General features: G+C 65.9%; 109 protein-coding genes, 1 other RNA gene and 1 pseudogene (1 of these 111 only partly in view). 51 read left to right on the top strand and 60 right to left on the bottom strand.

The genetic code is table 11. The features are described from left to right. Positions 1-107 precede the first annotated feature (107 nt). The 8 genes from A9995_RS03730 to tsaD form a co-directional block, all read right to left on the bottom strand. Entirely contained in the window at positions 108-464 is a 357-nt protein-coding gene (locus A9995_RS03730) for a response regulator (RefSeq protein ID WP_233998064.1), read from the bottom strand. 80 nt (positions 465-544) lie between these two features. After that, positions 545-1,132 carry a hypothetical protein gene (locus tag A9995_RS03725; protein ID WP_369815803.1) on the bottom strand — a complete coding sequence of 196 codons (588 nt, stop codon included), beginning with the start codon at positions 1,130-1,132 and terminating at the stop codon, positions 545-547. A gap of 5 nt (positions 1,133-1,137) precedes the next feature. After that, positions 1,138-1,272 (bottom strand): hypothetical protein, encoded by a 135-nt coding sequence (locus tag A9995_RS17500; protein ID WP_255360143.1) that lies wholly within the window; start codon positions 1,270-1,272, stop codon positions 1,138-1,140. 1 nt (position 1,273) lies between these two features. Beyond that, positions 1,274-2,014 (bottom strand): OmpA family protein, encoded by a 741-nt coding sequence (locus A9995_RS03720; protein WP_067609294.1) that lies wholly within the window; start codon positions 2,012-2,014, stop codon positions 1,274-1,276. An 82-nt stretch (positions 2,015-2,096) separates the two neighbouring features. Continuing rightward, positions 2,097-3,626, bottom strand: a complete 1,530-nt coding sequence (locus A9995_RS03715) for a VWA domain-containing protein (protein WP_304456018.1) — start codon at positions 3,624-3,626, stop codon at positions 2,097-2,099. Positions 3,627-3,875: 249 nt separating this feature from the next. Continuing rightward, positions 3,876-5,450: a lipopolysaccharide biosynthesis protein gene (locus tag A9995_RS03710; RefSeq protein WP_145916773.1), complete on the bottom strand. Its 1,575-nt coding sequence runs from the start codon at positions 5,448-5,450 to the stop codon at positions 3,876-3,878. A gap of 2 nt (positions 5,451-5,452) precedes the next feature. Next, positions 5,453-6,439 carry an NAD(P)H-dependent glycerol-3-phosphate dehydrogenase gene (locus tag A9995_RS03705; RefSeq protein WP_067609291.1) on the bottom strand — a complete coding sequence of 329 codons (987 nt, stop codon included), beginning with the start codon at positions 6,437-6,439 and terminating at the stop codon, positions 5,453-5,455. Continuing rightward, positions 6,436-7,464 carry a tRNA (adenosine(37)-N6)-threonylcarbamoyltransferase complex transferase subunit TsaD gene (gene tsaD, locus A9995_RS03700; RefSeq protein ID WP_067609289.1) on the bottom strand — a complete coding sequence of 343 codons (1,029 nt, stop codon included), beginning with the start codon at positions 7,462-7,464 and terminating at the stop codon, positions 6,436-6,438. The genes A9995_RS03705 and tsaD overlap by 4 nt, the downstream gene beginning before the upstream one ends. A gap of 45 nt (positions 7,465-7,509) precedes the next feature. Between tsaD and hemC the strand changes: the two genes are divergently transcribed. The 3 genes from hemC to A9995_RS03685 are packed head-to-tail and all read left to right on the top strand — an operon-like array spanning position 7,510 to position 10,132. Continuing rightward, a complete protein-coding gene (gene hemC / locus A9995_RS03695; RefSeq protein WP_082992435.1) occupies positions 7,510-8,463 on the top strand; it encodes a hydroxymethylbilane synthase in 954 nt (317 codons plus the stop codon). Then, positions 8,460-9,224, top strand: coding sequence for a uroporphyrinogen-III synthase (locus tag A9995_RS03690; protein ID WP_067609285.1), 765 nt, complete (start codon positions 8,460-8,462; stop codon positions 9,222-9,224). Before hemC ends, A9995_RS03690 begins: the two co-directional genes overlap by 4 nt. Continuing rightward, positions 9,221-10,132, top strand: coding sequence for a hypothetical protein (locus A9995_RS03685; RefSeq protein WP_067609281.1), 912 nt, complete (start codon positions 9,221-9,223; stop codon positions 10,130-10,132). The genes A9995_RS03690 and A9995_RS03685 overlap by 4 nt, the downstream gene beginning before the upstream one ends. A 9-nt stretch (positions 10,133-10,141) precedes the next feature. Here the strand turns inward: A9995_RS03685 and A9995_RS03680 are convergent, their stop codons facing one another. Further along, on the bottom strand, positions 10,142-11,374 hold the full coding sequence (locus tag A9995_RS03680; protein WP_067609279.1) for an FAD-dependent monooxygenase: 1,233 nt from the start codon (positions 11,372-11,374) through the stop codon (positions 10,142-10,144). A 55-nt stretch (positions 11,375-11,429) separates the two neighbouring features. Between A9995_RS03680 and A9995_RS03675 the strand changes: the two genes are divergently transcribed. Further along, positions 11,430-13,466, top strand: coding sequence for a protein-disulfide reductase DsbD family protein (locus tag A9995_RS03675; protein WP_369815799.1), 2,037 nt, complete (start codon positions 11,430-11,432; stop codon positions 13,464-13,466). Here A9995_RS03675 and A9995_RS03670 read toward each other — a convergent pair. The 3 genes from A9995_RS03670 to uvrB form a co-directional block, all read right to left on the bottom strand. Continuing rightward, positions 13,423-14,034, bottom strand: a complete 612-nt coding sequence (locus A9995_RS03670; RefSeq protein WP_067609276.1) for a hypothetical protein — start codon at positions 14,032-14,034, stop codon at positions 13,423-13,425. The two genes, A9995_RS03675 and A9995_RS03670, sit on opposite strands and share 44 nt — an antisense overlap. Before the next feature lie 40 nt (positions 14,035-14,074). After that, on the bottom strand, positions 14,075-14,611 hold the full coding sequence (locus A9995_RS03665) for a hypothetical protein (protein ID WP_067609273.1): 537 nt from the start codon (positions 14,609-14,611) through the stop codon (positions 14,075-14,077). 86 nt (positions 14,612-14,697) lie between these two features. Then, the gene (uvrB, locus tag A9995_RS03660; RefSeq protein ID WP_067609270.1) at positions 14,698-16,893 is read right to left on the bottom strand and encodes an excinuclease ABC subunit UvrB; all 2,196 of its coding nucleotides are present in this window, start codon (positions 16,891-16,893) and stop codon (positions 14,698-14,700) included. Between the two features lie 173 nt (positions 16,894-17,066). On the opposite strand from uvrB, the gene A9995_RS03655 reads away from it, so the two are divergent. The 6 genes from A9995_RS03655 to A9995_RS03630 all read left to right on the top strand — a co-directional run bounded on the left by A9995_RS03655 (position 17,067) and on the right by A9995_RS03630 (position 22,520). Next, complete coding sequence (locus A9995_RS03655) at positions 17,067-17,615, top strand: DUF3617 domain-containing protein (RefSeq protein ID WP_168157315.1); 549 nt, start codon at positions 17,067-17,069, stop codon at positions 17,613-17,615. A 72-nt stretch (positions 17,616-17,687) separates the two neighbouring features. Continuing rightward, the gene (locus tag A9995_RS03650) at positions 17,688-18,458 is read left to right on the top strand and encodes a triacylglycerol lipase (protein ID WP_067609540.1); all 771 of its coding nucleotides are present in this window, start codon (positions 17,688-17,690) and stop codon (positions 18,456-18,458) included. A 77-nt stretch (positions 18,459-18,535) separates the two neighbouring features. Further along, positions 18,536-19,960, top strand: coding sequence for a circularly permuted type 2 ATP-grasp protein (locus A9995_RS03645; protein ID WP_199797204.1), 1,425 nt, complete (start codon positions 18,536-18,538; stop codon positions 19,958-19,960). Further along, a complete protein-coding gene (locus A9995_RS03640) occupies positions 19,960-20,904 on the top strand; it encodes an alpha-E domain-containing protein (protein WP_067609261.1) in 945 nt (314 codons plus the stop codon). Before A9995_RS03645 ends, A9995_RS03640 begins: the two co-directional genes overlap by 1 nt. After that, positions 20,904-21,719 (top strand): transglutaminase family protein, encoded by an 816-nt coding sequence (locus A9995_RS03635; RefSeq protein ID WP_067609258.1) that lies wholly within the window; start codon positions 20,904-20,906, stop codon positions 21,717-21,719. Before A9995_RS03640 ends, A9995_RS03635 begins: the two co-directional genes overlap by 1 nt. Positions 21,720-21,764: 45 nt before the next feature. Beyond that, complete coding sequence (locus tag A9995_RS03630) at positions 21,765-22,520, top strand: proteasome-type protease (RefSeq protein ID WP_067609255.1); 756 nt, start codon at positions 21,765-21,767, stop codon at positions 22,518-22,520. Between the two features lie 16 nt (positions 22,521-22,536). Here the strand turns inward: A9995_RS03630 and A9995_RS03625 are convergent, their stop codons facing one another. The 4 genes from A9995_RS03625 to putP all read right to left on the bottom strand — a co-directional run bounded on the left by A9995_RS03625 (position 22,537) and on the right by putP (position 26,930). Continuing rightward, complete coding sequence (locus A9995_RS03625) at positions 22,537-23,202, bottom strand: extensin family protein (protein ID WP_067609253.1); 666 nt, start codon at positions 23,200-23,202, stop codon at positions 22,537-22,539. Between the two features lie 61 nt (positions 23,203-23,263). Further along, positions 23,264-23,638 carry a VOC family protein gene (locus A9995_RS03620; RefSeq protein ID WP_067609250.1) on the bottom strand — a complete coding sequence of 125 codons (375 nt, stop codon included), beginning with the start codon at positions 23,636-23,638 and terminating at the stop codon, positions 23,264-23,266. 11 nt (positions 23,639-23,649) lie between these two features. Further along, entirely contained in the window at positions 23,650-25,449 is a 1,800-nt protein-coding gene (locus A9995_RS03615; protein WP_067609247.1) for a gamma-glutamyltransferase family protein, read from the bottom strand. Continuing rightward, on the bottom strand, positions 25,446-26,930 hold the full coding sequence (gene putP, locus A9995_RS03610) for a sodium/proline symporter PutP (RefSeq protein ID WP_067609244.1): 1,485 nt from the start codon (positions 26,928-26,930) through the stop codon (positions 25,446-25,448). The genes A9995_RS03615 and putP overlap by 4 nt, the downstream gene beginning before the upstream one ends. A gap of 338 nt (positions 26,931-27,268) precedes the next feature. Here putP and A9995_RS03605 point away from each other — a divergent pair, with 338 nt between their 5' ends. Beyond that, entirely contained in the window at positions 27,269-29,611 is a 2,343-nt protein-coding gene (locus A9995_RS03605; protein WP_067609242.1) for a TonB-dependent receptor, read from the top strand. A 113-nt stretch (positions 29,612-29,724) separates the two neighbouring features. Continuing rightward, positions 29,725-30,483, top strand: a complete 759-nt coding sequence (locus A9995_RS03600; protein WP_233998062.1) for a hypothetical protein — start codon at positions 29,725-29,727, stop codon at positions 30,481-30,483. Positions 30,484-30,490: 7 nt separating this feature from the next. Here A9995_RS03600 and typA read toward each other — a convergent pair whose 3' ends face one another. Further along, a complete protein-coding gene (typA, locus tag A9995_RS03595; protein WP_067609239.1) occupies positions 30,491-32,317 on the bottom strand; it encodes a translational GTPase TypA in 1,827 nt (608 codons plus the stop codon). Between the two features lie 285 nt (positions 32,318-32,602). Here typA and A9995_RS03590 point away from each other — a divergent pair, with 285 nt between their 5' ends. Continuing rightward, positions 32,603-35,245, top strand: a complete 2,643-nt coding sequence (locus tag A9995_RS03590) for a TonB-dependent receptor (RefSeq protein ID WP_067609236.1) — start codon at positions 32,603-32,605, stop codon at positions 35,243-35,245. A 134-nt stretch (positions 35,246-35,379) separates the two neighbouring features. On the opposite strand, the gene A9995_RS03585 is transcribed toward A9995_RS03590, so the two are convergent. Both A9995_RS03585 and A9995_RS03580 read right to left on the bottom strand, forming a co-directional pair. Beyond that, complete coding sequence (locus tag A9995_RS03585) at positions 35,380-37,887, bottom strand: ABC transporter permease (protein ID WP_067609231.1); 2,508 nt, start codon at positions 37,885-37,887, stop codon at positions 35,380-35,382. Next, the gene (locus A9995_RS03580; RefSeq protein ID WP_199797203.1) at positions 37,884-38,588 is read right to left on the bottom strand and encodes an ABC transporter ATP-binding protein; all 705 of its coding nucleotides are present in this window, start codon (positions 38,586-38,588) and stop codon (positions 37,884-37,886) included. The genes A9995_RS03585 and A9995_RS03580 overlap by 4 nt, the downstream gene beginning before the upstream one ends. Positions 38,589-38,635: 47 nt before the next feature. Here A9995_RS03580 and A9995_RS03575 point away from each other — a divergent pair, with 47 nt between their 5' ends. After that, positions 38,636-39,337 carry an arylesterase gene (locus A9995_RS03575; RefSeq protein ID WP_067609223.1) on the top strand — a complete coding sequence of 234 codons (702 nt, stop codon included), beginning with the start codon at positions 38,636-38,638 and terminating at the stop codon, positions 39,335-39,337. Between the two features lie 12 nt (positions 39,338-39,349). Here A9995_RS03575 and recF read toward each other — a convergent pair whose 3' ends face one another. Further along, positions 39,350-40,429: a DNA replication/repair protein RecF gene (recF, locus tag A9995_RS03570; RefSeq protein ID WP_067609220.1), complete on the bottom strand. Its 1,080-nt coding sequence runs from the start codon at positions 40,427-40,429 to the stop codon at positions 39,350-39,352. 226 nt (positions 40,430-40,655) lie between these two features. On the opposite strand from recF, the gene A9995_RS17190 reads away from it, so the two are divergent. Genes A9995_RS17190 through A9995_RS03565 form a run of 3 tightly spaced genes read left to right on the top strand, consistent with a single transcriptional unit; the run spans position 40,656 to position 41,138 of the window. Further along, the gene (locus A9995_RS17190) at positions 40,656-40,769 is read left to right on the top strand and encodes an enoyl-CoA hydratase (protein ID WP_199797202.1); all 114 of its coding nucleotides are present in this window, start codon (positions 40,656-40,658) and stop codon (positions 40,767-40,769) included. A 43-nt stretch (positions 40,770-40,812) separates the two neighbouring features. Then, the gene (locus A9995_RS17185) at positions 40,813-40,926 is read left to right on the top strand and encodes a recombination protein F (protein WP_199797201.1); all 114 of its coding nucleotides are present in this window, start codon (positions 40,813-40,815) and stop codon (positions 40,924-40,926) included. Next, positions 40,923-41,138, top strand: coding sequence for a PspC domain-containing protein (locus tag A9995_RS03565; protein ID WP_067609216.1), 216 nt, complete (start codon positions 40,923-40,925; stop codon positions 41,136-41,138). Before A9995_RS17185 ends, A9995_RS03565 begins: the two co-directional genes overlap by 4 nt. A gap of 58 nt (positions 41,139-41,196) precedes the next feature. Here the strand turns inward: A9995_RS03565 and A9995_RS03560 are convergent, their stop codons facing one another. From A9995_RS03560 to A9995_RS03540, 5 genes are all read right to left on the bottom strand, one after another. After that, complete coding sequence (locus A9995_RS03560) at positions 41,197-41,991, bottom strand: SDR family oxidoreductase (RefSeq protein ID WP_067609213.1); 795 nt, start codon at positions 41,989-41,991, stop codon at positions 41,197-41,199. Continuing rightward, positions 41,988-42,533 (bottom strand): NUDIX hydrolase, encoded by a 546-nt coding sequence (locus A9995_RS03555; protein WP_067609209.1) that lies wholly within the window; start codon positions 42,531-42,533, stop codon positions 41,988-41,990. Before A9995_RS03555 ends, A9995_RS03560 begins: the two co-directional genes overlap by 4 nt. A gap of 139 nt (positions 42,534-42,672) precedes the next feature. Beyond that, on the bottom strand, positions 42,673-43,347 hold the full coding sequence (locus A9995_RS03550; protein WP_067609206.1) for a TPM domain-containing protein: 675 nt from the start codon (positions 43,345-43,347) through the stop codon (positions 42,673-42,675). Next, on the bottom strand, positions 43,348-44,187 hold the full coding sequence (locus A9995_RS03545; RefSeq protein ID WP_082992434.1) for a YgcG family protein: 840 nt from the start codon (positions 44,185-44,187) through the stop codon (positions 43,348-43,350). A 20-nt stretch (positions 44,188-44,207) separates the two neighbouring features. Then, entirely contained in the window at positions 44,208-44,849 is a 642-nt protein-coding gene (locus tag A9995_RS03540) for a LemA family protein (RefSeq protein ID WP_082992433.1), read from the bottom strand. A gap of 152 nt (positions 44,850-45,001) precedes the next feature. Between A9995_RS03540 and mscL the strand changes: the two genes are divergently transcribed. Both mscL and ssrA read left to right on the top strand, forming a co-directional pair. Continuing rightward, positions 45,002-45,502 (top strand): large conductance mechanosensitive channel protein MscL, encoded by a 501-nt coding sequence (gene mscL, locus A9995_RS03535; RefSeq protein WP_067609202.1) that lies wholly within the window; start codon positions 45,002-45,004, stop codon positions 45,500-45,502. Next, positions 45,489-45,831: a transfer-messenger RNA gene (ssrA, locus tag A9995_RS03530) on the top strand. Before mscL ends, ssrA begins: the two co-directional genes overlap by 14 nt. Before the next feature lie 75 nt (positions 45,832-45,906). Here the strand turns inward: ssrA and A9995_RS03525 are convergent. The 4 genes from A9995_RS03525 to A9995_RS03510 all read right to left on the bottom strand — a co-directional run bounded on the left by A9995_RS03525 (position 45,907) and on the right by A9995_RS03510 (position 49,873). Beyond that, positions 45,907-46,155 (bottom strand): hypothetical protein, encoded by a 249-nt coding sequence (locus A9995_RS03525; protein ID WP_067609197.1) that lies wholly within the window; start codon positions 46,153-46,155, stop codon positions 45,907-45,909. Positions 46,156-46,353: 198 nt separating this feature from the next. After that, entirely contained in the window at positions 46,354-47,604 is a 1,251-nt protein-coding gene (locus tag A9995_RS03520; RefSeq protein ID WP_067609193.1) for an N-succinylarginine dihydrolase, read from the bottom strand. Between the two features lie 23 nt (positions 47,605-47,627). After that, positions 47,628-48,644, bottom strand: a complete 1,017-nt coding sequence (locus A9995_RS03515) for an arginine N-succinyltransferase (RefSeq protein ID WP_067609190.1) — start codon at positions 48,642-48,644, stop codon at positions 47,628-47,630. Continuing rightward, positions 48,641-49,873 carry a hydrolase gene (locus tag A9995_RS03510; protein ID WP_067609187.1) on the bottom strand — a complete coding sequence of 411 codons (1,233 nt, stop codon included), beginning with the start codon at positions 49,871-49,873 and terminating at the stop codon, positions 48,641-48,643. Before A9995_RS03510 ends, A9995_RS03515 begins: the two co-directional genes overlap by 4 nt. A 170-nt stretch (positions 49,874-50,043) precedes the next feature. On the opposite strand from A9995_RS03510, the gene A9995_RS03505 reads away from it, so the two are divergent. Next, positions 50,044-52,146, top strand: coding sequence for a malate synthase G (locus A9995_RS03505; RefSeq protein ID WP_067609184.1), 2,103 nt, complete (start codon positions 50,044-50,046; stop codon positions 52,144-52,146). A 31-nt stretch (positions 52,147-52,177) separates the two neighbouring features. Here A9995_RS03505 and A9995_RS03500 read toward each other — a convergent pair whose 3' ends face one another. Both A9995_RS03500 and A9995_RS03495 read right to left on the bottom strand, forming a co-directional pair. Then, positions 52,178-53,482 (bottom strand): APC family permease, encoded by a 1,305-nt coding sequence (locus A9995_RS03500; protein WP_067609179.1) that lies wholly within the window; start codon positions 53,480-53,482, stop codon positions 52,178-52,180. A gap of 102 nt (positions 53,483-53,584) precedes the next feature. Beyond that, a complete protein-coding gene (locus A9995_RS03495; RefSeq protein ID WP_067609175.1) occupies positions 53,585-55,822 on the bottom strand; it encodes a bifunctional diguanylate cyclase/phosphodiesterase in 2,238 nt (745 codons plus the stop codon). A gap of 385 nt (positions 55,823-56,207) precedes the next feature. On the opposite strand from A9995_RS03495, the gene A9995_RS03490 reads away from it, so the two are divergent. After that, positions 56,208-56,993 (top strand): Crp/Fnr family transcriptional regulator, encoded by a 786-nt coding sequence (locus A9995_RS03490; RefSeq protein ID WP_145916772.1) that lies wholly within the window; start codon positions 56,208-56,210, stop codon positions 56,991-56,993. Positions 56,994-57,017: 24 nt separating this feature from the next. On the opposite strand, the gene rsmA is transcribed toward A9995_RS03490, so the two are convergent. The 4 genes from rsmA to A9995_RS03470 form a co-directional block, all read right to left on the bottom strand. Next, positions 57,018-57,839 carry a 16S rRNA (adenine(1518)-N(6)/adenine(1519)-N(6))-dimethyltransferase RsmA gene (gene rsmA, locus A9995_RS03485; RefSeq protein ID WP_067609169.1) on the bottom strand — a complete coding sequence of 274 codons (822 nt, stop codon included), beginning with the start codon at positions 57,837-57,839 and terminating at the stop codon, positions 57,018-57,020. A gap of 139 nt (positions 57,840-57,978) precedes the next feature. Next, a complete protein-coding gene (gene pdxA / locus A9995_RS03480; protein WP_067609166.1) occupies positions 57,979-59,013 on the bottom strand; it encodes a 4-hydroxythreonine-4-phosphate dehydrogenase PdxA in 1,035 nt (344 codons plus the stop codon). Positions 59,014-59,022: 9 nt separating this feature from the next. Next, the gene (locus A9995_RS03475; RefSeq protein ID WP_369815802.1) at positions 59,023-60,348 is read right to left on the bottom strand and encodes a peptidylprolyl isomerase; all 1,326 of its coding nucleotides are present in this window, start codon (positions 60,346-60,348) and stop codon (positions 59,023-59,025) included. A 208-nt stretch (positions 60,349-60,556) separates the two neighbouring features. After that, positions 60,557-62,923, bottom strand: coding sequence for an LPS-assembly protein LptD (locus A9995_RS03470; RefSeq protein ID WP_082992431.1), 2,367 nt, complete (start codon positions 62,921-62,923; stop codon positions 60,557-60,559). 103 nt (positions 62,924-63,026) lie between these two features. Here A9995_RS03470 and A9995_RS03465 point away from each other — a divergent pair, with 103 nt between their 5' ends. The 5 genes from A9995_RS03465 to ndk all read left to right on the top strand — a co-directional run bounded on the left by A9995_RS03465 (position 63,027) and on the right by ndk (position 66,149). Next, a complete protein-coding gene (locus A9995_RS03465) occupies positions 63,027-64,481 on the top strand; it encodes a leucyl aminopeptidase (protein WP_067609161.1) in 1,455 nt (484 codons plus the stop codon). Between the two features lie 9 nt (positions 64,482-64,490). Next, positions 64,491-64,649, top strand: coding sequence for a DUF2256 domain-containing protein (locus A9995_RS15885; protein WP_369815798.1), 159 nt, complete (start codon positions 64,491-64,493; stop codon positions 64,647-64,649). Positions 64,650-64,653: 4 nt separating this feature from the next. Next, positions 64,654-65,091, top strand: coding sequence for a DNA polymerase III subunit chi (locus A9995_RS03460; protein ID WP_067609156.1), 438 nt, complete (start codon positions 64,654-64,656; stop codon positions 65,089-65,091). Positions 65,092-65,121: 30 nt separating this feature from the next. Beyond that, positions 65,122-65,643, top strand: a complete 522-nt coding sequence (locus A9995_RS03455; RefSeq protein WP_067609151.1) for a hypothetical protein — start codon at positions 65,122-65,124, stop codon at positions 65,641-65,643. 83 nt (positions 65,644-65,726) lie between these two features. Continuing rightward, positions 65,727-66,149: a nucleoside-diphosphate kinase gene (gene ndk, locus A9995_RS03450; RefSeq protein ID WP_067609146.1), complete on the top strand. Its 423-nt coding sequence runs from the start codon at positions 65,727-65,729 to the stop codon at positions 66,147-66,149. A 54-nt stretch (positions 66,150-66,203) separates the two neighbouring features. Here the strand turns inward: ndk and A9995_RS03445 are convergent, their stop codons facing one another. From A9995_RS03445 to purM, 3 genes and pseudogenes are all read right to left on the bottom strand, one after another. Next, entirely contained in the window at positions 66,204-67,442 is a 1,239-nt protein-coding gene (locus A9995_RS03445; protein WP_067609142.1) for a sulfotransferase, read from the bottom strand. Positions 67,443-67,489: 47 nt separating this feature from the next. Next, a pseudogene (purN, locus tag A9995_RS03440) lies at positions 67,490-68,086 on the bottom strand (phosphoribosylglycinamide formyltransferase); the annotation flags it as partial. Then, on the bottom strand, positions 68,076-69,173 hold the full coding sequence (gene purM / locus A9995_RS03435) for a phosphoribosylformylglycinamidine cyclo-ligase (RefSeq protein ID WP_067609135.1): 1,098 nt from the start codon (positions 69,171-69,173) through the stop codon (positions 68,076-68,078). The pseudogene purN and the gene purM, both read right to left, overlap by 11 nt. A gap of 70 nt (positions 69,174-69,243) precedes the next feature. Here purM and A9995_RS03430 point away from each other — a divergent pair, with 70 nt between their 5' ends. Genes A9995_RS03430 through A9995_RS03415 form a run of 4 tightly spaced genes read left to right on the top strand, consistent with a single transcriptional unit; the run spans position 69,244 to position 72,255 of the window. Beyond that, positions 69,244-70,521, top strand: coding sequence for a heavy-metal-associated domain-containing protein (locus tag A9995_RS03430; protein ID WP_233998060.1), 1,278 nt, complete (start codon positions 69,244-69,246; stop codon positions 70,519-70,521). Positions 70,522-70,536: 15 nt separating this feature from the next. Then, the gene (locus A9995_RS03425) at positions 70,537-71,145 is read left to right on the top strand and encodes an ATPase (protein WP_067609129.1); all 609 of its coding nucleotides are present in this window, start codon (positions 70,537-70,539) and stop codon (positions 71,143-71,145) included. Between the two features lie 28 nt (positions 71,146-71,173). Further along, complete coding sequence (gene epsC / locus A9995_RS03420; RefSeq protein WP_067609527.1) at positions 71,174-71,890, top strand: serine O-acetyltransferase EpsC; 717 nt, start codon at positions 71,174-71,176, stop codon at positions 71,888-71,890. Then, on the top strand, positions 71,890-72,255 hold the full coding sequence (locus A9995_RS03415) for a DUF2794 domain-containing protein (protein WP_067609126.1): 366 nt from the start codon (positions 71,890-71,892) through the stop codon (positions 72,253-72,255). Before epsC ends, A9995_RS03415 begins: the two co-directional genes overlap by 1 nt. Positions 72,256-72,261: 6 nt before the next feature. Here the strand turns inward: A9995_RS03415 and A9995_RS03410 are convergent, their stop codons facing one another. The 3 genes from A9995_RS03410 to A9995_RS03400 form a co-directional block, all read right to left on the bottom strand. After that, positions 72,262-73,326: a hypothetical protein gene (locus tag A9995_RS03410; RefSeq protein ID WP_067609123.1), complete on the bottom strand. Its 1,065-nt coding sequence runs from the start codon at positions 73,324-73,326 to the stop codon at positions 72,262-72,264. Between the two features lie 81 nt (positions 73,327-73,407). Beyond that, on the bottom strand, positions 73,408-74,337 hold the full coding sequence (locus A9995_RS03405) for an SDR family NAD(P)-dependent oxidoreductase (RefSeq protein ID WP_067609120.1): 930 nt from the start codon (positions 74,335-74,337) through the stop codon (positions 73,408-73,410). Between the two features lie 116 nt (positions 74,338-74,453). Next, the gene (locus A9995_RS03400) at positions 74,454-75,131 is read right to left on the bottom strand and encodes an HAD-IA family hydrolase (RefSeq protein ID WP_067609117.1); all 678 of its coding nucleotides are present in this window, start codon (positions 75,129-75,131) and stop codon (positions 74,454-74,456) included. Positions 75,132-75,191: 60 nt separating this feature from the next. On the opposite strand from A9995_RS03400, the gene glmU reads away from it, so the two are divergent. Then, positions 75,192-76,562, top strand: coding sequence for a bifunctional UDP-N-acetylglucosamine diphosphorylase/glucosamine-1-phosphate N-acetyltransferase GlmU (gene glmU / locus A9995_RS03395; RefSeq protein WP_067609114.1), 1,371 nt, complete (start codon positions 75,192-75,194; stop codon positions 76,560-76,562). A gap of 123 nt (positions 76,563-76,685) precedes the next feature. Here the strand turns inward: glmU and A9995_RS03390 are convergent, their stop codons facing one another. The 7 genes from A9995_RS03390 to A9995_RS03360 form a co-directional block, all read right to left on the bottom strand. Beyond that, positions 76,686-76,943 (bottom strand): ATP synthase F1 subunit epsilon, encoded by a 258-nt coding sequence (locus A9995_RS03390; RefSeq protein ID WP_067609109.1) that lies wholly within the window; start codon positions 76,941-76,943, stop codon positions 76,686-76,688. A gap of 2 nt (positions 76,944-76,945) precedes the next feature. Further along, a complete protein-coding gene (locus A9995_RS03385; RefSeq protein WP_199797200.1) occupies positions 76,946-77,398 on the bottom strand; it encodes a hypothetical protein in 453 nt (150 codons plus the stop codon). Between the two features lie 89 nt (positions 77,399-77,487). After that, entirely contained in the window at positions 77,488-78,945 is a 1,458-nt protein-coding gene (gene atpD, locus A9995_RS03380) for a F0F1 ATP synthase subunit beta (RefSeq protein WP_067609102.1), read from the bottom strand. 31 nt (positions 78,946-78,976) lie between these two features. After that, positions 78,977-79,330 (bottom strand): hypothetical protein, encoded by a 354-nt coding sequence (locus A9995_RS03375; protein WP_067609099.1) that lies wholly within the window; start codon positions 79,328-79,330, stop codon positions 78,977-78,979. Positions 79,331-79,335: 5 nt separating this feature from the next. Beyond that, entirely contained in the window at positions 79,336-80,214 is an 879-nt protein-coding gene (locus A9995_RS03370; protein WP_067609096.1) for a F0F1 ATP synthase subunit gamma, read from the bottom strand. A 30-nt stretch (positions 80,215-80,244) separates the two neighbouring features. After that, positions 80,245-81,774: a F0F1 ATP synthase subunit alpha gene (gene atpA / locus A9995_RS03365; protein WP_067609093.1), complete on the bottom strand. Its 1,530-nt coding sequence runs from the start codon at positions 81,772-81,774 to the stop codon at positions 80,245-80,247. A gap of 16 nt (positions 81,775-81,790) precedes the next feature. Next, complete coding sequence (locus A9995_RS03360) at positions 81,791-82,345, bottom strand: F0F1 ATP synthase subunit delta (protein ID WP_067609091.1); 555 nt, start codon at positions 82,343-82,345, stop codon at positions 81,791-81,793. 296 nt (positions 82,346-82,641) lie between these two features. On the opposite strand from A9995_RS03360, the gene A9995_RS03355 reads away from it, so the two are divergent. Further along, positions 82,642-83,469: a TauD/TfdA family dioxygenase gene (locus A9995_RS03355; protein WP_067609088.1), complete on the top strand. Its 828-nt coding sequence runs from the start codon at positions 82,642-82,644 to the stop codon at positions 83,467-83,469. Here A9995_RS03355 and A9995_RS03350 read toward each other — a convergent pair. Beyond that, positions 83,466-85,040, bottom strand: a complete 1,575-nt coding sequence (locus A9995_RS03350) for a serine protease (protein ID WP_067609526.1) — start codon at positions 85,038-85,040, stop codon at positions 83,466-83,468. The genes A9995_RS03355 and A9995_RS03350 overlap by 4 nt on opposite strands. A 113-nt stretch (positions 85,041-85,153) precedes the next feature. On the opposite strand from A9995_RS03350, the gene A9995_RS03345 reads away from it, so the two are divergent. Together A9995_RS03345 and A9995_RS03340 are read left to right on the top strand one after the other, a co-directional pair. Next, positions 85,154-86,215: a bifunctional transcriptional activator/DNA repair enzyme AdaA gene (locus tag A9995_RS03345; RefSeq protein ID WP_067609085.1), complete on the top strand. Its 1,062-nt coding sequence runs from the start codon at positions 85,154-85,156 to the stop codon at positions 86,213-86,215. 72 nt (positions 86,216-86,287) lie between these two features. Beyond that, the gene (locus tag A9995_RS03340) at positions 86,288-86,632 is read left to right on the top strand and encodes a hypothetical protein (protein WP_067609082.1); all 345 of its coding nucleotides are present in this window, start codon (positions 86,288-86,290) and stop codon (positions 86,630-86,632) included. 107 nt (positions 86,633-86,739) lie between these two features. Here A9995_RS03340 and A9995_RS03335 read toward each other — a convergent pair whose 3' ends face one another. The 3 genes from A9995_RS03335 to A9995_RS03325 are packed head-to-tail and all read right to left on the bottom strand — an operon-like array spanning position 86,740 to position 89,395. Beyond that, a complete protein-coding gene (locus tag A9995_RS03335; RefSeq protein ID WP_067609079.1) occupies positions 86,740-87,144 on the bottom strand; it encodes a GFA family protein in 405 nt (134 codons plus the stop codon). A 46-nt stretch (positions 87,145-87,190) separates the two neighbouring features. Beyond that, positions 87,191-88,765 carry a cryptochrome/photolyase family protein gene (locus tag A9995_RS03330; protein WP_067609076.1) on the bottom strand — a complete coding sequence of 525 codons (1,575 nt, stop codon included), beginning with the start codon at positions 88,763-88,765 and terminating at the stop codon, positions 87,191-87,193. 33 nt (positions 88,766-88,798) lie between these two features. Then, on the bottom strand, positions 88,799-89,395 hold the full coding sequence (locus tag A9995_RS03325) for an FMN-dependent NADH-azoreductase (RefSeq protein WP_067609071.1): 597 nt from the start codon (positions 89,393-89,395) through the stop codon (positions 88,799-88,801). A 52-nt stretch (positions 89,396-89,447) separates the two neighbouring features. Here A9995_RS03325 and A9995_RS03320 point away from each other — a divergent pair, with 52 nt between their 5' ends. Next, positions 89,448-89,885, top strand: a complete 438-nt coding sequence (locus tag A9995_RS03320) for a helix-turn-helix domain-containing protein (RefSeq protein WP_233998059.1) — start codon at positions 89,448-89,450, stop codon at positions 89,883-89,885. Here the strand turns inward: A9995_RS03320 and A9995_RS03315 are convergent. Beyond that, positions 89,870-92,035, bottom strand: a complete 2,166-nt coding sequence (locus A9995_RS03315) for a primosomal protein N' (RefSeq protein ID WP_067609067.1) — start codon at positions 92,033-92,035, stop codon at positions 89,870-89,872. The genes A9995_RS03320 and A9995_RS03315 overlap by 16 nt on opposite strands. Before the next feature lie 65 nt (positions 92,036-92,100). Between A9995_RS03315 and A9995_RS03310 the strand changes: the two genes are divergently transcribed. The 7 genes from A9995_RS03310 to A9995_RS03280 all read left to right on the top strand — a co-directional run bounded on the left by A9995_RS03310 (position 92,101) and on the right by A9995_RS03280 (position 100,105). After that, entirely contained in the window at positions 92,101-92,808 is a 708-nt protein-coding gene (locus A9995_RS03310) for a DUF4197 domain-containing protein (protein ID WP_067609064.1), read from the top strand. Between the two features lie 71 nt (positions 92,809-92,879). Continuing rightward, positions 92,880-93,533: a fructose-6-phosphate aldolase gene (gene fsa, locus A9995_RS03305; RefSeq protein WP_067609061.1), complete on the top strand. Its 654-nt coding sequence runs from the start codon at positions 92,880-92,882 to the stop codon at positions 93,531-93,533. Positions 93,534-93,555: 22 nt separating this feature from the next. Next, positions 93,556-95,379: a cobaltochelatase subunit CobT gene (gene cobT / locus A9995_RS03300; protein WP_067609056.1), complete on the top strand. Its 1,824-nt coding sequence runs from the start codon at positions 93,556-93,558 to the stop codon at positions 95,377-95,379. A 27-nt stretch (positions 95,380-95,406) separates the two neighbouring features. After that, entirely contained in the window at positions 95,407-96,081 is a 675-nt protein-coding gene (locus tag A9995_RS03295) for a nitroreductase (protein WP_067609053.1), read from the top strand. A 50-nt stretch (positions 96,082-96,131) separates the two neighbouring features. Then, positions 96,132-97,619 carry a cysteine--tRNA ligase gene (gene cysS / locus A9995_RS03290; RefSeq protein WP_067609522.1) on the top strand — a complete coding sequence of 496 codons (1,488 nt, stop codon included), beginning with the start codon at positions 96,132-96,134 and terminating at the stop codon, positions 97,617-97,619. Between the two features lie 36 nt (positions 97,620-97,655). Then, positions 97,656-98,594, top strand: a complete 939-nt coding sequence (locus A9995_RS03285) for a D-2-hydroxyacid dehydrogenase (RefSeq protein WP_067609050.1) — start codon at positions 97,656-97,658, stop codon at positions 98,592-98,594. 77 nt (positions 98,595-98,671) lie between these two features. Further along, the gene (locus A9995_RS03280; RefSeq protein ID WP_067609047.1) at positions 98,672-100,105 is read left to right on the top strand and encodes an aldehyde dehydrogenase family protein; all 1,434 of its coding nucleotides are present in this window, start codon (positions 98,672-98,674) and stop codon (positions 100,103-100,105) included. Between the two features lie 41 nt (positions 100,106-100,146). On the opposite strand, the gene A9995_RS03275 is transcribed toward A9995_RS03280, so the two are convergent. Next, positions 100,147-100,503 carry a hypothetical protein gene (locus tag A9995_RS03275; protein WP_067609044.1) on the bottom strand — a complete coding sequence of 119 codons (357 nt, stop codon included), beginning with the start codon at positions 100,501-100,503 and terminating at the stop codon, positions 100,147-100,149. Then, a complete protein-coding gene (locus A9995_RS03270) occupies positions 100,493-100,690 on the bottom strand; it encodes a hypothetical protein (protein WP_067609041.1) in 198 nt (65 codons plus the stop codon). Before A9995_RS03270 ends, A9995_RS03275 begins: the two co-directional genes overlap by 11 nt. Before the next feature lie 134 nt (positions 100,691-100,824). Between A9995_RS03270 and A9995_RS03265 the strand changes: the two genes are divergently transcribed. From A9995_RS03265 to A9995_RS03255, 3 genes are all read left to right on the top strand, one after another. Continuing rightward, positions 100,825-101,475, top strand: a complete 651-nt coding sequence (locus tag A9995_RS03265; RefSeq protein ID WP_233998058.1) for a LexA family transcriptional regulator — start codon at positions 100,825-100,827, stop codon at positions 101,473-101,475. Positions 101,476-101,593: 118 nt separating this feature from the next. Continuing rightward, a complete protein-coding gene (locus A9995_RS03260) occupies positions 101,594-101,986 on the top strand; it encodes a hypothetical protein (protein WP_145916771.1) in 393 nt (130 codons plus the stop codon). Between the two features lie 137 nt (positions 101,987-102,123). Continuing rightward, positions 102,124-102,765: an MBL fold metallo-hydrolase gene (locus A9995_RS03255; RefSeq protein WP_067609038.1), complete on the top strand. Its 642-nt coding sequence runs from the start codon at positions 102,124-102,126 to the stop codon at positions 102,763-102,765. 6 nt (positions 102,766-102,771) lie between these two features. Here the strand turns inward: A9995_RS03255 and A9995_RS03250 are convergent, their stop codons facing one another. Further along, positions 102,772-103,179 carry an MAPEG family protein gene (locus A9995_RS03250; protein ID WP_199797199.1) on the bottom strand — a complete coding sequence of 136 codons (408 nt, stop codon included), beginning with the start codon at positions 103,177-103,179 and terminating at the stop codon, positions 102,772-102,774. Positions 103,180-103,405: 226 nt separating this feature from the next. Between A9995_RS03250 and rpmF the strand changes: the two genes are divergently transcribed. From rpmF to A9995_RS03225, 5 genes are all read left to right on the top strand, one after another. After that, the gene (gene rpmF / locus A9995_RS03245) at positions 103,406-103,585 is read left to right on the top strand and encodes a 50S ribosomal protein L32 (RefSeq protein WP_067609036.1); all 180 of its coding nucleotides are present in this window, start codon (positions 103,406-103,408) and stop codon (positions 103,583-103,585) included. Between the two features lie 22 nt (positions 103,586-103,607). Beyond that, positions 103,608-104,672 (top strand): phosphate acyltransferase PlsX, encoded by a 1,065-nt coding sequence (plsX, locus tag A9995_RS03240; protein WP_067609032.1) that lies wholly within the window; start codon positions 103,608-103,610, stop codon positions 104,670-104,672. Next, on the top strand, positions 104,669-105,634 hold the full coding sequence (locus A9995_RS03235) for a beta-ketoacyl-ACP synthase III (protein ID WP_067609029.1): 966 nt from the start codon (positions 104,669-104,671) through the stop codon (positions 105,632-105,634). Before plsX ends, A9995_RS03235 begins: the two co-directional genes overlap by 4 nt. Before the next feature lie 117 nt (positions 105,635-105,751). Next, on the top strand, positions 105,752-106,048 hold the full coding sequence (locus tag A9995_RS03230; protein WP_067609025.1) for an integration host factor subunit alpha: 297 nt from the start codon (positions 105,752-105,754) through the stop codon (positions 106,046-106,048). Positions 106,049-106,052: 4 nt separating this feature from the next. Beyond that, a complete protein-coding gene (locus tag A9995_RS03225) occupies positions 106,053-106,415 on the top strand; it encodes a MerR family transcriptional regulator (protein WP_067609022.1) in 363 nt (120 codons plus the stop codon). A gap of 16 nt (positions 106,416-106,431) precedes the next feature. Here the strand turns inward: A9995_RS03225 and A9995_RS03220 are convergent, their stop codons facing one another. From A9995_RS03220 to A9995_RS03205, 4 genes are all read right to left on the bottom strand, one after another. Further along, complete coding sequence (locus tag A9995_RS03220) at positions 106,432-109,854, bottom strand: chromosome segregation SMC family protein (protein ID WP_067609019.1); 3,423 nt, start codon at positions 109,852-109,854, stop codon at positions 106,432-106,434. Positions 109,855-109,881: 27 nt separating this feature from the next. Next, entirely contained in the window at positions 109,882-110,634 is a 753-nt protein-coding gene (locus A9995_RS03215; RefSeq protein ID WP_067609016.1) for a thioredoxin domain-containing protein, read from the bottom strand. Between the two features lie 104 nt (positions 110,635-110,738). Further along, positions 110,739-111,434, bottom strand: coding sequence for a thioredoxin domain-containing protein (locus A9995_RS03210; protein WP_067609013.1), 696 nt, complete (start codon positions 111,432-111,434; stop codon positions 110,739-110,741). Continuing rightward, positions 111,431-112,009: a DUF721 domain-containing protein gene (locus A9995_RS03205; RefSeq protein WP_067609513.1), complete on the bottom strand. Its 579-nt coding sequence runs from the start codon at positions 112,007-112,009 to the stop codon at positions 111,431-111,433. The genes A9995_RS03210 and A9995_RS03205 overlap by 4 nt, the downstream gene beginning before the upstream one ends. Positions 112,010-112,038: 29 nt before the next feature. Between A9995_RS03205 and mutY the strand changes: the two genes are divergently transcribed. Next, positions 112,039-112,149, top strand: the 5' portion of a protein-coding gene (mutY, locus tag A9995_RS03200; RefSeq protein WP_082992430.1) for an A/G-specific adenine glycosylase. The gene runs 909 nt beyond the window's last position; only the first 111 of its 1,020 coding nucleotides appear in the window; it begins with the start codon at positions 112,039-112,041; its stop codon lies off the right edge, out of view.

Here is a 112,149-nt window from a genome sequence, read left to right as displayed (position 1 = left end):
GGCCATGTGTTCTCCTTTGGTAGCGGGAGGAGCGATGGCAGGCTTGTTGCGCTGCTTCAAGGGGGCGCGCGCTGTTCCGGGGTTGTACGGCGGAGTGCGGCGCAATGTCAGTCGGCAAGCGCCTGCCTGACCGAATGGATAATATCGGCGGGTGGGCAGGGCTTGGAGAGCGAGGTCGAACCGGGGAAGCGCTTGTGCACCTCGTCGGGCTGGTAATTGCCCGAATGGAAAATGACCGGGATGTTTTCCGCCATCAGCTGTTCGGCGAGCGGAAAGACGTTCCCGTCGCTCAACTGGACATCGAGGATGGCGAGATCGGGTTTCTGCTTCTGGTAGGAGAGCATGGCCGAGCTGATATCGACGAACGGGCCTTCGACCGCATAGCCGGCTTCTTCGACCGTATCGCGAAGATCCCAGCCGATCATGGTTTCGTCCTCGGCGACAAGTATTGTTGGCTGCTTCACGAGCATCCCTTCCGAATTGGCGCGGTCCCTTTCTAAACTAATGCTTGAAAGGGTGCCGGGTGCCTTCGGGCTGATACGCGTCAGTCGAGCTTGCCGAAGCGGCCCTCATATCCGGAGGTATCGCCATTGGCGAGAAACCGCGCCTGTTCGACCCAATTGTCGCGGCGGATGCGGCCCTGGAAGCGGCCCAGTTCCGCGTCCACCCGGTCGATTTCGGCTTCGTCCCAGGCGGCGATCTGTTCGAACCCGGTCACCCCGAGTTCGTCCAGCCGCGCGGCGAGCTTGGGCCCGACCCCCTTGATCCGGGTGAGATCGTCGCTGGAGCCCTGAGTGGTTGCGGAGGTTGCTGCCGAGGCCACTGCGGCACCGGTGCCCGCGAGACCTGCAGGCGTTGGCGGAACCACCGGCTGCGGAGCCTGGACGCGGTCGGCGGGCTTGATCTCGGGGGATGCTTGCGGTGCCGGAGCGCGGCTTTCGGGCGGGGCGGGGACGACCTGTCCGGAATCGATCAGCGTCTGGTTGCGCGCGGCGGGGGAAGCGCCCTCATCGAGCACGTCGCCGGTGTTGTCCGTCACCCGCGTCCGGCGGTTGGTCCTGAACAGGAAGAAGGCGAGCGCCAGCCCGATCAGGAAGGCCACCAGCAGCAGCGGCCAATTGGCTTCGATCATCTCAATCACAGGTCGTCTCCTTCAATCATGTCGGCGTCGGCGTCCGGATCGGCAGCGCCATTCCAGATCATCCACCCCAGCAATGCGCCGGCTCCATAGGATACCAGCATCAGCACGATCATTTCGAACCAGATCGGCATGTCAGCGCGCTCCCGGGGTATCGACGGGGGTGGGTACGAGCGGTTCGGTGGCGATCACCGAGAATTCGATCCGGCGATTGGCGGGGTCGCTGGGTGCCAGCCCGGCGACCGGTTCGCGCGAACCATAACCGCGCGCGCGCAAGCCGTCGCGCGGAATCCCGCGGCGGATCAGCGCCTCGCGCACCGCCACCGCGCGCTCGTTGCTGAGCGCCAGATTGCCTGGCTCGGGGCCGGAATTGTCGGTGTGGCCGCTGACCGCGATGATCGAGCCGAGGCATGGCTGCAGCGCCTGGGCGACTTCATCGAGCAGCATTTGGCTGGCGGGCACCAGCGCCGAGGAGCCGCCTTCGAAACGGATGGTGCGCGAGCGCAGCAGGCCCTCGACATCTTCCTGGCAATGGAGCGGGGTATATTGCGGCGCTTCTGCCTGCGCTGCAGCGCTGCCATCGGCCCAGAACACCCCGCCGACCCCCGATACCTGCGCGACCGCCCGTGCCACCCGCGCGCGGGTCGCCTCGTCGAGCGTCTCGGCGTTTTCCAGCACCAGGTGACGGGTGGGCGATCCCGCCGCATTGGTCATTCGCGCCCGTACCGGGCTGCCGTCGACCCCGGCGATGCTCTGCGCCACGACCGGGCGGCTGGCGGCAAGAAACGCCGCGCCATAGCGCGTACCGCCCCAATAGCCGAGCACCGCAACGATCGCGGCGCCGGCGATCAGGACGATGGGCGTGCGCTTGGTCATGGCGCACTCCTACGGGCCGCGACGCCGAAGCGGAAGGGTGGAGCGCGGCTTTTTCTGTTCGCCCGCTATTCCTCGACCGGTCCTATTCGCTGGCGGATCGGTCCTGCGCGGCCTTGACCAGCTGGATGAATTCCTGCCGCCAGAAATCCTGCTGAGGCCCCGCGAGGGTGGCGATGTCGGCATAGGAGAACTCGCCCAGCAGCGTGTCGCCGCGCAGCTTCTGTCCGAATCCTGCGACCGCAGCGCCGAAGGCGAAATCGCCCCGCGGCGGGGCGGGGCGGGCTAGCGCCGATGCCGGGAGGACGTGCTCGATAAGCGTCGAGGTGTCGCCATCGGGCAGCTTGTAGCGCAGCTTCACATGCGCCGCCTCGGCGGCCAGATCGCGCGCGCGAGAATCGGCGGGGGTCTCGTAGCGGCGCTGCGCGATCCAGCCCTCGGTGCCTGCGGGGATCACCTCGTAGAGCGCGGTGACCTGATGGCCGGCGCCGATATCGCCGGCATCCACGGAGTCATCGTCGAAATCCTGTTCGCGCAAGGTGCGGTTCTCGTACCCGATCAGGCGGTACTGGCTGACCACCATGGGGTTGAACTCGACCTGGATCTTGACGTCCTTGGCGATGGTGAAGATCGTCGCGCCCATCTGCTCGCCGAGCACCTTGCGGGCCTCGAGCGCGCTGTCGATATAGGCGTAATTGCCGTTCCCGTGATCGGCGATCTGCTCCATCATCGCGTCGTTCACATTGCCGCGGCCGAAGCCCAGCACGGTCAGCGTGGTGCCCGCCTCGCGCTTGCGCTCGATCATATCGACCAGCGCGTCCTGATCGGTCTGGCCGACGTTGAAATCGCCATCGGTGGCGAGGATGACGCGGTTAACCCCGCCCGCGATGCGGTTGTCCTCGGCGATGCGATAGGCCAGTTCCAGCCCGGCGCCGCCCGCGGTCGATCCGCCTGCCGCGAGCTGGTCGAGCGCGTTGCGGATCGCGGTGGCATCGCTGGTCGGCTCGAGCACCAGTCCTGCGGCGCCGGCATAGACCACGATCGAGACGCGATCCTGCGGGGTCAGCTGGGTGACCAGACTGCGCAAAGCGGTCTTGACCAGCGGCAGCTTGTCGCGGCTGTTCATCGATCCCGAGACATCGAGCAGGAACACCAGATTGGCGGGCGGGCGATCCTGCGCGGGCATTTTATAGCCCGAGAGGCCGATCCGGACGAGGCGGCTGTTGGTGTTCCATGGGCTCGAGGCAACATCCATGTCGACTGCGAAGGGCTGCGCCGGTTCGCGCGGGGCATCATAATCGTAGCGGAAGTAGTTGATGAATTCCTCGGTCCGCACCGCGGCTGCCGGAGGCATCTGCCCGTCCTTGATGAAGCGGCGGGCGTTGGCATAGGCGGCGGTGTCGACATCGACCGAGAAGGTCGAGACCGGTTCGGCCGCGACCAGTTTGACCGGCGAGACGTCCTCGCCGTCGTAACGTTCGCGATCCTGTTCGGTCGGGACGATGATCGGCGGGAAATAGCGGTAGCTGGCCTCGATCGGCTCGCCGGGAACCTCGGGCGCTGCCGCTTCCGCCGCGACTCGCGACCCGGTGACCATTACCTGAGGCGCTGCCATCATGCTCCGAGAGGGCGGAGGAGGCGGCGGAGGAGGTGGGGGCGGAGGCGGCACTCGCTGTACATCCGTTTCCCCGCCCGGCGGTGCACCGACAGGATCGATCCGCTGGTTGGTAGAGGACGCGGCGCAGCCTGCAAGCAGCGCTCCGGCGGCGCAGGCGGTCATTAGGTGCAGCGGTTTCATCGTGTGATCCTCCCCCAAAGGTTCGACCATCCTTGCATCGCGCCGTGAATGCGCGGTGAATTCGGATCATTTGGCGGCGGGATCGGCCTCCGATTCGGGCTTCCCGCCCATGTTGCGGCGGAACAGCACGCGGTCTTCGGGGCCGAAACCGCGATGCCAGATCACCCAGCCATAGGTCGCGAGAATCGCGGGGATTCCAAAGGCGAGTTCGGCCCATTCGGGGAGCAGCGTCGCCAGATAGCCGACCGCGACCGCGGGCGCGGTGGCCCAGACCAGCGCCCAGCGCCAGTTGTTGATCGGGTGACCGAGGATGCGCGCGAGCAGCAGCGCCTTGACCAGGCTGGCCAGCCCCAGCGCGATCATCAGCGCCGCCGCCGCCGCTGCCGCCTTGTAGGGTTCGCCCAAGCCGTAGCTTTCCACCAGCATGATCAGTGCGACGGTAAGCACGGCCTGGAAAGCGATCGTGGCAATCGAGATCGACAGATTGCGGACCCGAGCGACATAGACGAGCGCCGCTTCGGAAACGACCGCGGTCGCCGCCACGACCTCGGCGGCGAGCAGGAAGCCGAGTGCGCCGGTGCCGCCGACGAAATTGGGTCCGACCAGCCCCATCACTGCCTCACCCGGGACGCCCAACGCCAGCGCGATCCCGGCCTGCGCGGCGACGATCCAGAACCCGACCTGGCACACCTGCTGCGCGATGGCTGCGTAGTTCTGGGTCTTGAGGTTCTTGGTGATGACCGGGCCGAGGATCGGCTCGAAGCTGGTCTTGAGCTTCTGCGGCAGGCTGGCGACCTGCTGTGCGACATAATACACCCCGACTGCGGCCGGCGCGGCGAACAGGCCGAGGATGAAAATATCGACCCGCCTCGTGCCCCATTCGATCGCATCGGCGATCGCCAGCGGGAAGGCGCGCGCGGTCAGCCGGGTCATCGCCACCGGGTGCGGACGCCAGTCGCGCGGCAGGCCGTAGGTGCGCAGGAAGGTCCACAACCCCGTCAGCAGCCCCGCGTAGATCGAGATCAGATAGGCGAGCGACAGACCCGACTCGCGCGTCTGCGGGATGAAGAACAGCGCTCCCGCCATGATCGAGAGGGTCCAAGGTTCGACGATCGCGCGGGCGCGGACGGTGGTGGCGATATCGTAGCGATAGGCCTGCGCCGCGAGCACGATCTCGGTCAGCGCGAAGGCGGGGATGGCGAGCACGATCAGTCGGTCGAGCTCGGTGTATTGACCGCTCGGGAACAGCGGCGCGGGCACGAACCAGAAAAACAGCGCAGCGAGGGTGGAAAACAGCACCGCCAGCAGGATGCCGTCGAACACCAGATTGGCCTCGCGGGCCTCGCCCTCCGACAATCGCTGGGCGAGCCCGCGCTTCTCGCCCATCGCGCACAGCAGCGCGACCAGTTCGACCACCACCAGCGCCGAGGCGAAGCGTCCCAAGGCCTCGGCACCGTAAAGCCGCCCGGCGATGAACAGGAACGGCAGCCGCGCTGCGAGCCGCAGCAGGAAGCCGATGAAATTGGTCTGTCCGCCCTTGGCGAGCGCCGCGATGTCGCCGCCGTCGTCGCTGACAGACCCGGGGACCGGTGCGGGAGCCGGTGCGGGGGCCGGAGGGGGAGCCGGCGGAGTATGGGCCATGCCTAGTCCTCGCGTTCCGCGCGCAAGGGCCGGGCGAGCAGATCCGAGACCACGCCGCGCGCCTCGGCGCCGCCGAGTAGCCGGGTTACCGCATCCACGATCGGCATGGCGATATTCATGTCGCGCGCCAGCTGGTCGAGCACCGGCGCGGTGTGTGCGCCCTCGGCCACGGTCCTGCGATCGGCCATCAATTGCGCCGCGCTCTGGCCCTCGCCCAGCGCCTTGCCGAGCGAGAAATTGCGGCTCGAGGTGGAAGAGCAGGTGAGTACCAGATCGCCCAGCCCGCACAGGCCCGCCAGCGTCTCGACCTGCGCTCCGCGCGCCTCGCCGAAGCGCAGCATCTCGGCATAGCCGCGTGCGATCAAGGCGGCCCGCGCATTCTGGCCAAGCGCCAGTCCATCGACCACACCGCAGGCGATGGCGAGTACGTTCTTGACCGCGCCGCCGATTTCGGCCCCGGTGACATCCGCGGAATAATAGGGACGGAAGGCCGGCCGCGCGATTGCGGGCGATACCCGTTCCCACTGCGCCTCGCCGCCGCCGCAGGCCAGCGTGACCGCGGTCGGCAGCCCAGCGGCCACCTCATGCGCGAAGGTCGGGCCCGAGAGCACCGCGATCTGCGATTGCGGCGCGGCGTCGCGCGCCACATCGTTCATTAGCCTGCCGCTGCCCGCCTCGATCCCCTTGGAACACAGCACCAGATCGGCGGGGTGCGAGGGCATCGCGCCGAGCACCGCGCCCATGTGCTGCGCCGGGGTCACCACCAGCGCGATGTCGAGCGCCGCGATCTCGGCGAGGTCGCCGGTCGCGCGGATCGTCGGCGCAAGCTGCGCGCCCGGCAGGAACAGCGTATTGGATCGATGCGCGTTTACTTCCTCGACCAGCTCGGTCTCGCGTGCCCACAGCAGCACGGTGCGCCCGTCGCTCGCCAGCATCTGCGCCAGCGCGGTGCCCCATGCGCCCGCACCCAGGACTCCAATGGTTCTCATGCCTTCACCCCCGCGCCGCGCGCGGGTTCGGCCGAGGGGTCGAGCGGCCAGCGCGGGCGGGCGACGAAATCGAGCGGGTCGGACTGGCCCAGGCGCTCGCAACCCGCCCAGGCGATCATCGCGGCGTTGTCGGTGCAGAGCGCAGGGGGCGGGGCGACGAAGCGCATGGCATTGTCCTTGGCGAAAGTTTCGAGCGCGGCGCGGATCGACTGGTTCGAGGCAACCCCGCCCGCGACCACCAGCGCGGGCATCTTATCCGTGGCCGCGCAGGCGATCCGCAGCCGGTCGAGCACGCAGTCGAGCGCCGCCTGCTGGAAGCTCGCCGCGATATCTTCCGGAGTGTGCAAGCTACTTTCATGCGCGCGGAGCACCGCGCTCTTGAGACCGGCGAAGGAGAAATGCGGCTCGCCGCTCCTCACCAGCGGGCGCGGCAGTGGCACGGCTCGGGGGTCGCCCTGCTTAGCCAGCCGTTCGACCGCGGGGCCGCCGGGAAAGCCGAGGCCGAGGATCTTGGCGGTCTTGTCGAAAGCCTCGCCCAGCGCATCGTCGATGGTGGTGGCTAGGCGGCGATACCGGCCCACGCCCTCGACCCGCAGGATCTGGCAATGCCCGCCCGAAACCAGCAGCAGCAGATAGGGAAAGCCTAGTTCGGGATCGACCAGCCGCGGGCTGAGCGCATGGCCTTCGAGGTGGTTGATCGCGATCAGAGGGGTGTCGCTGGCCATTGCGAGCGCCTTGGCGCTGACCAGCCCGACCATCACCCCGCCGATCAGCCCGGGGCCGGCGGTGGCGGCGATCGCATCGCAATCGGCGAGCGTCTTGCCGGCATCCTTCAAGACGCCCGCGATGATCGGCGCCAGCCGCTCGGCGTGCGCGCGCGCTGCGATCTCGGGGACCACGCCGCCATAGGGCGCGTGCTCCTCGTCCTGCGAGGCGATCCGCTGGGCGAGAATCCGGCGTCCGGTCGTCACCAGCGCTGCCGCGGTTTCGTCGCAGCTCGATTCGATCCCGAGTACCAAGCCCATGCCGCTTTCCCTTAACGCCCTGCGGCGCTAGAGCAAGGCGACGCGATGCCTGACAGCAACACCCCGCCTCCGTTTTTCGACCGCCCGATCCGGCTGGGCACACGGCGTTCGCCGCTGGCGATGGCGCAGGCGCACGAGACGCGCGCGCGACTGTGCGCCGCGCATGGCTGGGATGAAGAGGCGATCGAGCTGGTCTCGGTGCAGGCCAGCGGCGACAAGATCCGCGATCTCCCGCTGGCCGATATCGGCGGCAAGGCGCTGTGGACGCGCGAGCTCGACCACTGGCTGGGCGATGGCACGATCGATGCCGCGATCCATTCGCTCAAGGATGTCGAGACCATCCGCCCCCCCGAACTGCATATTGCCGCGGTACTCGAGCGCGAGGATCGCGCCGACCGGCTGCTTGGCGCGCGTTCGATCGCCGCGTTGCCGCCCGGGGCGGTGGTGGGGACCAGCGCGCCGCGCCGCGCCGCGCAGCTGCTCAACGCCCGGCCCGATTGCAGCGTGGTGACCTTTCGCGGCAATGTCGCGACCCGGATGGCCAAGCTGGCGGCGGGCGATGTCCACGCGACGTTCCTGGCCGCCGCCGGCCTGAACCGGCTGGGCGAGGATGCCGTCGGGGTGCGGCTGGATCCGGAAGAATGGATGCCGGCTCCGGCGCAGGCCGCGATCGGGATCGAGTGCCGCACCGATGACAACATCGTGCGCGCGTTGCTCGCCGCGATCGATCACGGGCGAAGCCATGCCGAGGTTCTGGCCGAACGGGCGCTGCTCCTCGGGCTGGGCGGGTCGTGCCACAGTCCGATCGCGGCACTAACTCATTGGGATGGCGACGAAATCGTGCTGCGCGCCGCGATCTACAGTTCGGACGGGGCGGTCCGGATCGCGGGCGAAACACGGCTGCTTCCGGGCGATGACGGCCCGCCGCGCAAGCTTGCCCGCGAGCTGCTCGCCCAGGCTCCGGAGCATGTCGCCGGGTCCTTCAGCGGGCCCCAGTGAGCGCTGCGCTTTTCGTTTTCCGGCCCGAGCCGGGGTGGGGCGCAAGCGCCCAGGTGGCGCGCACCCGCGATCTGCGCGTATTCGGCCAGCCGCTCAGCCGGATCGAAGCGGTCGAATGGACAGTCCCCGATCCGCGCGGTTTCGATGCAATCATAGTGGGCAGCGCCAATGCCTTTCGCCACGGCGGCGAGGGCCTGGCCCGGCTCGTACACCTTCCGGTGTTCGCCGTCGGCGCGACCACCGCCGCGATGGCGCGCGAGGCGGGCTTTGCAGTCGAGCGGGTCGGAGCGGGCGGATTGCAGCCGCTGCTCGACGGGATGTCCCCCAACAAGACCAAGCTGCTGCGGCTGTGCGGCGAGCGCCGCGTTGCACTGGCAGTCCCGGGAGCGACTTCGATTACCGAACGCGTTGTCTATCGCGCAATCGATCTGGAGATCGGGGCCGAGGTGCGCGCGCGGCTGGCCGAGGGCGGCGTGGTCGTGCTGCATTCGGGCGAGACGGCGCGGCAGTTCGCCGCCCAATGCACCCGCCACTCGATCGACCGCAGGGGGCTGACGCTGGTTTTGATCGGTCCGCGTCTGCTCAGACCCGTGGGGGAAGGGTGGCAGGCCGTCCACATCGCGCCCGCGCCCGATGAGGCCGCGCTGCTGGCATCGGCGGAATTTCTATGCAAGGGCTCTGACGGGTCAGACCGCTGTGCCGGGGCAGGCGACTTGGCAAGGGGCGCGTCGGTCGACGGGTTCGCAAAAAGGCACATATGAACGAATTCACTTCCCAGCGCGGCAAGCGGCCATCGATGCGTCCGGTGCTGCTCGCGGTGCTCGCTTCCTTCATCCTTGGCGGGTCGCTTGCCGGATACGGCGTCTATCGCTGGGCCCTGGATCAGGACGAACCCGCAGCGGTCGCGGCTGCCGCGCCGCAAGCCGAGGTGGCGGCCGATGGCTCGCGCGGCGAACCCACCCCGACGCCAGCGCGTACCGCCAGTGCTGCACTCGGCCAGACCAATGATGCGGTCGAGCGCGTGGCGGAGCAGCAGGGCGGGATCGACCAGCGGCTCGCGGCGGCCGAGCAGCGGCTGGCGCGGCTCGACATCCAGGCGCAGGCGGCGGCGGGCAATGCCGCGCGCGCCGAGGGGCTGCTGATCGCCTTCGCTGCGCGACGGGCGATCGAGAAGGGGGCGGAACTCGGCTTCCTCGCCGATCAGTTGCGGCTGCGCTTTGGCGATGCACTGCCCAATGCGGTGCGCACGATCATCGCCAATTCGCGCGATCCGGTGACGCTCGACCAGCTGATTGCGCGGCTGGAAGGCATCGCGCCGAGCCTGGCCGAGGCCAACCGCGGGTTTTCGTGGGATCTGGTTCGCAGCGAACTGTCGCAGCTGTTCGTCGTGCGCCGCGAAACCACGCCTTCGCCACAACCGCAGCGTCGTCTCGATCGCGCGCGCCTGTTCCTCGAGAGCGGCCGCGTCGAGGCGGCGATCGAGGAAGTCAGCAAGCTTCCCGGTGCCGGCAATGCCGAAGGCTGGATTGCCGATGCGCAGCGCTTCGCCGCCACCCAGCAGGCGCTCGATCTGGTCGAGACCTCGGCGGTGCTCGAACCGCGGATGCTGCGCGACGGGGTCGGCAACCGGATCGAACAGCTCAGCCCGGTGGGTCAGCCCGAGGGCTGATCGCCCGTATCAGGCGCGCAGCAGCTCGGGCAGGTCGCCGCTGATGCCGCGCGCCTCGTCCATGAACCAGCGCTTGAGCATCGGGATCCGCTGGACGCCCGCCATCCCGAGCCGACGCATCGCGCTGGCCGGCTTGCCGGGCAGGCCGAACAGCCGGGTCAGGCCATCGGTCGCCAGCGCGACGGTGAAGCTGTCAAGCCCGCGCCAGCGCTCGTAGCGCGCCAGCAATTGCGCATCGCCGGGTTCGAGGCCCAGCCGCAGGCCTTCCTCGAGCACCTCGACCAGCGCACCGACATCGCGCAGGCCAAGGTTCAATCCCTGCCCCGCGATCGGGTGGATACCGTGCGCGGCATCGCCGATCAGCGCCAGCCGCGTGTCGGTGATTGTGGCGGTGTGATGGAAACCCAGCGGCCATGACGCGCGCGGGCCGACGCCGGTGATCGCCCCGAACATGCCGCCCATCCGCTTTTCGACCTCGGCGAGGAAGGCGCGGTCGCCCAGCTTGAGCGTGCCCGCGGCATCCTTCTCGTCCACCGTCCACACCAGCGCGCTGCGATGCGCGCCATCGGGACCATCGAGCAGTGGCAGCAGCGCGAAGGGACCGGCGGGATAGAAGACTTCCCATGCCACATTGCCATGCGGCTTCTCGTGGGTCAGCCCGGCGACCACCGCGCGGTGGTCGTATTGCCATTGCGCGATGGGAATTCCGGCCCCCTCGCGCGTCGGCGAGCCGCGGCCTTCGGCAGCGACCATCAGGCTGGCCTCGAGCCTTGTGCCGTCGGCCAGCGTCGCGCTGACGCCATGCTCGTCGCGCTCGCGGTCGACGATCTCGGCGCGCGAATGCCAGCCGATCAGCGGTTCGTCGCGCGCGGCCTCGAACAATGCGAGGCGCAATTGCCGGTTGGCGAACATCCGCCCCAGCGAACCTTCGTGCGGTTCGGGCGCGAAATCGATCCGTCCGGGCTTCATCTGGTCGGTCACCGCGATCGAGGCGATGGCGCAGCCGAAGGGTTCGAGCGCGTCTTCGAGCCCGATATGGCGGAACAGGCGCCAGCTCGCGGTGCTGATCGCCGAGGCGCGGCCATCGAAGCCTTCGGCGGTGAGCTCCGCCGGATCGGCGCGGTCGACGACATGGCTGGACAGGCCCTTGCGCGCGGCGGCCAGCGCCAGCGTCATGCCCACCAGCCCGCCGCCCAGGATCAGCAGGTCGCGGCTGGCGGTTGTGTCGGGAGTGTCGGCCATGGCGTTCGTCGTCACCTCGTTGCGCGGAACAGTCCCCCGTCCTAGAGGCTGTCGCGTGATCGAGGCAAGTATGTTGAACGGGTTGCGGAGCCTGCTGGCGCTATTGGCCTGCGCGCTGCTGTTTGCGTCCGCCACCCATGCGCAAGCGCCGCGCGAAAACTCGATCCGCGCCGAGCTGTTCGCCGACGGGCCGGCTGTGGCGGGCGAGGAATGGACGCTTGCTCTCCACTTCACGCCGGTGGCCGAGGAATGGCACGGCTATTGGCGCAATCCCGGCGATGCGGGTTACGGGATGGAGCTCGACTGGCAGTTGCCGGAAGGCTGGGAAGCTGGCGAGCCACTCTATCCGGTGCCCGAGCGGCTGGTGATCTCGGGGCTGATGAACCACATCTACGAGGGTCCCTACACCGTGCTGGTGCCGGTGCGGGTACCGGCGGGAGCACGGACCGGCGATCTGCCCGCGATTGCGGTCGAGGCGGATTATCTCGCCTGCACCGACATCATCTGCGTGCCGCAACAGGCGCGGCTGACGCTCGATCCGTCCAATATCGCGCGCGATCCGCGTTTCGACCGCTGGCGCGCCGCGATCGCGCCTTTGCTCGATACCGAAGGACGCTTCGCGATCTGGAACGAGCTCCTGAGGGTGGCGATCCCCGTCCCGGCGGCGCTCGACCTGCGCGCGCCGCATGTCTTTATCGGCGAGCCCGATCTGGTCGACTACACCGCGCGCCAGGCGTTTTTCCGCGATGGCGACCGGCTGATTGCCGAAATTCCGCTGGATCGAGGTCAAGTGCCCGACTCGCTGTCGGGGATACTGTCCTTCGGAAGCGGTGAGGGTGTGCGCTTCACCGCCCGGCCGGGAGGGGTGCCACCAGCGGGAACACCGTTGGCGCAACCCGCGGACGCGCTGCCCTCGGTGTGGCTGGCGCTGCTGGGCGCGCTGCTCGGCGGGCTGCTGCTCAACATCATGCCCTGCGTCTTCCCGATCCTCAGCCTCAAGGCGCTCTCGCTCGCCAAAGCGGGCGGCGACAAGAAGGCCGCGCGGCGCGATGCGGTGTTCTACACGCTCGGGGTGGTGCTCGCCTGTCTGGCGCTGGGCGCGGTGCTGCTCGCCCTGCGCGCCGCGGGGGAGCAGATCGGCTGGGCATTCCAGCTTCAGGAGCCTGCGGTGGTGGTGGCGCTGCTGGTGCTCGCCGCGGCGATCACCGCCAATTTCGCCGGCGCCTTCGAACTGCCCGGCCTCGTCATGCGCGGCGGGAAGGGCGGGTCGAGCAGCTTTGCCACCGGCCTGCTGGCGGCCTTCGTCGCGACGCCCTGTACCGGGCCGTTCATGGCGGCGGCGATGGGCGCGGCGCTGCTGCTGCCGGTGGCGCAGGCGCTGGCGCTGTTTGCGGCGCTGGGGGTCGGGCTGGCGCTGCCCTTCCTGCTGCTCGGTTTCGTGCCCGCACTGCGCCGCGCGCTGCCCCGACCGGGGCCGTGGATGGTGACTTTCCGTTGCTGGATGGCGCTACCGATGGCGCTCACCGCGCTGGCGCTGGTCTGGCTGCTGTGGCGGATGGCAGGCACGGGCTTCGCGCTGATGGCGCTGGGGCTGGCGGCGGGTACGGTGCTGCTGCTCGCGGTGCTGTTCGCGCGGCGGGCTGGCAGGTTTCGCGTGGCGGGCGTGCTGGTCGCACTGGCGACGATCGCAGGCTTTGCGGCCTCGCTACCCGGCCAGCAAGCGAGCCCGGTACAGGCCTCGGACAGCATCCACGCGCCGCGCACCTTCAGCGAGGCCGCGCTGGCCGAGGCGCGCGCCAGCGGGCAACCGGTGTTCGTCTGGTTTACCGCCGACTGGTGCGTGACCTGCAAGGTCAACGAGCGCGCCGCGATCGAGCGCGATTCGGTGCGCGCGGCCTTCGAGGACGCCGGGGTGATCACGCTGGTCGGCGACTGGACGCGCCGCGACGAGGAAATCGCGGGCTTCCTCACCGATCAGGGCGCCGCCGGGGTGCCGCTCTATCTGTGGTATCCGCCGCAGGGCGAAGCGCAGGCCCTTCCGCAGGTGCTTACACCGGATCTGCTGGCGGAGCTGGCTCGGCAGGCTCGTTGAGCAGCGCCTCGGGCGGTGCGGGCGCTGCTTCCCGGTCGCGCATTTGCGCCCGGCAGCGGTTGATTAGCTCGCGCGGCAGGCTGCTGGGGTTGAGCACCACGCTGCCCGCACCCGGCACGGTGGCTTCCACCTGGCGCGGACCGGTGAGCGCCTCGAGCGCAGGGTCGGCGGCATCGGTGGCGCCGCGCCAGCGCCAGTCGGCCCCGGTCTTCTCGGCATCGACGAACAGCCTTGTGACATGCGAATTGCCGATCAGCGCGAGGATCGCCTTGGCCTCGGGATCGGCATCGACGATCCGCTCATAGGCGATCTGCGCGCCTTCCGCACCCTCGACGCAAGCCAGCGCCAGCAGCGGCGGCTCGCCCGGATTGCCGTAGATGATCCGTCCGGGTTCGCGGCTGGCGACCCATTGCGCATCCTTGGTGTCGGGCGACTGCAGCGGTGCGGAAGGGCCAGATCTGTCCTCCAGCCCGACCCGTGCGACATAGTCGTCGGCGGCGGGCGGCTTGCAGGACGCGAGCGCGAGCAATGGAAGGGCGGCAAGGCAGGGGACAAGGGTGAAGCGCATGCCGCAGCTATGCGATCACCCCGCGGTTCGGCAAGCCCCGTCAGCTACAGGCCGTCACTACGCGGTCGATCGCCTCATCTGCCGGCGCGGTCACGCTCTCGCTACCAAGGGTGAAAGTCAGCGGCTCGGTGGTCGCAGCAAGGAAGGCAAGCGCGGGATCGCCGGGAGCAATCGCGCCGTTCCAGATTGCGTCGGGTCCAAGCGCGCTGGCGGTGCCGGTAACCGTGAAGTTCGCTGTTCCGTCGCCCGAGGCGACGGTAACGGTCTGTTCCACGCCCTCCTGTGCCGCCGCGAGCCACTGGAAAACCACCGCGGCATCCTCGTCGAGCGAGAGATTGCAGCTCATTGAGATGATGCCGTCCGAAATGGAGGACCCGAACAGCGCGGTCTGCGTGTCGGGCCTGTAGAACCAGCGATTGCCTCCGGCATCGGGGACCCCCGCGACCTCATTGTCGCTCCGCGCTCCGGGTGCGGGTGTGGTCTGCGCGATGGCTTGCGCGTCATCGCTGGGTGCGGCGCTGTCGTCGGCGCAGGCGGCAAGCGCGAGGGGAGCGATCAAGAGCATGGGGATGCGCATGGGCAAAAATCCTTTCAAGGAAGCTGGGCTGGAAACTGTCCGCAGCGATGGGGGTTCCGCCAAGGGTGGTTAACCGCCTGTAACCCCTAAGGCTTTCCGCCCATCTTCTTGTAGGTCGTCTTGCCATAGCGCATTTTGCGGGTGCCGGGCTTGCCCTCGTTCGAGCGGCCGACCTGCGGCGCCTTCTTCTCACCATCGGGCAGGCCGAGTTCGTCGTTCTCGAGCCGCCGGATTTCGTCGCGCAGCCGTCCGGCCTCCTCGAACTCGAGGTTGGCCGCCGCGTTGCGCATCCGCTTTTCCAGATCCTCGATATAAGCGCGCAGATTGTGACCGACGAGATTGTTGACCGCCGGGTCGCCGGTGTCGACCGTGACCCCGTCCTGCGCTGCGCTGTGCGCGACGATATCGGCGATGTCGCGCTTGATCGTGGTCGGGGTGATCCCGTGTTCGGTGTTGTATTCGCGCTGCCTCTCGCGGCGGCGATCAGTTTCCGCGATCGCGCGTTCCATCGAGCCGGTGATGCGGTCGGCGTAGAGGATCACCCGCCCATCGACATTGCGCGCGGCGCGGCCGATGGTCTGGATCAGCGAGGTTTCCGAACGCAGGAAACCTTCCTTGTCGGCATCGAGAATCGCCACCAGTCCGCATTCGGGAATGTCCAGACCCTCGCGCAGCAGGTTGATGCCGATCAGCACGTCGTAGACTCCCAGCCGCAGGTCGCGGATCAGCTCGATCCGCTCCAGCGTCTCGACGTCGGAATGCATGTAGCGGACCCGCACGCCCTGTTCGTGCATGAACTCGGTGAGATCCTCGGCCATCCGTTTGGTCAGCGTGGTGACCAGCGTGCGATAGCCCTGTTTGGCGGTCTTGAGGCACTGGTCGATGCAGTCCTGAACCTGGTCCTCGACCGGGCGGATCTCGACCGGGGGATCGATCAGCCCGGTGGGGCGGATGACCTGTTCGGCGAACACCCCGCCGGTCTGCTCCATTTCCCATGTGCCCGGCGTGGCCGACACCGCGACGGTCTGCGGTCGCATCGCGTCCCATTCGTTGAACCGCAGCGGGCGGTTGTCGATGCACGATGGCAGGCGGAAGCCGTATTCGGCGAGCGTGATCTTGCGGCGGTGATCGCCCTTGGCCATCGCGCCGACCTGCGGCACAGTCTGGTGGCTTTCATCGACGAACAGCAGCGCGTTTTCGGGCAGATATTCGAACAGCGTGGGCGGCGGCTCGCCGGGCAGGCGGCCGGTCAGGAAGCGGCTGTAGTTCTCGATCCCGTTGCAGCTGCCGGTGGCGGCGATCATTTCGAGGTCGAAGTTGGTCCGCTGTTCGAGCCGCTGGGCCTCGAGCAGCTGGCCCTCGGCGTGCAATTCCTTCAAGCGCTCGGTCAATTCGAAGCGGATCGCCTCGGCGGCCTGCTTCATCGTCGGACCGGGCGTTACATAGTGCGAATTGGCGTAGACGCGGACCTTCTCGAGGCTCGCCCCCTTCTTGCCGCTCAGCGGGTCGAACTCGCTGATGTCCTCGATTTCGTCGCCGAAGAAACCGATCCGCCAGGCGATGTCCTCGTAATGCGAGGGGTAGATTTCCAGACTGTCGCCGCGAACCCGGAAATTGCCGCGCGCGAAGGCGACATCATTGCGCTTGTACTGCAGCGCGACCAGTTTGCGGATCAGCTCACGCTGGTCGACGCTCTCGCCCTTCTTGAGATCGAAGATCATCGCCGAATAGGTCTCGACCGAGCCGATGCCATAGAGGCACGACACCGAGGCGACGATGATGACATCGTCGCGCTCTAGCAGCGCGCGGGTGGCCGAATGGCGCATCCGGTCGATCGCCTCGTTCACCGAGCTTTCCTTCTCGATGTAGGTGTCCGAGCGCGGCACATAGGCTTCGGGCTGATAATAATCGTAATAGCTGACGAAATACTCGACCGCATTGTTGGGAAAGAAGCTCTTGAACTCGCCATAGAGCTGCGCGGCGAGGATCTTGTTGGGCGCCAGGATCAGCGCGGGCCGCTGCACTCGCTCGATCACCTGCGCCATGGTGTAGGTCTTGCCGCTGCCGGTGACGCCGAGCAGCACCTGCGTCTGCTCGCCATCGTTGACCGCGCCGACCAGCTCCTCGATCGCGGTCGGCTGGTCACCCGCGGGGCTGTATTGCGAAATCAGCTCGAATTTGCGTCCCGGCATCGATTTCTCGGGCCGGGCGGGTTTGTGGGGTACGAAGTCCCCGGTGGTATCGGGTTCGTCTAGTCCCCGGCGGATTACGAGTTCGGCCATGCGCGCCGATATGGGGGAGCCGGGCCAAGCGATCAACGGGGCCGATCAACGGACCCGATCAATGGGCCCGATCTATGGGCTCTGACATCGCCGCCGAGCAACGCGCGCTTGGCAAGCGTCGCGTTGGTGTGCAGGTTGTCTGGCAGCCACTCGGTTTCAGGGAGAATTTCATCATGAAGTTGTTTGTCGTCGCAGCGCCGCTTGCCCTCGTGGCCCTGATTGGATGCGGCGAACCCGAAGCCGACAGCGTCGATCCGGGTGAGGCGACCGCTGGCGGGATCAGCCAGGCCGAAGTGGCCGAGCGCGCGCGCGACACGATCCAGCCGCAGCCGGGGCAGTACCGCGCGGTGATGGAAGTGCTCGAAGTCGATATCCCCGGCGCGCCCGAGGGTTCGGGCGACATGCTGCGCCAGATGATGGACGGGCAATCGCACGAATACTGCCTGACCCAGGAGGATGTCGACAAGGGCTACGAGGAAATGGCGCGCCAGTCGCAGGATGGCGACTGCACCTTCGATCGCTTCGATGTCGATGGCGGTGCTATCGACGCGTTGATGACGTGCACCGGCGAGCAGTCGAACACCATGCGGATGGCGATGACCGGAACCGCAACCCCGACCTCCTCGGTGATGAACATGACCATGACCGGCGACATGACCGGCATGGGCGAATCGACGTTGCGGATGAAGGCGACGCATGAGCGGGTTGGCGATTGCCGGTAGCGGGGAGAGCCGGGTGCGGAACCGATCGCCGTCACCCGGCATTCATTCCAAATGGCGTCCTATGACACGATGATGGCAACCGACCCCCTCGACACGAAGCTTGCAAGCGGCTGGAGCAGGGTCGAGCTTGCCCGGCGCTGGGCGCTGGCGAGCGAGCCGAACCCGGACGACGTGCGCTCGCCGCGCGTGGTGTTGCTCCTGCGCGAGCTGGGCTGGGTCTTCGAGCCGTTCCGGCGGTTGTTCCGCAAGCTCGAGATCACGCCGAGCGAGCGTCCGCGTACCGTGATGCTGCTGCCCGGGTTTGGCGCGCACCCTATCCGCATGCGCTATATGGCGCGGATGCTCGAGAAGGCGGGGCACACCGCCAAGCGCTGGGGCGTGGGATACAATTTCGGCGCCACCGCCAAGCGGCTCGCCGATGTCGAGCATCGCCTGCTCGAACTGTTCGAGCGCGCGGGCGAGCCGATCGTGCTGGTCGGCTGGAGCTTGGGGGGCGTGATGGCGCGCGAACTCGCCAAGCTGCACCCCGACAAGGTCGCCAAGATTATCACCATGGGCTCGCCATTTTCCGGCAGCCCGCGCGCCAACAACGGCTGGCGCGCCTATCAGGCGATTGCCGGCCACCGGGTGGACGAGCCCGAGTTCGATGCCGAACCTGCCACAAAGCCGCCGGTCGAAACCGTGGCGCTATGGAGCCCGCGCGATGGCGTGGTCCATCCGCGCTGCGCCCGGGGCAGGGTCGGCGAGCGCGATCGGGCGATCGGTATGCACTGCACGCATATGGGCTTCGTGCACTCGCCCGAAGTCATTAAAACCGTGCTCGGGGAACTCGAAGCGCTCTGAATCTTTGTTGCTATGACAGGAACGAACGCTTTAGACCCCGGCCACTCAAGGCTTGGGCGTAGCATTCTTGGGGAATCATGGCAGCAAGCGAATTTTTCGACGAAATGCACAAGCCGGATGGCAGCGTGCGCGATGCCTATTCAGGTTATCAGAAGTGGTATGGCGAGCAGGAGAAATCTTTCCTGAAACGCAAGCACCGAGATGCCGAAAATGCCTTCCGGCGCACCGGCATCACCTTCAACGTCTATGGCGAGGACGAGGCCGAGGAACGGCTCATCCCCTTCGACATGGTCCCGCGGATCATCACCGCGCATGAATGGCGCAAGCTGACCAAGGGCATCGAGCAGCGCGTCTCCGCGCTCAATGCCTTCATGCACGATCTCTACCACCGTCAGGAAATCATCCGTGCCGGACGGGTGCCCGAGCATCTGTTTCGCAACAATGCCGCATGGCTGCCGGATATGGTCGGTTTCACGCCTCCCGGCGGAGTTTACACCCACATCGTCGGCATCGATCTGGTCCGCACCGGACCCGACGAATTCTACGTTCTCGAGGATAACGCCCGCACTCCGAGCGGGGTCTCCTACATGCTGGAGAACCGCGAGACGATGATGGCGATGTTCCCCGAACTGTTCATGCGGGTGCCGGTCGAAAGCGTTTCCAACTATCCGCGCCGGCTCGCCAAGAGCTTGGCCGCCTGCGCGCCCGATTGCGCCGAAGGCAGGCCGGTGGTTGCGGTGCTCACGCCGGGTATCTTCAATTCCGCCTATTTCGAGCACGCCTTCCTTGCCGAGCAGATGGGTGCCGAACTGGTCGAGGGCCGGGACCTTCGGGTCGTCGATGGGCGCGTCGCGATGCGCACCACTTGGGGCTACAAGCCGATCGATGTGATCTATCGTCGGGTCGATGACGAATACCTCGATCCGCTGAGTTTCAGCCCCGACAGCGTGCTGGGCGTGCCGGGGATCATGGATGTCTATCGCGCCGGCCGGGTTACCATCGCCAATGCGCCGGGCACCGGGGTCTGCGACGACAAGGCGATCTATTCCTTCATGCCCGAGATCGTCGAATTCTATACCGGCGAGAAACCACTCCTGCCCAACGTTCAGACCTGGCGCTGTTCGGACCCCGACAGCCTCGCCTATGTGCTCGACAATCTGTCCGAGCTGGTGGTCAAGGAAGTCCACGGTTCGGGTGGCTACGGCATGCTGATCGGCCCCGCCGCCAGCAAGCGCGAGCTGAGCGATTTCGCCGCCAAGCTGCGCGCCCATCCCGAAGGCTATATCGCGCAGCCGACGCTGGCGCTGTCGACCTGTCCGATTTTCACCAACCGCGGCCTCGCACCGCGTCACCTCGATCTGCGCCCGTTCGTGCTGGTCTCGCCCGACAAGGTGGACATCACCCCGGGCGGGCTGACCCGCGTGGCGATGAAGCAGGGCTCGCTGGTGGTCAATTCGAGCCAGGGCGGGGGCACCAAGGATACTTGGGTGTTGAAAGACTGATGCTGGGAAGAACCGCCAATTCGCTATTCTGGATGTTCCGCTATCTCGAGCGGGCCGAGAACACTGCGCGCCTGCTCGACGCTGGCTTGCGCATGGCGCTCACGCGCGATTCGGTCAGCGCCGAGGAGGAGTGGCGTTCGGTCATCGAGACCGCCGGCCATCGGCGCGGCTACGAAGCCAAACACGCCACCTATACCGGCATGCAGGCCTGGAATTACATGCTGCGCGACAAGGACAATTCCGCCAGCGTCCTCAACACCTTCCAGCAAATCCGCTCAAATGCCCGCGAAGCGCGCAGCGCCATCACCAGCGAAGTCTGGGAAGCGGTCAACGACAGCTGGCTGCAGATCAAGGACATGCTTGCGCGCCCGGTCGGCGAACAGCGCGTTGGCGAGGTTCTCACCGCGGTTCGGCGCGCAGGCACGCTGGCGCACGGCGCGGTGCTGGGTTCGATGCTGCGCGAGGAAGGCTTCCACTTTGCCTGGGCCGGGACCTTCATCGAGCGGGCCGACAACATCGCCCGCATCATGGATATCAAATACTACCTGCTGCTGCCCTCGCTCTCCTATGTCGGTTCGAGCATGGATACCGGACAGTGGGACATGGTGCTGCGCTCGGTCTCGGGCGACAGTGCCTATCGCTGGCTCAACGCCGGGCAGATCGATGCGCGCGGGATCGTGAATTTCCTCGTGCTCGACGAACGCTTCCCGCGCAGTCTCGCCTATTCGCACGCCGCGCTGCGCGAAAACCTTGCCGCGCTGGCGCGCATCCACGGCATCGAAGGCACCAGCAACGAACTTATGCGCGAATCCGATATGCGGCTCTCGGGCCTCTCGATCGAAGACGTCTTCGACAAGGGGTTGCACAAATTCCTGACCGACTTCACCGCCGCCAACTCGTCGATCGCGCAGGCGATCGGCCAAGATTACAGGTTCCTTGCCTGATGCGTCTCGATATCCGTCACACCACCCGTTACCGTTTCTCCGAACCGGTCGTCCATGCGCTGCAGCGGCTGCGGCTCACGCCCAAGGCCACGCAGGGGCAGGAAATCCTCAACTGGAGCATGGAATTCGAAAATGCCCACGAGGAACTGACCTATGACGACCAGCATCACAACCGGGTGACGCTGGTTGCAGTGGACGGCGGCGCGCGCGAGGTCACGGTGACCTGCAGCGGCGAAGTAGATACCTCGGACCATGCCGGGGTGATCGGTCATCACGCCGGCCATCTGCCGCTGTGGAGCTTCCGCGGCCAGACCCCGCGAACCAAGCCCGGCCCCAAGATGAAGGCATTGGTCGAGAGCGTCCGCGCGGAAGAGCAGCAACCGCTCGACATGCTCCACACCCTATCGGCGCAGATCATCGATGCGGTGAGTTACGAGATCGGCACCACCGATGTGAACACGCCCGCCGAACAATCGCTCTGCGAAGGTCATGGCGTGTGCCAGGACCATTCACAGATTTTCATCGGCGCCGCCCGCGCTCTGGATATCCCCGCACGCTACGTCAGCGGCTATCTGATGATGGACGACCGCGTCGATCAGGATGCCACCCATGCTTGGGCCGAAGCTTTCGTCGAGGGTCTGGGCTGGGTCGGCTTCGATATTTCCAACGGTATCAGCCCCGACCAGCGCTATGTCCGGGTTGCCACCGGGCGCGATTACCGCGATGCCGCGCCGATCACCGGCATCACCTTTGGCAACGCCTCGCAGGAACTGCAGGTCGAGGTCGCGGTGGCCCAGCGCCAGGTTCAACAATAGCGCCAGGTTTAACGATATCGCCGGGTTCAACTACAGGGAGAATGCATGACATATTGCGTGGGAATGATCGTCGAGAAGGGTCTCGTCCTGATGAGCGACACCCGCACCAATTCGGGGGTCGACAATATTTCCGTGTTTCGCAAGATGTTCCACTGGCAAGTTCCGGGCGACCGGATCATCACGGTCATGACCGCGGGCAATCTCGCCACCACCCAGGCGGTTGTCAGCCAGCTCGAAGAGCGCACCAAGGAGCCCGACCAGCGCGACAATGTGCTGCTGCAATCCCCGACCATGTTTCAGGTCGCCAGCGAGATCGGCAAGCTGGTGCGCAACACCATCGCCGAGCGCCAGCGCACCAATGGCGAGCGCGGCAAGGGCCGCTTCACCGCTTCGATCATCGTCGCCGGCCAGATCGCCGGGATGGAGCCGCGATTGTTCATGGTCTATCCCGAGGGCAATTTCATCGAGGCCAGCGCCGACACCCCCTTCTTCCAGATCGGCGAAACCAAATACGGCCGCCCGATTATCCTGCGCGCCTATGATCGTTCGATGAGTATGGAGGATGCGGTCAAGCTGTTGACGGTGTCGTTCGATTCCACGCTCAAGGCCAACCTTTCGGTCGGTCTGCCGCTCGATCTGATGGTGATCGAACGCGACCAGTTCGAAGTGACCCACGAGCGCCGCATCGCGCATGACGATCCCTATTTTCAGGCGATTTCATCGAACTGGGGCGATGCGCTGCGGACCGCGTTTCATTCGCTGCCCGATTACAGCTTCTTCAGCGATCACGAAGACGACTAGTCCGTCTTGATTGCGGTCAGCGGCAGAAGCTGCCGCTTCCCAGTTCGACATGCAGATGGTCGCGATGCGCGGCGTTGTAGTCGGGGCCCAGCACCGTTCCGAACCGCTTGCAGGCGCTCTCATGGACGATTCGCAGAAACGCCCCCTCGTCACGATCGCGAGACGACCAGCCATCGATCACGCTGATCCGCCTGCCGTCGGCCAGCACGAAGGCGCCGATATCGATCGCTTCCGCACGGGCGTGGGCGGAAAGGCGACCCGTCCCCGCAACATTGCGGCAGGAATAGCTGCCCATCGTCTCGATCTTCACGAGCGGGCTACCAAGGAGCTGGCGCGCGGCACGATCGACACCGAAGCGGGCCCAACCGGCAAACGCGCTCGCCAGCGGACAGGCTACCGGACCGAGGTTGGACAGCATGAATTCGGCATTGTCGCCGCGCAGCCGGTCGAGCCTCACACTGTTCGAAACCTGGCAGCCGGCACCGTCGTAGCGATCGGGCAGGGGAGAATAGAGCGATCCGGTACGCGACAGTTCGGTGAGGCATTGCGCGCCCTCGGGCCCGATCGTCACCGCAGTGCTCGCCGGAGTGCGCGCTCCGGGCCGGTCGGGTTCGCGCGATTGCGGGACTGCAGAACAGCCGCCAAGAGCGATCATCGCGAAGAACCAGAAGAATAGCCGCATGCCCGCTCCCTAGCGCGGTCATGCTTAACGGTGCCCTAAGGCAAACCGGTTCGGGTGCCCTTTAGGCGTCCGGAACCGCGCATTGCTCCCACAATTCGATCTTGACGCCATCGGGATCGAGCAGCCAGGCGAACTTGCCATAACCCTCGTCGGTGCTGCCGAGCACTTCGACGCCTTTGGCCTCAAGCTGCGCGACCATGCCATCGCAATCGTCGACGCGCAGATTGATCATGAAGCCGCCGATGCCCGGCTTGATATAGTCGTCATCCTTGAAATGGCTGACGAGCGAATAGGGCTGATCCTTGGTTTCTTCGGACCACATCAGCTGCGGCCCGTATTCGCCATCGAGCCCGAGCACTTCGCGATACCAGCGCCGGGTCGCCTCCGGATCCTTCACCACGTAGAAGACCCCGCCCAGTCCGGTCACCTTGGCCATCGCTTCGCTCCTCAGTAACCGCTCGCCTGCCCGTCCTTGCGCATTTCGGTTGCGCCGGTGAGGACGCCGGTTTCGGGATCGCGCACGATCGCCTGATAGCCGCCGAACATTATGCCATTATCTACCACTTCGATCCTGTGGCCCATCGCGCGCAGCCGCTCGATGGTGGCGGCGGGAAGGCCCGGTTCGGCGAACAGCGTGCCGAGCGGATCGGCGGAAGGTCCGGCCAGTGCCTCGGTGGGCTGGCGACCGCCATCGTGATTGATCCGCGCGGCATCGCCGGCTTCCTGCAGGTTCATGCCGTAATCGACCAGGTTGATCAGCACCTGGACATGGCCCTGCGGCTGCATCCCGCCGCCCATCAGCCCCAGCGTCATCCATGGCTTGCCATCCTTCTTCACGAAGGCGGGGATGATCGTCTGGAAGGGGCGCTTGCCCGGTTCATAGGCATTGGGGTGCGCGGGATCGAGACTGAACAATTCGCCGCGATCCTGGAACATGAAGCCCAGCCCATCGGGGGTAAGCCCGCCGCCCATGCCGCGGTAATTGGACTGGATCAGGCTGACCATCATCCCGTCGCTGTCGGCCACGGTCAGGTAGGTCGTGTCGCCTTCGCCCTCGAGCTTGGGTTCGCCGGGGCCGAACTCGGGGGTAGCGCGCGCCGGATCGATCAGCGCGAACCGCTCGCGCCCGTATTCCTCGGTCAGCAGCTCGGCGGGGAGCGCGGCGAAGTCGGGATCGGCGTAGAAGCGCGCGACATCGGCGTAGGCGAGCCGCTTGGCCTCGGTGATGTAGTGGATCACCTCGGGGCTGCCGCGCTCCCATTGCGCGAGGTCGACATGCTTGAGGATGTTGACCATCTGCAACGCCGCAAAACCTTGGCTGTTGGGCGGCAGCTCGCACAATTCGTAGCCGTTGCGATAGAGCGCGCAGGCCGGATTGACCCATTCGCTGTCATGCGCGGCGAAATCCGCCAGCGTGTAGGCCGAGCCCTGCGCCTGCAGGTAATCGACCATCACCCGCGCCAGCGCGCCTTCATAAAAGGCATCGCGCCCGTCGCGGCCGATGGTCTCGAGCGTCGCGGCAAGATCGGGGTTGCGAAAGATTTCGCCCGCATCGGGTGCGGTGCCATCGGCGAACCAGGTTGCGCGCGCATTGGCGAAATCGAACGGCATGGTCTCCTGCCGCGCCTCGAAGGAGCGCAGGCTGCGTTCCAGATACATCGCGATCACCGGCGCAACTGGATGGCCTTCGCGGGCATAGCGCACCGTGGGGGCGAGCACATCGCTCATCGCCAGCTTCCCGAAGCGTTCGTGCATGGTGAACCAGGCGTCGACGGTGCCGGGAATGGTGACCGGCAGCGGCCCCAACGGGGGCAGCGCCTCCGCCCCGTCGAGCTTGGCGAGCAATTGATCGAGCGTCTGCCCCATGGGCGAGCGTCCCGAACCGTTGATGCCATACAGCCGGTCGGTCTTGGGGTCGTAGATGATCGCGAACAGATCTCCGCCGATGCCGTTGCCGGTCGGCTCCATCAATCCCAGCGCGGCATTGGCGGCGATCGCCGCATCGACCGCGCTGCCACCCGCCTTGAGGATGTCGAGCGCGACCTGCGTCGCCAATGGATGCGCGGTCGCGGCCATGCCGTGTTCGGCAATCACCGGGCTGCGCGACCAGTTCGCGCCGACCGGTCGGCCGCCCGCACCGATCTGTTGCTCGATCGGGCGGGCGCCCTGCGTGTCCTGCGCCTGTCCGCCACTGGCGGTCAGGGCGAGGGCGGCGATGCCGGCCAGCAGCGTCGGTGTTTTCATCATGCTCTCTCCAGACCTTCGGCGGCACCCTGCGGCTGCGTCGCCTTGCTAACAAGCACGATTGCGAGCGCGCTGGCGATGAAGCCGGGGACGATCTCGTAGAGCCCCTGGCCGCCGATGAAGTCGGCGTTGAGGCCGAGCGCGATCCACAGCGCGACGACACCCGCACCGACCACCAGCCCGGCCACCGCGCCCGCGCCGGTCATCCGGTCCCAGGTCAGCGCCAGCAGGATCAGCGGGCCGAAGGCCGCGCCGAACCCGGCCCAGGCGTTGGCGACCAGTCCCAGCACTTGGCTTTCGGGATCGGCGGCGATGACGATGGCTGCAATCGCCACCAGCGCGACGCAGATCCGGCCAACATTGACCGCTTCGCGCTCGCCCGCGTGTTTGCGCAGGAACAGGCGGTAGAAATCCTCGGTCAGCGAGCTGGAAGAGACCAGCAATTGCGAGCTGATGGTGCTCATGATCGCGGCGAGCAGCGCGGCGAGCAGGAACCCTGTCACCAGCGGGTGAAACAGCAGTTGGGACAGGACGATGAAGATCGTCTCGGGGTCCTCGATCACCAGACCGTTGCGGTTGGCGTAGGCACGCCCCGCCAGCCCGACGCCAAGCGATCCGGCCAGCGCCACGGCCATCCAGATCAGTCCGATATTGCGCGCGGCGGGGACCTCCTCGACGCTGCGCACCGCCATGAAGCGCACGATAATATGCGGTTGGCCAAAATAGCCCAGTCCCCAGGTCACCGCGCTGATGAAGCCCAGCAGCGTCAGGCCTTCGGTGAGGCTGAGGAAGCCTTCCACCGGCACCTCGGCGAGCGAAGCGCCGCCGCTGCCACCATCGCCGAACATCACCACCAGCGGCATCAGCACCAGCGCGACGACCATGATGCAGCCCTGGACGAAATCGGTCAGGCTGACCGCGAGAAAGCCGCCGACCATGGTGTAGGCCAGGACCACTCCGGCGGTGATCCAGATCCCCAGCATGTAATCGCTCATGCCCATCGCGGGCAGCAATTCGGCGAAAGCGGTCTCGAACAGCTTGCCGCCGCCCACCAGCCCGGCCGCCGTATAGACGGTGAAGAAGGCGACGATGACGATCGCGCTGATCACCCGCAGGATTACCGCCTTGTCGGGGAAGCGATTGGCAAGGAATTGCGGAATGGTCAGCGCATTGCCCAGTTCCTCGGTCTGCTGGCGTAGCCGCGGCGCGACGATGTACCAGTTGGCTACTGCACCGAGAAACAGACCGATGCCGATCCAGGCCTCGACCAGCCCGGCAGTAAACAGGGCGCCGGGCAGGCCAAGCAACAGCCAGCCCGACATATCGGACGCCCCGGCAGAGAGCGCCGCCACCCCCGGAGACAGATTGCGCCCGGCGAGCAGATAGCCCTCGCTCGTGTCGGTCGAACGCTTCCAGGCGAACAGTCCGATCCCGATCATCAGGATGAAATAAAGGGCGAGGGTGATCAGGGTTCCGGTTTGCATGACCGGGCGATTAACAAAGGCGGCGGACAATTGCCACTCGCACTGCGCGAAGGCGTACTCCGAGAGGCGCGGCGTTTTCCCGGAGCCGTGGCGGTAGCAGAGCGATGACAGCTACAATGCCGCCTCAATGCCGGCCCACCCGAAATCGTGAGCGGAAGAATTTTCATCGCCGCCGCAGCGCAGCAAAAACCCCTCTGCCGTAGCGTCCGGAAGGTCCGGCGCGGCGGGATATTTCCTGGCCCGCCCCTATTTCACCGCACCGCAACATAAGTGTCGTGGCCATGTCATCGGAGCGGCCCAGAGGCGCGGCAACGCTCCTTCGAAAAGGCTCATTTATAATGCTTCCCAGACGCTCCGCTCTCACCCTGCTCGCCGCGACCACCGCGCTTGTCCCCTTCGCGCCGGCCTTTGCGCAAGCTGCGGCCCAGCCCGAGGTCCCGGGCGCGGAAGAACCCGTCCGCGGCAACGAGATCATCGTCACCGCGCAAAAGATCGAGCAGCGCGCGGTCGATGTTCCGATCACCATCTCGGCGCTCAGCGGCGACCGCATCAGCGAACTGGGTGTCACCGATCTCGACGAATTGTCCAACTACATCCCCGGCCTCAACATCCAGGAGCAGAGCGCCAACAACCCCGGCATCGTCATTCGCGGGATCACTTCGGATTCGGGGTCTTCGCAGCAGGGGCCGCGCGTCACGCTCTATTACAACGGCGTCGATATCTCGCGTTCGCGCGGCTCGTATCAGGCGATCTACGACCTTGATCGCGTCGAAGTGATCAAGGGTCCGCAGGCGACCCTGTTCGGCACCGCCTCTGCGGTCGGCGCGATCAGCCTGGTTTCCGCCCGTCCGCGCGAAGGTTTCTCCGCCGAACTGACCGGTGGCTACGGCAATTTCGACCAGACGCTGCTGTCGGGCTATGTCAACGCCGGCTCCGACGTGCTTTCGGGCCGGGTCGCATTCGAATGGCGCACCCGCGACGGCTATGTCGAAAATCTTGCTCCCAATCAGGAAGAGGAGCTCTACTCGCAGGACAATCTCGGCGTTCGCGCCTCGCTGCGCTACGCTCCGACCAGCGATCTGACAGTCGATCTGATCGGCACCTTCGACCGCCAGCGCAACGGCGGCACGCCGTTCATCTCGGGCACTTTCCCGACGCCTGCAGGCCCGCCCGATTTCTACGGCGATGCCTTCCTCGGCGGGTCGCCCTATTCCGAAGCGGCGCTGGGCAACAGCCAGCTCGGCCTCGACCGGGAAATTTACGATCTCAATCTCACCGCCGAATACGGTTTCGCCGACAGCTGGACCTTCACGACGGTGAACGGATACCGCGAATTCGACAGCGCCGAGGTCTTCGATGCCGATGGCGGCCCCGCACCGTTCCTCGAGTTCGCGGAAATCGCCAAGGGCTGGCAGTTCAGCCATGAAGGCCGCTTCTCCTATGTCGATCCTGCGTGGCGCGCCTCGTTCGGCTGGAATTTCTTCACCGAAGACAATCTCCAGAACGTGCCCTTTTCGACCGAAGAAGGCACCTTCCTTCAGTGCCTCACCACGGTGGCCTCCCCCAACCCGCTGATCGCGGGTGTCCCCTGCGTCGGCCCCGATGGCAGCGTGCCCGCGAGCGTGGTCACGGGTCTGGTGACCGGCGGCGCGGCAACCGCCATTCCTTACACCTCGACCTTCGAGAACCAGGGCAAGAACGACAGCTATTCGGTGTTTGCCGATGTGACCTGGATCCCCACCGACCGGCTCGAACTGACCGCCGGTGCAAGGTTGCTGATCGAGGAACGCCGGTCGGGCTATATGACCGATGTCCCCAATTCGGTTATCACCGGTGCGCCGCTGATCCCCGGCCAGATCGACACCCGAGGCGAGCTGTTTACCGCGGATGGCAGCTTCTCTGCGGTCTTGCCCCGTTTCAACATCCTCTATCGTCTCAACGACGATCTCAACGTCTTTGCGACCGTGTCGAAGGGGCGGCGTTCGCCCGTCGTCCAGTTGAGCGCCCGGCGGGTCGCCGGAGTGGTGGTGCCGAACCTGCAGGTCGTCCCCGAGGAAACCGTCTGGAACTATGAAGGTGGTCTCAAGTTCGGTTCTGGCATCGTCTCGGGATCGCTCGGCGTCTATTATCAGAAGTACGACGGCTTTCAGGTCAGCGTGTTGCAGGATGACGGCAGTTCGTTGACCGAGAGCGCCGGCACCGCAAGCAATCTCGGGGTCGAGGCGGAATTGGCCGTCGATCCGACCGACTGGCTCAGCCTGTTCGGCAATGTCGGCTATATCGATGGCGGGATCGACGAAGGCAATGATTTTGCCCCGCAATTCTCGGGTGCACGGTTCCGGCTCCAGCCCGAATGGCAGGCCGCCGCGGGCTTCACCATCGATGCGCCGCTTGGCAATGGGATGCGCTTCTTCGCGACGCCGTCGATTACCTATCGCAGCCGCATCTTCTTTCAGGTGCCCAACGATCCTCTGATCTCGCAGGGACCGGTCACGCTGCTGAACGCCCGTGCCGGGGTGAGCTTTGCCGACGAACGCCTCGAAATCGCGGCTTTCATCCGCAACGCTGCCGATGAGGAATACCTTCTCGACGCCGGCAATACCGGTGGCGCATTCAACGTGCCGACCTTCATTCCCGCCGAACCGCGCTTCTACGGGATCCAGATTACCGGCCGGATCTAGTCTAACCCGCAGCATGACAGGCGCCGCCCCTCGCCAAGCGGGAGGGCGGCGTCTATCCATCGGGCCATGATGAAGCGCTGCAATGGTTCGATTTACCAGTGTCGGGGGCGCAATTGACTCCCTCGCTGACGCTGTTTTCCGGCCTCATGGCCGCGGCATTCTGCCTTGTGCATCTGTTCGTGGGCCGGCTTCGGTTCCTCGACCGCGACCCGCGTAGCCGTTGGCTCAGCTTCTCCGGCGGCGTGGCGGTAGCCTATGTCTTTCTCCACATGCTGCCTGAACTCGGCGCGCATGCAGGCACGTTCCGCCGGGCGACCGGACTGGGCGAGGTGATGGCCGAAAGTGCGGTGTATGGGGTGGCCATGCTCGGGCTGGCGATTTTCTACGGGACCGAGCGGGCATTGAAACGCAGCCGTGATGAACGCGACGACGGGTGTGCGGGCAAGCGACCCGAAAGCAGCGTGTTCTGGCTGCATATCGTCGCCAGCAGCCTGTTGATTTTCGTCATCGGTTATTTGCTCAACCACCGCGAGGATGCGAGCCTCCTTGGGCTCGCGCTGTATTTCTTCGCCATGATGCTGCATTTTATAACGGCCGATTTCGGCACGCGGGGCGACCATCCCGAACTCTACGACAGCCAGGGGCGCTGGGCTCTTTGCGCGGCGACCCTGGGGGGATGGGCCCTCGGAACGCAGGTCTCCGTACCGCAAATCGCCATCGGCGGGCTGTTCGCCTTTGTCGCGGGCGCGATCGTGCTGGTGGTGCTCAAGGAAGAGCTGCCCGAGGAGAGGAAAAGCTATTTCCTCCCCTTCGCCGGCGGCACGCTGGTTTACTCGGCGCTGGTGCTGGGCGAGCAGGCGCTCAAGGCCTGAACGGGCATCAGCCCTTGCGCTTGGCTTTCTTGCGCTCGTTCGGATCGAGGATCGCCTTGCGCAGGCGGATCGTCTGCGGGGTCACCTCGACCATTTCGTCGTCGTCGATATAGGCGATCGCCTGTTCCAGCGTCATCGCGCGCGGCGGGGTGAGGCGGATCGCGTCATCCTTGCCGGTCGAGCGGAAGTTGGTCAGCTGCTTGGACTTGAGCGGATTGACCTCGAGATCCTCGGGCTTGGCGTTCTCGCCGATGATGATGCCCTCGTAGATCTTCTCGCCCGCGCCGATGAACAATTCGCCGCGCTCCTCGAGCGCGAACAGCGCATAGGCGGTGGCCTCGCCGGAAGAATTGGACAGCAACACGCCGTTCTGGCGACCGCCGACCGCACCCTTGTAGGGGCCGTACTTCTCGAACAAGCGGTTCATGATCCCGGTGCCGCGCGTGTCGGACAGGAATTCGCCATGATAGCCGATCAGCCCGCGGCTGGGCGCCGAGAAGGTGATGCGGGTCTTGCCGCTGCCGCTGGGGCGCATCTCGGTCAGCTCGGCCTTGCGGCGCTGCATCTTCTCGACGACGGTACCCGAATGCTCGTCATCGACATCGATGACCACGGTTTCATAAGGCTCGAGCCGCTTGCCGTCCTCTTCCTGGAACAGGACGCGCGGGCGGCTGATGCCCAGCTCGAAGCCTTCGCGGCGCATCGTCTCGATGAGCACGCCGAGCTGCAATTCGCCGCGGCCCGCGACTTCGAAGCTGTCCTTGTCGGCGGCTTCGGTGACGCGGATCGCGACATTGGTTTCGGCTTCGCGCAGCAGGCGGTCGCGGATCATCCGGCTGGTGACCTTGGAGCCTTCGCGGCCGGCCAGCGGGCTGTCGTTGACGCTGAAGCGCATCGCCAGCGTCGGCGGATCGATCGGCTGCGCGGGGATCGGTTCCTTGACGGCAGGATCGGCGACGGTGTTGGACACGGTCGCCTTCTCCAGACCGGCCAGAGCGATGATATCGCCCGCCACCGCGGTCTCGACCGGAACGCGATCAAGCCCGTCGAAGCTCATTAGCTTGGTGGCGCGGCCGACTTCGACGACCTTGCCCTCGACATCGATCGCGTGGATCGGGTCGTTGACGCGGACGGTGCCGGACTGGATCCGGCCGGTGAGCACGCGGCCCATGAAATTGTCGCGGTCGAGCAGCGTCGCGAGGAAGCTGAACGGGCCGTCGGGGTCGAGACCGGGCGAGGGGACATGCGCAACGACCTGCTCGAACAGCGGATCGAGCGTGCCCGAGCGCGCCTCGGGGTCGGAGCTGGCGTAGCCGTCGCGGCCGCTGGCATAGAGCACGGGGAAATCGAGCTGCTCGTCATTGGCGTCGAGCGTGAGGAAGAGTTCGAACACCTCGTCGAGCACTTCGGCATGGCGGCCGTCGGGACGGTCGATCTTGTTGACGACAACGATCGGCTTGAGACCGAGCGCCAGCGCCTTGCCGGTGACGAATTTGGTCTGCGGCATCGGCCCTTCGGCGGCATCGACCAGCAGGATCACCCCGTCGACCATCGACAGGATGCGCTCCACCTCGGCGCCGAAGTCGGCGTGGCCAGGGGTGTCGACGATGTTGATGCGGGTGTTGGTGTCGTCATGGCCCCACTCGACGCTGGTGCATTTGGCGAGGATCGTGATGCCCCGCTCCTTTTCCAGATCGCCCGAATCCATCGCGCGTTCTTCGACGCGCTGGTTCTCGCGGAAGGTGCCGGACTGGCGGAAGAGTTGGTCGACGAGCGTGGTCTTGCCATGGTCGACGTGGGCGATGATGGCGATATTACGCAGATCGCGGGACATGAGGCGGGTGCTTTCGTGGGGAGAGTGTCGGGGTGATTGGGTCGCGCGCCCCTACCGCAGGTGCTTTGGAACGGCAAGCGTGCAGGGCGCGAAAGAAGAGCGAGACCCCCCGGTGTGAATTGACTGCAACAATCGGGCAACAATTCGACGAACGACGCAACATTGGCGTTGAGCGACGGGGAACCTGCCCCTAAGGGACCCCTCGAGACGCCGGGAGAGACGCGCGTCGCGTTCGCACAACGTTGGGGTTCGCCCAGAGACGAACCCGCACAAAGAGGACCTTTCATGCACATTTCCGTTTCCGCGCGCCTGCTTGTAGGCGCCGCTGCCTTTGCCTTGACCCCAGCCAGCGTGTTCGCTCAGGACGTGATCGAGAACGATCCGGTCCGCACGCAGGACAACGACGCCGAGATGACCGACGGCACTGCCGAGGTCGCCCCGACGACGAATCCCAATGTCATCGTCGTTACCGCAACCAAGCGCGAACAGACGCTGCAGGAAGTTCCCGTTTCGGTCAGCGTGACCACCGGCGAAACGCTCGAGCGCGCCGAAATCCGCGATCTGCAGGACCTGCAGACCGTTTCGCCCTCGCTGCGTGTGAGCCAGCTGCAGAGCTCGGCCAACACCACCTTCATCATCCGCGGCTTCGGCAATGGCGCCAACAACGCCGGTGTCGAACCCTCGGTCGGCGTGTTCATCGACAACGTCTTCCGTTCGCGCTCGGCGGCACAGATCAACGATATCGCCAACGTCCAGCGCATCGAAGTCCTGCGCGGGCCGCAGTCGACGCTGTTCGGCAAGAACGCCAGCGCCGGCGTGATCTCGGTCATCACCCGCGAGCCGCAGTTCAACTTCGGTGGCTCGGTTTCGGCGACCTACGGCAATTACGACAACATCGTGCTCAAGGGCGACATCACCGGTCCGCTGACCGACAGCGTCGCCTTCTCGCTCGACGCCAACCTCAACAAGCGCGACGGCTATGTCGATGTCGTCAATCTCGATGAGAAGATCAACGAGCGCGACCGTTACTCGGTGCGCGGTCAGTTGCTGTTCGACAACAGCGGCCCGCTGCGCATCCGCGCCATCGGCGATTACTCCAAGATCGACGAGCTGTGCTGCTTCGCCGGCAATCTCATCGCCGGCCCGACCGTTCCGCTGATCTTCGCCGTCGGCGGTCAGATCGAGCGCGAGGACGTGTTCTCCGACCGCACCTATCTCAACCAGTTGCCGGTCAACGAGATCGAGAGCTACGGCGGTTCTCTGCAGGCGGATTACGAAATCGGCGCGATCTCGCTGACCTCGATCACCGCCTATCGCGAACTGCGCAGCTTCAGCCAGCAGGACGTCGATTTCTCCAGCGCCGACGTAGTCGCCGAATTCCGCGACCAGGCGATCGACACCTTTACGCAGGAATTTCGGGTCACCTCGGATTTCGACGGCCCGCTCAACTTCCTGCTCGGTGGCTTCTACTTCAAGGAAGACGTCACCCAGAACAGCGGTCTGACCAATGGGCCGGACGCGCGCCCGTTCTTCGACCTGCTGGCCGGTCGCGGTCGTCCCGGGACGCTGGCCGGTGTCGAAGCGGGTCTGGGCTTCGCGAGCGGCTCGATCTTTGCCGAGGGCCCCAGCACGCGTGAGTTCTTCACGCTCGAGAACGAGAGCTACTCGATCTTCGGCACCGTCGATCTCGAAGTCACCGATCGCCTGACGCTGACCGGCGGCTTCAACTACACCGACGACAAGAAGGACTTCGCGCTTCAGCAGGAATCGCTCGATCCGCTGGCCAACACCAACCTCGTGGATGCCCTGATCGTCGGCCAGATTGCCGGTGCTCTGGGGATTGCTCCGAGCCAGGTAACCCCGACGGTCATCGGTCAATTCGCCGCCGCCCAGCCGGGCGCGTTCGGGGCCATCTCGGCCGCCGCAATCAATCCGGCAACGAACCCGTTGCTGGCGCTGCGTCCCCTGCAGTTCCTGCCGCCGTTCCTAAACGTGCCCAATTCGGTGGAACCGGGCCAGACCCGCGACGACGACTGGAGCTACACGCTTCGTGCCGCCTATGACGTGAGCGACAACATCAACGCCTATTTCACCTATGCCACGGGCTTCAAGGCGAGCTCGGTCAATCTGTCGCGCGACAGCCGTCCGTTCCCGAGCGATTTCACGCCTGGCCCGTTCGGCAGCACGATCCTGGCTCCGTCCTCGCCGATCCGCGATGCCGGGCTGGCGGTGCCCAACCTCGGTACCGGCACGCGCTTCGCTCTGCCGGAGAAGGCCAAGGTCTATGAGATCGGCTTGAAGGCTCAGTTCGACCGGGTCGGGTTCAACCTCGCTCTGTTCGACCAGACGCTGGAGAACTTCCAGTCGAACGTCTTCACCGGCACCGGCTTCGCGCTGGCCAATGCGGAAGAGCAGTCGACCAAGGGCTTCGAATTCGATGCGACCGTGTCACCGACCGATCCGCTCGTGTTTACGTTCGCATTGACCTACCTCGACCCGACTTACGACAGCTTCACGAATTCCACGCTGGGTGATCTTACGGGCCAGCGCCCGGCCGATATCCCGGAATTCACGATCGCCACCTCGGGCACTTATACGCATGAGTTCGGCGCCAGCGGCAATCTGCTGATCGGTCGCGTGGATTTCTACCACGAGAGCAACACGCAGATCGTCAATGGGCTCACCGGTTTCGGTTCGACCGCGGCCGGCATTGCGGTGGCGCGTCAGTTCCGCCGCGAGGTCAATCAGGTCAACGCATCGCTGGCCTTCGTGATGGACAATGGTTTCGAGCTGTCGGGCTATGTCCGCAACCTTACCAACGAACGCTACCTCACCGCAGTGTTCGATGGCGTGGCGCAGGCCGGTACGGTTTCGGGCTACCCCAATGCACCGCGCACCTACGGTGTGACCGGCCGCTTCCGCTTCTAAGCGACAAGCTATCGACAAAAGGGAAAGGGGGCTTCGCGGCCCCCTTTTTCTTGTCTGCAGTACGGGTAGAGGGGGGCAGGTAGAGCGGAGCGTCCCGACGGGAGGTGGTATCCCGCGCCCTGGCTCGATGCCTGTTACAAGGTGCGCAGCGCCTGCGCGGGCTTGGCACGCAGCAACGGCAGCGACCCAAGGACCGCGAACAACAGCACCACCGCGATCCCAAGCCCCAGCACCGCAAGCACCGTGCCCCAGTCGGGCAGCCAGTCGAATTCGAACAGCTGGGTGACCACCAGCCAGGCGGTGAGACTTCCGAGCCCCAGCGCCACCAGCGCCAGCGCGCCCGCCAACAGGAGGTATTCGACCAGTTGCATCGTCAGGATCTGACGACGATCGGCACCCAGCACGCGCAGGATCACGGTGTCGTAGGTGCGCTGGGCGCGCGCGGCGGCAATTGCGCCCAGAAGCACGGCCAGCCCGGCCAGCACTGCCACGCCTGCTGCGGCGAGAGTCGCCAGCCCGACCTGTTCGAGTAGCGTGCGCGCCTGTTGCAGCACGTTACCGACCTCGATCACCGAGCTCGATGGAAATTCGCGCACCAGCGCCTGCAGCAGCGGTCCGGTCGGGGTCCCCGCGGTCAGCTCGATGGTGGCGGCGAGATTGTGCGGCGCATCCTGAATAGCGTTGGGGCTGAGCACGAAGACATAGTTGAAGCCAAGGCTCTCCCACTCGATCTGGCGAAGATTGGCGATCCGTGCAGTTCGTTCCACGCCAAGAACACCGAACGTGATCATGTCGCCGATCTGGAGTCCGGCCGCTTCGGCGAGTTCCTCGTCCACCGAGACCAGCGGCTCGCCGTTATAGGACGGGCCCCACCATTGGCCCGCGACGATGGTGTTGCTGTCGGGAATCTCGTCCGCATAGGTCAGCCCACGCTCGCCGCGTAGCGCCCAGGCGCCGTCGGGGACGTCCTCGAGCTCAGCGGTACGGGTCATCTTGCCCTCGGGCCCGAAGGCCAGCACCGCTCCGCGTAGCGCGGGAACGGCGCGGATCACGGCCTGCTCGTCCTCGGCCCAAACCAGTTGCTCGAAATCGCTCACCCGGTCGCGCGGGATATCGAGCACGAAGTAGTCGGGCGCCTGCTCGGGCACGCGCCGCTCAATATTGCCGTCAATCGCCGATTGCACGGCGGCGAGCAGCACGAAAGCGCCGAGACCGAAGCCAAGCGCGGTCACCAGCGCGGTGGTGCTCGATCCCGGGCGATGAAGATTGGCAAGCGCGTTGCGCGCGATCGGGCCGGAGGGACGCGGCAGCGCGGCGGCGAGGCGGCGGATCCCCATCGCCAGCAGCGCCAGCAGCCCGAGCGCCACCGCAGCACCGGCGAGGAACATCGCCGAGAGTTCGGGGCGGCTGGCGGTCAGCAGCGCCAGCGCGACGATTGCGACGAGGCCCGCCGCGACGATGCCCAGCGCCTTGCGGTCGCCGCCGAGCGGCGAGACACGCGCGCGCATCAGTGCCATCGCGGGGAAGCGCCGCGCGCGCATCAGCGGCGGGGCCGCGAAGATCAGCGCGACCAGAAGGCCATAGGCCAGCGCCAGCAGGATGGCGCCGGGGTCGATCACCAGCCCGCTGTCGACCGGGAGCAGGCCCTGCAGCGCCAGCGCCAGCACTGGAGTGACCGCAATCCCAACCAGAATGCCGGCGAGGCTGCCGACCACCGCCGCAGCAAAGATCTGCAGCGCATAGATGCGCGCGATATCGCCACTGCTCGCGCCGAGGATCTTCAGCGTCGCGATGCCCTGACGCCGGGCATCGAGATACGAGGTCACGCCGCCGCCGATCCCGATCCCGGCAATCACCAGCGCTGCGAGGCCGACGAGAGTGAGGAATTCGCTCATGCGGTTGACGAAGCGGTCGGCGCCCGGAGAGGCGCGGTCGGCGGTGCGGAAATCGAACCCTGCTTCGGGGAAGCGGTCCTCCAGCGTGTCGCGGACTTCCTCGGCGTCCTGCGCTCCGGCAAAGGCGACGCGGGTCTTGGTCTGATACATCGAGCCCGGTGCGATCAGACCGGCGCGGACCGGCAGATCCTCGGCCGCGATCACGGTGGGGCCGAGCTGGAAGCCCTCGCTGAGCTTGTCGGGTTCGTTGGCGATGATGCCGCCGACCGTGAGCGTCTGCGTCCCGATGGCGACCGCGTCGCCCGTCGCGATGCCGAGCCGGTCGGCCGCGCCCTGGCCGAGCCAGACTTCATCGGCTTCGGGCGCACCCACTGAGCGCCCGTCCTGCAGCGTCAGTTCGCCGTATAGCGGATAGGCCTCATCAATAGCCTTCAAGCCGATCGGAACCGCCTGTTCGCCGGCGCGCGCCATCGCCTGCATGCGGAAGCCGCGCGACAGCTCGCCATATTCGGCCAGCGCCGCGCTTTCCTCGTCCTCCAGCCCGCGCTGCCACAATTCGATCTCGAGATCGCCGCCGAGCAATTCCTGCCCGCTCGAGGATATCTCCTGCTCGATCGCGGCGGTCAGCGAGCCGATCGCGGTGAGCGCACCGGTGCCAAGGAACAGGCACACCAACAGCAGCCGCAAGCCGCGAAAGCGCGCGTTGAGATCGCGCCGCGCAATCCGCCATGCGGTCGCCCAACTCATGCGGGCGTCGTCGATCCGCGGGTATCGGTGGCGATGAGCCCATCGGCGAGGGTGATCACCCGCGCGCATTTCTCGGCCAGTTCGGGATCGTGGGTGATCACGAGCAGCGTTGCGCCGGTCTCGGCGCGGCGCGCGAACAGCAGGTCGACGATCTCGTGACCGGTCGCGGCGTCCAGATTGCCAGTTGGTTCGTCGGCGAAGATCAGCGCGGGGCGCGCTGCGGTGGCGCGCGCGATAGCGACGCGCTGCTGTTCGCCGCCGGACAATTGCTGCGGGTAATGGTCGATCCGGTGACCGAGACCGACCGCTTCGAGCTCGGCGCGAGCGCGGAGTTGGGCATCGCTCTCGCCGGCCAGTTCCATCGGGGTCGCGACGTTCTCGAGCGCGGTCATCGTCGGCAGCAGGTGGAAGGCCTGGAGCACGATCCCGATCCGCCCGCGGCGGGCGTGGGCAAGGCCATCCTCGCTCAGCGCGGCGAAATTCTCGCCCGCGACGCTGAGCGTGCCGCCGCTGGCGCGTTCGAGGCCCGACAGCACCGCCATCAGCGAGCTTTTGCCCGAGCCCGAGGGGCCGAGCAGCGCGACAGTTTCGCCAGTCTCGATCCGCAGGTCGATCCCGCGCAGGATTTCGACCGGCGCCTGTTCGGTGCCGAGCGTCAGGGTGAGGTTCTGGGCGAGGATCGTCGGAGAAGGGTTTGTCACGATGCTGGGATGGCATAGGGAAGGGGGGCACACAAGGAAGCTCGACGATGCATATAGGTAACTGGTCTATCGGCTGCGCCGCGCTGGCGCTTGCTGCCTGCTCTGGCGAAGCGGGAGAGGTGCCCGCTGCCGCCGAAGAAACGAGCGTCGAAGCACCTGCGCCAGAAGTAGCCGTGAGCGGCGAGGAGAGACGTATCCTCGCTTTCGGCAACAGCCTGTTCGCGGGCTACGGGCTGGCGGAAGCGGAAGGTTATCCGGAGCGGCTCGAGGCCGCGCTGCGTGGCGAGGGCGTGAACGCCCGGGTCATAGATGCCGGGGTCTCGGGTGACACCAGCGCCGCCGGGCGCCAGCGGCTGGCGTTCACGCTCGATGGTCTGGAGACCCCGCCCGATCTGGTTCTGCTCGAACTGGGCGGCAATGATCTCATCCGCGGGCTTTCACCAGAAGAGACCCGCGCCAATTTCGAGGCGATGCTCGGCGAATTGCGCACCCGCGATATCCCGGTGGTGATCATGGGGATGCGCGCGCCGCCCAATTACGGGCCCGAATTCCAGCAGAGTTTCGATTCGCTTTATGGCGAGCTCGCACAGGAATACGAAGCGCAGCTGGTGCCGTTCTGGCTCGAGAGCATCTATCAGGATCCCTCGCTGTTCCAGTCCGACCGGATCCACCCGACCGCGCCGGGGATCGAGGCGCTGGTTGCCGACACGCTGGACGATGTGCGGGGAGCGCTTCCCCAGGCGGAGTAAGCGTGTGCCAGCCTAGCGGCGCTGCACAGCCCCATCGGCGACATTCCAGACCGCAGCCTCACTGGCGATCGTTTCGAATGGGGCGAGTTCGGTCCCGGTGATCCAAACCTGCGCGCCGCCCGCGCGCAGCCGCTCGAACAGCGCCGCTCGCCGGTCGGGATCGAGATGCGCGGCGACCTCGTCGAGCAGCAGCAGCGAGGCGCGCCCCTTCGCCGAAAGCGCGGCGTGCGCTATAGTTATCGCCAGCAGCAACGCCTTCTGCTCGCCGGTCGAGCATTGCGCCGCGGGCATCCGCCGCGCGGCATAGAGCACGTCGAGATCGTCGCGATGCGGCCCGTCGAGCGTGCGCTGCGCGGCGCGGTCGCGGCGGCGGTTGTCGTGGAGCGCCTGCGACAGGCCTTCGTAGCCGAGCGGTCCACCCGGAGCATAGCTCAACGCGGGGCGCGGGAAGGGAGCTTCGGGCTGCGCCACGATCTCCGCCATCAGCGCGTCGATCAGCGCTGCGCGCCCTTCGCCCAGCGCGGTGCCGTGCTCTGCGAGTTGCGCTTCGATCGCGTCGAGCCAGCTTGGGTCAGGCTCGCGGTCGTCGGAGAGCAGGCGGTTGCGCTCGCGCAGGGCGGCTTCGTAGCGTCCGGCGTGGCGCGCGTGGATGGGGTCGATCGCCAGCGCCAGCCGGTCGAGATAGCGCCGCCGATCCTGCGCGGCGCCGGTGAACAGCCCGTCCATCGCCGGGGTCAGCCAGCCGATCGCAAGCCATTCGCCCAGCGCGACTGCAGAGCTTTCGGCGCTGTTGACCCTGACTTTGCGCCGCCCGGGGTGCGCGCCCTGAGTGTAGGTGCCCAACCGCACCGGCTCATCGGCTCCGACCAGGCTCGCCCCGACCGCGAAGCCATCCGTAGCCCCGCCGCGGACCATGTCGACCAGCGCGGCGCGGCGCATCCCGCGACCGGGCGAAAGCAGCGACAGCGCTTCGAGCACATTGGTCTTGCCCGCGCCATTGGCGCCGACGAGCAGGTTCATCCGCGCGGTGCCTTCGAGCGTGGTTTGGGCATGATTGCGGAAGTCGGAAAGCGAGATGCGGTCGAGCGCCATGAGCGTGTCGAGCGTTAGCCGTGCCCTCGGAGCGAGGCCAGCGCGAAACGTCAAATCGAACAGTTGGGAAAATACGCCAACCTTTCGGATCGATGAACGGTCGGTTCAGGTGTGGGCGGCTTCACAATGGCTGAATTCGGCCATTCCTTCAGTTTGGCACGGGGGTTGCAAACTACCTGGTGTCCCCGGAAGGGCCGGGGTTCAGGGAAATAAAAGGATCAACACCATGTCTTTCAGCACCATCAACAACGCCTTCGCCGCCGTCGCCGCTCTCGCCATCTCGGCCATCGTCATGGCCGCCGCGATCGTCCCCGCCAGCCCGACCGGCTTCATCGTCTGATCTGCGCTTGGCGCTCAACTCTCATCCAAACTGGAAGGACATCATGTTAAATTTCGATAGCAACAAGCTCTTCGCCGCCGGCTTCTCGCTCGCACTCTCGGGGATATTCCTGGCCATGGCCATCGTCCCCGCATCGCCCGGTGGTCTGATCGCATGAGCGATCTGCGCCACTCCGACCCGGGCGGCCCACCGTCCAAGAGCTTCCGTCTCGATCGCGAGCGCGGCAAGCTGATGGGGGTCTGCGCCGGGATTGCCAATTACTTCGGGATCGACGCCACGCTGGTGCGGGCAGGCTTCGTGATCGCCACGCTGGTCGGCTTCGGCAGCCCGCTCCTGATCTACCTCGCGATCGGGCTGATCGCGGATTGAGAGGCGCGGAGCGATCCGCGCCTCTCGCATGTCACGCAACCAATTCACCCTCACCAGTTCACATGGCCGAGATGCCGCCGTCGAGCTTGATCTCCGCGCCGGTCATGAACTTGCTCTCGTCGCTGGCGAGATAGACCACCGCATTCGCGATATCATTGGGTTCGCCGACGACCTTGAGCGGGATTTGGCGGGCCAGCTTTTCAAGCAGCACGCCTTTCTCGAGATTGTGCTGGCGCGCGGTCCCATCGAGGATCGGGGTGTCGACGAAGGTCGGATGGACCGAATTGCAGCGGATGTTCATCCGGTTCTTGGCGCAATGCAGCGCGATCGATTTGGACAGCATCCACACCGCCGCCTTGGACGCATTGTAGGCCGGCATCGTGTCGCTGGCGATGAGCCCGGCGATGCTGGAAATATTGACGATCGATCCCGGCGCATGGTCGCGCATCAGCGGCAGGGCCTTCTGGCAGCCATGGAAGATCGAATCGACATTGACCGAGAAGCAACGCTTCCAGTCGTCGAAATCGCAAGCCTCGATATTGCCGCCCACACCGATCCCGGCGTTGTTGACCAGCACATTGAGCCCACCCAGATTGTCGCGCGCCGATTGAACCGCGGCTTCCCATGCCAGCGGGTCGGTAACGTCATGGGCGATGGCAAAAGCCGTACCTGCGCCCAGTTGCGCGTCGATCAACGTGGCGGTTTCCAGCGCTCCCTCGCCGTTGACATCGGTGCACAGCACCCGCGCGCCTTCTTCGGCCAGCCGCATCGCATGCGCGCGGCCGAGGCCCTGCGCCGCACCGGTCACCAGCGCGAGCTTGCCCGCGCAGCGATTGCCCCTGGTCGTGGTCATTGTCTCTCTCCCGAAATGATGTCCTGTCCCAGCAGCATGAGCAGTCGGACGTCGATGCCGCAACCTTCGCCGCGTTTGCCATCGAGAAATCGCTTGAGCTCTGTGCGGGGAATCCGGTGGACAGTGATGTCCTCGCTCTCGGTCCCGCCGCCTTCGCCGACCCGCTCGAGCTGTGTCGCGCGGACGAGGGTAAAGCTTTCGCTGACCATTCCCGGCGAGGAATAATAGGTTCCGCAATCCTCGAGCCTCCCGGCTCGATAGCCGGTCTCCTCCTCGAGTTCGCGGCCCGCGGCGACGAGATCGTCCTCGTCTTCCGCGCCATCCTCGTCGCCGATCAGCCCGGCGGGCAGTTCGATGCAATTGCGTCCCAGCGGCACGCGATACTGCTCGATTAGGATCACGTCATCGCCGATCGTTGCGAGGATCACCGCGGCGCGGATATTGCGCGCACGGCCAACGTATTCCCAGCGCCCCCGGGTCTTGGCGACGACATATTTGCCCTGCCAGACGATCTCTTCGGGAGCGTCGCGATCTGCGGTCATGTGTCCGATCTCAATTCGTCATTGCGAGTGTAGCGAAGCAATCCAGAGGCCACTTCTGGCCGTCTCTGCATTGCCGCTCTGGATTGCCGCGCGGCTTCGCCGCTCGCAATGACGAAGCGCTGGAAAATATCCGAGGGTATCAAACCTCGATCAGGCGGTCGGGCAGTTCGTTGACCGGCTCGCCGGTGCGGGGGAAATGCTCGGCGAGCACCTGCCCGACATCGCGGACCCCGGCTGCCATCCCCTCGGCCACGCAGCCGCGCCCGATGTCGGCGAGCATGTCGGCCATCGCCTCGCCCCAGACATCGGCGGAAACCTGCTCGGCTATCGGCCGGTCGGCGACGATCTCGGCGCGGTGCTCCTGCATCGACAGGAAGATCAGCACCCCGGTACGCCCGTGGGTACGGCGCTCGGCACCGACCTTGAAATAGGCGATTGCCCGCGCATGAACGCGCGCGGTCTTGACCGGACCGGGTACGATCCGGAACTTGATCGCCTCCAGCGAAAGCAGGAACCAGGAAAGGAGGAGGGCGATCAGCCCGAGCATGATCGTCATGGTGGCGAGTTCGCCGGTGGTCCATTCATGCGTCCAGCCGCCGATCAGCGAATCCCACAGATCGAGGAAGGGCTGCGGCAGGAAAGCGAACAGGCTCATCGCCGAAAAGGCGATGCCTGCGGCCCACATCAACACGATGTCGTCATAGCCGTCCGAGCGATCGGCGAGCACGGTCACGATTTCGCCGCTGGTGGTGGCTTCGGCTTTGGCAACCGCATCGCTCACGATGGCGTGCTGGTCGTCGGTCAGATAGGCCATCTACCACCCCCCCGAGGCGCCACCGCCCCCGAAACTGCCGCCGCCGCCGGAGAAGCCGCCGAACCCGCCGCCGCCTCCGCCGAAGCCGCCTCCACTGCCGCCGCTGTTGGCCAGGCCGCTGGCGACCGCCTTGCCGACTTCCCACAGGATGATGTTGCGCGCGATGTCGCCCCCGGCACCACCGCGGCGATAGCGCCGCTTGCCGCCGCCACCCAGCATCGGCACAACGAAAAAGAAGAAAATGACTGCCAGCCAGATCAGCGCCCCGACCGGGAATCCGCCGTCGCCGGCGCGCTCCTGAGTCGCCTGCTGGGCGATCGCCGCTGCCTCTTCGGGCGGCAGTTCGAGCTGGGTGATGATCCGCTGCGCGCCCTGCGCAATCCCGGCGGAGAACTGGCCATCGCGGAAATAGTCCTTCATTTCCTCGACATATTCGAACGCCAGCCCGTCGGGCAGGGTGCCTTCGAGGCCGTAGCCGACCTCGATCCGCATCAGCCGCTCGTTGGGTGCGACGATCAGCAGCACCCCGTCGTCGCGTTCGGCATCGCCGATCCCCCATTCACGCCCGAGGCGATAGCCGTAATCGGCGATGTCGTAGCCCTGCAGATCGGGGAGCGTGACGATGACGAACTGGCGCTGGTTGCGCTGCTCGAATTCGCTCAATTGCTGGGTGAGCTGCGCTTCGGTGGCGTCGTCGATGATGTTCGCGGCATCGACGACGGGCGCGGTCCCGCGCTCGGGGAAATCCTGTGCATGGGCGACAGGCGCGAGCACGGCTATCAACACGAGCCCGGCCACCAGCATGAACAGCTGGCGGAGCAATCCGATCGGATGGGTCATTCGGGCGATGTCAGCCCCGCTCAATTGGCAGCGGGTGCAGAGTCGCTGCGACCCATGTCGAGTTCGGGCGCTACCTCGGCGCCTTCGGTCGCGGCCTCATAGGGCACCATCGGCTCGGCACCGTGGATGATGTTGGCACCGATCGTGTCGGGGAAGGTGCGGATGGTGGTGTTGTACTGGCGAACCGCCTCGTTGTAGTCGCGGATCGAGGTCGAGATGCGGTTTTCCGCGCCCTCGAGCTGGACCATCAGCCGGCCGAAATTCTCCTGGCTGCGCAGTTCGGGATAGCGCTCGACCGATACCAGCAGCCGCGACAGCGCGCCGCCGAGCTGGCTCTGGGCCTGCTGGTATTGCTGCATCGCTTCCGGATTGCTGAGATCGTCGCCATCGATCTGGATCTCTGGGCGGGTCGCCGAAGCGCGCGCCTCGATTACGCCCTGCAACGTCTCGCGCTCCTCCTCGGCGGAGGACAGCACGACCTGCTGGAGATTGGGGATGAGATTTGCGCGGCGCTGGAACTGCGCTTCGACATCGGCCCATTTGGCCTTGGCGTTCTCTTCGGCGGCGGGCACCGAATTGATCCCGCATGCGGACAGCGTCAGCGCCATTGCGGCGATGCCGATGGCCTTGGTTGCGGTGCGAATGGCTGCGATGCGATTCATGACGTACCCCTCGGTGTAAAACTGTCTTAGCTAGATAGCACGGTCCCGATTTCTTTCAAGCCAAGCCGTCATGAATAGGCAGGGCTTGAGGCCGATTCTGGTCCGTGGCAGGGCGACTGCGGAACGATATGCCAACTGCGGGAAGAGACGCCATGAAACTGGGAACCGAGTTCAAGAAATTCATCGCGCGTGGCAATGTGATCGATCTTGCGGTCGGCGTGGTCATTGGGGCAGCCTTCAGTGGGATCATCACTCAATTGACCCAAGGGGTGCTGATGCCCCTGATCGGCTGGATCTTCGGCGATATCGACTTTTCCAACTGGTTCCTGCTGCTGGGCGAGGTGCCCGAGGGGTACGAAGGCGCGCTCGACAATTACGAGCAGCTCAAGGAAGCGGGCGTCGCGATGATCGGATACGGCGCGCTGATAACCGCGATGATCAATTTCCTGATCGTGGCCATGGCGCTGTTCCTGCTGGTCCGCAGCGTCAACCGCGTGACCGAGGAAATGCAGCGCAAGCAGGCGGAAACCGAGGACAGCTCCAAGAACCCCGAAGTGCCCACCGATCCGCAGCTCGATGTGCTCAAGAAAATCCTCGTCGAACTGAAGCGTGAGCCCGTGACGCCCACCGATCCTTCATCCACTTCACATTAAGCTTCGCATCGCTATATAGGGCGGGTCGGTTTCGGCCGACTATGGCGATAAAGTGTTGCGTACAATAGGCACAACGGACCCGGGGGCAGTACCCGGCGGCTCCACCACCAGCGGCGAGAAACCGCCATTGATGCTGGGGCCGAACTAGGATCGACGTGTGTTGAAAAGCGCAGTTTTTGCTCGGGCTGAGTAACCCGTTCAAGGCTCAAAACCATAAGTGCCAATGACAATGAAGCACTCGCTCTTGCTGCGTAATTTGATGGCCTAACGGCCTGACTTTACAAAGCCAAAGCGCGGTTGGACCGACCGGGCAACAGAACGGATTCCGGGGCTCCGGGGGTAGCTAGCAACAGAAACCCCCACCTTCCTCCAATTGAAATCGAAATCGAGATGCCGGGCGCTGGCTAGCCAGCGTTCTCACCCTGTAGGGCTGCCTTTGCGGCCTGCTCGTAGCGGATCGCGTCGAGAATCTTGGCGCCGCCCAGAAACACTGCGCCTGCGGTCGCCGCCCACAAAAGATAGCCCCCTAGGCCAGGATACTCGAGCGTGTATCGGACGCCGCGCGTCATCGCGCCCAGCGCGAGCGCGAAGATGATCAGATACGCCTCGAAGCGCGTCTTGATCACAAACAGTCTTCCGATCCGGCGCAGCACGCGAACTCCTTTGGTTTAACCATGGGAAAGCAAACACCATGCCAGCGTCGCTGGCCAGCCGGTCCCGATAGTTAATCGATGGAGGGGGTGTAAGGCGCGCCGACACGACAAGTCCAGCGCGCCGGGCCCGCTATCCCGCAAAGCTCGGACGCTGTCTCGAATCGGGTCAGGCCAGAAGCTAGTCAGGCCAGAAGCGGGTCAGGCCAGTTCGTCGAGCGCCAGCACGCCCAGCAGCGCCTCGCGGGCCTCGATCACGGTCTTGGCCAGCGTTTCGCTGCCGATATCGGCAGGGTCGATCTGCTCGGGCCACATCTCGGCGATGACCGATTCCGCCCGCTGGAGGCGCGGTTCGTCGAACAGGAAGCGCGGATCGACCGTCGCGGGATCGGCAACCACGCGCAGCCGCAGGCAGGCGGGGCCGCCACCATTGGCCATCGACTGGCGGACATCGACCGGGATGACCTTGCGGATCGGACCATTGCCCGCAAGCATGCGTTCGCACCACGCCCAGACCGCGGGGCTTTCCTGGCATTCGCCGGGTACCACCAGCGCCATCGTGCCATCCGGCAGTGTGAGCAATTGCGCGTTGAACAGATAGGTGCGGATCGCCTCTTCCAGGCTGACCGCCTCCTCGGGCACTTCGACCACCTCCAGCGTCGGGAAAGCGGCGCGAATGGCCTCGTAGGCACCCTGCTGGTCGGCGAAGGCGCGCGCATGGGTAAACAGCACCCGCTGGTTCGCCACCGCGACGACATCATTGTGGAAGGCGCCCGCAGCGATCGCTGCGGGGTTCTGTTCGATGAACACGCAAGCCGCAGGGTCGAGCCCGTGCATGCGCGCCACCGCGCGGCTGGCCTGTTCGTGCTGGCGCGCGGGGAAGCGGCTGCCCTGCTGGCCATAGACGAAGACCTCGACGCCCGCAGCGGAATGGCTCTCGCACAACCGCATATGGTTCGCCGCGCCCTCGTCGCCGAAGCTGGCGGGGACCGCGTCATGGACTGCGAAATGGCGGGTGTCGGCAAAGGCCAGCGCCAGCTGGCGTTTGGTGTCGCGCCATTCCTGCCCGCGGTGGAGCATGGTCACCAGATTGGCCGGGGTCAGATGGCAGCGGCCATCGGCGGTATCGGGCGCGGGGCTGACGGTGGCGGCGTTGGCGGTCCACATCGAGCTCGCCGACCACGCTGCGGCAATCAGCGCAGGCTCGCTCGAGGTATCGAGCGCGAGTTCACGCATCAGGCCGAAATTGGGGCGCGGGAGCGGCAGCAGGAAGCCCTGCGTCAGCCCCAGTTCCATGTTGGCGCGCATCTTGGCGATACCCTGCAACGCGGCAGCGCGCGGATAGGAGGGCTCGCCCTTGTGGCTGGCGCTGGCGATATTGCCCAGGCTGAGCCCGGCGTAATTGTGGCTCGGCCCGACGATGCCGTCGAAATTGATTTCTGCAAGCGCCATACGTTTCCTCGTGTCTGCAGCCGTCAGCGTGGCACGCTCCACACCTCGTCGCCCGCGACGACATCGAGCGTCCTTGCGCAGGTTTCGTCGATCGCCATAGTACCGTCTTCGGCGACGTCGCACTGGCCATAGGCGCAGCGGAAGGTTTCGAGCGTTCCGGTGGCGATCAGCGCGCGCTTGCCGATGTCGAGATCGGTCGCACTCACCCTGCCGGGGCGCGAATCGCGAACGCTGTTCACCCGGTCGGTACGGGTCGACATGGTCGGGCCACCATCGAAGATGTCGACATAGCCTTCATAGGCGAAGCCCTCCTGTTCGAGCATCCGCATGGCCGCCCGACCGGTGGGGTGCGGCAGGCCGATAACCTTGCGCGCCTCGTCGTCGAGCATGGCCACATAGACCGGGTGCTTGGGCATGAGGTCGGCGATGAACTGGTTGCCGTTGATGGCGTTGAAATAATCGGCTTCCTGGAAGCTCATCCCGAAGAAACGCCCCGCGACCCCGTCCCAGAAGGGCGAACCACCGGCATCGTCGATGATGCCGCGCAATTCGGCGATGATCCGGTCGGCAAAGCGCAGCCGGTGCATGGCGATGAACAGATAGCGACTGCGCGCCAGCAGCAGCCCGAGCCCGCCCGCGCGCTCGTTGGGGTGGAGGAACAACCCGCCGACCTCGCTCGAGCCTTCGAGATCGGTGGTCAGGCTGAGCAGCTCGGCGCGGACCGTGCGATCGAGCTCCTGCGAATGCTGGGTCAGCGTGGTGAGGCGGTAGGAGTAGAACGGCCATTGCTGTCCGACCTTCGTGAACAGCTGGCAGGTCCCGCGCACCTGGCCCGTCTCGGTGTTTTCGAGCACCAGCACGAACTGGTCGTCGCCTAACTGGTCGTCGTCGCGGGCGAAGGCAGCGGCGGCGCGTTCCAGCTTGCCATTGAGAGATTTGCGATCGGCGGGCAGGTTGGTGAACCCGCCCCCGGTCAGCTTGGCCATCTCATAGAGCGGTTCGATATCCTCGAGCCGTGCGGCGCGCAGGCGGAAGCTCATGCGCGGTCTCCGGCGGCGGCTGCGAGCGGATCGCCAGCGGCCAGTCGCTCGAGCACCATCGCCGACAGTGCGGCGCGTTCGACCAGCGATGGCACGATCATGAACTCGTCGGGCGAATGGATCTTGCCGCCGCGGACACCCATGGTGTCGACCACCGGCACGCCGCAGGCGGCGATATTGTTGCCGTCGCAGACCCCGCCGGTGGGCTGCCATCCAATCTCGCGGCCTAGTTGTGCGCCGCAGGAGCGGACCAGATCGAACAGTTTCTGCGCGCGGGCATCGACCGGCTTGGGCGGGCGGGTGACGCCGCCATGGCGCGTGGCGGAGACTTCGTGCTCAGCCGCTACCGCGCGCAGCAGCGCGTCGAGTTCGCCATCGAAGCGTTTCATAGCCTCGGTGCTTTTGGGCCGGATATTGAAACGCAGGATCGCCAGATCGGGGACCACATTGTTGGCGGCGCCGCCCTCGATCTTGGCGGGATTGACGGTGATGTCCTCGCCCGCGAGCGCGGCGACCCGCAGCACGAGATCGGAAACCGCGACGATGGCGTTGCGCCCGTCCTGCGGGTTGCGCCCCGCATGCGCCGAGCGGCCACGCACGGTAATGGAATAATTGCCCGTTCCGCCGCGCGCATGGGCGAGCGTGCCATCGGGGAGCGCCGAGGGCTCGTAGGTCAGCGCGGCGTATTTGCCTTGCGCCAGCTTTTCGATCAGCCTGCGGCTGGCAAGGCTGCCGGTTTCCTCGTCCGAATTGATCATCACATCGTAGCCGAGGCTTTCGGCGTGCGCGCTTTGCTCGAAGGCCAGCAGCGCGTGGAGCAGCACGCAAAGCCCGCCCTTCATGTCGGCGGTGCCGGGCCCGTTGAGCGTCTCGTCGTCGAGCCATTCGACCGACTGAAACGCGTGATCGGCCGGGAAAACGGTATCCATATGTCCGGTCAGCACGACGCGCCGCGCCGCCCCGGGCCGGACGCGCAGCACCATGTGGCGCCCGTGCGGCTTGGCAAATTCGCTGCCATCTGCGGCGATCGCGGTGACCTCGGTGGGTTCGACCAGCTCGATTTCGCCGGGGAGGCGCGCAAACGCCGCGCCCAGCTTTTCGGCCATCGTCGCCAGACCCGCGAGATTGGCGGTTCCGCTGTTGACCGCGGCCCAGTCGAGCACCTGTTCGAGCATTGCCTCGCCATCGATACGGGCGAGAATTTCCTTGGTGGGAGCATCCATTGTCATCGGCCAAGCCCTTAGACCGCGGGCGCGCCATGTCCAACCCCGGCCACTCGCCGCCCCTCGGCTTGCCAAGCGTGGCGCGGCCCGTCATATCCCCGCTCATCTCCTCCCCGGATTCGCACTACAGTCAGGCCGTCCTCTCGCGCGGTCGCCAATTCGGGTGAGCAGATTCCATGAATTATTACACCACGCGCGCCGGTATCGAGGTCGATTCTGCGCTGGCCGAATTTCTCGAAGCCGAGGTGCTGGCTCCCCTCGGACGCGATGCCGATGCCTTCTGGTCTGGTTGTGCAGACCTGCTGGGTGCGTTCATACCGCGCAACCGCGAGCTGCTGGCGAAGCGCGAGCAATTGCAGGCCAGTATCGATGGCTGGCATCGCGAGCGGGCGGGACAGCCGCATGATGCGGCGGCCTATCGCGCGTTTCTGACGCAGATCGGCTATCTGGTTCCCGAACCGGGCGAGTTCACCATCGGGACGCAAAACGTCGATCCCGAGATCGCCACCATGGCCGGCCCGCAATTGGTGGTGCCGATCCTCAACGCGCGCTTCCTGCTCAACGCCGCCAATGCGCGCTGGGGCAGCCTCTACGACGCCTTTTACGGCACCGACACGCTCGATGCGCCGCCGGCGTTGCGCGGCGGCTACGACGAATTGCGCGGCCAGGCGGTGATCGCCGAGGCGCGACGCTTCCTGGATCAAGCGCTGCCGCTCGCCGAGGGGAAGAGCTGGACGCAACTGGTATCGCCGCTGGACGGTGGCATTCCGCTGGCCGATCGGGGCCAGTTCGTCGGCAAGCGCGAGAATGCGCTCCTGTTCCGCAACAACGGCCTCCACATCGAGGTCCAATTCGATCCCGACAGCCCGGTGGGGGCGCAGGACAGGGCTGGAATCAGCGACGTGTTGCTCGAGGCTGCGCTCACCACCATTGCCGATCTGGAAGATTCGGTCGCTGCGGTGGATGCCGAGGACAAGCTGCTGGGCTACCGCAACTGGCTCGGCGTGATCCGCGGCGATCTGGAGGAAAGTTTCGCCAAGGGTGGCAAGACGGTGACGCGCCAGCTCGCCGGGGATCGCCGCTACACCGATCCGCAAGGGCAGGCCTTCGCCCTGCCGGGACGCAGCCTGATGTTCGTGCGCAACGTCGGCCATCTGATGAGCAATCCGGCGATGCGTGTCGGGGGCGACAACATCCCCGAGGGGCTGATGGATGCGATCGTCACCGGGGCGATCGGTGCGCTGGACGTCGCGGGCAAGACGCGTTTCGGCAACAGCCGCACGGGCTCGATCTATATCGTCAAACCCAAGATGCACGGGCCTGAGGAATGCGCTTTCACCGATGATTTGTTCGATGCGGTCGAAGACCTGCTCGGCCTGCCGCGCCACGCGATGAAGGTCGGGGTGATGGATGAGGAGCGCCGCACCAGCGCCAATCTGGCGGCCTGCATCCATGCGGTGCGGGACCGCATCGTCTTCATCAATACCGGCTTCCTCGACCGCACCGGCGACGAAATCCACACCTCGATGCAGGCGGGCGCCATGCTGCGCAAAGGGGCGATGAAGGACAGCCCCTGGCTCAAGGCCTACGAGGCGCGCAACGTCGGGATCGGCCTGCGCCACGGGCTTTCGGGACGCGCGCAGATCGGCAAGGGGATGTGGGCGGCGCCCGATCTGATGGGCAAGATGATGGTCGAGAAGATCGGCCATCTGCGCGCCGGGGCCAACACCGCGTGGGTGCCGAGCCCGACCGCAGCCACGCTCCACGCGATCCACTATCACCGCGAGGACGTGTTCGAGCTGCAGCAGGGGCTGGGCGAAATGCCCGGGCTCGACGATCTGCTGACCATCCCGCTCGCCGAGGGGGTCAACTGGTCGGAGGACGAGATAGGCGAAGAACTCGACAACAATTGCCAGGGGCTGCTCGGCTATGTGGTCCGCTGGATCGATCACGGAGTCGGCTGTTCCAAGGTGCCGGACATCAACGACGTCGGTCTGATGGAAGATCGCGCCACGCTGCGGATTTCCTCGCAGCACATCGCCAACTGGCTGCTCCACGGCGTGGTCAGCGAGGAGCAGGTGATGGATTCGCTGCGCCGCATGGCCGCCAAGGTGGACGAGCAGAACGCCGGCGATCCGATCTACGAACCGCTGCTGGCCAATGAGGACGGCGCCGCCTTCAGCGCGGCGAAGGCGCTGATCTTCGCAGGCGCGGAGCAGCCCAGCGGTTACACGGAACCGCTGCTGCATGCGTGGCGGGTACGCAAGAAGGCGGGGTAAAGCAGGGCAGTCGCCGGTGCTGCCCTTGCGATCATCCCGCGGCTCGCTTCCAGAGGTACGGTGCAAGCGCCTTGAATAGCAATCCCGCGCCGATCAACCCGAGGCCCAGCGCCCAGATTTCGACCGACACCCAGAAGGCGAGGAACAGGCAGGCGGCGAGCCCCACCAGCGGAATCCATCGCGGGTAGAGCCGCCGCTCGGCGGGCAGGCGTAGCGCCGCCAGATTGGTGATCGCATAGTAGATCAGAACGGTGAAAGCACTGAAGGCCCAGACCGTCTCCACGCTGCCGATCGATGCCAAGCCCGCCACGAGCACTCCGACGAGTATAACGGCTGGCGCTGGCTCCGCGCCGTCCCTCGCCACGCGCCCGAACAGCGGCGGAATATCGCCGCGCCGCCCCATTGCGAGCACTACCCGCGACAGGCCAAGGATCAGGTTGAGCAGCACGCCGAGCATGGCCGTGATCGCGCCGATGGCGACGAGCAGAGCGAGCGTCGGTGATCCCATTGCCGTCGCGGCGATTTGCAAGGTCGTCGCCTGTCGCACAGGCGCATCGGCGAAACCGGCGCTCCCGACACTGCCCACCACCACTGCGGCCACGCCGATGTAGAGCGCGGCCGTGACAACCAGCGTGACGATAATCGCGCGCGGGATAGTGCGTTGCGGCTCGCGAACCTCTTCGCCGAGCGTGGCGATGCGGCCATAGCCGGTGAATGCGACGAACATCAGCGCCGTCGCATAGAGGAAGACCGAAGCCGCCGACTCGCCACGCGGTTCGAAGAAGGGCGTCCAGTTGGCCCCTCCGGTCGCAAGCGCGGGCGGCGTTCCGAACAGGATGAACCCGCCCAGCGCCACCAGCGTGACCGAGACGATTGCGATGTTGATCCAGCTCGAGCGCCTGATCCCGCCCAGAACGAGCAGCGTGAACAGCGTGGCAGCCCCGACCGCGACATAGGGCATCGCCTCGGGCCGACCGCCGACCAGCGGCAGGGCGTAGCCAGCGAAACCCAGCGCGGCGGTCGCGGCCGAGGCCGATTTGGCGCACAGGAACATCCAGCCCGCGGTGAAGCCGAGCCGGGGGTCGAGATAGCGGTAGCCATATTCATAGGTGCCGCCGCTGACGGGGTGGCTGGCGGCGAGTTGCGCGCTGGACAGCGCGTTGCAGGTCGCGACCAGCGCAGCCAGCGCGATCGCCAGAACCACCGCCGGGCCGGTCACACCCGCGGCGATACCGATACCGACGAACACGCCCGTGCCGATCATCGAGCCCAGGCCCATCATGATTGCCCCGCCGAGCCCGAGATCGCGCGACAGTCGGTGGTGTACTCCGCTCATACGGTATCGCTGTGGCTGAGACTCTCGCTCGCCGCAATGCCGGCCCGGAGGTCAATTGTTCCAAGGACGTCGCCGCCGATCGGATGGCGCCCGTGCGCTTTTCTAGGCGGCGGAGGACACCGCCTGCAGCTTGTGGTCGCGATAGCGGCCACCCGTCAGTCGGCTGAGTCCCTCGGCGTGGCCGAACAGGAATCCCTGGCCCAGCAGACAACCCATCTGCTGCAGCATGCGGCTTTGGGTCTCGGTCTCCACCCCTTCGGCGATGACGCCCAGCCCCATGCTGTTGGCCATGCCGATCAGCGCGCGGACGATCTTCGAAGCATGCTGGTCGTTGACCATCGACTGGATGAAACTGCCGTCGATCTTGACCTTGTCGATCGGAAAATCGCGCAGGTGACTGAGCGACGAATAACCAGTCCCGAAATCGTCCAGCGCAATGCCGACACCATTGTCGCGCAGCTCGGAAAGGACCCGTCGGACGGCCTGCGTGTTGTCCACCAGCAGCATGGTTTCGGTCACTTCCAGCGTGATCCGCGACAGATTGACCCGCTTTGCGCGCATCTGGGCGATGAATTGAGCGGCAAAGCCGCTGGCCAGCAGATCGGCCTCGCTGGCATTGATGCTGACGAAATCGAGCGCCGGCGCGCAGCGATCGAGCTCCGCGAATTCGGTCGAGACATGCTCGATCATGCAGGTGCTGACCTCGCGCGACAGGGTCGGATCGAGGAGGGCGGGTAGGACTTCGGTCGCTGTGATGCGGCGACCGGTCCGGCTGGTGAGCCGCATCAGCGCCTCGAACCCGACCAGGCGCCCGGTCCGCAGCTCGACCACGGGTTGGTAGCCCGGAAAGATGCGGTCTTCGCGGATCGCGGTGCGGACTTCGTTCAAAGCGTATTGGCGGGCGATATTGGCCCGTTCGAGCCCGGCTTCGTAGACATGGACCTTGCCAGGATCGCGCTTCTTGCCGTGATAAAGCGCGGTGTCGGCGCGGCGGACGAGTTCCTTGACGCTGGTCCCGCCGGTGCCAATCGCAAGGCCGCCGGTGGCACCGAGTTCGATCAGGTGACCGGATATCTCCGAGCGGTAGCGCAATTGTTCGATCAGGTGTCGGCCGATTGTTTCGGCGCCGGCGTTGCTGATCCCGGGCGGGAGGACGATGGCAAATTCGTCGCCGCCCCAGCGGGCAGCGAAACCGCCCTCGGGCGTGGCCTTGCCGATCCTTTCGGCGACGGTTTCGAGAATGATATCGCCCACCACATGGCCTACTGCATCGTTGACGTCCTTGAAGCCGTCCAGATCGATCAGCAGGACCGCAACGGTATCGTGCAGCTCCTGGCTGGTCGAGAGCCTCTGCTGGAGCAGCCGGTCGAAGGCGAAGCGATTGTGCAACCCGGTCAGGCTGTCGTGCTCGGCGGCATGACGCAGCGCCATGCGTGAGTGGAAGGTTTCGGAAACATCCTGCACCACTCCGACGAGGCGAGCCGGGTGCGTGCCTTCCGCCTCGATGCGTTCAGCGGCAATCCGGACCCGCTTCTGCCTGCCACCGGCAAGAAACAGATCGGTTTCGAAATCGAACGGCGTCCCCGAACGGATCGCTTCTTCGCAAAGCGCTTCGATTTTCCGTTGGTCTGCGGGTTCGTAGCGCTGGATGGAGGATTTTAGCGATCCGCCTTCGGTTCGCCGACTCTCGAAGATGGACTGTGTTCCATCGGACCATTTCAACTGGTCCGATCCGATTTCAAGCTCCCAGCCACCCATCTTGGCAACGGCCTCCGCCTGGTGCAGAATCCTGTTCGAGGTGAGCAGGCGATGGTTTTGATCGTGCACTTCCCTGGCTAATTCCTGGCTTTCCAGATTTTTGGTGTGCAGTTCGAGGATGTCCTCGATGACACGCGCATAGGTTTCGAGCTTGGAGAGATTTCCCGGTGTGAAGCGATTGGGGCGGCTGTCGATAATGCACAAGGCGCCGACAAAAGCGCCCGCCGAATGGCGGATGGGATATCCCATGTAGGAGCGGATATGTGGCGCGCCGAGCACGTATTCGTTCTCGCTGAAGCGCGTATCGTCGTGTGCGTCAGCGACGATCAGTGGCTTTTCTGACTCCACTGCATGGTAGCAGAACGAGGTTTCCAGAGCGACGTCGCCGATTTCGATGCCAAAGCTGGCGAGGACGCTCTGCTCGGTCGATTTGATCAGTGAAACCAGGGAAATCGGACAATCGAATTCCTCCGCACAATGCGCGACGATACGGTCGAGCGAGGCGCGAATGTGATCGCCAACATTGTCGAAGGAAGATGCGAGGCGCCCCCGATGGGGCTCCTCGTGAGACTCGTGTTCCAAAACTCTTTGGCTCCACTCATTGCGACATATCATTATAGACCGATTTTCGGTTAACGCAGTCTTCGGCTTCGAGGGAAATAACGGGCGTCGCAGGAAGTAAATCGCGGCTGAGCAACACCTTGAGCGCAGCATTGCGCAAGGGTTTGCGCCTCGGTCGCAAGATCGGGAGACAGTTCCAGAACTTTCGGAGCCCGGGATGAATGGTTTCGGGCGGCAAGAATCTTGCTTGCCGATGAACCCTCTATAATAAGCCTTTGCAGCAGAGGCCGAACATCCGACCGGGCTTTTCGCCCCATGTGAGGCCCGGGCTCTAATCAGATGTATGTATACGATCTATGCTATGAACATGAGCTATACGGCGTAAGTTAATTTCGGATTGACTTGCGTGGACGCGCTCAGGACCGCAAGGGATCGGCATAAAGGGAAAACCCGTGTGTCGCTTCAAAAATTCATCGACCGATTGCGAAAGCACTCTGATCTGGGCGAGGGCGATGTCGCCAGGCTCCAGTCACTCGACACTGTCTCCCGCCAATTGGCGCCGGGCGGGTTCTCGGTCCGCGACGGCACCGATCTGAACACCTGCTCGCTGCTGGTCTCGGGTATTGCCGCAAGCCACAAGATCGTCGGCTCCGGAGGGCGGCAGATCGTCGGTATGTTCTTTGCCGGAGAGCTGGTGGATTTCGATGGACTGTTCTTGTCTTCTATCGATTACAATGTGCAGGCGATTTCCGAGTGCAGAGTGTATGATTTCCACTGCGAACAACTTCTTGATGTGATGTTCCAATCCCCCAGCATCGGCAAGGCGTTGTTCCGGGAAACGCTGATCAAATCGGCGATCTCGCGCGAATGGATGGCCAATCTTGGGCGCCGAGATTCGCGCACCAAGGTTGCCTATCTGCTGTGCGAACTGTCGGTCCGACTGTCGCAGTCCGGGAGTGCCGAAGCGCATGATTTCATGCTGCCACTGACGCAGGAACAGATCTCCGACATTATCGGGGTGACGCCGATGCATGTCAGCCGCGTGTTGAAGGACCTGGAGAAAGACGGGTTGATCCACCGCGAGCGCCGCAAGATCAGGGTGCTCAACTGGAAATTGCTGGCCTCGGCCGGCGACTTTTCACCGACCTACCTGAGACTGACATCAGACAGGCAACCTCCGTCCGTCACTTGAGCATGGAAGCAGCCCGTCGCGCGTTCATTCGAGCAGGCGCGCGATCGCGACGAAATCCTCCACCGCCAGCGTTTCCGCACGGCGTTGTGGATTGATCCCCAGAACCTCGAGCGCATCGAGCGCGCCGGGCACGCCCTTGAGGCTCTGGCGCAGCATCTTGCGGCGCTGGCCGAAGGCGGCCTCCGTCAGGCGTTCGAGCCGGCGCGCGCTCACTCCTTCGGGCATCGTGCCGGGTTCGACATGGACGATCGCGCTCATCACCTTGGGCGGCGGGGTGAAGGCGCTGCGATGGACCTTCATCGCCAGCCTTGCCCGTGCCCGCCACTGCGCGAGCACCGCGAGCCGCCCATAGGCCTTGCTGTCGGGCGCGGCGACGATGCGCTGCGCGACTTCCTGCTGGAACATCAGCGTGAGCGAAGTCCAGCTTGGCGGCCAGTCCTGCCCGCCGAGCCAGCGGACGAACAAAGCGGTGCCGATGTTGTAGGGCAGGTTTGCGACCACGGCGTGGGGCTCGCCCATGATCGCATCGTGATCGAGCTTGAGCGCATCGCCCTCGATCACCGTCAGCTGATCAGGGAAGGCGTCCTGCAGTTCGGCAAGCGCGGGGATGCAGCGGCGATCCATCTCGATTGCCGTCACCCGGGCGCCTGCCCGCAGCAGCGCGCGGGTCAGCCCGCCCGGGCCGGGGCCAATCTCGAGCACGGCGCGGCCGTCGAGATCGCCCGCAACGGCGACGATCCGGTCGAGCAGATGCTCGTCGAAGAGGAAGTTCTGGCCGAGCGCCTTGCTTGCGCTCAGCCCATGGCGGGCGATCACTTCGCGCAGCGGGGGGAGGTCGGGATGCATCCTGTCAGCCTCTAGCTCGTCATTGCGCGCGAAGCGAAGCAATCCACGGAGCGGCCGCCGCGATCACGGGTCACCATGCCAAGCGGAACGCCATGGATTGCCGCGCTGGCTGCGGGAGCTCGCAATGACGAAATAGAGGTCAAACCTGGAGCCGCGCCCGCCGCGCCGCGCATTCGCTGGCCATCCTGAGTGCGGCGAAAGTCGCACCCGGATCGGCGATGCCTTCGCCGGCGATGGCGAATGCGGTACCATGGTCCGGGCTGGTCCGCACGATCGGCAGACCAAGCGTCACATTCACCCCCTCATCGAAATCGAGCGCCTTCAACGGGATCAGCGCCTGATCGTGATACATCGCCAGCGCGACGTCGTAGGTCTCCCGCGCGCGGCGAGTGAACAGCGCATCGCCCGGATGCGGGCCGGTGGCATCGATCCCCTCCTCGCGCAGCGCGGCGATTGCGGGAGCGATTATGCGGATCTCCTCGCTGCCCATCTGCCCGTTCTCGCCCGCATGGGGGTTGAGCCCGGCCAGTGCGAGACGGGGGCGATCGATGCCGAAATCGGCGCGCAGCGCCCGCGCGACGATGCGCGCCTTGTGGATGATGAGCTCGACGGTCAGTCGCCGCGGAACCTCGGCGAGCGGACAATGGACGGTCAGCGGCACCGCGCGCAGGCTCGGCCCGGCGAGCATCATGACTGCATCGCGTTCGGACACACCGCATTGCTGCGCGAGGAATTCGGTCTGTCCGGGATGGCCGAAGCCTGCCAGCGCCAGCTGCGACTTGGCCACGGGCAGCGTGACCAGCGCCGAGGCCTCGCTCTCGTGCACCGCGCGGCAGGCCTCGGTCAGCGAATGGAGCGCGAGCTGCGCGCCCGCGAGCGATGGCTGCCCCGGGGTGTAGTCTGCGTCCTCGTGCGATAGCACCGGGATGCCGCGCTCGAACAGCGCGCTGTCCACCGCGCCGATGCTGTCCACCGCGACAATCGGTACGTCGAGACCGCGGCTGCGTGCGGCATCATGCAGTATGGTCGCACCACCAAACACCACGAACGGCGCCAATCCGAGAGAGCGGCGCTGGAACCAGGCCTCGGCGATCAGCTCGGGGCCGATCCCTGCCGGATCGCCCAGCGAGAGGGCGAGCGGCGGGACATTACCGGGCTGGTGCGACCCGCTCACCTGTGGGGCTCAATTGTAGACGATGTAGGCGTCGTTGCGCAGATCGCGCAGATAGCGCTGGGCACGCTTGTTGACGCGTTCGTCTTCGATCTGGCCCATCAGCTGATCGAAATCGGGACCGGACTCGGCCTGCGCATCGTCGCGACCGCACAGCATAAGGACGCGAATGCCGTCTTCGACCGAGCCGAAGGGCGGGGTGGTCTGTCCGACCTGCAGCTGCAGCACGGCGTTCTGAAGCGCATCGGGCAGCGAACGCGCGCGGATCTGGTCGTTGGTTACCACGGTGGCACCAATCGCTCCGGCTGCGTTCTCGGCATCGCCACAACCGCGGATCGACTGCATCGCCTGCGCGAATTCGCTGGCGCGGGCGGTGGCAACCGCTTCGGTGGTCCCTGCCTCGAAGCCTATCGAAATCTGCTTGAGGCTGAGCAGCGCGTCGCGCGGATCGGCGGTCAGGACCTGGCGCTTGTCGATCAGGTAGAGGATCGAGAAACCACCCGGAATGGGGACGGGGCCGACCAGTTGGCCGGGCTGCATCTCACGCGCGACGGTGGCGAGTTCGGCGGGCAATTGCGCCAGCCGCACCCAGCCCAGATCGCCGCCAACTGCGGCGGTGGAAGCTTCGGAGAATTGCCGGGCATAACCCACGAAGCTGCCGCCCTCGCGGATTTGCTCGACGATCCGCGTCGCATTCTGCTGGACCGCGGCCTGGCTATCGGGGGTGGCGGAGAGGAAGATTTCGCCCAGGCGATGCTCCTCGGTCCCGCGCGAGGCCTCGAGCCGTTCGAGCAGCTCGTTCACTTCTTCCTCGGAGACATTGACGAAGGGCGCCACATTGCGGCGCAGCAGCCGCTGCCAGGCAAGCTCGCCCTCGATCTGGCGCTTGAGCGAGCCCGGCGACGAGCCGATCCCGGTCAGATAGGTGTCCATCGCCCCGACGTTCTGGCCGAAGTTCTGCTGCGCGAGTCGCGCATATGTCTGGTTGATCTCTTCGGGCGCAATCGCGATTTCCTGCGCCTGGGCTTCCTGGATCTGCAGCGTCTCGTCGATCAGATTGCGCAGCACCTGCATCCGCAGCCGCTGCAATTCCTCGCCGGCGATCTCGTTCTCGCTCGCCGCAGTCACCAGCGCGACGCGCTGGTCGATATCGGTGCCGGTGATCACGGCTCCGTTCACCACTGCAGTCGCGGTACGCAGATTGGGAGTCTGCGGACCGACGATCGTGATGTTCTCGGGCAAGTCGAGAGTGTTGGCGGTCGGCGGTGGCGGTGCCGCTTGCGCAGCCTGCGCCGAAGCGACGGTCGGCGACACGACGAGCCCGGCCAGCGCGACCATGGAAACCAGATTGGAAAGCGTTTTGCGCGTCACGTATTTATCGTCCCAATGCAGCGCCGTTTGCAGACGCCCGGATATGGCTGCGGTCCCTGGCGCTGCCAGGCTTAACCGTAGCTGATTGGCGCGCCGGATAGCGCGTTTGCCGCGCGCTGCCAACGGGGCCGCGTGCAGCGATGCGTGGCGGGTCCCGGCGCGGGCCGCAGCGCGCTCAGCGGAAACCCAGATTGCGCAGGCTGAAATAGAGCTGGAAAGTGTCGCCGCGTTCGGCATCGCCGCTGCTGACATAGTCGCGCCGCCAGGTCAGCCCCATCTCGATGCAATCGTCCTGATAGGCGATGCCCAGCCGCGTACGGATGGCCTCGAACCCGTCGGATTCGAAAGTGGGATCCTCGGACTGGTCGGTCAGGTTGAACACCCCCGATCCGAACACCGACCAATAGTCGAGGAAGGCGATGCGCACCGCTCCGCGCAATTCCTCGCGGTCCTGGAGATCCTCGACCTGATCGATATCGCGGTTGAGCCGCAGATAGCCGATCTCGGCATAGGTGCGCGCCGATCCGACGGTAGCGTCGATTTCGTTGCGGCGGATGGCCAGACTGTCCTTGTCGAGCCGGTAACGATAGGTAAATTTGACGAAGTCGCGGAACCGTACCTCGGTCCGCCCGACCATGTCGGAAACGCGCTCTGACAGGCCGGTCCCGTCGAGCAGGATGCCCGGATCGCGCGCGAGCCGGTAGGACTGCCCCAGCGTCGACTTCACTTCCCACCCTGGCCGCCGCAACTGCCAGTCGAAGCCATAGGTCAACCGCACCCCGTCCTCGACGCGATCGTAGCCGGGGAAGCGGTTGAGCGCAAAAAGGTTGGAATCTTCCAGATCGATCGCGCGCGCATCCTCGTTGGGGATGGCGAGATTGCGGATCGGCGGGGTCGCCACCAGTTGCAGTCGCGGGGTCAGCACCTGTTCGCCGCCCGCAAACTCGCCCACCAGCGGCCAGCGGACATCCACCGCGGCGAGCGCGATACCGCGCCCCTGCCAGCCCGGCTCGCCGCGATAGAACTGCGTCGGGGTGAGAAAATTCTCGTCCGAATGATAGACATCGCCGCGCACCAGTCCGGTGAGTTGGACCACCTGGCCCATTCCGGTGATCCGGCGCAGATCCCAGCGCGCGCGGGCGAAGGCGCGCTGTGTATCCTGTCCGTCGCGGCGCAGGATCGCCAGGCTGTTGGCCTGCAGCTCGACCTTGCCGCCGAGCAGCGGATCGTCGAGCCGCTTGCGGTAATCGATTGCGGGCAGAGCCAGCGGGACCTGGCCCTGCGGAGTGCCGAGCCGCAGCGTCTGGGTCGCCCAGCCGGCGATCGAGAGATAGGAATCGCTGTCGATCCGCTCCAGCTCGACCACCGAACGCAGGCGATCGTCGCGGCTGATGTCGTAGCGGCGCAGGAAGGTTCGGTCGCTCGCCATCCGCAGCGATCCGGTCAGGCTCCATTCCGGAGTGAACTGGAACTTTCCGTTGGCGAACACATAGCCTCGCGGATCGCTGGCACCGGTCGGATCGGTTCCGAAACTGCCGATGCGGCGGCTGTAAGTCGCGTAGCCCGTAATCTGGAACGCGCCCCTGTCGGCGAGATGGCGGTACTGCGCGCTGACCATCGGCGGCGCGCCGGTGAACAGATAGGCGCTGGCGGTCAGGTCGCGGTTCGGTGCCAGTCGCCAGTAATAGCTGCCGCTGACCTCGACTCCATTGCTTTCCGATACCCGCAGGTCGGGGACAAGAAAGCCCGCCACCGCGCCGCCATCAGTGCGAATCGACAGACCCGGCAGCGGCAGGATGCGGGCGCCGAACAGTTCGAGATAGGCGTTGCGGAACCGCACCTGGTTGTCGGCCGGGTCGTAGCTCACCCGTTCGGCGGTGATCCGCCAGCTGGGCGATTTGTCGCAGCCGTCGGGGGTCGTGACCGCACAGGCGCTGTAGGCCGCCTGCGTGAGCGTGATCGTGCCATCGGTCTCGCGCAGCCCCGATTGCGCTGCCAGCCGTCCGCCCTGCCGCAGCGCGAGCAGCAGGTCTTCCATCGCGCCCGCTTCGAACTCGTCGGTCAGCGTGACCGAATCCGTATAAAGCTGGTTGCCGTTCTCGTCGACGAAGCGGACCCGGCCAGTGGCGAGAATTTCGCCGCTCTGCCGGTTCCAGCGGACGTTGTCGGCGCGTACCGAGCGGTCGCCGCTGCGCAGCACCACATTGCCCGCCGCGGTGACGGTATCGGTTTCCTGGTCGAAGCTGAGCGTCTGGGCCTCGAAATCGATCGCCTGGCCGTCGCTCGCTTCCGCGCTCAGAATCGGTTGGGGCTCCTGGGGCAGCTCGGGTGCGAGCGCTGCTTCGCTGGCGGGATCGCGCGGCTGGGGCAGGTCGGTCTGCTCCTGCGCGGTCGCCATTCCGGCGGCGGCGCCTTCCTGCGCTGCAAGTTGCGCGGGCGCGAGCACGAAGGCGAGCACGCAAGCGGATGCCGCCAGCCGCGCCTGAAGCGAGCGGGCCTGAAACGAGCAGGAACGGGGCGCGCGGCGGCGGAGCGAGGGCATGCCTTGCCTATCGCACTGCGTCCGCCTAATCGCAATCGGCATCCGAAAGGGGGCGTCGCGGCCCGGAGCCGCAGCGTCCCGATCCAGAATTCCGGGAGATCCCATGAACATCGAATTTAGCCAGTCCCGTCCTGAAGGGCTGCGGCTCATTGCTCAAAGCGCCGACAAGGGCAAGCTTCCCGAAGGCCTCGAGCCCGCCATGAAGGAGGGTGCCCAGGCGGCGCGCTTCAAGGGGCGCGTCGGTCAGGTCTTCGACGGTTTCGTCGAGCGCGACGGGGCGGTGATCCGCCTCGCCATCGCCGGCGCCGGCGATCCCGGCGATGCCAAGCGTGCCGCCAATCTGGAACGCGCCGGCGCGGCGCTGGCCGCCAAATTCCAGTCCGCTGGTGTGGAGAGAATCGCTCTCGATGCCGGCAATCTCAAGAAGGACGAGCTGGCGCATCTGCTGCTCGGCCTGCGGCTGCGCAACTGGCGCTACGACGTCTATCGCACCAAGCTCAAGGACGAGCAGAAGATCACGCTCAAGAGCGTCGTCGTGTTCAACGCGCCCGAGGGCGGGCAAGCGGCCTGGCAGGCGGTCGAGCCGATTGCCGAAGGCGTGGAATTCACCCGCGAGCTGGTCACTGAGCCCGCCAATGTGATTTACCCCGAAAGTTTCGTCGAACGCTGCCAGGCGCGCTTCGAGGGTACCAGTGCGGAGCTGATCGTTCTCGACGAAACGCAGATGCATGATCTCGGGATGGGCGCACTGCTCGGCGTGGGGCAGGGCTCGATGCGCGAATCGCGGATCCTCGCGATCCGCTGGAACGGCGGCGAAGACGGCGCGGCACCGCTCGCCTTCGTCGGCAAGGGCGTGACCTTCGACACCGGCGGGATCTCGATCAAGCCGGGTCCGGGCATGGAAGACATGAAATGGGACATGGGCGGTGGCGGCGCGGTCGCCGGCGGCATGCTGGCGTTGGTCAAGCGCAAGGCCAAAGCCAATATCGTCGGCGTGGTCGGCCTGGTCGAGAACATGCCCGATGGCGCGGCGCAGCGCCCGGGCGATGTCGTGACCTCGATGTCGGGTCAGACCGTCGAAATCCTCAACACCGATGCCGAAGGGCGGCTGGTGCTGTGCGACGCGCTCCACTGGACGCAGAAGGAATTCAAGCCTGCCCGCGTGGTCGATTTCGCCACGCTCACCGGCGCGATCATCGTCTCGCTCGGACACGAGCATGCCGGTGTCTTCTCGAACAATGACGACCTGTGGTCCGATCTCGACAAGGCGGGCAAGACGAGCGGCGACAGCGTCTGGCGGATGCCGATGGGCGCTGCCTACGACAAGATGATCGATTCCCCGATCGCCGACATGAAGAACATCGGCGGCAAGGCGGCCGGGTCGATCACCGCGGCGCAGTTCCTCCAGCGTTTCATCATGGACGACACCCCCTGGGCGCATGTCGATATCGCCGGCACGGTGTGGACCGACAAGCCCGGCGCGACCTGGGACAAGGGTGCGAGCGGGTTTGGCGTGCGGCTGATGAACCAGCTGGTCGCCGATACAATCGAAGGCTGAGCGACTCAGATGGCGGGCGGCACGGGCAAGATGCGGCGTAAGGGCGACCTGCCGTCGAAGATCTGTGCCGCCTGCGGCCTGCCGTTTGCCTGGCGGAAGAAATGGGCGCGCGACTGGGATGCAGTGAAGTTCTGTTCCGATCGCTGCCGCAGTGCCAAGGCGGCATGAGGCGATGCGGGTCGATTTCTACCAGCTGAGCCGCGATCCGGTCGAACAGGTCGTGCCACTGCTCGCGCGCAAGGCGCTGCAGGCCGGCCAGCGGCTGCTGGTGGTGAGCGGCGACGGCGAACTGCGCGCGGGCATTTCGCGGGCGCTGTGGAGCGAGGGTGGCGCGCATTTTCTCGCCCATGGCGAGGCGGGCGAAGCGCATGAAGCGCGCCAGCCGATCCTGCTGTCCGATGCCTGCACTGCGCCCAACGATGCGCGGATGGTGATCCTCGCCGATGGCGTCTGGCGCGAGGAAGCTGCCGCGTTCGAGCGCACCTTCCTGCTGTTCGATGCCGCGGCCACGCAAAATGCGCGCGAGCTGTGGCGCAGCTTCCGCGCCCGCGACGCTATCGAGAGCCATGCCTGGAAACAGGAAAACGGCGGCTGGATCGAAGTGGGGTGACGCCTCGTTGGAAAGGTGAAGGAGATTTCCATGCGCCTCGCCGGCCCCCCGCTGTCCGTCCCCATGTTTGCCAGCCTGTTTCTCACCGCCTGCAGCCCGGCTCCCGAAGAGGAAACGGTAGCTGAGCAGGAGAGCCAGCAATTCGAGACCGGGATCTACGAGGTCGATCCCGAAACCGGCGAGACCCGCGCGGTGGTCAACAACGAGGACGGCACCACCACGATGCGCGCGGGCGAGCGCGTCGTTCCGCGGTTGCCCGAAGGCTTCAGCATCTATCCCGGCGCCGAGATACGCAACACCATCCAGATCGGCCGCAACGACGCGGCCGGGGTCATGGTCTCGCTGGCGAGCGAGGACAGCCCCGCCGATCTGGTCGCTTTCTATCGCCGGCAAGCAGAGGCTGCCGGGATCGCTATCGAACTCCACCTCGAGACCGACGCCATGACCATGATTGCGGGCGAGGCACCCGATGGCACCAGCTTCGCGTTTCAGTCGAGCGGTGAAACAGGGGAGACCACAGGCCAGCTCACGCTGCGGCGCGGACTCAACTGATGCTTGCCCGCGCGAGGGTGCGGCGCTAGGGGCGCGCCCAATTACGCGACATTTCCATTCCACCGACAATGAGGATATTTCCCATGGCGACCACCCGCACCTTTTCGATCATCAAGCCCGACGCGACGCGCCGCAACCTGACCGGCGCGGTCACCAAGATGCTTGAGGAAGCCGGCCTGCGCGTCGTCGCTTCGAAGCGCATCATGATGACCGAGGAGCAGGCCAAGGGCTTTTACGAGGTCCACAAGGATCGCCCCTTCTACGGCGAACTGGTCACCTTCATGACCAGCGGCCCGGTTGTGGTCCAGGTGCTCGAGGGCGAGGATGCGGTGAAGCGCAACCGCGACGCGATGGGCGCGACCAACCCCGCCGACGCCGCCGAGGGCACGATCCGCAAGGCCTATGCCGAGAACATCGAGGCCAATTCGGTCCATGGTTCGGATTCCGAAGAGAACGCCGCGACCGAGATCGCCTTCTTCTTCAACAAAGACGAAATCGTCGGCTGATCCGGCTGGCGGGGAAGGGCGGGAGTGCTCGTCCTTCCCCGCGCTGCTTGAAAATCAGATCTGGCGAACCGCGGCGGCTTCGGCGCGCGGTTGCTCGGCCTGATCGGCAAAGCCTTCAATCTGCGCGCGATGCCCCTTATGGCCGTCGCGCGACGCACGCGTCCGCTCGCGCTGCATGGCAAGCCGCGCCTCGGGTGACAGCACTATACCCAGATCCTTGTAGACGCGTTGCACAACCGCTTCGCTGTCATTGTTGAGCTCTTCGAATCCGACCCGCGCCAGCGGGCCGTCGAAATCCGCCAGCGCGGCCTTGGTCCGCTTCTCGCGCATGGCAATTTTCCTCCGCCATTCCAGCCGGATAGCCGCAATGTCGACGTGGTCCGATTGGAACGCGGACTGGCTCGCCACCATCGAGATCGAACTTTCCAGAACCGCGTCGTCGTCGCGTTGTGCAACGACGATTCGAGCATCGGGAAACTGTTCCAGCAGGGCGGACAGGGCCTCGGAATATTGCGGACATTTGAGTACCCGCGGCAACTCCGAATTGCCCATGGCCGCGGCATCGCTGCGCAGGATTCGCGCAAATTCACGATAGACAGACTTGGAGTCAGTACCTTCGTTGAAGGCAACGAAACCGGGAATGTGCCACTGCGCCTCATAAGCACAGGCGTCGAGTGCGTAGGACAGCCAGCTGATCTCCTCGTCCACCCGCGTCGCGCCGAAAGGGTGCAGAGTGTCGAGCCAGGGATTGATCCGCCGCGCCAGCGCCAGCGTAAAACCGCTCTTCACCGGGCGCCAGTCGGGCTTGGCGGGGACCGGATCGAGCGCGTTGCAAAAGCGCGTCCCGGCATGCGCCGGATCGGCCGAGAGCAGCCGATGGAGCCGAGTGGTCCCGGCGCGCATCTGGCCGACAACCACGATCGGTGGCGCGATCGGCGTGGTGGCGAGTTCGGGCTGCTCGCGCCACAGGCGGCCCAGCGCATGGCGCTTGCGGATCGCCGCGGTGAGCTGGCCATAGGCCATGGTGTGGCCGAGCGCGTTGAGCGCGGCCTCGCTGGTCAGGCTGGTGCACAACCGCTCGAGCCGGTCGCGGAAATCGGCGACATCCTGCGGACTGCGGATCGAGATTTCGTCTGCGGGTTCGAAGCCCTCGCTGCCCTTGCGCCACAGGAATTCTGGATCGAGCGGCGGCCTGACCGTCAGCCCGTGCTGCCACATCCGCGCGATGACGCGGTCGGCGTTGTGCGCGAAACCGGAGCGGGCAAGCGGATGCGAGCGGGCAGGGGTGGCCATTTCTTAGACGCGCCCTGCTATTGCATCGCGCCGGCGAGCGGCGCCTGCGCCTGGTGTACCCGCGCGATATAATCGGCGAGCACGCGGGGATAGAGTTGGTGCTCGGCCAGCCGAACCCTCGCGGCGAGGTTCTCGGGCGTATCGTCGGGGCGGATCGCAACCTCGGCGCGGCCGAGCGCTTCGCCCATGTCGAGTTCGTCGGTCACCAGATGCACCGTCGCGCCTGCCTTCGTATCGCCCGCCGCGATCGCGCGGGCGTGCGTGTCGAGCCCGGGATAGAGCGGGAGCAGCGAGGGGTGGATATTGAGCATCCGCCCCTTCCAGCGCGCGACGAAGACGGGGGTCAGGATACGCATATAGCCCGCCAGCGCGATATAATCGGCGCCGGCATCAATGGTGGCCTGCTCCATCAGCGCGTCGTGCTGCTCGCGAGCCATGCCCCTGTGCGGCTTCGCGAAACTGGCGACCCCCTCGCCGCGGGCAAGATCCAGCCCCTGGGCCTCGGGATCGTTGCTCGCGACCAGCACCACCTCATAGGGCGATCCCGGCTGACGCCCGGCATAGAGCAGCGCGGCCATATTGGTGCCGACCCCCGAGATAAAGACCGCGACCTTGGCCTTGTCGCGGTGACGGTCAGGCAAGATGGCGTGCCTCCCAGGCTTTGTCGGTACCCCAGGTGCCGCCGCCGCCACGGACGGTGCAGCCACGATCGCCCGATTCGATCGTGCCGATCCGCAACACGGTCTCGCCTGCGGTGGTAAGTGATTCGGTGAGCGCTTCGACATCGCCCGCATCGACCGCGAGCACCATTCCGACACCGCAGTTGAAGGTCCGCGCCATTTCCCCCGGCTCGATCGCGCCCTGTTGCTGGAGGAAAGCCATCAGGCCCGGCTGCCGCCATCCATCGGCATCGACGACCGCATGGGCACTCTCGGGCAGGACGCGCGGGATGTTCTCGAGCAGACCGCCACCGGTGATATGCGCCAGCGCGGCGATCCGCCCGGCGCGGATCGGACCCAGCAGGCTCTTCACGTAAATCCGCGTCGGTTCGATCAGCGCATCGATCAGCGTACGCTCGGCATCGAAAGGCGCGGGCGCGTCGAGTTGCCAGCCTTTGTCTTCCGCAAGTCGCCGGACCAGCGAATAACCGTTGGAATGCACCCCCGAACTCGCGAGCCCGAGCAGCACCTGCCCGGGTGCCACCCGCTCACCGGTGAGCTGCTCGCCGCGCTCGACCGCACCGACGCAGAAGCCAGCGAGGTCGTAATCCCCCGGCGCGTACATCCCCGGCATCTCTGCGGTCTCGCCGCCGATCAGCGCGCAGCCCGCCTGCTTGCAGCCCTCGGCGATACCCGCGACGACTCGTGTTGCGATGCCGTTCTCGAGCTTGCCGGTGGCGAAATAATCGAGGAAGAACAGCGGCTCGGCGCCCTGGACGATGAGGTCGTTGACGCACATCGCGACCAGATCGACGCCGACGCTGTCGTGGCGGTCCTGGTCGATCGCCAGCTTGAGCTTGGTCCCGACCCCGTCGTTTGCCGCCACCAGCAGGGGGTCGACATAACCCGCTGCCTTGGGGTCGAAGAAGCCGCCGAATCCCCCCAGTTCGCTGTCGGCGCCGGGGCGTGCGGTGGACTTCGCCAGCGGCCCGATCGCCTTGACCAGCGCGTTGCCCGCAGCGATCGAAACGCCCGCATCGGCATAGGTGTAGGGGGAATTCTTGCCATTCATGCCCGGTCCTTTAGCATTCCCGCTTGGATTCGCACGGGGCTTTGGGCAAAAGGCCGCTGTTTTCCCCATGATGCGCTTTGCTCTCCCATCCCTCGGCCGATCGCAGGCCCTGCTGATCGCCGCTCTGGCGCTGCTTGCGCTGTGCGCGGCGGCGGTGTTTGCGCAGGTCGATGGCGACCGCGGGATCGCCCCGATCGCGGCATCCAGCGACATTTCGGTCACCGGGGTCGATGTCGATGTCACCGGCGACGATGCCGAGGACGCCCGCACCAAGGGCTGGGAAGCGGCGCAGCGGCAGGCATGGGAGCGGCTGGAAGGTCCAGACCTGTCCGATTCGCAGATCGCCGCGATGGTCTCGGCGATCGTGATCGAGCGCGAACAGCTTGGCCCGCGGCGCTATATCGCCCGGCTCGGGGTAATCTTCGACCGCCAGCGCGCCAACGCCTATCTCGGCGGTGCGGCGCAGGCGCAGCGGTCGGCGCCGATGCTGCTGGTCCCGGTTACCGTCTCGGCGGGTACCCAACTGGTCTACGAGATGCGCAATCCCTGGCAGCGCGCGTGGGCCGAATATCAGGCGGGTTCGAGCCGGATCGATTACGTCCGACCCTCGGGCGCGGGGAGCGATTCGCTGCTCATCACCTATGGCCAGACCGGGCGGCGCAGCCGGTTGTGGTGGCGCAACGTCCTCGACCAGTTCAGCGCTTCGGATGTGCTGATCCCGATCGCCAATCTCGACTATTCCTACCCCGGCGGCCCGGTCACGGGGCGGTTCACCGCGCGCCACGGACCCGACAACCGCTTCCTTGCCAGTTTCGCGATGACCGCAGACAACCCGCAGGCGCTGCCCGACATGCTCGCGCAGGCGGTGACGCGCTTCGATGCGATCTTCGCGCAGGCGCTGGCCGACGGGCAGCTCAGTCCCGATCCGACGCTCAATCTGGGCACCCCCGAGATCAATCCCGCGCTGCTGCGGCTGATCGAGGCTGGCCAGGCGGCGGACGCGCGGGAGCGCGCGGAAAGTGCTGCCCGCGAACGCGCATCAAGTGCCGCGGCCGAAACAGACGGCACGATCAGCGCCGCGCCGGTCAACACCCCGCCACCCGAAGGTTCGGTCGCGCTCTACACCGTGCAGGTCCAGACCCCCGATGCCGCGGCGTTCAACGGCGCGTTGTCGGAAGTCCGCGCGGCGTCTGGCGTGCGCAATGCCGGGATCCGCAGCACCGCGATCGGCGGCACTTCGGTGCTGACGGTGAGCTACGCAGGTTCGATCCAGGATCTCGCTGGCGCCCTGCGTGCGCGCGGTTTCACCGTGCAACAGGGCAACAACGCGCTCCTGATCAGCCGCTAGGCGGGCGCGCCGCCGATGTCTCAGATCGCGCTCCCCCTCGATTCCGGCGACGCCGCACCATCGCGCATCGTGGTTGGTGCCGGCAATCGCCGCGCGGTCGATGCGCTTTCCCAGCCGCATGACTGGCCCTTCCGCACCGCGGTGCTGCTCGGGCCACCGCGCTCGGGCAAATCGCTGCTGGCGCGCTGGTTCGAAGCTCAGGGGCATGGCGAGGCGATCGACGGCGCGCAGGACTTGGACGAGACCCAACTTTTCCACCGCTGGAACCGCGCGCAGGAAGACGGGCACCCGTTGCTGCTGGTCGCCGATGGCGACGCCTGGGAGATCGCATTGCCCGATCTCGCCTCGCGGCTGGGAGGCTCGCTGCAACTCGCCATCACCGCGCCCGACGATGCCATGGTGGCGGAGCTGATCGCCGCGCATGCCGAGCAGCGCCGCCTTGCACTGGCCGATGGCGCGGCGCATTATCTGGTCCCGCGGCTGACGCGCAGCTATGCCGCGATCGAGCGGGTGGTGGCCGAAATCGACCGCATCTCGCTCGAACGCAAGGCGCCCGCCACGCTCTCGATCTGGCGCGATGCGCTCGATGCGGTGGAAGGGCCGGAGCAGGCCCGCTTGCTTTGACCGGCGAATGGTGGAAGAATCGCAGCCTATGTTCGATCGTCTCACTGTCTATCTGGACTCGATCCGCGCGCGCGACCCTGCGCCGCGTTCGCGTTGGGAAATCCTGCTGTATCCCGGCGTCTGGGCGCTGTTCTGGCATCGGGTGGCGCATTGGCTATTCGAGGCCGAGCTGTTTTTTCTCGCCCGCATGGTCAATCACACCAGCCGCTTCCTGACCGGGATCGATATCCACCCCGGTGCGAGCATCGGGCGGAATTTCTTCATCGATCACGGTTTTTCCGTAATCGGCGAGACCGCGGTAATCGGCAACGATGTCACCATCTACCAATGCGTCACGCTTGGCGGGACCAATCCCACCAATGGCGTCGGTGGCAAGCGCCATCCGACCATCGGCAACAACGTGATCATCGGCTCCGGTGCGCAGGTGATCGGGCCGATCACGGTGGGCGATCGCGCACGAATCGGTGCCAATGCGGTGGTCACCGACGAAGTCGCCGAGGGTGCCACCATGGTCGGCTTCAAGGCGCGCAGCACGCTGGTCCCGGTGGAAACCTACATGCGCGAATTCATGCCCTACGGCACGCCCTGCGATGAACCCTGCGAGCCCGATCCGAGCCGTATCGCCGCGCTCGAGAAGCAGCTGACCGAGATGCGCGCGGAACTCGACAGCCTGCGCAAGGCCTTCCCCGCAGCGACCACAGAGGTCGCAGAGCACGAGAGACTGCGCAGCGGTACGCAGGACTGATGGGGCACGCAGGCGCACCCCCGACCTCGGGCGCGGTGCTGCCGTTTCCGCAGCGTGCACCGCTCCAGGTCGCCTTTACCCGGACCGAGTTGATCCGCATCCTCGATCTCTACGGCCGGATGGTCGCGGCGGGTGAATGGCGCGATTATGCGATGGATTTCGCGCGCGACATGGCGAGCTTTTCCGCCTTCCGCCGCGCCGCCGAACGTCCGCAGATGCGGGTCGAGAAACGCCCCGCGCTGCGCAACCGGCAGGGGATGTGGGCGCTGTTCGGCGAACACGGCCAGGTGCTCAAGCGCGGTCACGAACTCGCCGGTGTCCTTGCGCCCATGGAGCGGCGGTTGCTCAAGACGGTCGAGGACTGAGACGCCTCAGGCGGTGGCGGGCAGCCGCGCGGTCATGGTTGTGGGCATGGCGCCCACCACCGCGCGGCGGATCGGGGTCCACATCGCGCTCAGCGTCAGCAATGCCGAACCGATCACCAGCGCCGTGAGCGCAAAGCTGAGTTCCACGGCGCCGAAGCGGTCGAACAGCAGAGTGAGCGCGATCAGCACATAGGCGAGCGCGGAAACCAGCAGCGCGCGCCGGTCGACCGCAAGCGCGACCAGCCCGAAGGCGACATACACCGCCAGCACGGCCAGTGCTGCGCCGGGTCCGAACGAACTGCCATCGGTCGCACCGATCAGCGTGAACACCGGATGCGCGATCATCGGTGCGGCGAGCAGGTGGAGCCAGAAGGCGACATCGCTGCGCCGCGTCCCGCGCGCCGGATCGCTCATGTCCCAGCGCATCGCGAAGGCGAAGACCGCCAGCCCGACGACGAAGACGATCGCCAGCACCACATCGCCCACATTGTCGGAATTGGGACCGATTGCGGCGACTATCAGCGCGACGACTGTGGCGGCCAGCGCTGCGGTGCCTGCGGCGATGGTGATGGGCACCATGAAGCGCTTCCAGTGGGCCCAGGACGCAGTGGCGGTGATCAGGCCAGCGAGCGCGACCAGCAGCACGCCGATCGTTTCCTGTGCCGTGGAGGGATCGGTCCCGATTATCTGCGTCGATAAGCCGACCAGCGCCAGGAACACGCCGCCAACAAAGGCGAGCAAGAGAATGATGGAGGGCAGCGCCATCCGCTTCTTGCGGGTGAAGAATTCGGCCAGCAGCCACGCGGTGGCCGCCACCAGCGCACCTGCGACCGGCGAAGGACCGTTGCTGCTGGCGAGGATCGCGTCGCCGATGGCCGCCATTGCGATCAGCAGGATCACCACGCCGATCGAGACGAAAACATCGTTGAAGCCGGTAATCAGGCGGAAATGCTCGGCATCGGCCGGGACGGAATCATTCTGCGCCGCGACATGCGCGCGCAAGGCGTCGGCCGCCTCGGCGCTGATCGCGCCGGCAGCGACGGCTGAATTGAGATCCTGCTGGCTGTACACGGCCTATCCTCCCCCATTGGTATGCCGGGGGAGGATAGGCTTGGTGTATTAGAGCGTCAGTACGCTTGTCGGGTTGCGATCCTAGCTGCGTGCGGAAGACGGTCCGGTGCCGGTGACCTTCTGCATCGCGGTAAGGATATTGCCCGACTGCTCGGAGCCCGACTGCGGCGCCTTGAGGTTGGAGAAGTCCGAAATGGTCTTCCAGTTCTCGGCGAAGCCTTCGACCGTGCGCTGGTCTTCGGGAAGCCAGACCGCATCGTTCATCACCACCCAGGAGGAGTGGAACCCACCCGCACCGGCGCCGACGATGGCGTTGCTGGGAGCATCCTCGCTGACGAGGAACAGCGCCGCGGGGACGACATTGACCGGGTCGAACAGCTTGAAGGCTTCCTCGGGGAAGAGGTCCTCGGTCATCCGCGTGCCCGCGACCGGGCTCAGCGTGTTGACCTTGATGTTGTACTTGGCGCCCTCGAGCTGGAGCGTCTTGGTCAGCCCGGCGAGGCCGAGCTTGGCCGCGCCGTAATTGGCCTGGCCGAAATTGCCGAACAGCCCGGTCGAGCTCGCGGTCATCAGCACGCGGCCATAGGCCTGCTCGCGGAAGGTCTCCCAGCACGCCTTGGTGGCGTAGGCCGAGCCGTTGAGGTGGACATCGACGACAAAGGCGAAGTCTTCCGCGCTCATCTTGGCGAAGGTCTTGTCGCGCAGCACGCCGGCGTTGTTGATCAGCACATGGACGCCGCCCCACTTCTGCTTGGCGTCGGCGACCATCTTTTCCATCTGCTCGGGATTGGTGACCGAGGCGCCATTGGCCATCGCGGTGCCGCCGGCCTTCTCGATTTCCTCGACGACCTGCGCGGCCATGTCCGAGGTGCCGGTGCCGTCGCGTGATCCGCCCAGATCGTTGACCACGACCTTGGCGCCGCGTTTGCCGAGCTCGAGCGCGTATTCGCGGCCCAAACCGCCGCCTGCGCCGGTGACGATGGCTACCTTGTCCTTGAAATCGATGGTCATGCTGGGTCTCCGATATGGTTTACGTGAACGTCAATCTGAGCGGCGGACTGACATGTTCGCCGCGCGCTTGCAACCGGCAGTTCGACGCGCCGCCGTGCCGTAGGGTCGGGACGAGCTCAGGCTGGCGTCAGGCCCTCAAGCGCTGGGATCAGCGCCGCGAGCGAATCGATTTCAACATCGGCGCCGAGCTCGCCCGGCGGCTTGTCGCAATAACCGTAACGCGCGCCGACCACCGGCACCTGTGCGGCCCGTGCCGCCATGACGTCATAGGTGCTGTCGCCCACGAAGGCAAAGCTGCCCCCGCCGCAGCGCCCGCGCGCCTCGATCAGCGAATCCGGCTCCGGCTTGGCGCGGCCCTTGCCCATAGTGTCGCCGCCGATAATGGTCTCGAAACGATCGGCGAGGTCGAGCTTGGTAAGAATCTCGCGCGCAAATTCCTCGAACTTGTTTGTCACCACCGCCAGTTTCACCCCGCGCCCCGCAAGCGCATCCAGGCAGTCCTCGGCGCCCGGATAGGCTCGCGAATGGACCGCGTTGTTGGCGGCGTAATAGGTCAGCATCTGCTTGTAGAGCGGGTGGAATTCGTCCTCGGGCAGCCCGCCCTGGCGCTCGACTGCGCGCGCCAGCATCACCTTGGCGCCGCCGCCGATGAGGTCCTTGCTGCTCTCGACCGGGACCGGTTCGAAGCCGCCAATTTCGAGCGCGTGGTTCACCGCGGCACCCAGATCGCGGAAACTGTCGAGCAGCGTTCCGTCGAGGTCGAATGCAACGATGTCGAAGGGGAATTTCACCATGCACGTGGCGGTGACGGATGCGACTTCAAACCGCAAGCGAATGGTGGCAAGGCGCAGACCATGATCCAGAAACGCGAATTCGCCGCCGTCATTCTCGCCGCGGGCAAGGGCACCCGCATGAAGAGCGACCTGCACAAGGTGCTGCACCCGATCGCCGGCCGGCCGATGCTGCATCACCTGATGGCCAGTGTGGAGAGCCTGGAGCCCGCCAGGAAGGTCGTGGTGGTCGGTGCCGGGCGCGAACAGCTCGAGGCGGCGCTGGGGGACACCGCGCGCACCTGCCTGCAGGACCCGCAGCTTGGCACCGCCCATGCCGTCCAGCAGGCCGAGAGCGAGCTTGATGGCTTCGGCGGTGATGTGCTGATCCTCTATGGCGATGTGCCCTTCGTCCGCGAGGCAACCATGCGCGCCATGCTCGACCGGCTCCATGCCGAGGATGCACCCCGGGTCGTGGTGCTGGGCTTCGAGCCCGCAGACCCGCTGGCCTATGGCCGGGTGATCGCCGATGCCGAGGGCCGGATCGGCAAGATGGTCGAGTTCAAGGATGCCAGCGAGGCAGAGCGCGGCTGCGGACTGTGCAATTCGGGGCTGATGGCGGCGCGTGCTTCCGACCTGTTCGGCCTGCTGCGCCGGGTCGGCAACGACAATACGCAAGGTGAATATTACCTCCCCGACATCGTCAATATCGCCATCGGCGACGGCGACGCCTGTGCAGTGGTCACCACCGATGCCCCGGGCGAGGTCGCGGGCATCAACAGCCGCGCCGAACTCGCCGCTGCCGAGGCACAGTGGCAGAGCTTTCGCCGCGAGGAAGCCATGGCCGAGGGCGTCACGCTCAAGGCGCCCGAGACGGTGTTCTTCAGCTACGATACGCAACTGGGCCGCGATGTGGTGGTCGAACCCAATGTGGTGTTCGGCCCCGGGGTCACCGTGGCCGATCGGGCGCATATCAAGTCCTTCAGCCATATCGAGGGCGCGAGCATCGGCGAGGGCGCGCAGGCGGGCCCCTTCGCCCGGCTACGCCCCGGCACGGTGATGAAAAAGGACAGCTTCGTCGGCAATTTCGTCGAGATGAAAGCGGCGGTTCTGGGCGAGGGCGCCAAGGCCAGCCATCTGACCTATCTCGGCGATGCCGAGGTCGGCGCGCGTGCCAATATCGGCGCGGGCACGATCACTTGCAATTACGACGGCTATTTCAAGCACAGAACGGTGGTCGGCGAGGGCGCCTTCATCGGCTCGAACAGCGCGCTGATCGCGCCGGTCAGCATCGGTCGCGACGCGATCGTCGCGGCGGGCAGCGCGGTGAGCGGCGATGTCGCGGATGGCGATCTGCGGATGGTCCGCGGCGAGCAGATCGTGAAGCCCGGCTGGGCCGATCGCTTCCATGACGCGATGAAAAAGAAGAAGGCTGCAGCCAAAAAGGGTGGGTGAAAGTGCAGGTGAGCGGTGCAGTGCCTGTAAGTCCGGGCGAGGGCGCGCATTTCATCACCGGAAACGAAAAGGGCGGCCCGTCGAGGCCGCCCTTTCTCTATTCTGCGATGGTCGCGAGCGAACTCAGCCCTCGACGTGCTCCGCCAGCACGGTGAGGCCGTTTTCGCCCACTTCCGCGAAGCCGCCGCGCACTTCGATCAATTCGGGCGCCGCGCCCTCGGTGCGGTAGACCTGTACCGCGCCGTCGCGAATGGTCGACATGAAGGGCGCATGCCCCTCGAGCACGCCAAACTCGCCTTCCGTGCCGGGGACGACCACCATGTGGACGTCCTCGCTGCGGACCTGCTTGATCGGGGTGACGAGTTCGAAGTGCAAAGCCATGATCAGTCTTCTCTGTTGTTGCCCGCGTCCTTAGCGTCGGCGGGCGTCGAGTCCAGTCCCCTGCCGTCGAGGCGGAGCGCGAGGATTGTCGCAATCGCCCCGCTGATCGCATAGCCGAGCATGGTGAGCATCTGCTCCCAGATCATCCGGTAGACGATCATCTGCCCGGCAAACAGCGGCACCACCGCGATGACGATCGCGCTGATGGCGAAGGGAAGCAGCAATCCGTCGCGCCGACCCCGAACCATTTGCACCATGCAGCCGAAATTCACCGCCACGACCGGGAAGGCCAGCGCGTAGAGCCACACGGGTCGCACCGGCTGTCCGAAAATCTGCGCTGCCAGCGCTTCGAACGCGGTATCGAAAGCCTGCCATTCGTCCACCCGCCAGCGATGGATATCGAAGGCGGAGATCAGCAGGAAGGTCGCGATGCCGGCCTGCGCAAGCCGGTGCACGAGACGATCGGCACGGACGGAGAGCGGGGGGATGGACCGATGGTTGCCCTCGATTGCTATATCCCCCGCCTCCGGATCCGTGCCTGCCGTCAGGATTCGTCGGCCATCTTCTTGGCCTTCTCGACCGCCTGATCGATCCCGCCGACCATGTAGAAGGCGCTCTCGGGCAGGTAGTCGTATTCGCCGTCGACCACTGCCTTGAAGCTCTTCACCGTGTCTTCGAGCTGGACGAACACGCCCGGGATGCTGGTGAAGACCTCGGCGACGTGGAACGGCTGGCTGAGGAACTTCTGGATCTTGCGCGCACGGCTGACGGTGAGCTTATCCTCTTCCGACAGCTCGTCCATGCCCAGAATGGCGATGATGTCCTGCAGGCTCTTGTACTTCTGCAGCGTTTCCTGAACGCGGCGCGCGGTCCGGTAATGCTCCTCGCCGACAACGCGCGGCTCGAGCACGCGGCTGGTGGAATCGAGCGGATCGACCGCCGGGTAGATGCCCAGCTCCGAGATCGCGCGGTTGAGCGTGGTGGTCGCATCCAAATGGGCAAACGACGCGGCAGGCGCCGGATCGGTGAGATCGTCCGCGGGAACGTAAATCGCCTGAACCGAGGTGATCGAACCCTTGTTGGTCGAGGTGATGCGTTCCTGCAGATTGCCCATGTCGGTCGACAGCGTCGGCTGATAGCCCACCGCCGAAGGAATACGGCCCAGCAGAGCCGACACTTCCGAACCGGCCTGCGTGAAGCGGAAGATGTTGTCGACGAAGAACAGGACGTCCTGGCCTTCGACGTCGCGGAAATATTCCGCCATCGTCAGGCCCGAGAGCGCCACGCGGGCACGCGCGCCCGGGGGCTCGTTCATCTGGCCGAACACCAGCGCCACTTTGGAGCCCTCGGAGATCGCCTCGCCGGCCTCGTTCTTGGCGATGACGCCCGCGTCGAGGAATTCGTGATAGAGATCGTTACCCTCGCGGGTCCGCTCACCCACGCCGGCGAACACCGAGACGCCGCCATGGCCCTTGGCGATGTTGTTGATCAGTTCCTGGATCAGCACGGTCTTGCCGACGCCGGCACCGCCGAACAGGCCGATCTTTCCGCCGCGCGCATAGGGCGCGAGCAGGTCGATCACCTTGATCCCGGTGACGAGGATCGCCGCGTCGGTCGACTGGTCGACGAACAGCGGAGCCTCGGCGTGGATCGGCATGGTCATCTCGGCGCCGACCGGGCCGCGCTCGTCGATTGGCTCGCCGATGACGTTCATGATCCGGCCGAGCGTCTTGGGGCCGACGGGGACGCGGATCTGCGCGCCGGTGTTGATCACTTCCTGACCGCGGGTGAGCCCGTCGGTGCCATCCATAGCGATGGTGCGGACGGTGTTCTCGCCGAGGTGCTGGGCAACCTCGAGGACGAGCGTGATCTCGCCGTTGCGGGTTTCGAGCGCGGTCAGGATCGCGGGCAGTTCGCCTTCGAACTGCACGTCGACGACGGCGCCGATGACCTGGCTGATGACGCCGGTCGTGGTCTGGTTGAGTACGGGAGCGGTGGCCATGATCTGGATCCTGCCTTGGGGGTTGGGCGCCTTAAGCGGCGCACACGTTTTCGGGATCGGCGAGCGTCCATTGACCATCGCCGGGAGTAAGGGTCGCGTCGTTGCGACGATATTCGTCCTCGCCGAGGCCGTATTCGCAGAACACCTCGTCCGAACCGATACCGGCACGGCGGCAGATCGCGGTGCTGACCGGCTCCGCTTCGGGGCAGGCTTCGGCGTAGAGCTGCGTGAACAGTTCCTCGTTGGGGGCCGGCAGCGCCGCCACCGGTTCGGGCGTTGCGACCTGGGTCTGGGCGACTTCGGCGGCGGGCTCTTCGCCGCAAGCGGCCAGAGCGAACAGGGGAGCGATAAAGAAGACGAGCTTGTTCAAGAGATGGGCTTTCATAAGGATCAGAGCGCTTCGGCGCCGGCGATGATTTCGATCAGTTCGGTGGTGATCGCGGCCTGGCGGCTGCGGTTGTACTTGATGGTCAGGTCCTTGATGAGATCGCCGGCATTGCGCGTGGCATTGTCCATAGCGGTCATCGAGGCGCCCTGTTCCGAGGCTTCGCGCTCGAGCAAGGCTCCGAACAGCTGCGTCTTGACGTAACGCGGCAGCAGTTCCTCGAGGATTTCCTCCTCGCCCGGCTCGTATTCGACCACTGCCCCGGCGTCCTTGCTGTCACCCGAAACCTCGGGCGAGGGCACGGGGATCAGCTGGTCGACGGTCGGGTCCTGCGACAGCGCGCTGCGGAAGATCGGGTAGATCAGCTGCGCGATGTCGTATTCGCCCTTGTCGAAGCGGGCGATCAGATCGTCGGCGATCGCTTCGGCCTCGACGAAACCCGGGGTGCGCACTTCGCTGGTATCGAACTGCTTCTCGACCAGCTCGGCGAACTCGCGCTTGATCGGCGCACGGCCTTTCTTGCCGACGAGGTAGAACTGCACGTCCTTGCCCACCTTGATCAGCTCGCGCGCCCGGGCCTTGGCGGCCTTGACGATATTGGCGTTGAGACCGCCGCACAGGCCCTTGTCGGTGTTGACCACCACCAGCAGATAGCGCTGGCTCTCGCCGGTTCCGGCAAGGAGCCGGGGAGCGCTGTCGCCGCCGACCTTGCCCGCAAGCGAGGCCATGACGCCTGACAGGCGCTCGGCATAGGGGCGTGCCTGTTCGGCAGCCGCCTGCGCACGGCGCAGTTTGGCCGCCGCGACCATCTGCTTGGCCTTGGTGATCTTCTGGGTCGACTTGACCGAGTTGATACGGCCCTTGAGTTCTTTCAGGCTAGCCATTTCGGCTCCCTATCTGGTGTGCTCTCGGGCTCAGGCGAATTGCTTGGCGAAGGCGTCGAGCGCAGCCACGACCTTGGACTTGGTGTCGTCCTCGAATTTGCCGGTGGTGCGGATGGTGTCCAGCACTTCGCCGTGTTCGCTGCGCATGTGGCTGAGCATCGCGGCTTCGTATTCGTTCACCCGATCGACCGGGATCGCATCGAGGAAGCCGTTGGTGCCGGCGAAGATCGAGATGGTCTGCTCCTCGAACGGCATCGGCGAATATTGCGGCTGCTTGAGCAGCTCGGTCAGCCGCGCACCGCGGTTGAGCAGCTTCTGGGTCGAAGCGTCAAGATCCGAACCGAACTGCGCGAAGGCGGCCATCTCGCGGTATTGCGCGAGGTCGAGCTTCATCGAGCCCGAGACCTTCTTCATCGCCTTGGTCTGCGCGGCACCGCCGACGCGGCTCACCGACAGGCCGACGTTGATCGCCGGACGGATGCCCTGGTAGAACAATTCGGTCTCGAGGAAGATCTGGCCGTCGGTGATCGAAATCACGTTGGTCGGAATATAGGCCGAGACGTCGCCCGCCTGCGTTTCGATGATCGGCAGCGCGGTCAGCGAACCGCCGCCTTCCGACTTGTTCATCTTGGCCGCGCGCTCGAGCAAGCGGCTGTGCAGATAGAACACGTCGCCCGGATAGGCTTCGCGGCCCGGGGGGCGGCGCAGCAGCAGCGACATCTGGCGATAGGCCACGGCCTGCTTGGAAAGGTCGTCATAGACGATCACGGCGTGCATGCCGTTGTCGCGGAAGAACTCGCCCATCGCGCAGCCGGTGTAGGGTGCGAGATACTGCAGCGGAGCGGGCTCCGAAGCGGTGGCGGCGACGACGATGGTGTATTCCATCGCGCCGTTTTCCTCGAGGCTCTTGACGATCTGAGCGACGGTCGAGCGCTTCTGTCCGACCGCGACATAGATGCAATAGAGCTTCTTGTTCTCGTCGTCGCCCGCGTTGTTTTCCTTCTGGTTGATGAAGGTGTCGATCGCGACCGCGGACTTGCCGGTCTGGCGATCGCCAATGATCAGCTCGCGCTGGCCGCGGCCGACGGGGACGAGCGCGTCGATCGCCTTGAGGCCCGACTGGACCGGCTCGGAAACCGATTCGCGCGGGATGATGCCCGGTGCCTTCTTTTCCACCCGGCGACGCTCGGTCGCCACGATCGGGCCCTTGCCGTCGATCGGGTTGCCCAGGGCGTCGACCACGCGGCCGAGCAGGCCCTTGCCGACGGGAACGTCGACGATGGTCTGGGTGCGCTTGACGCTGTCGCCTTCCTTGATCTCGGTATCGGAACCGAAGATCACCGCGCCGACATTGTCGGCTTCGAGGTTGAGCGCCATGCCCTGAACGCCATTGGCGAATTCGATCATCTCGCCGGCCTGGACCTGGTCGAGACCGTGGATGCGGGCGATGCCGTCACCCACCGACAGTACGGTGCCGACTTCGCTGACTTCGGCTTCGGTGCCGAAATTGGCGATCTGGTCCTTGATGACCTTCGAAATTTCTGCGGCGCGGATATCCATGAGTAACGTCCTTTGATCAGGCCTTCATCGCCTGGGCGAGGGAATTGAGGCGGGTCCGGATCGAGCCGTCGATGCGCTTCGATCCGATGGTGACGACCAAACCGCCGAGCAATTCGGGATCGACGGTCGTGGAAAGCTTGACGGTGCGGCCCTCGCGAGCGGTGAGCCGTGAGCGGATCTGCTCGAGCTGCGCGTCGCTCAGCGCGTGGGCGCTGCTGACCTGCGCGGTGACTTCGCCACGCTGCGCGGCGGCGATGGCACGGAAGGCGCGGATCACCTTGGGCAATTGCGCCAGCCGGCGGTTATGCGCCAGCACACCGATGAAATTCTGCGTCAGCTCGGCAAGGCCGAGCACGGTCGCCACGCTCGTAAGCGCCTGGCCGGCCGCTTTGCGCGAAACCTTGGGGTTGGTGGTGAGCTGGGCCAGTTCGTCCGATTCGGCCAAAGCGGCCTCGAGCTTGTCGAGGTCCGATTCGACCGCGGTCACGGTGCCGTTCTCGCTCGCCAGGTCGAACAGGGCAGACGCATAGCGCCCTGCCAGGCTTGCCTGTATACCGGCGGAAATCTCCACGCGTTGTCGTCCTCTCGAGGTCCGGAAAATAACGATGCTGTCAGCCCGGCGTCGCAGGTGGACGAAAGCCACCCCGGCAAAGCTGTCGCGCGCCTAGCATCGGGTCTGGCGAAGCGCAAGCCGGGTGCCCTTCGACTTGGCAGCAAAATGCAGGCCAATCGCAATCCCGTTGCCGTTGGGTGGCCCATTGCCGGTGGGTTGCCCATTGCCGCTGGATTGCAGGTCGGATGCTGGACTCGGGCGTCGCCCGATGTAGGTTGCTCGCAGGCGCCGGAACGAGCGCCGGGAGAGATACGATGCAGATAACGCCACTTGCCCCGTCATGCGGGGTGGAAATAACCGGGGTCCAGCTGGCCGATGCCGCGGGTGCAACGCTCGAGGCGGTGCGGCAGGCGATCTACGCGCATGGCGTCGCGCTGCTACGCGGGCAGGTGCTTTCTCCCGAAGAGCATATCGCTTTCGCGCAGCGCTGGGGCGGGATCGATATCAACGATTACTTCCCGCTCACCGAGGAGCATCCCGAGATCGCGGTGGTGCGCAAGCGCGAGGACCAGCAGACCAATATCGGCGGCGGCTGGCACACCGATCATTCCTACGACCAAGTGCCGGCGATGGGCTCGATCCTGGTGGCGCGGGTGCTGCCCCCGGCGGGCGGCGACACGCTTTTTGCCCATATGGGCGCGGCCTATGATTCGCTGCCGGACGATCTGAAGGCCGAGATCGAAGGGCTCGAGGCCTTCCACACCGCGGATCATATCTATGCCTCCGACGGCGTCTATGCGCAGACCGATATGGGCGGCGATCTGCGCGGGCAGGGCATGACCACCGGTGCGACCCATCCGGTGGCGATCCGTCATCCGGTCACGGGGCGCAGGCTGCTCTATGTCAATCCGGCCTTCACGGTGAACATCGTCTGGCGGAGCCGTGCCGACAGCCGACCTCTGCTCGACCGGCTGTTCGCCGCAGCGATGGATCCCGCGCATCAGTGCCGGGTCGCCTGGGAGCCGGGCTCGGTCGCGATCTGGGACAACCGGACGAGCTGGCATTATGCCATGAACGACTATCAGGGCCATGCCCGCGAGATGCACCGCATCACGCTGAGCGGCGAGGCGCTCGCGGCCTAGTCGCCTTCCGCGACCTCGCAGGAATAGACCAGCCGTTCGTTGGGCTGGCTGGGCAGGTTGGAGACGACTTCGGTCTGCATATCGCCGAGCGAGGAGGCGGCGTCCTCGGCCTCGCAGGCGGGCGCCGCATATTTGCCGCGGGCCGCGCGCGCCGTGCTCATCGCCTCGCGCGAGAGGAGGTAGCGTTCGGTGCGGTAGATGCGGCGCGCCGGGTCGAAGCTGTTGACCGCGACCGCCTGTTCCTCGTTGGGCACGAACACTCGCGACCATGACCCGGCGGAGAGACCGTATTGTGTGCGGTCGTTGATGCAGCCCTCGGCGGTCCAGTCGAAACTCACCTCCTGCGCCTGCGCGCTGGTGACGCGGCTGCGCTGCGGGTCGAGCGTGCAGACATAGCTGGCGCCATCCGCCCGTGCGCCGGGAGCGAGGCTTTCGCCGGTCTCATCGGCCTCGCCGCCCATGGCGTTGCTAACGCGGCGATCGATCTCGTCGATTCCCGGACGGCTGAGATGGAGCATCAGTGCAACCACCACCGCGCCGATTCCCAGCGCCAGCACGATCCGGTTGCGGATCGGCCAGGTCACCGTGCCGAACTCGCTCTCGACCGGCTCGCGCTTCTCGAATGCCCACCAGATCAGCCCGGCGCCAAGCAGCAGCAGCAACACGCTCGCCAGCATGCGGTCGTCGCGTTCGTCGCGCACCTGCATCTCGGCTTCGAAGCGCGCGCGCTCGCGGCGGATGCGCTCTTCCTCGCTGCGGTGGTCGAGATCCGCACGCGCGACGCTCTGTTCGCGCTCCATCCGGGCGCGCTCCGCCGCATCGAGATCTTCGAGGCTGCGGCATTCGGTGTCGTTGATGCGCGCGGCTACGCCGTTGTCGCCCAGGAAGGCGCGCAATTCGCGGTTCGACACGGCGAAGAAGAATTCGGCATCCGACCCACCCGAATCGGCGCCGAAACTGTTCACCCCCAGCACCCGCCCGCAGCCATCGAGCAAGGGTCCGCCCGAATTGCCGCGCGCGATCGGCGCGGTGTGGAGCACGGTGTCGAAGCTTCGGCTCGGCCGCGTGCCCGCAAGAAAGCCGCGGCTTTTCACCGGTGGTTGGCTGCGGAAGATATCGCCGATGTCGAGCCCCTGCGCCTTGTCGACATTCATCGGATAGCCGACCGCATAGCTTTCGCCGCTGTCAGCGAGGGGCCCGCCTGCCAGCGTCAAGGGCGGCAGTCGCAGGTCGCCGGTGAGTTCGACCAGCGCCAGATCATTGCGCGAGGAGACCGCGACAGCCTTGCCATAGACCGCGCCCGCTCCGTCGGAGGGAACGATGCCGATCCGCAGGCTCTCATCGTTCATGGCGTCGCGGATGACATGGGCGTTGGTGACGATGTGCGTGGGGCTGACCGCAAAGCCGCTGCCGTGGCTGATCGGGTAGACCTGCTCGCCATCGCTGCCGAGGATCACCACGCGCACCACGCCGCGCGCCGCCGCATCGATATCGGCAGGTTCGGCGCGCGCCGGCGAGGGCCCGGCGAGCAGGCCGAGCAGCAGCGCACAAAGAGTAAGGAGACGTCCCATCCAGCGCGCTTCTATCGCGCCCGCGACATTGACCGCAAGCTTCGGGACGCCGCGATGGCGGATATAGTCTAACCCCGCTTGCATCGCGATACGAAGCGAAGGAGGATGAAGGGATGATTGTCGCTGCATCCGTCGAAGTCCCGGGCACCCCGGATCTGAGCGACGAGGACCGCTGGCGGATCGCGCTGGCGAAGGATCGCCGCTTCGACGGTACCTTCGTGACCGGGGTTCATTCGACCGGCATCTATTGCCGCCCGTCCTGCCCGGCGCGCGCGCCCAAGCGAGTCAACGTCCGCTTCTATGCCACCCCCGCCGAGGCGGAGGCGGCGGGTCTGCGCGCCTGCAAGCGTTGCGCGCCCGATCGCCAGAGCCAGGAAGAGGCCGCCGTCCGCGCTGCGGTGGATGCAATCCGGGCGGGTGAGAGCGCGACTCTGGCGCAACTGGCGCGGCTGACGGGCTATGCGCCCAGCCATTTCCAGCGGTTGTTCAAGCGCGCCATCGGGTTGTCGCCTGCATCCTATGCCCGCGCCCTGCGCACCGAGCGCGCCAAGGAGATGCTCGTCGGTGCCGAGCGGGTGAGCGATGCGATCTACGATTCAGGCTTCGCGGCGCCAAGCCGCTTCTATGCCGCGATGGAGGGACGGATGGGGATGACACCGAGCGACTGGCGCGGCGGAGGCAAGGGCCGCACCATCCACTGGAGCGTGGTCGCGACGACGCTGGGCTCGATGCTGGTCGCCGCGACCGAGACAGGCGTATGCTGCCTGTCTTTCGACGAAGGCGAGGCGGATCTGCGTCGCCGCTTCCCCGGTGCCACCCTCGTCGATGGCGGCGAAGACTTCCGGGGCTTGTTCGAGCAGGTCACCCGCGCGGTCGAACAACCGGGGCAGGGCGGAGCCATTCCGCTCGACGTCAAGGGCACGGCCTTCCAGCAGCGCGTCTGGCAGGCGCTGTGCGAAATTCCGGCGGGCGAAACCCGGAGCTACGGCCAGCTCGCAGCGGCGCTGGGCAATCCCGGTGCCAGCCGCGCGGTCGGCGGCGCCAATGGCGCGAACAACATCGCCGTGCTGATCCCCTGCCACCGCGTGATCGCCGCCGATGGGGGCTTGGGCGGCTACGCCTATGGCACCGCGATCAAGGAGGAACTGCTGCGGCGGGAGCGGCGGGAAGAGTGACCCCTATCTCGAGGTTTGACCGGCTCGTAACTCTTTGGTGACAAGCGGATAGCGCGCCGGTAGCGGGGGCTCGTGGACATCTCGATTACCCCCTATCTCGCCCATTATTCGGCCGCGAAGCAGGCGCTGGCCACGAATTTGGGCGCCACCGAGGACCTGCTGCATCTGCACGCCGGGCTAATCATCTTCTTTGCAGCGGCGCTGTTCCTGCGGCATCGTATGCGATCGCGGGTGCCGATTGCGCTGGTTTACGTCTTCGCCTTCGGCAACGAGGTGATCGACTTCTATTCGCCCGCCGGCGGCGCAACGCTGGCGGGCTCGGTGGCCGACATCCTCAACACCATCGTCTGGCCTACGTTGCTGTTCCTGCTCGCACGGCGACGCGGCAAGGCCGGGAAGCCCGACCGGACGCATTGAGCCGACCGGACGGGCTGGGGCGACCGCACCCTTCATCGCCTGAACGCCTCGGTTAGGCTGCCGCAAGCTTCCGCCGTGCAAAACGCTGCTCCCCGGAGTTCGCTCGATCACCCTAGGATGCGCGCTTCGCGGACATAGGCGAATTCGCCATCCCCTGACCACGCCTGTCCATCAGGGTAGCGCAGTTCCACGCCTGCCAGATCGGCCTCTTCGGCCAGCAGCATGTTCGCGCCCATCATCGTGTTGCCGAATTTTTCCGCGGCGTCGGCGGTCAGGATGAAGTGGGTGGTCACCCCGCAGCTTTCGCAGAACCGGACTTCGGCGGCGGGATCGGATTTGTCGGTCCGGCTGTAGCCTTTGGACGCGCCGGTCACGCTGGCTTCGGAGGGGTGGAAATACCCCCAGCGCGCGCCGGTCTTGCGGCACAGCGTGCAATTGCATTCGTGGATATAGTCGGGACGCTTGGCGAGTTGGACGCGGAGCTGGCCGCAGAGGCAGGTGAGTTCGATCATCGCCGCCCGTTACCGCTGAATACGTGCCGGCGAAAGCGGTTCGCGTTCACTCCTCGCGAGCCCAGCCCTGCTTTGCCGGCACCAGCGTCTCGAGAAACGCCTCCGCGCTGTCGAGATATTCGCGCTGGCGCTCTTCGCCCATCCGGTCCCAGTTTGCGTAAATCCGTCCGACGCGGTGGTTGCTCTCCAGCCGGTCGCGGTGATTGTGCATGAAATGCCAGTAGAGCGGGTTGAACGGGCAGGCCCCTTCGCCGGTCTTCTTGCTCGGCGAATAACGGCATTTGCGGCAATAGTCGGACATGGTGTTGATGTAATTGCCGCTCGCCGCATACGGCTTGCTCGCCAGTTTCCCGCCATCGGCGTACAGAATCATCGCCGCGACATTGGGCAGTTCGACCCATTCATAGGCATCGGCATAGACCACCAGATACCAGTCCTCGACTGCCTGCGGATCGATCCCCGCGATCAGCGCGAAATTGCCCAGCACCATCAGCCGCTGGATATGATGCGCATGCGCGTTGTCGCGGGTCGAGCGGATGCAATCGGCGAGGCAGCGCATGTCGGTCTCGCCGGTCCAATAGAATTCGGGCAGCGGGCGTTTCGCCTCGAGCGCATTGACCTCCGCCAGCCCGGGCATGAACTGCCAGTAGAAACCGCGGACATATTCGCGCCAGCCGATGATCTGGCGGATGAAACCCTCGACCGAATTGATCGGTGCCTCGCCCGCTTCGTAGAGCGCCTCGGCGCGGCGGCACAGGTCGAGCGGGTCGAGCAGGCCGAGGTTGAGGCTGGTCGAGAGCATCGAGTGAAAAAGGTCGTCCTGCCCGTGGACCATCGCATCCTGATAGGGGCCGAACCGCGCCAGCCGTTCGCCGAAGAACGCGTCCGCTGCCTCCTCGGCCTGCTCGCGGGTCACCGGCCAGCCGAAATTGTCGAGGCTGCCGAAATGTCCGCCGAAGCGTTTCTCGACCAGCGCGATGACCTCGCTGGTGATCGCATCGGGGGGGAAGGTGGGACGCGGGGGAGGGTCCATATCCTCGCCGGGGCTTTCGCGGTTGAGCTTGTCGTAATTCCACTCGCCGCCCACCGGCTTGCCATCCTCGGTCATCAACAGCCCGGTTTTGCGGCGCATGTCGTGGTAGAAATTCTCCATCCGCAAAGTAGCGCGGTCCTGCGCCCAGTCGCGAAAGTCAGTTAGCGGGCAGAGGAAGCGATCGTCTTCCAGGATTTCGACTTCGCAGGCGAATTTCCCGGGCCATTGCTCGATCGCCTGCTGGACTCGCCATTCGCCCGAGTGGGTAACATGGATGGCGCGCGGATCGTGTCGCTCGATCGCGCGCGCAAGTTCGCCGGTGAAGCTGCCGGAATTGTCGGGATCGTTGAGCCGGATGTAATCGACGCTCCAGCCGGCGTCTTCCAGTTCGCCCGCGAAATGGCGCATGGCTGAAAAGATCAACGCAATCTTCTGCTTATGGTGGCGCACATAAGTGGCTTCGTCCCACACCTCCATGATCAGGATGACGTTGTCATCCTTGGCGCGCCCGCGCAGCGATGCGAGTTTGCGCGTCAGCTGGTCGCCGAGGATGGGAACGAGGACGGGTCGGTTGGCAGGGTCGGGCATCGCCGCGGCAATGCCCGACCCTGTGCAAATTTCCTAGAGCTTGGCGATCTCGGCCTTGGCGGCGGCGAACCCTTCTTCGATTGCTTCGGGGCCGAAGCCGGTCTTCTCGATCCGGACGAAGTCGACATCGTCCAAGCCGATGAAGCCGAAAAAGGTCGAGAGCAGGCTCTCCTGATTTTCGGCCATCTGATCGTTCGAATAGGTGCCGCCACGCGCCGAAGCGACCACCACCTTGCGCCCGCCGGCGAGGCCTTCGGGACCGGCTTCGGAATAGCGGAAGGTGACGCCGGGCACGCCGAGCCGGTCGAGCCAGGCCTTGAGCTGGCTGGGGATCGAGAAATTGTACATCGGCGCGCCGACGATCACGACATCGGAGGCGAGGAATTCGTCGAGCACCGCGCGCTGGTCGGGATAGGCGGCGGCGACCGCTTCCTCATGCGTGTCGGGCGCGGTGCGGATCGCCTTGGTGGTGATCGGGTCGATATGCGGCAGCGGATCTGCGACCAGATCGCGCTCGATCACCTTCGCGTCGGGGTGCTTTTCCCGGAAATGCCGGGTCAGTTCCTCGGTCAGCCGGCGGCTTACCGATTGTTCGCCGGTGGTGGCGCTGTCGATACGAAGGATTTGCATTGAGGGTCTCCATGATTGCTGCGATAGTTACTGTCGATAACCTGGAGGCTATATGGAAACCGCTACCCCAATTGCGCAAGAAGGCACTGCGATGTCCGCTAGGGACAGCGGTGTAACCCTTGCAGTCCACGATGCGCCGCAATGCACCGCGGTCAACGCCATCCTCGCGCGCGTCGGCGACAAATGGTCGGTCCGCGTGGTGATGAGCCTGGCCGAGGGTTCGCAGCGCTTCAACGAATTGCGTCGCGGCATCCCGGGTATCTCGCAGCGGATGCTGACCCGCACCCTGCGCGGCCTCGAACGCGACGGGCTGGTGAAGCGGACGGTGACGCCATCGGTCCCGCCGCGGGTCGATTACGAACTCACCGCGCTCGGAGTCTCGCTATGCGGGCCGGTTGCGCGGCTTGGAAACTGGGCGATCGCCAATATCGGCGCGGTCCAGAGCGCGCGGGCCGAGTTCGACCTCAAAGCGGATCACACGAAGCTGTAGGGGTCGATATCCACATTCACCCGCACCCCGGCGGTGTGATGGAGCGCGCCGAGCCAGCGGCGCAGGATCGCCTGGAGTTCGACGCTGCGTTTCGCGTTGATCAGCAGCCGGTAGCGATAACGCCCGCGCAGCAGCGACAAGGGCGCGGGGGCGGGGCCGTAGATCGCCATGTCATAATGGCGCGGGCGCGCGGCGCCGATGCGGTTGGCGGCCTCGCGCGCCTCGTCTTCTTCCTCGCTCGACACGATGATCGCGGCCCAGCGACCGAAGGGCGGGGCGCCCGCCATCCGCCGCGCCTCGGTTTCGGCGGCGTAGAAACCGTCGCGATCGCCCGAGGCCAGCGCGGCGATCACCGGCGCCTCGGGATGGCGGGTCTGGATCAGTACCTGGCCCGGCTTGCTGGCGCGGCCTGCGCGCCCCGCGACCTGCGCGACCTGCTGGTAGGTCCGCTCCGCCGCGCGCAGATCGCCACCCTCGAGCCCGAGATCGGCATCGACCACGCCCACCAGCGTCAGTTCGGGGAAATGGAACCCCTTGGTTACCAATTGGGTGCCGACGATCACGTCGATCGCGCCCGCCTCGACCTGTGCCACGAATTGCGCCGCGCGGCCCGGCGAGTTGAGGGTATCCGAGGTAGCGACGAACACCCGTGCCTCGGGCAGCCGCTCGGCGACCTCGTCGGCGATCCGCTCGACCCCTGGGCCGCAGGCGACGAGGCAGTCGGGCTCGCCGCATTCAGGACAGGTCGCGGGCGGCGCGGTTTCGTGGCCGCAATGGTGGCAGGCGAGCCGGCTGCTGAAGCGGTGCTCGACCAGCCAGGCGCTGCAATTGGGGCACTGGAACCGGAACCCGCAATTGCGGCACAGCGTCAGCGGTGCATAGCCGCGACGGTTGAGGAAAAGCAGCGACTGTTCGCCGCGTTCCAGCCGTTCCGCGATCGCCGCGATCAGCGGTTCGGCGAGCCAGGCGCCGCGGCCCGGCTTTTCCTGCGTCAGATCGATGGTTGCGATGCTGGGCATTTGCGCCCCGCCGAAGCGGCGCGGCAGTTCGACGCGGGTGTAGGTTCCGTTCTCGGCCATCGCGAGGCTTTCGAGCGCGGGAGTAGCACTCGCCAGCACCACCGGAATATGCTCGAAATGGCCGCGCATCACCGCGACATCGCGCGCGTTGTAGCGCACGCCATCGTCCTGCTTGAAGCTGACCTCGTGGGCCTCGTCGACCACCACCAGCCCGAGCTTGGCATAGGGCAGGAACAGCGCCGAGCGCGCGCCGACCACCACTTGCGCGCCGCCCTCGGCGATCGCGCGCCAGGCGCGGCGCCGCTCGGTCGATTTGAGCGCCGAATGCCACAGCACCGGCGCCGCGCCGAAACGCTCCTCGAACCGGGTCAGGAAAGCCTCGGTCAGCGCGATCTCGGGCAACAGCACCAGCACCTGCCGCCCAAGCCGCAGCGCCTCGGCGATCGGTTCGAAATAGGTCTCGGTCTTGCCCGAGCCGGTGACCCCATCGAGAAGGAAGGGAGCGAATTTTTCCGCCCGCACCGCATCGGTAAAAATATCCGCCGCTGCCTGCTGTTCGGCACTGAGATCGGGCTGCGCATGATCGGGTTCGGCGCGCGGGTAGGGGCGGTCGCAATCGACCTCCACCGGCTCGAGCACCCCGTGGTTGACCAGCCCGCGCAGCACCGCTTCGGACACGCCGGCAATCCCCGCCAGCTCGCGCACCGTCGCCTGCTCGCCGTCGAGCGCCTCGATCGCCGCCTCGCGCTGCGCGGTCATCCGCTCGGGCATCCAGCCCGACAGGCGGTATTCGGTCATGGTGGCGGGCCCGCGCAACGCGCCGTCCGAGGACAATGCCATCCGCGCCACGCTGGCGAGTGGGGCGCAGTAATAATCCGCGGTCCATTCGATCAGCCGCCGCAGGGCTGCGGACAGTGGCGGGATCGGCATTGCGGCCCGCAGCGGGCGCAGCTTCTCCGCCGCAACATCGGTCCAGGGGAGCCGGTCGGCCTCCCACACGATCCCGATGACGGTGCGCGGGCCCAGCGGACACTCGACCACCTGGCCGGGTTCGGCCACCATCCCCTCGGGCACGCGGTAGTCGAGCGGGCCGAGCGCGGCATTGAGGACGAGGCAGCGGACGCGGTTCATGTAAGGGTGCATATGGGCGGCAGCCCGCGCCCGCGACAAGGGCGCGCCACAAGAGGACGCATGATATGACCGATATTCTCGTCGCCCCGACCGCCCGCCGCGCCTTCATAGGCCGGGCCTTCGGAAGTCTCGCCGCCGGTACCGCGTTGCTCGCGCTGCCCGGGTGCCAGAGTATGGGCGGCTACGGTCTGGTCGATGCGGTCCAGCGGATGCTGTTCCTGTCGAGCGAGCGCGCCTTTGCGCGGATGCTGCAGGGCAATGGCTATTGGGACAGCCAGGTGGCGCAGCTCGGGCTTGGCAATCTGCTGGGCACCCGCGGCGATGTGCTGAGCCGGATCCTCACTTCGGCGCTGTTCAAGGGCCGGATCGAGAGCGCCTTTGCCGATGTCGCCTATCGCGGTGCCCAGCGCGCCGCGCCGCTGGTGACCGATGCGGTGCGGGTGATCGGGTTCCAGAACGCGGTCGATCTCGTCCGCGGCGGGCCGAGCGCGGCGACCGGTTTCCTGCGTGGGCAGATGGGCTCGCGGCTGGTCGAGGCGATGGTCCCCGAGCTCGGCACCGCGATGCGGGTCGCGCAGGACCCGCTGGTCGGCGAATTGATCGCAGGGCTTTCGGGGGTCGATGTCGGCGCGCTCGCGGGCCGCGTCGCAACCGGTGTCGACGACATCATATGGGGCGAGATCGCGCGCGAGGAAGCCGCGATCCGCGCCGATCCGCGCGCCACCCGCGATCCGCTGATCATCGGCGTGTTCGGCACCGCGGCAGCCTTCTAGCCGCCCCCTAGCCCCAACCTCCGTCCCTCGCTAAGGCTCTCGGGGACTCGCAACCCCCGGAGCGCACAAGCATGAAATTCTTCGCCGACACCGCCGAGATCGACGCGATCGAGGAACTGGCCGAAACCGGCCTGCTCGACGGGGTGACCACCAACCCCTCGCTGATTGCAAAATCGGGGCGGGACTTTCTCGAGGTGACCAAGCAGATCTGCGCCATCGTCGATGGGCCGGTCAGCGCCGAGGTGGTCGCGCTCGATCACGCGACGATGATGAAAGAGGCCGAGATTCTGCGCAAAATCGCGGACAATGTCTGCATCAAGGTGCCGCTGACGATCGACGGGCTCAAGACCTGCCGCAAGCTCACCGAAGACGGCACCATGGTCAATGTGACGCTGTGCTTCTCGGCCAATCAGGCGCTGCTTGCGGCCAAGGCGGGGGCGACCTTCGTTTCGCCCTTCGTCGGGCGGCACGATGACAACGGCGCCAACGGCATGGAGCTGATCCGAGATATCCGCACCATCTACGACAATTACGCCTTCGACACCGAGATCCTGGTCGCCAGCGTGCGCCACGCCACCCATGTGCTCGAAAGCGCGCTGATCGGCGCCGATGTCGCCACCATGCCGCCCAAGGTGATCATGGCGCTGGCGCAGCATGTCCTAACCGACAAGGGCATCGAGGGCTTCCTTGCCGATTGGAAGACCACCGGCCAGACCATCGGCTGATGCACCAGAGATCGCTTAGCGAATGACCGACCAGACCCCCCTCGACCGTTTCAAGCAGGCGCTGACCGGCACCGCGCGGGCCCTGGCGCGCGAGGAGGAGGTCGAGGTCGCCTGGAGCGCGGACAACCCCTCGTCCTCGGGCAAGAATTTCCGCGTGCCGCTGCCGGGGCGCAATGTCCCCCCCGACCAGGCGCGCGAGGCACGCGGTTTCGCCGACAGTTTCGCGCTCAAGCTGCGCCACCATAACGAGCGCGTCCACGAGAAATCCGCGCCGCCCGAGCCGATCGCGCGCGCCTGCTACGACGCGGTCGAGCAGGTCCGCTACGAGGCGCTGGGGACCACCAATTACGCCGGCATCCGCGCCAATCTCGATGCGGCGGTGGAACTGCGAACCGCATCCGATCCGATCATCCGTGCCGACAGCGCGGAAGACGTCCCGCTGCCCACCGCGCTGTCGCTGATGCTGCGCGAGGCACTCACCGGCGAGGCGATTCCCGAGCGTGCGCGCAAGGGCGTGGACATGGTCCGCGAGCATATCGAGGCCAAGGCCGGCGGCGATATGGCGGCGCTGGCAGACAGCCTCGACGATCAGGCATCGTTCCAGCGGCTCGCGCTCGATATGCTGCGCCATCTCGATCTCACCCTGCCGCAGGACGCGCCCGACGAGGGCGGCGAGGATGGCGACGAGGAAGATGGCGAAACCCCCGACGACGAGGACGGCGCCGACGAGCAGGACGAGGGCGACGCCGAGCCGCAGGCCACCGAAATGGCCAGCGAAATGGCCGAGGGCGACGCCGATGGCGAAGCCGAGGACGACGGCGAGCGCGAACAGGAAATGGGCGAGGGCGACCCGTCCGATGAGGGCGAGGAAGGCATGCAGCCGGTCCGCCCCAACCGCCCCTGGACCGACGAACCGCTCGATTTCAATTACCAGCCCTACACCGAAGCCTTCGACGAGGTGATCGAGGCCAGCGAGCTGTGCGACCGCGAGGAATTGGAGCGGCTGCGGACCTATCTCGACAGCCAGCTCGCCGGGCTGCAGGGCATCGTCACCCGGCTTGCCAACCGGCTGCAGCGGCGGCTGATGGCGCAGCAGAACCGCAGCTGGGATTTCGACCAGGAAGAAGGCATGCTCGACGCCGCGCGCCTCACCCGCGTGGTGGTCAGCCCCGGCCATGCGCTCTCCTACAAGATGGAGCGCGATACCGAGTTCAAGGACACGGTGGTCACCTTGCTGATCGACAATTCGGGCTCGATGCGCGGGCGGCCGATCTCGATCGCGGCGATCAGCGCCGACATTATGGCGCGCACGCTGGAGCGTTGCGGGGTCAAGACCGAGATCCTCGGCTTCACCACCCGTGCGTGGAAGGGCGGGCAGAGCCGCGAGGCCTGGCTCGCCGATGGCCGTCCCGCCGAACCGGGCCGGCTCAACGATTTGCGCCACATTATCTACAAGCAGGCCGACGAGCCGTGGCGCCGCGCCCGTCGTAATCTCGGGCTGATGATGCGCGAAGGCCTGCTCAAGGAGAACATCGACGGCGAAGCGCTGCTGTGGGCGCATAACCGGCTGCTCGCCCGCGCCGAGGATCGCCGCATATTGATGGTCATCTCCGATGGCGCGCCGGTCGACGACAGCACGCTGTCGGTTAACCAGGCGGGCTATCTCGAAAGCCATCTGCGAAAAATGATCGGTTGGATCGAGAAACAGTCGCCGGTCCAGCTCGTCGCGATCGGGATCGGTCACGATGTCACCCGCTACTACAAGCGCGCGGTCACAATCATGGATGTCGAACAGCTCGGCGGGACGATCATCGAACAGCTCGCGGGGCTGTTCGAGGACGAATAACTCTTCGCAGGGGCAGGGGGAAATTCGATGCAAGTTACAGAGGCCGTCCAGACGCGCCGCTCGGTGCGCGCCTTTACCGATCAAAAGGTCGACCGCGACCTGCTGACCGGGATTCTCGAACAGGCGCAGCGTTCGCCCTCGGGCGGCAACGTCCAGCCGTGGAATTCGATTCTGCTGACCGGCGAGCCGATGCAGGCGCTGTTCGACCGGGTCGCGCTGGAGTTTCCCAAGGGACGCGCGGCGCTGCAGCCCGAATACGACATCTACCCAAAGGGGCTTGATGGCGCCTATGAGCAGCGCCGCTTCGGGGTGGGCGAAGACATGTACGCCGCGCTCGGGATCGCGCGCGAGGACAAGGCCAAGCGGCTGATGTGGTTCGCGCAGAATTTCCGTGCGTTCGGCGCTCCGGTGCTGATGCTGGTCCACACACCCAAATACATGGGCCCGCCGCAATGGTCGGATATCGGCATGTGGCTGCAGACACTGATGCTGCTGCTGCGCGAGGCGGGGCTCGATTCCTGCGCGCAGGAGGCCTGGGCTGCCTATTCGCCTCAGGTCCGCGAACTAGTCGATATCCCCGCGGATCACACCTTCTTCTGCGGCATGGCGATCGGCTATCGCGATCCGCAGGCGCCGGTGAACGCGTTCGAGGTCCAGCGTGCTCCGCTTGAGGAGAGCACGCGCTGGGAGGGGTGGTGCTAGCGCGAGTCCCCAAGCTTGTCGAAGAGCGCGCGCCCACCTATGCGGCGCGCATGACCGCACCAAAGCTCACGCTCTTCAACTCGCTCACCCGGGCGCTCGAACCCTTCGTTCCCGTCCATGACGGAGAGGCGCGGGTCTATAGCTGCGGGCCGACGGTCTACAATTATCCGCACATCGGCAATATGCGCGCCTATGTCTTTGCCGACACGCTAGGGCGGGCGCTCGAATGGCAGGGCTACAAGCTCACCCATGTCATCAACATCACCGATGTCGGCCATCTCACCGATGATGGCGATGCGGGCGAGGACAAGCTGGAACTCGCCGCAGCCAAGTCCGAGCAATCGATCTGGGACATCGCGCGCCACTACACCGATGCCTTCAAATCCGACGTACGGGCGCTCAACATCCGCGAGCCGTCGCAATGGTCGGTGGCGACCGATTACATCGACCCGATGATCGAGTTCGCGAACGGCATCGCCGAGAAGCATTGCTACGAGCTCGACTCCGGGCTCTATTTCGATGTCTCGACCGTCAAGGATTACGGCCGCCTCGCGCGCGCGATGACCGAGGAGGGTGCCGAAGAATCGAGGGGCCGCATCGACACAGTCGCGGGCAAGCGCAACGCTGCCGATTTCGCGATCTGGCGCAAGACCCCGGCAGGCGAGACCCGCCAGATGGAATGGGATTCGCCCTGGGGCAAGGGCGCACCCGGCTGGCATCTGGAATGCTCGGTGATGGGCGAAAAGCTGCTCGGCTTCCCCTTCGACATCCACACCGGCGGGATCGACCACCGCGAGATCCACCACCCCAACGAAATCGCGCAGAACCAGGCCTTCTGCGGCTGCGGCGGGCTCGACGAGCCTGCGCATTCGGGCGCGCGGATCTGGATGCACAACAATTTCCTCATCGCCAGAAAAGACGAGGGCAGCAGTGGCAAGATGAGCAAATCATCGGGTGAATTCCTGCGGCTGCAATTGCTGATCGACCGCGGCTATCACCCGCTCGCCTACCGAATTATGTGCCTTCAGGCGCATTACCGCAGCGAGCTGGAGTTCAGCTGGGAAGGGCTCGGCGCGGCGCTGACGCGGCTCAAGCGGCTGGTGATGCAGATGGACAAGCTCAAGGCCGAACTCGCCGCCGGCAAGCAGCCCGAGGGCAGCTTCCCGCTGAGCGCGCAGGAGCGGGCGATGTTCGACGAAGCGATTGGTGCCGACTTGAACACCGCGGTGGTGCTGACTCAGCTCGAAAGCCTGCTCGGTGCCAAGAAGACTCCCGCCGCCAAGCGCATCCAGGGGGTGCGGATTGCCGACCAATTGCTCGGGCTCGACCTGCTGAGCCTGACTCGCGAGGATCTGCGGCTCAACCCGGTGGCGGCCGAAATCGACGAGGCGGGCATCGCCGCGCTGATCGCCCGCCGCCAGCAGTCGCGCGCCGACAAGGATTTCTCCGCCTCCGACGCCATCCGCGACGAACTCGCCGCCAAGCGGGTCGAGGTCATGGACGGCGACCCGCTCGGCTGGGAGTGGAAGCTGGACTGAGTTGCGGTTAGGGTCGCGGGGCAACAGGAGCCCTGCATGACCACAGCCGTACTTTCCGCCATGATCCGTCCGCTGGTCGAGCCGCGTCTGCCCGACTGGGTCGAGCCGCACTGGTTCGCGACGCAGGAAGAGGCGCTCGAGCTGGCGCCTCGGGCCGAGATCGGCTGGTTCGATTTCACCCAGCACGCGCCGATGATCGCCACCGTCGAGGCAGCCACGAATCTCAAATGGCTCAACTCGATCTACGCTGGGCTCGATTTCCTGCCTCTCGACCTGCTGGCGCAGCGCGGGACGGTGGTGACCAATGGTGCAGGCATCAACGCGCTGACGATCGCCGAATATGTCGTCATGCTGATGCTGGCGCATGCCAAGGGCTATGCCGAGGTCGTGCGCGCGATGGACCGGCACGAATGGCTGCTCGACAGCCCCGGCAAGCGCGAGCTGGCGGGCGAGCGGGTGCTGCTGCTCGGCATGGGGGCAATCGGCGCGCTGGTGAAGACCCGGCTCGAGGCCTTCGCCATGGAGGTCGTGCCGGTGCGCCGCTCGGGTGCCGACGGGGCGCTGAAACCCGATGAATGGCGCGCGCGGCTGGGCGAGTTCGACTGGGTGGTGCTCGCGGTCCCCTCGACCCCAGAAACCCGCCACATGATCGGGTCCGAGGAACTGGCGGCGATGAAATCGACCGCGGTGCTGGTCAATGTGGCGCGCGGCGATGTGGTCGACCAGCCCGCGCTGATCGAGGCGCTGCGCAGCAAATCGATCGAGGGAGCGCTGCTCGATGTCACCGAGCCCGAGCCGCTGCCCGAAGAACACCCGCTGTGGGAGCTGGAGAACGCGCAGATCACCATGCATCTCTCGGGCCGCGCGCAGACGAAGATGTTCCAGCGCAGCGCGGACCGCTTCATCGCCAATCTCGAGCGCTGGAAACAGGGCGAACCGGTCGAACCGCAACTCGATCTCGAACTGGGATACTGAGCGCCGGGATCGCGAGAGCGGCCGGCGGAACGGCGGCGGGGTCCGCCGGGTTGGTGTAGCAAAGAAGGAACCCGCGCATGCCCAAGCTCAAGGATACCTACCCGCTCTATCTCAACAACAAGCCCGAGCAGCCCAACACCGATCTCGCGGTGACCGATAAATACAGCGGCGAGATCGCCTTTCGCACCGCGCTGGCCTCGCCCGAAATCATCGATGCCGCGATCGCCGGTGCGGCCCGCGCGGCGGAGCCGATGGCGCGGCTGGCGAGCTACCAGCGCAAGGCCGTGCTCGACCATTGCGTCGCGCGGTTCGCGGAACGCCGCGAGGAGCTGGCCTATGCGCTCTGCGTCGAGGCGGGCAAGCCGATCAAGGATTCCGAGGGCGAGGTCGAGCGGCTGATCGATACCTTCCGGATCGCCGCCGAGGAATCGGTGCGGCTGGGCGGCGAGGTGATGCCGCTCGATATTTCGGAGCGCACGGCCGGCTACCAGGCGATCTGGAAGCGCGTGCCCGTGGGGCCGTGCAGCTTCATCAGTCCGTTCAACTTCCCGCTCAATCTCGCCGCGCACAAGATCGCACCGGCGCTCGCGGTGGGTTGCCCCTTCGTGCTCAAGCCCGCCAGCAAGACCCCGCTGGGCGCGCTGATCATCGGCGAGGTGCTGGCCGAAACCGATCTGCCCGAGGGTGCTTTCTCGATCCTGCCCGCCAGCCGTGACGGCGCCGATCTGTTCACCACCGACGAACGGCTCAAGCTGTTGTCCTTCACCGGCTCGGGCGAGGTCGGTTGGGATTTGAAGGCGCGCGCGGGCAAGAAGAAGGTCGTGCTCGAACTGGGCGGCAACGCCGCGGTGGTGATCGACGAGGATGCCGATCTGGAAGATGCGGTCGACCGGGTGATCACCGGCGCCTTCTACCAGTCGGGCCAGAGCTGCATCAGCGTCCAGCGGATCCTGATCCATGCAAAGGTCTACGATCGCTTTCGCGACATGCTGGTCGAGCGCGCCAGGGGGCTTGTTGCTGGCGACCCCAAGGACCGCGACACCTTCATCGGACCGATGATCGACGATGGCGAGGCCGAGCGGCTCAAGGGCTGGATCGACGAGGCAGTGGACGGCGGCGCGAGGCTGCTGTGCGGCGGTGGGCGCGACGGACGGATGCTCGAGGCGACGCTGCTCGAGGATGTCGATACCAAGGCCAAGGTGGTCAACGAGGAAGCCTTCGGCCCGGTGGCGGTGCTGATGAAGTTCGAGAGCTTCGATGCGGCGATCGAGGAGGTCAACCGCAGCGAGTTCGGGCTGCAGGCGGGGATATTCACCCGCGACCTGTTCAAGGTGCTCGACGCCTGGGACCGGATCGATTGCGGCGGGATCTGCATCAACGAGATCCCCAGCTTCCGCGTCGATTCGATGCCCTATGGCGGGGTCAAGAACTCGGGGCTGGGGCGCGAGGGCGTGCGCTTCGCGATGGAGGACATGACCGAGATCCGCAGCCTGGTGATTCGCCGCAACTGAGGCTGTGAGGGGGCGAGAGAGGCCGGAGAGTGCGGCGCTGCTCACGCCTCCTCCAGCAGCAGCAATTCGCAGCCCACCACCAGCTGCGGCTCGGGCAGCAGGCGGTGCTCGACCTCGCTCACCGTGGCATCGGCGACCAGCTGACCGGGAATCGCGAATTCGTGCTCGGGCAGCGCCGCGACGAAGCGCTCGCCCGCCGCCACCGCTTCGGCTCCCGCGAAGCGCAGCGAGAGCGCGTGGCGGGTGCCCGCGAAGGTGATGCTGGCCCAGGCCTTCTCGCGATGAACCAGCATTTCGCCGCGCTGTTCGGCGAGCGCCAGCAGCGCCGCGCGCAGCCGCTCGGTGGTCGAACGCCGCACGAGCCTGGGCGGGTGGAGCGCGGCAAGATCACTCGCCATGAACGGCCTCCTTCCCGGCGCGATAGCCGTCCATGAACGACAGCACCCGTGCCGCCATGAAGCCGCGCGGCTCGCGCCCCATCCGCAGGTCGAGTACGAATCGCGGGTCGCTCGCCGCCAGCCGCCCGAATTTGGTGGCGGGCATTTCCTGCTCGCGGAGAAATTTTTCGACGGATCGGATCAGCATGGCACTCCCTCACGGCTTGGCGATTCGCACGCCTCGTTCGTGATTTGTTCCAGCCGAAATCCAACTTGTCTAGGAAAAATCCTATGGTATAGGGAATATCGTTGTCGGAGTTCGACATGCACCGAGGAAAGCCGTTGGTTGAAAATCATGATGACGCCGCGCCGGAGCGCGCCCGACTGCTCGAACTGGCGCAGGCCAGCCGCGCCAGCCTGGCCTCGCTGTCGGCGATGTTGGGGCGCAACCCCAGCTACCTCCAGCAATACGTCCGCAAGGGTTCACCCCGCCGGCTCGAGGAGAACGACCGCCAGCGGTTGGCCGAATTCTTCGGGGTTTCGGAGGGCGAGCTGGGCGCACCCGCTCTCAGCTCAAGGCGAAGCTCGGCCGAGGAATTCCTCGCCGTCCCGCGGCTCCCGCTCGATGCCTCGGCGGGGCCGGGGGCGGTCGGGTCGGAGGAAATTTCCTTCGACAGCTTCCGCTTCTCGCGCCGCTGGCTGCGCGAGATGGGGCTCGAGGGCGCCGATCTTTCGGCGATCCGGGTCGAGGGCGATTCGATGGAACCGGTGCTGCGCAGCGGCGACGAGATATTTGTCGATCGCAACAAGCGCGCCGGCGAGGGTATCCATGTCGTCCGCATCGGCGACGCGCTTCACGTCAAGCAGGTCCAGGCCAGCGGGCCCGAGCTGATCCGGCTGGTCAGCGCCAACGAGGCCTACGCGCCGATCGAACTGGCGCGCGAGGAGGTCGAGATCATCGGCCGCGTGGTGTGGAAGGGCGGAAGGGTTTGAGCGCGCTGCGGGCTTTGGCGGGCCCGCCTCGCTGGAACGATCCCGCCAAACCCTCGTAATATAGCTATTCGAACTCGCGGGTGGGCGCGCGAGTTCGAATAGCCAAAGGACTGTCGCCATGAAGTTTTTCTCCCTTCCCGCCGCTCTCCCCGCCTTCGCGGCAGCCACCGTCATGCTTGGCGGATGCACCGCCTATGGATCGGACCCGCTTGGCGGGGTCTTCGGCGGTGATCCCTATCGCGACGGTGAGTATCGCGATGGCCGTTATGGCGCTGATCCCCGGAGCGATCGCTACGGGACCGGCTACAGCAATGATTTCGAGCGCGATGCCTTCAACGCCTGCGGACAGCAGGCCACACGCTACGGCCGGGTTGCGATCGATCGAGTCGACCAGGTGAGGCGGGATTCGGTCCGCGTGGTCGGACGGACCGATTCGCGCGACCGTCGCACCGACGAATTCACCTGCACTTTCCGCAGCGACGGCCGGGTGGTCGACTTCCGCGTTTACTGATCGGCCGCGAGCCGGCTACGAGCAGCAGCGGGCGGGGCGCGAGATGGCGTCCGGATGGACCCGTTGCAAAGCACGCGCGGCTTGGCCATCTGTTGCTCATGACCGAAATTTCCAGCCAGCCGCCGACCACACCCCCGATGAAAGCCGGTATCGTCCCGGTCACGCCCTTGCAGCAGAACTGCTCGCTGATCTGGTGCACCGCGACCAACAAGGCCGCTCTGATCGACCCCGGCGGCGATCTCGACAAGCTGCGCGCGGCGGTGAAACAGACCGGGGTGGAACTGGAAAAGATCCTCATCACCCACGGCCACCTCGACCATTGCGGCGAAGCGGGGATCCTCGCCAAGGAGCTCGGCCTGCCGATCGAGGGTCCGCACGAGGCCGACCGTTTCTGGATCGACCGGCTGGGCGAGGACGGCAAGAAATACGGCGTCAACGGCCAGGTGTTCGAGCCCGACCGCTGGCTGGTCGATGGCGACACGGTAACCGTCGGCGAGCTGGTACTCGAGGTCTTCCACTGCCCCGGCCACACGCCGGGCCACGTCGTGTTCTTTCACCGCCCGAGCAAGTTCGCGGTGGTCGGCGATGTGCTGTTTCAGGGGAGCATCGGGCGGACCGATTTCCCGATGGGCAATCACCAGGATCTGATCGACGCGATCACCGGCAAGCTGTGGCCGCTGGGCGACGATGTGACCTTCATCCCCGGGCACGGCCCGACCAGCACCTTTGGGCAGGAGCGCAAGACCAACGCCTTCGTCAGCGATTATGCGCTGGCCTGAGCGCGGCTAGATCACCCGCAGCGCGACCAGTGTGGCGACGATCGCGAGGCCGAGCAGGGTGAGCATCGTGGTCAGCGTTCCGATCTTGCGCGGCAGGGTGGGGGTCTCGCCATCCATACCAAAGCCATGCGCCACCCGCCCGAGCATATAGGCCGCAGCCACGAAGGCGAGCCACTGGCCGCCTTTGTCTGCCAGCTCGATCGCCGCGATCAGCACCAACACGAACCCGGTGTTCTCGACGAAATTGAGCTGCGCCCGCATCCGCCGTGTGAGCGGCCCCCCGGCATCGTCGCCATGGACTAGCTTGGTCGTGCCGCGCATCTGCCCGACCCGGATCGCCAGCCACAGATTGATCAGCGCCGCCGCAGCAGCGGCGGTCAGCGTGACCGGAAGGAAAATCGTCGTGACGTCCATGGTGTTTGCCCCTCGTTGATAGCGCCATGGGGTAGTAGGTGCTCCGGCACTGAGCAACGCTTGCAAGCTCGCTATCAACCGCTTGCAACCCGACAGAATGTCGTTATAGCGCGCTTCTTCACCGTCACAGGTTGGATTTTTCGGTCTGACGCACACTTGTGCGTTGCCGGACCGTCCTCTAGGGCGGCCACCAACCATTTAGATTTGTTGAGGAACAGGTGCCGCTATGGCCGTCCCCAAAAGAAAAGTATCGCCCCACCGCCGCGGCAACCGCCGTTCGCATGATTCGCTCAAGGTCGAAGCTCATCACGAGTGCTCGAACTGCGGCGAACTGAAGCGCCCGCACAACCTGTGCACGCATTGCGGGTATTACAACGGTCGCGAGATCGTCGCCGTCGGTCTCTGACCGTAACCAACCGGAGCACGTCATGAATCTTCCGCGTATCGCCGTCGATGCGATGGGCGGTGATGAAGGCGTGCGTGTAATGGTGGAGGGAGCGGCGCTTGCGCGGCGCCGCCACGACCGCTTCAAATTCCTGCTGGTCGGCGACGAAACTCAGATCAAGGCGGCGCTCGACAACCACCCCGGCATGAGCGGTGCATCCGAAATCCTCCACTGCGAGGATGTCGTCGGTGGCGACGAGAAACCCAGCAAGGCGTTGCGCCGCGCGAAGACCACCAGCATGGGCCTCACCGTCAATGCGGTGAAGCAGGGGCTTGCCGGAGCCGCGGTCAGCGGGGGCAACACCGGCGCGCTGATGGCGATGAGCAAGCTTGCGCTGCGCACCATGCCCGGCCTCGACCGGCCCGCACTGGCGGCGCTGCTCCCAACTCTTACCGATGACGATGTCATCATGCTCGACCTTGGCGCGAACAGCGAAGGCAATTCGCGCAACCTCGTCCAATTCGCGATCATGGGTGCCGCCTATTCGCGGATCGTCAGCGGCAGCGAACGCCCGCGCGTCCGCCTGCTCAACATCGGAACCGAGGAAAACAAGGGCACCGAGGACATCCAGGACGCCGCCAACCGGCTGCGTGCGGCGACCGGTCTGGCGCTGGAATTCGAAGGCTTTGTCGAGGCGGACAAGATCAACCGCGGCGAATGCGACGTCGTGGTGACCGACGGTTTTTCGGGCAATATCGCGCTCAAGGCGATCGAGGGGACGGCGCGCTTCGTCACCGATCTGCTCAAGCAAGCCTTCGCCTCGTCGATTCGCTCGAAGGTGGGCTTCCTAGTCTCGCGGCCGGCGACCGAATTGCTGCGCCACCATCTCGATCCAAACAATCACAATGGCGCGGTCTTCCTCGGCCTCAACGGGGTGGTGGTGAAAAGCCACGGCAGCGCCAATGCCAAGGGCGTCGCAAATGCGGTCGAAGTCGCCGCGCGGCTGCTTGAGGACGACATCACCAACCGAATCACCCATGATCTGGCCGAACTCGGCGATCTGGGCGGCAATGGGCACCGCGCGGCACCCGGACTCGTGGGGCAATGATCCGTTCGGTCTTGCGAGGCACGGGCTCGGCCCTGCCCAGAAATTGCGTCACCAACGCCCAATTGGCCGAGCGCGTCGACACCAGCGACGATTGGATCGTCGAGCGGACCGGGATCCGTCAGCGCTATATCGCCGGGGAGGGCGAGACCACCTCGACGCTCGCCATCGAGGCGGCACGCAGCGCGCTCGAAGTGGCTGGCGTGGAAGCGAGCGAGATCGGCCTGATCATCCTCGCCACCGCCACCCCCGATTACACCTTTCCCGCCACCGCGACGCAGGTCCAGCGGGCGCTTGGCTGCCGGGGCGGGATCGCCTTCGATGTCCAGGCAGTCTGCTCGGGCTTTCTCTACGCGATGGCGACCGCCGATTCGATGCTGCGCACCGGCATGGCCAAGAAGGCGCTGGTAATCGGCGCGGAGACTTTCAGTCGCATCCTCGACTGGGAGGATCGCACCACCTGCGTGCTGTTCGGCGACGGTGCGGGCGCGGTAGTGCTCGAAGCGCAGGACGTCGCGGAAGATGGCCCCGGCATCCTTGCCACCCGGCTCCACGCCGATGGCGAGCATTGCGACCTGCTCCATGTCGATGGCGGCCCCTCGAGCACGGGCACGGTCGGCAAGCTGCGGATGAAGGGACGCGAGGTGTTCCGCCATGCGGTCGTCAATCTGGCCGAAGTGCTCGGCGAAGTGCTCGCCGATGTCGAAATGGGAATCGATGCGGTCGACTGGGTCGTCCCGCATCAGGCCAACGCCCGTATCCTCGACGCCACCGCCCGCAAACTGGGCCTGCCGGCCGAACGCGTGATCGTCACCGTCGACCGCCACGCCAACACTTCGGCGGCCTCGGTTCCGCTCGCCCTCGACGTCGCGGTTCGCGACGGCCGGATCAAACCCGGCGATCTGGTGATGTTCGAAGCAATGGGCGGCGGCTTCACCTGGGGTGCGTCGCTCGTTCGCATGTGAGGTTTTCCTCGCTTTCCGCGGCGAAATCAGCACTATCCGTTGCGTGTCTTCTCCGTAGGGTCTAGTTCTGCAACTGGGTTTCGTGCGGGTCGCGCTTGGAATTTAGGAGGATGCGATATGCGTTCGGTGGGCACGCTCACTCGCGCCGATCTGGCTGAGACGATCAATCGCAAGATGGGGTTGTCGCGTGCCGAATCGCTCGAGATCGTGGAGTCGATTCTAGCCAAGATGTGCGGCGCACTGTCCGATGGGGAGAATGTGAAGATTTCCGGTTTCGGCAGCTTCGTGCTGCGCGACAAGAAAGAACGCGTCGGGCGCAATCCCAAGACCGGGATCGAAGTTCCGATCACCCCGCGCCGGGTGCTCACCTTCCGCGCGAGCCAGCTGCTCAAGGACCGCATCGCAAAGGAATAGCGTCATGGCCGATTTCGACGATGGCAAGGAAAGCGGCGCTCTGCGCACCATCGGCGAGGTCGGGCAGGCGCTCGGCATCAAGCCGCATGTGCTGCGTTATTGGGAGCAGCAGTTCCCGATGCTCGAACCGCTCAAGCGCAGCGGCGGCCGACGCTATTACCGCGCCGACGATGTCGCGCTGGTCGAACGCATCGACCGGTTGGTCAACCGCGACGGCTATACGCTCAAGGGCGCCAGGGCGGCGATAATCGGCGCGCCGGATCCTCAGGCTGCGGCCCAGGTATCCAGCGCGCGATCCGATACCGACGATATCCTCCCGCGGTTGAAAGCCATTCGCGACCGGCTCGATCGCGCGCTTGCAGCCTGAGGCTTGTTCGAGCGGCCTACTCTGCCGCGAGCAATTCCTCCGCCGCCCCCAGATCGACGCTCACGAGCCGACTCACGCCTTTTTCGACCATGGTCACGCCGAACAGGCGGTGCATCCGGCTCATGGTCACCGCATTGTGCGTGACGATGAGATAACGGGTCGCGGTTTCCTTCACCATCGCATCGAGCAGGTCGCAGAAGCGGTCGATATTGGCGTCATCGAGCGGAGCATCGACCTCGTCGAGGACGCAGATCGGCGCCGGGTTGGTGAGGAACAGCGCGAAGATCAGCGCGATTGCGGTCAGCGCCTGCTCGCCGCCCGATAGCAGCGTGAGCGACTGAAGCCGTTTGCCGGGTGGCTGGGCGTAGATCTCGAGCCCGGCCTCGAGCGGGTCGTCGCTGTCGATAAGCGCCAGATGCGCCTGACCCCCTTCGAACAATTGCGTGAACAGCCGCCGGAAATGGGTGTCGACCCGTTCGAACGCGTCGCGCAGCCGCTCGCGCCCCTCGCGGTTGAGACTGCCGATCGATCCGCGCAAGCGGCTGACTGCCTCCGCCAGTTCCGCCTGTTCTTCGGTGCTCGCGCCGTGTTCGGCCTCGACCCGCGCGAGTTCGTCCGCAGCCACGAGATTGACCGGTCCGATCCGCTCGCGGCTGGCGGTGAGGCGGTCCATGTCCTCGCTCTCGGCCTCGGCGGCGCTGATCGCCTGCGCGTCGAAACCGAACCTGTCGGGGAGGTGCGGGGGCGGACACTGGAAGCGTTCGCCCGACGTCCGCGCCATCTCGAGCCGACGGGCATCCTGGCTTTCGGCGCGCGCGGCGAGCCCGGCGCGGTTCTCGCGCGCTTCGGCCAACGCCTCGTTCGCGGTGGCAAACGCACGGTCGGCGGATGTCGCGGTATCCTGCGCTTTGGCGAGCGCGGCCTCGGCCTGCGCCAGCCCTTCCGACAGCCGCGCGCGAACGGCATCGCCCTGTTCGATCTCGCGCATTAACCCCTCGGGCTTGGCCGCGACGACCGAGCGCTCCTCGCCGATTTCCTCGAGGCGTCGCGCCATATCGGCCATCCTCCGGGCAGCCTCGCTCGAGCGCGCTTCCCAATTGGCCATGTCCGAGCGCTGCGCCGCGTTGCGCTCGCGCGCCACCGCCAGCGCCTGATCGTGGGCCGCGAGTTCGGCCGCCGCGGCCTGCACCCCCGACCGCGCCGCCTCGTTGCGCGCCCGCGTGGTCTCGAGCGTCGCGCGGCCGGTCGCGGGATCGGGAAGGGCGGTGCGTTTCGCCTCGGCCGTCGCCACATCGGTTTTCGCCGAGCCGAGCAGTTCAGCCAGCTCGGATTGCGCGCGGTCGAGTTCGGCGCGCCGCGCGGCCATGCGTTCGCGCGCCGCTTCCGCCTGATCGAGCGCTCGCAGCTTCTGACGTTCGTCGTCCGATGCTTGCGCCAGCTCGCGCTCGGCGGCGACGAGGTCGCGCTGCAGCGTGGCGAGTTCCTCCTGCGCCTGTGCCTGCGCGGCTTCCGCCCGTTCGACAGCCGAGCGCAGCGGGGGAAGCGCTGCGGCGAGCTCGGCATGGCGGTTTTCCGCTTCGAGCCGTGCTGCTTCGGCTGCACCTTCGCCGCGCGCGACGAAACCGTCCCAGCGGCGCAGATAGCCATCGGTGGTCACCAGCCATTCGCCGGGAGCGAGCGTGCGCCCGTCGTCGCTCGCGACGACATGGACCAGCGCCAGCCGTGCCGCGAGTTCGGGAGGGCAATCGCCGACCTTACTGGCGAGGCTGTCGGTAACCGGCTCGGGGGCGGCTCTACCGGTCCAGAAACGGCCCTCCTCGCTGTTGGCGGGATCGCCGAGCAGCGCCTTGCTGTCGCGCCCGAGCACCGCCGCGAGCGCGCGCTCGTAGCCCTTGGCGGCGCGCAGACCGTCGATGGCCTGCTTGCGGCCCTGCCGTTTTTCCGCAGCCTTGGTGCGCGCATCGCGATCGCGGTCGAGTGCGGTGAATTCGCGGTCCACCCCCGAAAGCTCCGCCCGCGCCGAGGACAGCGCGCTTGCCGCATCGTCGCGGGCCTGCTGCAATTCCGCCTTGCGCGATTGCATTGCCGCGATTGTCTGCTGGCGCGCTTCGCGCTCGGCGGTGGCGGCCTCCGCAGCCTGGCGCGCCGCATCGACATCAGTGCCCGCATCCTCGCGGTCGAGCGCCGTGCTCTGCTCGGTCATCCGCCGACGATCCGCGTCGAGCCGGTCAAGCCGGGCGCGCGCCTGCGCGATCTCGGCCTCGACCACCCGCCATTCGGCCTCGGTTCCGGCATTGTCCGCAGTGACCTTGGCAAGCGCGAGTTCGGCGGCGCGTGCGGTGTGTTCGGCTTTCTCGGCGCGCGCGGCGAGCGCCGGACGCCGTTCCTCGTCCTCGGCCAATGACCTGCGGCTCGCCTCCAGTTCGGTCTTGAGCTTCGCCAACGCTTCTGCCGCATCGCGCGTCAGCCTGTCGGCATCGCCGCGATCCTCTTCGAGGCGGGTCTTCTGCCGGTCGAGATCATGCAACCGCTGCTCGGCGGCCTCGAGCTGGGCGGTGAGCGCGGCCATGCGGTGGCCATGCGCGCTGGCATCGTCGCGCCGGTCCGCCAGTTCCTCGCGCGCTGCCGATAGCGTCTGCGCTGCGTCATGCTGGGCCTTCTGCGCGGTATCGGTGGTGCGCTTGCGCTCTTCGACCCGCGTCTCGGCCTCTGCCGCCTCCGCCTTGGCAGCCTCGGCAGCACCGGCGGCATCGCGCCAGCGGGCGAAGACCAGCCGCGCCTCTGCGGTGCGGATTTCGGCGGAGAGCGCGGTGTAGCGCTCGGCCTGCTTGGCCTGGCGACGCAGCGAGGCGATCTGGCTGTCGAGACCGGCGGCCAGATCCTCCAGCCGGGCCAGATTGGCCTCGGTCTGGCGCAGCTTGCTCTCGGCATCGCGGCGGCGGACATGCAGCCCGGCGATCCCCGCCGCTTCCTCGAGCATCTGGCGGCGTTCGGCGGGTTTGGCGGCGATCACCTGCGCGATCTTGCCCTGGCTCACCAGCGCGGGCGAATGGGCACCGGTGGCGGCATCGGCGAAGGTCAGCGCGACATCCTTGGCGCGCACATCCTGGCCGTTGACGCGGTAGGCCGAACCCGCGCCGCGCTCGATCCGGCGGATGACCTGCAATTCCTCGCCATCGCCGGTCTGGCCGTGCAGCACGACCTCGGCGAAATCGCGCGGCGGGCGCGACTGGGTGCCGGCGAAGATGACATCCTCCATCCCGCCCGATCGCATCGACTTGGGCGAGTTCTCGCCCATCACCCAGCGGATCGCCTCGAGCAGGTTGGACTTGCCGCAGCCATTGGGGCCGACGACCCCGGTCAGCCCGGGTTCGATGCGCAGTTCTGCCGGTTCGACGAAGCTCTTGAAGCCGCTGAGCTTGAGCTTGTTGAGGAGCATCGCCGATCCGCTACCCCGCGCGGGCGATTACCTGGCGCCAGCGCGTTGGAGCAGGGGTTCGAGCGCCTGCCAGCCGCTCACGCCTTCCTGCTTGCTGCCGTTGATGAAGAAGGTCGGGGTGCCGGTGACGCCCAGCTCGTCGGATTGCCGAGTGGAATTATCGGCGATGGTCGTCATCGCCGAGAAATCGGCGAGGCAGCTGCGCGCCTGGTCCTCGGATATCCCGCGCGCGGCGAAGAAATCGTAGAAGCCGACGACTTCGGCGGCTGCGACGAAGCGCTGGTCCTCGGGCAGCGCGAGCGCCTGCCCGAACTGCTCCTGCCGCTCGAACACCGGACCGAGCACGGTCTCGAGGTTCTTCCACACCTGATCGGAGAGTGGGTGATAGGTCTCGTCGGCGCCACAACGCACCAGCTGCGCCAGCATCAGATCATGCGGGCCGTGGATCTGGTTGCGCAGTTCGAAGCTCACCCGGCCGGTGTTGACGTAGTCTTCCTTGAGCTGATCGGCACCGTCCTGCGCGAAGGCCGCGCAGGCAGGACAGGTCAGCGAGGCAAACTCCATCACCTTGATCGGCGCGTCGGGATTGCCGAGCAGATAGCCGTCGGACCCGGTGACGGTGACGACGTCGCTCCATTGCTGGCCCTCGGGCGCGGCGACCTCGGCAATCGGCTCGCCATTGAGGCTGCCGGCCTCTTCCGCGTCCGCACCGCAGGCGGAGAGCGCCAACGCGAGCGGGAGGGCGAATGCAGCGAGAAACGGCGAGCGGGTGGCGGTCATCGATATCGGTCCTTGGTCGTGAATGGCGAAGCTAGACGAGAGGTGCGGGGCGATGGAAGCATGGGCCTGCGCTTTTTCACACAAATCGCCTTGGCCCGTTCGAGTCAGAAGCGGCTGCCGAGCGCCTTTTCCAGCGCCGGCCAGGTAAAGACGCCTTGCAGCAGCTCACCATCGACAACGAAGCTGGGTGTGCCTTGCAAATTGTAGATCGAGACATCGGCCTGACTGGATTCAGCAAGAGCCGTGGCCTTGGTTTCGTCGGCGAGGCAACGATCGAGGGCGACCCGCGAATAACCGCGCCGCTCCATGATGGTGTAGAAGCCCAGATCGCTGGCCATCGCCTGGCGGCGCGCACCATTGGTGCCGAATTGCCAGCGCGAGCGCTGCGCCTGGGTGGTGGAGCGCGCCTTGGCGAGCCATTCGTCCTGCGCATAGAGGATTGCGGAATGGTTCTCGGGAAACTTGGCCGGGTCGCCGCAATGGGTCAGCAGCGCTGCGGTGAGGTCGATCGGATCGCGTAGCAGATGTCGGATTTCTAAACTGACCCGGCCATTGGGGACATAGGCCAGCTTGATTGCCTGGTCGCCATTGCGCGCGAAATCGGCGCAGTGCGAACAGGTGTAGCTCATGAATTCGACCAGCTTGACCTCGGCTTCGGGATTGCCGAACAGGTGGCCATTGTCCTTGTCGACGACCGCCGTGGTCCAGTTTTGCGCGGATTGCGCCACCACAGCGGCTCCGCCGCCGGTAAGAGCGATGGCACCGAGCGCCAGCGCCATGCTCAAGCTTCGTCTGGTCATTGCTCGTCGGTTTCCTTGTCCGCATCGCCGAAGCTGCGCGCGAGAGATTCGAGCACCGCGCGCAGTTCCGGATCGCCGATATCGCGCAGGCTGTCTCCCAATTCCATCGGAATCGGCTTGAGCGAGGGCGGCGACTTCGGTCTCTCGCTAGTTGCGGGTGCCTGAACCGTGCCTTGCCGCATCTTGACCCGCGCCACCGCCTTGTAACCGAAAAAACGATTCACCCGTTCGATGATCTCCGGGATGACATGCTGGATGAGCGGCGCATGTGCGGGAAGGACGACCAGTTGCAGGATGCCTTCCGATTTCTCGCCGGGCGGGAAGCGGATCGATTCGGGGGCGCAGACCCGGGCATGCGCCTCGCCGACGATCTCGGGCCAGCGCGAGACTACGCTCGACTGGACGAAGCCGAAGCGGCGGAAGGCGGTGCGGCCGATCTGCGGCATCAGATCGCTGATCGGTTTGGCCTGGCCGCCGCGTGGACGCTCGTAGGGTTTGACCCGGTTCGCGGGCTTGGCCTTGGCGGGGGCCGGTTTCGCGGCTTTCGTGGGCTTTGGGGGGGTGTCGCTTTCCATCTGAGCGCTCCCCATGCCATAGCCGCGCCGTGACCTCCACCATCGCCGACAGATTGCTCGACTGGTACGACCGCCACGCACGCGCCCTGCCATGGCGAGCGCGGACGGGCGAACCTGCACCCGACCCCTATCGCGTCTGG

It is taken from the genome of Erythrobacter sp. QSSC1-22B, from assembly GCF_001678665.1.
Lineage (GTDB): Bacteria > Pseudomonadota > Alphaproteobacteria > Sphingomonadales > Sphingomonadaceae > Qipengyuania.
Note: the sequence above shows the minus strand (reverse complement) of the source record. Positions and strands in the feature narration are given on the sequence as shown.

Bases quoted from the DNA above. Each gene is read 5' to 3' on its own strand.
- A9995_RS03725 (WP_369815803.1), bottom strand. From the start codon at position 1,132: ATGATCGAAGCCAATTGGCCGCTGCTGCTGGTGGCCTTCCTGATCGGG.
- A9995_RS17500 (WP_255360143.1), bottom strand. From the start codon at position 1,272: ATGCCGATCTGGTTCGAAATGATCGTGCTGATGCTGGTATCCTATGGA.
- A9995_RS03720 (WP_067609294.1), bottom strand. From the start codon at position 2,014: ATGACCAAGCGCACGCCCATCGTCCTGATCGCCGGCGCCGCGATCGTT.
- A9995_RS03715 (WP_304456018.1), bottom strand. From the start codon at position 3,626: ATGGCAGCGCCTCAGGTAATGGTCACCGGGTCGCGAGTCGCGGCGGAA.
- A9995_RS03710 (WP_145916773.1), bottom strand. From the start codon at position 5,450: ATGGCCCATACTCCGCCGGCTCCCCCTCCGGCCCCCGCACCGGCTCCC.
- A9995_RS03705 (WP_067609291.1), bottom strand. From the start codon at position 6,439: ATGAGAACCATTGGAGTCCTGGGTGCGGGCGCATGGGGCACCGCGCTG.
- tsaD (WP_067609289.1), bottom strand. From the start codon at position 7,464: ATGGGCTTGGTACTCGGGATCGAATCGAGCTGCGACGAAACCGCGGCA.
- hemC (WP_082992435.1), top strand. From the start codon at position 7,510: ATGCCTGACAGCAACACCCCGCCTCCGTTTTTCGACCGCCCGATCCGG.
- A9995_RS03685 (WP_067609281.1), top strand. From the start codon at position 9,221: ATGAACGAATTCACTTCCCAGCGCGGCAAGCGGCCATCGATGCGTCCG.
- A9995_RS03680 (WP_067609279.1), bottom strand. From the start codon at position 11,374: ATGGCCGACACTCCCGACACAACCGCCAGCCGCGACCTGCTGATCCTG.
- A9995_RS03670 (WP_067609276.1), bottom strand. From the start codon at position 14,034: ATGCGCTTCACCCTTGTCCCCTGCCTTGCCGCCCTTCCATTGCTCGCG.
- A9995_RS03665 (WP_067609273.1), bottom strand. From the start codon at position 14,611: ATGCGCATCCCCATGCTCTTGATCGCTCCCCTCGCGCTTGCCGCCTGC.
- uvrB (WP_067609270.1), bottom strand. From the start codon at position 16,893: ATGGCCGAACTCGTAATCCGCCGGGGACTAGACGAACCCGATACCACC.
- A9995_RS03655 (WP_168157315.1), top strand. From the start codon at position 17,067: ATGAAGTTGTTTGTCGTCGCAGCGCCGCTTGCCCTCGTGGCCCTGATT.
- A9995_RS03650 (WP_067609540.1), top strand. From the start codon at position 17,688: ATGGCAACCGACCCCCTCGACACGAAGCTTGCAAGCGGCTGGAGCAGG.
- A9995_RS03645 (WP_199797204.1), top strand. From the start codon at position 18,536: ATGGCAGCAAGCGAATTTTTCGACGAAATGCACAAGCCGGATGGCAGC.
- A9995_RS03640 (WP_067609261.1), top strand. From the start codon at position 19,960: ATGCTGGGAAGAACCGCCAATTCGCTATTCTGGATGTTCCGCTATCTC.
- A9995_RS03635 (WP_067609258.1), top strand. From the start codon at position 20,904: ATGCGTCTCGATATCCGTCACACCACCCGTTACCGTTTCTCCGAACCG.
- A9995_RS03630 (WP_067609255.1), top strand. From the start codon at position 21,765: ATGACATATTGCGTGGGAATGATCGTCGAGAAGGGTCTCGTCCTGATG.
- A9995_RS03625 (WP_067609253.1), bottom strand. From the start codon at position 23,202: ATGCGGCTATTCTTCTGGTTCTTCGCGATGATCGCTCTTGGCGGCTGT.
- A9995_RS03620 (WP_067609250.1), bottom strand. From the start codon at position 23,638: ATGGCCAAGGTGACCGGACTGGGCGGGGTCTTCTACGTGGTGAAGGAT.
- A9995_RS03615 (WP_067609247.1), bottom strand. From the start codon at position 25,449: ATGATGAAAACACCGACGCTGCTGGCCGGCATCGCCGCCCTCGCCCTG.
- putP (WP_067609244.1), bottom strand. From the start codon at position 26,930: ATGCAAACCGGAACCCTGATCACCCTCGCCCTTTATTTCATCCTGATG.
- A9995_RS03605 (WP_067609242.1), top strand. From the start codon at position 27,269: ATGCTTCCCAGACGCTCCGCTCTCACCCTGCTCGCCGCGACCACCGCG.
- typA (WP_067609239.1), bottom strand. From the start codon at position 32,317: ATGTCCCGCGATCTGCGTAATATCGCCATCATCGCCCACGTCGACCAT.
- A9995_RS03590 (WP_067609236.1), top strand. From the start codon at position 32,603: ATGCACATTTCCGTTTCCGCGCGCCTGCTTGTAGGCGCCGCTGCCTTT.
- A9995_RS03585 (WP_067609231.1), bottom strand. From the start codon at position 37,887: ATGAGTTGGGCGACCGCATGGCGGATTGCGCGGCGCGATCTCAACGCG.
- A9995_RS03575 (WP_067609223.1), top strand. From the start codon at position 38,636: ATGCATATAGGTAACTGGTCTATCGGCTGCGCCGCGCTGGCGCTTGCT.
- recF (WP_067609220.1), bottom strand. From the start codon at position 40,429: ATGGCGCTCGACCGCATCTCGCTTTCCGACTTCCGCAATCATGCCCAA.
- A9995_RS17190 (WP_199797202.1), top strand. From the start codon at position 40,656: ATGTCTTTCAGCACCATCAACAACGCCTTCGCCGCCGTCGCCGCTCTC.
- A9995_RS17185 (WP_199797201.1), top strand. From the start codon at position 40,813: ATGTTAAATTTCGATAGCAACAAGCTCTTCGCCGCCGGCTTCTCGCTC.
- A9995_RS03565 (WP_067609216.1), top strand. From the start codon at position 40,923: ATGAGCGATCTGCGCCACTCCGACCCGGGCGGCCCACCGTCCAAGAGC.
- A9995_RS03560 (WP_067609213.1), bottom strand. From the start codon at position 41,991: ATGACCACGACCAGGGGCAATCGCTGCGCGGGCAAGCTCGCGCTGGTG.
- A9995_RS03555 (WP_067609209.1), bottom strand. From the start codon at position 42,533: ATGACCGCAGATCGCGACGCTCCCGAAGAGATCGTCTGGCAGGGCAAA.
- A9995_RS03550 (WP_067609206.1), bottom strand. From the start codon at position 43,347: ATGGCCTATCTGACCGACGACCAGCACGCCATCGTGAGCGATGCGGTT.
- A9995_RS03545 (WP_082992434.1), bottom strand. From the start codon at position 44,187: ATGACCCATCCGATCGGATTGCTCCGCCAGCTGTTCATGCTGGTGGCC.
- A9995_RS03540 (WP_082992433.1), bottom strand. From the start codon at position 44,849: ATGAATCGCATCGCAGCCATTCGCACCGCAACCAAGGCCATCGGCATC.
- mscL (WP_067609202.1), top strand. From the start codon at position 45,002: ATGAAACTGGGAACCGAGTTCAAGAAATTCATCGCGCGTGGCAATGTG.
- A9995_RS03520 (WP_067609193.1), bottom strand. From the start codon at position 47,604: ATGGCGCTTGCAGAAATCAATTTCGACGGCATCGTCGGGCCGAGCCAC.
- A9995_RS03515 (WP_067609190.1), bottom strand. From the start codon at position 48,644: ATGAGCTTCCGCCTGCGCGCCGCACGGCTCGAGGATATCGAACCGCTC.
- A9995_RS03510 (WP_067609187.1), bottom strand. From the start codon at position 49,873: ATGACAATGGATGCTCCCACCAAGGAAATTCTCGCCCGTATCGATGGC.
- A9995_RS03505 (WP_067609184.1), top strand. From the start codon at position 50,044: ATGAATTATTACACCACGCGCGCCGGTATCGAGGTCGATTCTGCGCTG.
- A9995_RS03500 (WP_067609179.1), bottom strand. From the start codon at position 53,482: ATGAGCGGAGTACACCACCGACTGTCGCGCGATCTCGGGCTCGGCGGG.
- rsmA (WP_067609169.1), bottom strand. From the start codon at position 57,839: ATGCATCCCGACCTCCCCCCGCTGCGCGAAGTGATCGCCCGCCATGGG.
- A9995_RS03475 (WP_369815802.1), bottom strand. From the start codon at position 60,348: ATGGTCGCGCTGGCCGGGCTCGTCGTGTCGCCGACCGTCGCTTCGGCG.
- A9995_RS03470 (WP_082992431.1), bottom strand. From the start codon at position 62,923: ATGCCCTCGCTCCGCCGCCGCGCGCCCCGTTCCTGCTCGTTTCAGGCC.
- A9995_RS03465 (WP_067609161.1), top strand. From the start codon at position 63,027: ATGAACATCGAATTTAGCCAGTCCCGTCCTGAAGGGCTGCGGCTCATT.
- A9995_RS15885 (WP_369815798.1), top strand. From the start codon at position 64,491: ATGGCGGGCGGCACGGGCAAGATGCGGCGTAAGGGCGACCTGCCGTCG.
- A9995_RS03460 (WP_067609156.1), top strand. From the start codon at position 64,654: ATGCGGGTCGATTTCTACCAGCTGAGCCGCGATCCGGTCGAACAGGTC.
- A9995_RS03455 (WP_067609151.1), top strand. From the start codon at position 65,122: ATGCGCCTCGCCGGCCCCCCGCTGTCCGTCCCCATGTTTGCCAGCCTG.
- ndk (WP_067609146.1), top strand. From the start codon at position 65,727: ATGGCGACCACCCGCACCTTTTCGATCATCAAGCCCGACGCGACGCGC.
- A9995_RS03445 (WP_067609142.1), bottom strand. From the start codon at position 67,442: ATGGCCACCCCTGCCCGCTCGCATCCGCTTGCCCGCTCCGGTTTCGCG.
- purM (WP_067609135.1), bottom strand. From the start codon at position 69,173: ATGAATGGCAAGAATTCCCCCTACACCTATGCCGATGCGGGCGTTTCG.
- A9995_RS03430 (WP_233998060.1), top strand. From the start codon at position 69,244: ATGCGCTTTGCTCTCCCATCCCTCGGCCGATCGCAGGCCCTGCTGATC.
- A9995_RS03425 (WP_067609129.1), top strand. From the start codon at position 70,537: ATGTCTCAGATCGCGCTCCCCCTCGATTCCGGCGACGCCGCACCATCG.
- epsC (WP_067609527.1), top strand. From the start codon at position 71,174: ATGTTCGATCGTCTCACTGTCTATCTGGACTCGATCCGCGCGCGCGAC.
- A9995_RS03415 (WP_067609126.1), top strand. From the start codon at position 71,890: ATGGGGCACGCAGGCGCACCCCCGACCTCGGGCGCGGTGCTGCCGTTT.
- A9995_RS03405 (WP_067609120.1), bottom strand. From the start codon at position 74,337: ATGACCATCGATTTCAAGGACAAGGTAGCCATCGTCACCGGCGCAGGC.
- A9995_RS03400 (WP_067609117.1), bottom strand. From the start codon at position 75,131: ATGGTGAAATTCCCCTTCGACATCGTTGCATTCGACCTCGACGGAACG.
- glmU (WP_067609114.1), top strand. From the start codon at position 75,192: ATGATCCAGAAACGCGAATTCGCCGCCGTCATTCTCGCCGCGGGCAAG.
- A9995_RS03390 (WP_067609109.1), bottom strand. From the start codon at position 76,943: ATGGCTTTGCACTTCGAACTCGTCACCCCGATCAAGCAGGTCCGCAGC.
- atpD (WP_067609102.1), bottom strand. From the start codon at position 78,945: ATGGCCACCGCTCCCGTACTCAACCAGACCACGACCGGCGTCATCAGC.
- A9995_RS03375 (WP_067609099.1), bottom strand. From the start codon at position 79,330: ATGAAAGCCCATCTCTTGAACAAGCTCGTCTTCTTTATCGCTCCCCTG.
- A9995_RS03370 (WP_067609096.1), bottom strand. From the start codon at position 80,214: ATGGCTAGCCTGAAAGAACTCAAGGGCCGTATCAACTCGGTCAAGTCG.
- atpA (WP_067609093.1), bottom strand. From the start codon at position 81,774: ATGGATATCCGCGCCGCAGAAATTTCGAAGGTCATCAAGGACCAGATC.
- A9995_RS03355 (WP_067609088.1), top strand. From the start codon at position 82,642: ATGCAGATAACGCCACTTGCCCCGTCATGCGGGGTGGAAATAACCGGG.
- A9995_RS03350 (WP_067609526.1), bottom strand. From the start codon at position 85,040: ATGGGACGTCTCCTTACTCTTTGTGCGCTGCTGCTCGGCCTGCTCGCC.
- A9995_RS03345 (WP_067609085.1), top strand. From the start codon at position 85,154: ATGATTGTCGCTGCATCCGTCGAAGTCCCGGGCACCCCGGATCTGAGC.
- A9995_RS03335 (WP_067609079.1), bottom strand. From the start codon at position 87,144: ATGATCGAACTCACCTGCCTCTGCGGCCAGCTCCGCGTCCAACTCGCC.
- A9995_RS03330 (WP_067609076.1), bottom strand. From the start codon at position 88,765: ATGCCCGACCCTGCCAACCGACCCGTCCTCGTTCCCATCCTCGGCGAC.
- A9995_RS03325 (WP_067609071.1), bottom strand. From the start codon at position 89,395: ATGCAAATCCTTCGTATCGACAGCGCCACCACCGGCGAACAATCGGTA.
- A9995_RS03320 (WP_233998059.1), top strand. From the start codon at position 89,448: ATGGAAACCGCTACCCCAATTGCGCAAGAAGGCACTGCGATGTCCGCT.
- A9995_RS03315 (WP_067609067.1), bottom strand. From the start codon at position 92,035: ATGAACCGCGTCCGCTGCCTCGTCCTCAATGCCGCGCTCGGCCCGCTC.
- A9995_RS03310 (WP_067609064.1), top strand. From the start codon at position 92,101: ATGACCGATATTCTCGTCGCCCCGACCGCCCGCCGCGCCTTCATAGGC.
- fsa (WP_067609061.1), top strand. From the start codon at position 92,880: ATGAAATTCTTCGCCGACACCGCCGAGATCGACGCGATCGAGGAACTG.
- cobT (WP_067609056.1), top strand. From the start codon at position 93,556: ATGACCGACCAGACCCCCCTCGACCGTTTCAAGCAGGCGCTGACCGGC.
- A9995_RS03295 (WP_067609053.1), top strand. From the start codon at position 95,407: ATGCAAGTTACAGAGGCCGTCCAGACGCGCCGCTCGGTGCGCGCCTTT.
- cysS (WP_067609522.1), top strand. From the start codon at position 96,132: ATGACCGCACCAAAGCTCACGCTCTTCAACTCGCTCACCCGGGCGCTC.
- A9995_RS03285 (WP_067609050.1), top strand. From the start codon at position 97,656: ATGACCACAGCCGTACTTTCCGCCATGATCCGTCCGCTGGTCGAGCCG.
- A9995_RS03280 (WP_067609047.1), top strand. From the start codon at position 98,672: ATGCCCAAGCTCAAGGATACCTACCCGCTCTATCTCAACAACAAGCCC.
- A9995_RS03275 (WP_067609044.1), bottom strand. From the start codon at position 100,503: ATGGCGAGTGATCTTGCCGCGCTCCACCCGCCCAGGCTCGTGCGGCGT.
- A9995_RS03270 (WP_067609041.1), bottom strand. From the start codon at position 100,690: ATGCTGATCCGATCCGTCGAAAAATTTCTCCGCGAGCAGGAAATGCCC.
- A9995_RS03260 (WP_145916771.1), top strand. From the start codon at position 101,594: ATGAAGTTTTTCTCCCTTCCCGCCGCTCTCCCCGCCTTCGCGGCAGCC.
- A9995_RS03255 (WP_067609038.1), top strand. From the start codon at position 102,124: ATGAAAGCCGGTATCGTCCCGGTCACGCCCTTGCAGCAGAACTGCTCG.
- A9995_RS03250 (WP_199797199.1), bottom strand. From the start codon at position 103,179: ATGGACGTCACGACGATTTTCCTTCCGGTCACGCTGACCGCCGCTGCT.
- rpmF (WP_067609036.1), top strand. From the start codon at position 103,406: ATGGCCGTCCCCAAAAGAAAAGTATCGCCCCACCGCCGCGGCAACCGC.
- plsX (WP_067609032.1), top strand. From the start codon at position 103,608: ATGAATCTTCCGCGTATCGCCGTCGATGCGATGGGCGGTGATGAAGGC.
- A9995_RS03235 (WP_067609029.1), top strand. From the start codon at position 104,669: ATGATCCGTTCGGTCTTGCGAGGCACGGGCTCGGCCCTGCCCAGAAAT.
- A9995_RS03230 (WP_067609025.1), top strand. From the start codon at position 105,752: ATGCGTTCGGTGGGCACGCTCACTCGCGCCGATCTGGCTGAGACGATC.
- A9995_RS03225 (WP_067609022.1), top strand. From the start codon at position 106,053: ATGGCCGATTTCGACGATGGCAAGGAAAGCGGCGCTCTGCGCACCATC.
- A9995_RS03220 (WP_067609019.1), bottom strand. From the start codon at position 109,854: ATGCTCCTCAACAAGCTCAAGCTCAGCGGCTTCAAGAGCTTCGTCGAA.
- A9995_RS03215 (WP_067609016.1), bottom strand. From the start codon at position 110,634: ATGACCGCCACCCGCTCGCCGTTTCTCGCTGCATTCGCCCTCCCGCTC.
- A9995_RS03210 (WP_067609013.1), bottom strand. From the start codon at position 111,434: ATGACCAGACGAAGCTTGAGCATGGCGCTGGCGCTCGGTGCCATCGCT.
- A9995_RS03205 (WP_067609513.1), bottom strand. From the start codon at position 112,009: ATGGAAAGCGACACCCCCCCAAAGCCCACGAAAGCCGCGAAACCGGCC.